At 60.6% G+C, this 94,218-nt stretch carries 98 protein-coding genes and 4 pseudogenes (1 of these 102 running past the window's edge); 51 read left to right on the forward strand and 51 right to left on the reverse strand.

Annotation, left to right across the window (positions count from 1 at the left end; all coding sequences use genetic code 11):
- The 6 genes from CQ041_RS18635 to CQ041_RS18660 form a co-directional block, all read right to left on the reverse strand.
- Nucleotides 1–1,212: the 5' portion of a HAMP domain-containing sensor histidine kinase gene (locus CQ041_RS18635; RefSeq protein WP_105523997.1), read on the reverse strand. The gene continues 132 nt to the left of window position 1, outside the view; the window shows 1,212 of its 1,344 coding nt (coding positions 1–1,212); the start codon lies at nt 1,210–1,212; the stop codon falls past the left edge of the window.
- Between the two features lie 68 nt (nt 1,213–1,280).
- Entirely contained in the window at nt 1,281–1,745 is a 465-nt protein-coding gene (locus CQ041_RS18640) for an LTXXQ domain protein (protein WP_105523996.1), read from the reverse strand.
- Between the two features lie 165 nt (nt 1,746–1,910).
- The gene (locus CQ041_RS18645; protein WP_105523995.1) at nt 1,911–2,588 is read right to left on the reverse strand and encodes a response regulator transcription factor; all 678 of its coding nucleotides are present in this window, start codon (nt 2,586–2,588) and stop codon (nt 1,911–1,913) included.
- Nucleotides 2,589–2,595: 7 nt separating this feature from the next.
- A complete protein-coding gene (locus tag CQ041_RS18650) occupies nt 2,596–3,003 on the reverse strand; it encodes a translation initiation factor 2 (RefSeq protein WP_105523994.1) in 408 nt (135 codons plus the stop codon).
- A gap of 107 nt (nt 3,004–3,110) precedes the next feature.
- Nucleotides 3,111–3,410, reverse strand: coding sequence for a YciI family protein (locus tag CQ041_RS18655; protein ID WP_105523993.1), 300 nt, complete (start codon nt 3,408–3,410; stop codon nt 3,111–3,113).
- 1 nt (nt 3,411) lies between these two features.
- Nucleotides 3,412–4,008, reverse strand: coding sequence for a septation protein A (locus CQ041_RS18660; RefSeq protein WP_105523992.1), 597 nt, complete (start codon nt 4,006–4,008; stop codon nt 3,412–3,414).
- An 87-nt stretch (nt 4,009–4,095) separates the two neighbouring features.
- Between CQ041_RS18660 and CQ041_RS18665 the strand changes: the two genes are divergently transcribed.
- The 8 genes from CQ041_RS18665 to arfB all read left to right on the forward strand — a co-directional run bounded on the left by CQ041_RS18665 (nt 4,096) and on the right by arfB (nt 12,837).
- Nucleotides 4,096–4,959: a PHP domain-containing protein gene (locus tag CQ041_RS18665; RefSeq protein ID WP_105523991.1), complete on the forward strand. Its 864-nt coding sequence runs from the start codon at nt 4,096–4,098 to the stop codon at nt 4,957–4,959.
- A gap of 13 nt (nt 4,960–4,972) precedes the next feature.
- Entirely contained in the window at nt 4,973–5,602 is a 630-nt protein-coding gene (locus tag CQ041_RS18670) for an L-threonylcarbamoyladenylate synthase (protein ID WP_017737984.1), read from the forward strand.
- Nucleotides 5,603–5,662: 60 nt separating this feature from the next.
- Nucleotides 5,663–6,421 (forward strand): ScpA family protein, encoded by a 759-nt coding sequence (locus CQ041_RS18675; protein ID WP_177429403.1) that lies wholly within the window; start codon nt 5,663–5,665, stop codon nt 6,419–6,421.
- An 11-nt stretch (nt 6,422–6,432) separates the two neighbouring features.
- Complete coding sequence (scpB, locus tag CQ041_RS18680) at nt 6,433–7,344, forward strand: SMC-Scp complex subunit ScpB (RefSeq protein WP_105523989.1); 912 nt, start codon at nt 6,433–6,435, stop codon at nt 7,342–7,344.
- Between the two features lie 242 nt (nt 7,345–7,586).
- Complete coding sequence (gene rluB, locus CQ041_RS18685) at nt 7,587–8,798, forward strand: 23S rRNA pseudouridine(2605) synthase RluB (RefSeq protein ID WP_105523988.1); 1,212 nt, start codon at nt 7,587–7,589, stop codon at nt 8,796–8,798.
- Between the two features lie 527 nt (nt 8,799–9,325).
- Nucleotides 9,326–10,747, forward strand: coding sequence for an amino acid permease (locus CQ041_RS18695; RefSeq protein ID WP_105523986.1), 1,422 nt, complete (start codon nt 9,326–9,328; stop codon nt 10,745–10,747).
- Nucleotides 10,748–10,913: 166 nt separating this feature from the next.
- A complete protein-coding gene (locus tag CQ041_RS18700) occupies nt 10,914–12,332 on the forward strand; it encodes a type III effector (RefSeq protein WP_105523985.1) in 1,419 nt (472 codons plus the stop codon).
- Between the two features lie 91 nt (nt 12,333–12,423).
- Nucleotides 12,424–12,837, forward strand: a complete 414-nt coding sequence (gene arfB / locus CQ041_RS18705; protein ID WP_105523984.1) for an alternative ribosome rescue aminoacyl-tRNA hydrolase ArfB — start codon at nt 12,424–12,426, stop codon at nt 12,835–12,837.
- Here the strand turns inward: arfB and CQ041_RS18710 are convergent.
- The 4 genes from CQ041_RS18710 to CQ041_RS18720 form a co-directional block, all read right to left on the reverse strand.
- Entirely contained in the window at nt 12,834–14,030 is a 1,197-nt protein-coding gene (locus CQ041_RS18710; protein ID WP_105523983.1) for an MFS transporter, read from the reverse strand. The genes arfB and CQ041_RS18710 overlap by 4 nt on opposite strands.
- Before the next feature lie 104 nt (nt 14,031–14,134).
- Complete coding sequence (locus CQ041_RS18715; protein WP_105523982.1) at nt 14,135–14,317, reverse strand: hypothetical protein; 183 nt, start codon at nt 14,315–14,317, stop codon at nt 14,135–14,137.
- Nucleotides 14,318–14,389: 72 nt separating this feature from the next.
- Nucleotides 14,390–14,518, reverse strand: coding sequence for a hypothetical protein (locus CQ041_RS26605; protein ID WP_256586820.1), 129 nt, complete (start codon nt 14,516–14,518; stop codon nt 14,390–14,392).
- Nucleotides 14,519–14,664: 146 nt separating this feature from the next.
- A complete protein-coding gene (locus tag CQ041_RS18720) occupies nt 14,665–14,976 on the reverse strand; it encodes a DUF962 domain-containing protein (RefSeq protein WP_105523981.1) in 312 nt (103 codons plus the stop codon).
- Between the two features lie 162 nt (nt 14,977–15,138).
- Here CQ041_RS18720 and CQ041_RS18725 point away from each other — a divergent pair, with 162 nt between their 5' ends.
- Nucleotides 15,139–16,197, forward strand: coding sequence for an AraC family transcriptional regulator (locus CQ041_RS18725; RefSeq protein WP_105523980.1), 1,059 nt, complete (start codon nt 15,139–15,141; stop codon nt 16,195–16,197).
- Here the strand turns inward: CQ041_RS18725 and CQ041_RS18730 are convergent.
- The 3 genes from CQ041_RS18730 to CQ041_RS18740 form a co-directional block, all read right to left on the reverse strand.
- A complete protein-coding gene (locus tag CQ041_RS18730; RefSeq protein ID WP_105523979.1) occupies nt 16,154–17,608 on the reverse strand; it encodes a TrkH family potassium uptake protein in 1,455 nt (484 codons plus the stop codon). The two genes, CQ041_RS18725 and CQ041_RS18730, sit on opposite strands and share 44 nt — an antisense overlap.
- Before the next feature lie 147 nt (nt 17,609–17,755).
- The gene (locus CQ041_RS18735) at nt 17,756–19,099 is read right to left on the reverse strand and encodes an imelysin family protein (protein ID WP_105523978.1); all 1,344 of its coding nucleotides are present in this window, start codon (nt 19,097–19,099) and stop codon (nt 17,756–17,758) included.
- A 127-nt stretch (nt 19,100–19,226) separates the two neighbouring features.
- Nucleotides 19,227–21,278: a bifunctional diguanylate cyclase/phosphodiesterase gene (locus CQ041_RS18740; protein WP_105523977.1), complete on the reverse strand. Its 2,052-nt coding sequence runs from the start codon at nt 21,276–21,278 to the stop codon at nt 19,227–19,229.
- A gap of 151 nt (nt 21,279–21,429) precedes the next feature.
- Here CQ041_RS18740 and CQ041_RS18745 point away from each other — a divergent pair, with 151 nt between their 5' ends.
- Nucleotides 21,430–21,681 (forward strand): hypothetical protein, encoded by a 252-nt coding sequence (locus CQ041_RS18745; RefSeq protein WP_146116079.1) that lies wholly within the window; start codon nt 21,430–21,432, stop codon nt 21,679–21,681.
- A gap of 52 nt (nt 21,682–21,733) precedes the next feature.
- On the forward strand, nt 21,734–21,955 hold the full coding sequence (locus tag CQ041_RS26315; RefSeq protein ID WP_156088632.1) for a hypothetical protein: 222 nt from the start codon (nt 21,734–21,736) through the stop codon (nt 21,953–21,955).
- A gap of 190 nt (nt 21,956–22,145) precedes the next feature.
- Here CQ041_RS26315 and CQ041_RS18755 read toward each other — a convergent pair whose 3' ends face one another.
- Nucleotides 22,146–22,742: a superoxide dismutase gene (locus tag CQ041_RS18755; RefSeq protein ID WP_105523974.1), complete on the reverse strand. Its 597-nt coding sequence runs from the start codon at nt 22,740–22,742 to the stop codon at nt 22,146–22,148.
- Nucleotides 22,743–22,920: 178 nt separating this feature from the next.
- Nucleotides 22,921–23,520, reverse strand: coding sequence for a LysE/ArgO family amino acid transporter (locus CQ041_RS18760; RefSeq protein WP_105523973.1), 600 nt, complete (start codon nt 23,518–23,520; stop codon nt 22,921–22,923).
- Between the two features lie 91 nt (nt 23,521–23,611).
- Between CQ041_RS18760 and CQ041_RS18765 the strand changes: the two genes are divergently transcribed.
- From CQ041_RS18765 to CQ041_RS18810, 10 genes are all read left to right on the forward strand, one after another.
- Nucleotides 23,612–24,505 carry a LysR family transcriptional regulator ArgP gene (locus CQ041_RS18765; RefSeq protein ID WP_105523972.1) on the forward strand — a complete coding sequence of 298 codons (894 nt, stop codon included), beginning with the start codon at nt 23,612–23,614 and terminating at the stop codon, nt 24,503–24,505.
- Between the two features lie 52 nt (nt 24,506–24,557).
- Nucleotides 24,558–25,556, forward strand: coding sequence for an NAD(P)-dependent oxidoreductase (locus CQ041_RS18770; RefSeq protein ID WP_105523971.1), 999 nt, complete (start codon nt 24,558–24,560; stop codon nt 25,554–25,556).
- Between the two features lie 114 nt (nt 25,557–25,670).
- On the forward strand, nt 25,671–26,516 hold the full coding sequence (locus CQ041_RS18775) for an ATPase (RefSeq protein ID WP_105523970.1): 846 nt from the start codon (nt 25,671–25,673) through the stop codon (nt 26,514–26,516).
- Between the two features lie 168 nt (nt 26,517–26,684).
- Nucleotides 26,685–27,944 (forward strand): AGE family epimerase/isomerase, encoded by a 1,260-nt coding sequence (locus CQ041_RS18780; RefSeq protein WP_105523969.1) that lies wholly within the window; start codon nt 26,685–26,687, stop codon nt 27,942–27,944.
- A 104-nt stretch (nt 27,945–28,048) separates the two neighbouring features.
- The gene (locus tag CQ041_RS18785; RefSeq protein WP_105523968.1) at nt 28,049–29,335 is read left to right on the forward strand and encodes an ABC transporter substrate-binding protein; all 1,287 of its coding nucleotides are present in this window, start codon (nt 28,049–28,051) and stop codon (nt 29,333–29,335) included.
- Nucleotides 29,336–29,492: 157 nt separating this feature from the next.
- Nucleotides 29,493–30,401 (forward strand): carbohydrate ABC transporter permease, encoded by a 909-nt coding sequence (locus CQ041_RS18790; RefSeq protein WP_105523967.1) that lies wholly within the window; start codon nt 29,493–29,495, stop codon nt 30,399–30,401.
- The gene (locus tag CQ041_RS18795; protein WP_105523966.1) at nt 30,394–31,239 is read left to right on the forward strand and encodes a carbohydrate ABC transporter permease; all 846 of its coding nucleotides are present in this window, start codon (nt 30,394–30,396) and stop codon (nt 31,237–31,239) included. The genes CQ041_RS18790 and CQ041_RS18795 overlap by 8 nt, the downstream gene beginning before the upstream one ends.
- A gap of 2 nt (nt 31,240–31,241) precedes the next feature.
- Nucleotides 31,242–32,399, forward strand: coding sequence for an ABC transporter ATP-binding protein (locus CQ041_RS18800; RefSeq protein WP_105523965.1), 1,158 nt, complete (start codon nt 31,242–31,244; stop codon nt 32,397–32,399).
- 173 nt (nt 32,400–32,572) lie between these two features.
- A complete protein-coding gene (locus CQ041_RS18805; RefSeq protein ID WP_105523964.1) occupies nt 32,573–33,919 on the forward strand; it encodes a carbohydrate porin in 1,347 nt (448 codons plus the stop codon).
- Nucleotides 33,920–34,021: 102 nt separating this feature from the next.
- Entirely contained in the window at nt 34,022–34,867 is an 846-nt protein-coding gene (locus tag CQ041_RS18810; RefSeq protein WP_105523963.1) for a D-hexose-6-phosphate mutarotase, read from the forward strand.
- 133 nt (nt 34,868–35,000) lie between these two features.
- Here CQ041_RS18810 and CQ041_RS18815 read toward each other — a convergent pair whose 3' ends face one another.
- Nucleotides 35,001–35,861, reverse strand: a complete 861-nt coding sequence (locus CQ041_RS18815; protein WP_174554056.1) for a MurR/RpiR family transcriptional regulator — start codon at nt 35,859–35,861, stop codon at nt 35,001–35,003.
- Between the two features lie 219 nt (nt 35,862–36,080).
- Here CQ041_RS18815 and zwf point away from each other — a divergent pair, with 219 nt between their 5' ends.
- From zwf to CQ041_RS18830, 3 genes are read left to right on the forward strand one after another with little or no spacing between them, the layout of a single operon-like run.
- Nucleotides 36,081–37,547 (forward strand): glucose-6-phosphate dehydrogenase, encoded by a 1,467-nt coding sequence (gene zwf, locus CQ041_RS18820; RefSeq protein WP_105523962.1) that lies wholly within the window; start codon nt 36,081–36,083, stop codon nt 37,545–37,547.
- Nucleotides 37,534–38,247 carry a 6-phosphogluconolactonase gene (gene pgl / locus CQ041_RS18825; RefSeq protein WP_105523961.1) on the forward strand — a complete coding sequence of 238 codons (714 nt, stop codon included), beginning with the start codon at nt 37,534–37,536 and terminating at the stop codon, nt 38,245–38,247. The genes zwf and pgl overlap by 14 nt, the downstream gene beginning before the upstream one ends.
- 17 nt (nt 38,248–38,264) lie before the next feature.
- Nucleotides 38,265–38,930 carry a bifunctional 4-hydroxy-2-oxoglutarate aldolase/2-dehydro-3-deoxy-phosphogluconate aldolase gene (locus CQ041_RS18830; RefSeq protein WP_025858441.1) on the forward strand — a complete coding sequence of 222 codons (666 nt, stop codon included), beginning with the start codon at nt 38,265–38,267 and terminating at the stop codon, nt 38,928–38,930.
- Between the two features lie 141 nt (nt 38,931–39,071).
- Here the strand turns inward: CQ041_RS18830 and CQ041_RS18835 are convergent, their stop codons facing one another.
- Both CQ041_RS18835 and CQ041_RS18840 read right to left on the reverse strand, forming a co-directional pair.
- Nucleotides 39,072–40,247, reverse strand: coding sequence for an aminotransferase class V-fold PLP-dependent enzyme (locus CQ041_RS18835; RefSeq protein ID WP_105523960.1), 1,176 nt, complete (start codon nt 40,245–40,247; stop codon nt 39,072–39,074).
- A gap of 12 nt (nt 40,248–40,259) precedes the next feature.
- Nucleotides 40,260–40,496: a DUF3820 family protein gene (locus tag CQ041_RS18840; RefSeq protein WP_105523959.1), complete on the reverse strand. Its 237-nt coding sequence runs from the start codon at nt 40,494–40,496 to the stop codon at nt 40,260–40,262.
- Between the two features lie 207 nt (nt 40,497–40,703).
- On the opposite strand from CQ041_RS18840, the gene CQ041_RS18845 reads away from it, so the two are divergent.
- On the forward strand, nt 40,704–41,171 hold the full coding sequence (locus tag CQ041_RS18845) for a PA2169 family four-helix-bundle protein (protein ID WP_105523958.1): 468 nt from the start codon (nt 40,704–40,706) through the stop codon (nt 41,169–41,171).
- Between the two features lie 89 nt (nt 41,172–41,260).
- Here CQ041_RS18845 and CQ041_RS18850 read toward each other — a convergent pair whose 3' ends face one another.
- Together CQ041_RS18850 and CQ041_RS18855 are read right to left on the reverse strand one after the other, a co-directional pair.
- Entirely contained in the window at nt 41,261–41,731 is a 471-nt protein-coding gene (locus CQ041_RS18850; RefSeq protein ID WP_105523957.1) for a MaoC family dehydratase, read from the reverse strand.
- Nucleotides 41,732–41,788: 57 nt separating this feature from the next.
- Nucleotides 41,789–42,733 carry an alpha/beta hydrolase gene (locus CQ041_RS18855; protein WP_105523956.1) on the reverse strand — a complete coding sequence of 315 codons (945 nt, stop codon included), beginning with the start codon at nt 42,731–42,733 and terminating at the stop codon, nt 41,789–41,791.
- 198 nt (nt 42,734–42,931) lie between these two features.
- Between CQ041_RS18855 and fadD2 the strand changes: the two genes are divergently transcribed.
- Both fadD2 and fadD1 read left to right on the forward strand, forming a co-directional pair.
- Nucleotides 42,932–44,620, forward strand: coding sequence for a long-chain-fatty-acid--CoA ligase FadD2 (gene fadD2, locus CQ041_RS18860; RefSeq protein WP_105523955.1), 1,689 nt, complete (start codon nt 42,932–42,934; stop codon nt 44,618–44,620).
- A gap of 380 nt (nt 44,621–45,000) precedes the next feature.
- The gene (fadD1, locus tag CQ041_RS18865; protein ID WP_105523954.1) at nt 45,001–46,692 is read left to right on the forward strand and encodes a long-chain-fatty-acid--CoA ligase FadD1; all 1,692 of its coding nucleotides are present in this window, start codon (nt 45,001–45,003) and stop codon (nt 46,690–46,692) included.
- 55 nt (nt 46,693–46,747) lie between these two features.
- Here the strand turns inward: fadD1 and CQ041_RS18870 are convergent, their stop codons facing one another.
- On the reverse strand, nt 46,748–47,125 hold the full coding sequence (locus tag CQ041_RS18870) for a hypothetical protein (protein WP_010208214.1): 378 nt from the start codon (nt 47,123–47,125) through the stop codon (nt 46,748–46,750).
- A 200-nt stretch (nt 47,126–47,325) separates the two neighbouring features.
- Here CQ041_RS18870 and CQ041_RS18875 point away from each other — a divergent pair, with 200 nt between their 5' ends.
- The 3 genes from CQ041_RS18875 (at nt 47,326) to def (ending at nt 49,187) form a co-directional block, all read left to right on the forward strand.
- Complete coding sequence (locus CQ041_RS18875; protein ID WP_105523953.1) at nt 47,326–47,517, forward strand: CsbD family protein; 192 nt, start codon at nt 47,326–47,328, stop codon at nt 47,515–47,517.
- Between the two features lie 176 nt (nt 47,518–47,693).
- Nucleotides 47,694–48,644 (forward strand): YihY/virulence factor BrkB family protein, encoded by a 951-nt coding sequence (locus CQ041_RS18880; RefSeq protein WP_105523952.1) that lies wholly within the window; start codon nt 47,694–47,696, stop codon nt 48,642–48,644.
- A gap of 3 nt (nt 48,645–48,647) precedes the next feature.
- Entirely contained in the window at nt 48,648–49,187 is a 540-nt protein-coding gene (def, locus tag CQ041_RS18885; protein WP_105523951.1) for a peptide deformylase, read from the forward strand.
- 138 nt (nt 49,188–49,325) lie between these two features.
- On the opposite strand, the gene CQ041_RS18890 is transcribed toward def, so the two are convergent.
- Nucleotides 49,326–50,144, reverse strand: a complete 819-nt coding sequence (locus CQ041_RS18890; protein ID WP_105523950.1) for a class I SAM-dependent methyltransferase — start codon at nt 50,142–50,144, stop codon at nt 49,326–49,328.
- A gap of 91 nt (nt 50,145–50,235) precedes the next feature.
- On the reverse strand, nt 50,236–50,646 hold the full coding sequence (locus CQ041_RS18895; RefSeq protein ID WP_105524041.1) for a GNAT family N-acetyltransferase: 411 nt from the start codon (nt 50,644–50,646) through the stop codon (nt 50,236–50,238).
- A 220-nt stretch (nt 50,647–50,866) separates the two neighbouring features.
- On the opposite strand from CQ041_RS18895, the pseudogene CQ041_RS26875 reads away from it, so the two are divergent.
- Nucleotides 50,867–51,640 (forward strand): annotated as a pseudogene (locus CQ041_RS26875) (PAS domain-containing protein); the annotation flags it as partial.
- A 129-nt stretch (nt 51,641–51,769) separates the two neighbouring features.
- Nucleotides 51,770–52,186, forward strand: a pseudogene (locus CQ041_RS26880) (methyl-accepting chemotaxis protein); the annotation flags it as partial.
- A 63-nt stretch (nt 52,187–52,249) separates the two neighbouring features.
- Here CQ041_RS26880 and CQ041_RS18905 read toward each other — a convergent pair.
- The 4 genes from CQ041_RS18905 to CQ041_RS18920 form a co-directional block, all read right to left on the reverse strand.
- On the reverse strand, nt 52,250–52,732 hold the full coding sequence (locus CQ041_RS18905; protein ID WP_105523949.1) for a hypothetical protein: 483 nt from the start codon (nt 52,730–52,732) through the stop codon (nt 52,250–52,252).
- 406 nt (nt 52,733–53,138) lie between these two features.
- Nucleotides 53,139–54,554: an MFS transporter gene (locus tag CQ041_RS18910; RefSeq protein ID WP_105523948.1), complete on the reverse strand. Its 1,416-nt coding sequence runs from the start codon at nt 54,552–54,554 to the stop codon at nt 53,139–53,141.
- A 20-nt stretch (nt 54,555–54,574) separates the two neighbouring features.
- Complete coding sequence (locus CQ041_RS18915) at nt 54,575–55,207, reverse strand: glutathione S-transferase family protein (RefSeq protein ID WP_105523947.1); 633 nt, start codon at nt 55,205–55,207, stop codon at nt 54,575–54,577.
- A gap of 74 nt (nt 55,208–55,281) precedes the next feature.
- Entirely contained in the window at nt 55,282–56,313 is a 1,032-nt protein-coding gene (locus CQ041_RS18920; protein WP_163002603.1) for a LacI family DNA-binding transcriptional regulator, read from the reverse strand.
- 213 nt (nt 56,314–56,526) lie between these two features.
- Here CQ041_RS18920 and CQ041_RS18925 point away from each other — a divergent pair, with 213 nt between their 5' ends.
- Both CQ041_RS18925 and CQ041_RS18930 read left to right on the forward strand, forming a co-directional pair.
- Entirely contained in the window at nt 56,527–57,060 is a 534-nt protein-coding gene (locus CQ041_RS18925) for a gluconokinase (protein ID WP_105523945.1), read from the forward strand.
- 84 nt (nt 57,061–57,144) lie between these two features.
- Nucleotides 57,145–58,497, forward strand: a complete 1,353-nt coding sequence (locus tag CQ041_RS18930) for a GntP family permease (RefSeq protein WP_068932357.1) — start codon at nt 57,145–57,147, stop codon at nt 58,495–58,497.
- A gap of 97 nt (nt 58,498–58,594) precedes the next feature.
- Here the strand turns inward: CQ041_RS18930 and alaC are convergent, their stop codons facing one another.
- Nucleotides 58,595–59,806 carry an alanine transaminase gene (alaC, locus tag CQ041_RS18935; protein ID WP_105523944.1) on the reverse strand — a complete coding sequence of 404 codons (1,212 nt, stop codon included), beginning with the start codon at nt 59,804–59,806 and terminating at the stop codon, nt 58,595–58,597.
- A 195-nt stretch (nt 59,807–60,001) separates the two neighbouring features.
- Here alaC and CQ041_RS18940 point away from each other — a divergent pair, with 195 nt between their 5' ends.
- Nucleotides 60,002–60,484, forward strand: coding sequence for a GyrI-like domain-containing protein (locus CQ041_RS18940; protein ID WP_105523943.1), 483 nt, complete (start codon nt 60,002–60,004; stop codon nt 60,482–60,484).
- Between the two features lie 60 nt (nt 60,485–60,544).
- Here CQ041_RS18940 and CQ041_RS18945 read toward each other — a convergent pair whose 3' ends face one another.
- Entirely contained in the window at nt 60,545–61,045 is a 501-nt protein-coding gene (locus tag CQ041_RS18945; RefSeq protein ID WP_105523942.1) for a GNAT family N-acetyltransferase, read from the reverse strand.
- A gap of 150 nt (nt 61,046–61,195) precedes the next feature.
- On the opposite strand from CQ041_RS18945, the gene CQ041_RS18950 reads away from it, so the two are divergent.
- The 4 genes and pseudogenes from CQ041_RS18950 to CQ041_RS18965 form a co-directional block, all read left to right on the forward strand.
- Nucleotides 61,196–61,615, forward strand: a complete 420-nt coding sequence (locus tag CQ041_RS18950; protein ID WP_105523941.1) for a nuclear transport factor 2 family protein — start codon at nt 61,196–61,198, stop codon at nt 61,613–61,615.
- A gap of 42 nt (nt 61,616–61,657) precedes the next feature.
- A complete protein-coding gene (locus tag CQ041_RS18955; RefSeq protein WP_105523940.1) occupies nt 61,658–62,005 on the forward strand; it encodes a YciI family protein in 348 nt (115 codons plus the stop codon).
- Between the two features lie 34 nt (nt 62,006–62,039).
- Nucleotides 62,040–62,519 carry an SRPBCC family protein gene (locus CQ041_RS18960; RefSeq protein ID WP_105523939.1) on the forward strand — a complete coding sequence of 160 codons (480 nt, stop codon included), beginning with the start codon at nt 62,040–62,042 and terminating at the stop codon, nt 62,517–62,519.
- Nucleotides 62,516–62,647, forward strand: a pseudogene (locus tag CQ041_RS18965) (RNA polymerase subunit sigma-24); the annotation flags it as partial. The gene CQ041_RS18960 and the pseudogene CQ041_RS18965, both read left to right, overlap by 4 nt.
- 35 nt (nt 62,648–62,682) lie before the next feature.
- On the opposite strand, the gene CQ041_RS18970 reads toward CQ041_RS18965, so the two are convergent.
- Complete coding sequence (locus CQ041_RS18970) at nt 62,683–63,537, reverse strand: LysR family transcriptional regulator (protein WP_105523938.1); 855 nt, start codon at nt 63,535–63,537, stop codon at nt 62,683–62,685.
- 88 nt (nt 63,538–63,625) lie between these two features.
- Between CQ041_RS18970 and CQ041_RS18975 the strand changes: the two genes are divergently transcribed.
- Nucleotides 63,626–64,159, forward strand: coding sequence for a multidrug/biocide efflux PACE transporter (locus CQ041_RS18975; RefSeq protein WP_105523937.1), 534 nt, complete (start codon nt 63,626–63,628; stop codon nt 64,157–64,159).
- Here CQ041_RS18975 and CQ041_RS18980 read toward each other — a convergent pair.
- On the reverse strand, nt 64,058–64,816 hold the full coding sequence (locus CQ041_RS18980; RefSeq protein ID WP_105523936.1) for an SDR family NAD(P)-dependent oxidoreductase: 759 nt from the start codon (nt 64,814–64,816) through the stop codon (nt 64,058–64,060). The two genes, CQ041_RS18975 and CQ041_RS18980, sit on opposite strands and share 102 nt — an antisense overlap.
- Before the next feature lie 106 nt (nt 64,817–64,922).
- On the opposite strand from CQ041_RS18980, the gene CQ041_RS18985 reads away from it, so the two are divergent.
- The gene (locus tag CQ041_RS18985) at nt 64,923–65,819 is read left to right on the forward strand and encodes a LysR family transcriptional regulator (protein ID WP_105523935.1); all 897 of its coding nucleotides are present in this window, start codon (nt 64,923–64,925) and stop codon (nt 65,817–65,819) included.
- Here CQ041_RS18985 and CQ041_RS18990 read toward each other — a convergent pair.
- Nucleotides 65,816–66,733 (reverse strand): LysR family transcriptional regulator, encoded by a 918-nt coding sequence (locus tag CQ041_RS18990; RefSeq protein WP_105523934.1) that lies wholly within the window; start codon nt 66,731–66,733, stop codon nt 65,816–65,818. The two genes, CQ041_RS18985 and CQ041_RS18990, sit on opposite strands and share 4 nt — an antisense overlap.
- 103 nt (nt 66,734–66,836) lie before the next feature.
- Here CQ041_RS18990 and CQ041_RS18995 point away from each other — a divergent pair, with 103 nt between their 5' ends.
- The 3 genes from CQ041_RS18995 to CQ041_RS19005 are packed head-to-tail and all read left to right on the forward strand — an operon-like array spanning nt 66,837 to nt 69,508.
- Nucleotides 66,837–67,595, forward strand: coding sequence for a 5-oxoprolinase subunit PxpA (locus CQ041_RS18995; protein WP_105523933.1), 759 nt, complete (start codon nt 66,837–66,839; stop codon nt 67,593–67,595).
- A 60-nt stretch (nt 67,596–67,655) separates the two neighbouring features.
- Nucleotides 67,656–68,534: an allophanate hydrolase subunit 1 gene (locus CQ041_RS19000; protein WP_105523932.1), complete on the forward strand. Its 879-nt coding sequence runs from the start codon at nt 67,656–67,658 to the stop codon at nt 68,532–68,534.
- Nucleotides 68,531–69,508, forward strand: coding sequence for a biotin-dependent carboxyltransferase family protein (locus tag CQ041_RS19005; RefSeq protein WP_105523931.1), 978 nt, complete (start codon nt 68,531–68,533; stop codon nt 69,506–69,508). Before CQ041_RS19000 ends, CQ041_RS19005 begins: the two co-directional genes overlap by 4 nt.
- On the opposite strand, the gene CQ041_RS19010 is transcribed toward CQ041_RS19005, so the two are convergent.
- A complete protein-coding gene (locus CQ041_RS19010; protein ID WP_105523930.1) occupies nt 69,500–70,519 on the reverse strand; it encodes a transporter in 1,020 nt (339 codons plus the stop codon). The genes CQ041_RS19005 and CQ041_RS19010 overlap by 9 nt on opposite strands.
- Nucleotides 70,520–70,761: 242 nt before the next feature.
- Here CQ041_RS19010 and CQ041_RS19015 point away from each other — a divergent pair, with 242 nt between their 5' ends.
- The gene (locus tag CQ041_RS19015; RefSeq protein WP_105523929.1) at nt 70,762–72,390 is read left to right on the forward strand and encodes a methyl-accepting chemotaxis protein; all 1,629 of its coding nucleotides are present in this window, start codon (nt 70,762–70,764) and stop codon (nt 72,388–72,390) included.
- On the opposite strand, the gene CQ041_RS19020 is transcribed toward CQ041_RS19015, so the two are convergent.
- The 3 genes from CQ041_RS19020 to CQ041_RS19030 form a co-directional block, all read right to left on the reverse strand.
- Nucleotides 72,391–73,563 carry a GAF domain-containing sensor histidine kinase gene (locus tag CQ041_RS19020; RefSeq protein ID WP_105523928.1) on the reverse strand — a complete coding sequence of 391 codons (1,173 nt, stop codon included), beginning with the start codon at nt 73,561–73,563 and terminating at the stop codon, nt 72,391–72,393.
- Nucleotides 73,564–73,741: 178 nt separating this feature from the next.
- The gene (locus CQ041_RS19025; protein WP_105523927.1) at nt 73,742–74,050 is read right to left on the reverse strand and encodes a PepSY domain-containing protein; all 309 of its coding nucleotides are present in this window, start codon (nt 74,048–74,050) and stop codon (nt 73,742–73,744) included.
- An 86-nt stretch (nt 74,051–74,136) separates the two neighbouring features.
- A complete protein-coding gene (locus CQ041_RS19030) occupies nt 74,137–75,264 on the reverse strand; it encodes a glycerophosphodiester phosphodiesterase family protein (RefSeq protein WP_105523926.1) in 1,128 nt (375 codons plus the stop codon).
- Between the two features lie 232 nt (nt 75,265–75,496).
- On the opposite strand from CQ041_RS19030, the gene CQ041_RS19035 reads away from it, so the two are divergent.
- Entirely contained in the window at nt 75,497–75,820 is a 324-nt protein-coding gene (locus CQ041_RS19035) for a DUF2025 family protein (protein WP_105523925.1), read from the forward strand.
- 53 nt (nt 75,821–75,873) lie between these two features.
- Here CQ041_RS19035 and CQ041_RS19040 read toward each other — a convergent pair whose 3' ends face one another.
- Together CQ041_RS19040 and CQ041_RS19045 are read right to left on the reverse strand one after the other, a co-directional pair.
- Complete coding sequence (locus CQ041_RS19040) at nt 75,874–76,194, reverse strand: antibiotic biosynthesis monooxygenase (RefSeq protein WP_105523924.1); 321 nt, start codon at nt 76,192–76,194, stop codon at nt 75,874–75,876.
- On the reverse strand, nt 76,191–76,889 hold the full coding sequence (locus CQ041_RS19045; RefSeq protein ID WP_177429402.1) for a CTP synthase: 699 nt from the start codon (nt 76,887–76,889) through the stop codon (nt 76,191–76,193). The genes CQ041_RS19040 and CQ041_RS19045 overlap by 4 nt, the downstream gene beginning before the upstream one ends.
- An 80-nt stretch (nt 76,890–76,969) precedes the next feature.
- On the opposite strand from CQ041_RS19045, the gene CQ041_RS19050 reads away from it, so the two are divergent.
- A complete protein-coding gene (locus CQ041_RS19050) occupies nt 76,970–77,860 on the forward strand; it encodes a LysR family transcriptional regulator (RefSeq protein WP_105523922.1) in 891 nt (296 codons plus the stop codon).
- Between the two features lie 21 nt (nt 77,861–77,881).
- On the opposite strand, the gene CQ041_RS19055 is transcribed toward CQ041_RS19050, so the two are convergent.
- Nucleotides 77,882–78,940 (reverse strand): diguanylate cyclase, encoded by a 1,059-nt coding sequence (locus CQ041_RS19055; RefSeq protein WP_105523921.1) that lies wholly within the window; start codon nt 78,938–78,940, stop codon nt 77,882–77,884.
- A 192-nt stretch (nt 78,941–79,132) separates the two neighbouring features.
- Nucleotides 79,133–79,759, reverse strand: a complete 627-nt coding sequence (locus CQ041_RS19060; RefSeq protein ID WP_105523920.1) for a TetR/AcrR family transcriptional regulator — start codon at nt 79,757–79,759, stop codon at nt 79,133–79,135.
- A gap of 122 nt (nt 79,760–79,881) precedes the next feature.
- Here CQ041_RS19060 and CQ041_RS19065 point away from each other — a divergent pair, with 122 nt between their 5' ends.
- The gene (locus CQ041_RS19065; RefSeq protein WP_105523919.1) at nt 79,882–80,937 is read left to right on the forward strand and encodes an MBL fold metallo-hydrolase; all 1,056 of its coding nucleotides are present in this window, start codon (nt 79,882–79,884) and stop codon (nt 80,935–80,937) included.
- Between the two features lie 108 nt (nt 80,938–81,045).
- Nucleotides 81,046–81,792: a hypothetical protein gene (locus CQ041_RS19070; protein WP_105523918.1), complete on the forward strand. Its 747-nt coding sequence runs from the start codon at nt 81,046–81,048 to the stop codon at nt 81,790–81,792.
- Nucleotides 81,793–81,845: 53 nt separating this feature from the next.
- On the opposite strand, the gene CQ041_RS19075 is transcribed toward CQ041_RS19070, so the two are convergent.
- The 7 genes and pseudogenes from CQ041_RS19075 to argH all read right to left on the reverse strand — a co-directional run bounded on the left by CQ041_RS19075 (nt 81,846) and on the right by argH (nt 88,619).
- Nucleotides 81,846–82,226 (reverse strand): helix-turn-helix transcriptional regulator, encoded by a 381-nt coding sequence (locus CQ041_RS19075; RefSeq protein WP_105523917.1) that lies wholly within the window; start codon nt 82,224–82,226, stop codon nt 81,846–81,848.
- A 93-nt stretch (nt 82,227–82,319) separates the two neighbouring features.
- Nucleotides 82,320–83,267 (reverse strand): hypothetical protein, encoded by a 948-nt coding sequence (locus CQ041_RS19080; RefSeq protein WP_105523916.1) that lies wholly within the window; start codon nt 83,265–83,267, stop codon nt 82,320–82,322.
- Between the two features lie 54 nt (nt 83,268–83,321).
- Nucleotides 83,322–84,491, reverse strand: a complete 1,170-nt coding sequence (locus CQ041_RS19085; RefSeq protein WP_105524039.1) for an MFS transporter — start codon at nt 84,489–84,491, stop codon at nt 83,322–83,324.
- A gap of 88 nt (nt 84,492–84,579) precedes the next feature.
- Nucleotides 84,580–85,401 carry an ABC transporter substrate-binding protein gene (locus CQ041_RS19090; protein WP_105523915.1) on the reverse strand — a complete coding sequence of 274 codons (822 nt, stop codon included), beginning with the start codon at nt 85,399–85,401 and terminating at the stop codon, nt 84,580–84,582.
- A gap of 25 nt (nt 85,402–85,426) precedes the next feature.
- Nucleotides 85,427–86,191, reverse strand: a complete 765-nt coding sequence (locus tag CQ041_RS19095) for an amino acid ABC transporter ATP-binding protein (protein WP_105523914.1) — start codon at nt 86,189–86,191, stop codon at nt 85,427–85,429.
- A 24-nt stretch (nt 86,192–86,215) separates the two neighbouring features.
- Nucleotides 86,216–87,094: an amino acid ABC transporter permease gene (locus CQ041_RS19100; protein ID WP_105523913.1), complete on the reverse strand. Its 879-nt coding sequence runs from the start codon at nt 87,092–87,094 to the stop codon at nt 86,216–86,218.
- Between the two features lie 97 nt (nt 87,095–87,191).
- Nucleotides 87,192–88,619, reverse strand: a pseudogene (gene argH / locus CQ041_RS19105) (argininosuccinate lyase).
- A 193-nt stretch (nt 88,620–88,812) separates the two neighbouring features.
- Between argH and CQ041_RS19110 the strand changes: the two are divergent.
- Together CQ041_RS19110 and CQ041_RS19115 are read left to right on the forward strand one after the other, a co-directional pair.
- Nucleotides 88,813–89,772, forward strand: coding sequence for a LysR family transcriptional regulator (locus CQ041_RS19110; RefSeq protein ID WP_105523912.1), 960 nt, complete (start codon nt 88,813–88,815; stop codon nt 89,770–89,772).
- A gap of 270 nt (nt 89,773–90,042) precedes the next feature.
- Nucleotides 90,043–91,587, forward strand: coding sequence for a Fic family protein (locus CQ041_RS19115; protein ID WP_105523911.1), 1,545 nt, complete (start codon nt 90,043–90,045; stop codon nt 91,585–91,587).
- 132 nt (nt 91,588–91,719) lie between these two features.
- Here CQ041_RS19115 and CQ041_RS19120 read toward each other — a convergent pair whose 3' ends face one another.
- The 4 genes from CQ041_RS19120 to CQ041_RS26610 all read right to left on the reverse strand — a co-directional run.
- The gene (locus tag CQ041_RS19120; RefSeq protein WP_105523910.1) at nt 91,720–92,364 is read right to left on the reverse strand and encodes an HAD-IB family hydrolase; all 645 of its coding nucleotides are present in this window, start codon (nt 92,362–92,364) and stop codon (nt 91,720–91,722) included.
- A gap of 72 nt (nt 92,365–92,436) precedes the next feature.
- Nucleotides 92,437–93,153, reverse strand: a complete 717-nt coding sequence (locus tag CQ041_RS19125; RefSeq protein ID WP_105523909.1) for an HNH endonuclease — start codon at nt 93,151–93,153, stop codon at nt 92,437–92,439.
- 116 nt (nt 93,154–93,269) lie between these two features.
- Entirely contained in the window at nt 93,270–93,770 is a 501-nt protein-coding gene (locus CQ041_RS19130) for a Bro-N domain-containing protein (RefSeq protein ID WP_240995271.1), read from the reverse strand.
- Nucleotides 93,771–94,141: 371 nt separating this feature from the next.
- Nucleotides 94,142–94,218: hypothetical protein (locus tag CQ041_RS26610; RefSeq protein WP_223820631.1), on the reverse strand; the 77-nt coding region annotated here is incomplete at its 5' end.

A 94,218-nucleotide genomic window follows, 5' to 3' on the forward strand; every position in this document is an offset into this window, starting at 1 on the left:
GCCGTGACCTTGGGCGGCCTGGCCGGGGGCGCGGAAGAACGGCTCGCCGAGCTGGCTCAGGTGTTCGGCGTCAACGCCCGGGCCGTGGTCGCGCACGCTGATCAGGATCCGCTCGCCGTGGCGCTGGGCCTGCAATTCAATCGCCGGGCCCGGCGGGTTGAAGCGCTGGGCATTGCGCAGCAGGTTGTCCACGGCGCGTTCGATCATGGTCGGCCAGCCCTTGAGGTGCAGGTCGGCGTCGGCGTGCAGGTGCACCACTTGGTCGGGAGCGCCGAGTTGGGCGTCCTTTTGCAAGGTCTTGAGCAACAGGTTGAGGTCGACGTCCTCGGCACTGGCGTTGTCGGCATCGACGCGGGCCAGCACCAGGATTTCGCTGATCAGCGCTTCCAGGCGATCGCACTCGCGGGTCAGGCGCGGCCAGAGTTTTTCCCGTTCTTCAGCGTTGGCGCGTTCGGCCAATGCCAGGGCGATGCGCAGGCGCGCCAGGGGCGAGCGCAGTTCGTGGGACACATCGCGCAGCAACTGGCGCTGGCTGCCGATCAGGCTTTGCAGGCGTGCGCCCATGCGGTTGAAGTCAGTGGCCAGCACGCCGAACTCATCGCGCCGGTCGGCCAGGCGCGCCAGGCTGTTTTGCTGGTAAGTGGTCTGGCCCAGGTCATGCACCGCACCTCGCAAACGGCTCAAGGGGCGGGTGATGGACAGCGTCACCAGCAGGCTGAACAGGGTCAGCACCACCAGGGCGATCGCCAGCGCGCTCAACGGCCACAACAGGCTGCTGCGGTGCCAGGCGTCCAGTTCAGGGTGGGGAATGCGGTAGATCAACAGGTAGGTGTCGCCGGTCTTGGCGCTGGTGTATTCGGCGGTCAGGCGGCGCCAGGGCAGGTGGCCGTCGTTGTTGTCGTTCTGCCGGGCTTCAAAGGCGGCGGAGCGGCGCGGGAAGGTACCGCGCACCACCGGCTCGCCGCTTTCGTTGAGCACTTGGACGTCGATGTGGTACTGGCGCTTGCGCTGTTGCAGCAAGTCCTGGGCAGCCTCTTCGCCCTGGGTTTCGTAGCGCTGGGTCCACTCTTCGGCCAGGGTATTGAGGCCGGGGTGGCGACTGAGAATCCAGGCATCCTGGTTGAGCATGTGCCCAAGCAAAATCGACAACCCGGCAACCAAGGCGATGGCCAGCCAGAAACTGGCCAGGATGCGCCAGAACAATGAACGCACAGGAAACCCTCAAACAGGAAAAGCCCAGTGGCGGTGGCCACTGGGCTGGAAGCGTTAACGCCTGGGCATTATTGCGCTTTTTGCGGCTGTTGCGCTTTCCAGGCCTGGAATTCCTTCCATTCGGCGCGGCGCTGCTCTTGCTTCTTCACGGCCTCGTCGAATTTCTTCTGCTGGTCAGGCTTTAGGATTGCACGAATATCGGCCTGGGTTTTCTGCTTGCCGGCGGCGATTTCGTCCTGCATGGCCTTTTTGTCAGCGGCTGGCAGTTTGTCCAGGTACTTTTTGGTCAGGTCTTTGCGAGCGTGGAACTGGTCGCCCATCAATTTGCCGATCTGCTGGCGCTGTTCCTTGCTCAGGTCCAGGTCGCTGAAGGGGCCGCCTTTGCCACGCGGACCGTGTTCACCGCCGTGGCCCGGGCCACCCATCATGTGGCCGGAACGCTCGCCCATCGGGCCTGGGCCGTCGGGCATGGCTGCCATGGCAACGGTGGGCAGGGCAGCGGCGAACATCAAAGCGATTAGGGTCTTGCGCATGGTGATTCTCCTGTCTCTATTCCGGTGAGTCCGGATGTGAGTAGATTACGGAGATGAAGGTCAGCGGCAGTCAGGGGAGCGTAAAGCTTCGGTAAAGAGGGGGTCGGCGGGAGCTGACAAAACCGGCAAGACAGCCAGCTCCCACAGAAGAACAGTGTTGGCGTGTCAGGGGGTGTAGTAGTAACCCCGGCTGCGCAGCGCGACGATGCGCGGCCGGCCGTCGGGGTGCGGGCCGATCTTCTTGCGCAGGTTGCTCACGTGCATGTCCAGGCTGCGATCGTAAAGGGTCAGCTTGCGCCCCAGGGCGATCTGCGCCAGTTCCTGTTTATCCAGCGGCTCACCGGGCTGGCGCAGCAGGGCTTCGAGCAGGCGGCTTTCGGAGACGGTGAGGGTGAATTCCTGTTCGTCGATGCTGACCACGCCGCGCTGGGGGCTGAAGCACAGGTCTCCCAGTTCCAGCTGCGTAGAAACCGCGGCCGGGTGGCTGCGGCGCAACACGGCGCGCAGGCGGGCGGTCAGTTCACGCGGGTCGCAGGGCTTGGCCAGGTAATCGTCGGCGCCCAGCTCCAGGCCGAGGATGCGGTCCAAAGGCTCGCCCCGGGCCGAGAGCATCAGCACCGGCAAGTCCGGGTGGTCGTTGCGCAACTGCTTGAGCAACTCCAGGCCACTGCCGTCGGGCAGCATGACATCCAGTACCACGGCCGCCGGCGCGCTATCGGCCAGGGCTTTGCGCGCGCTCAAGCCGTCGTGGCAGGCGCGCACCTGGAAGCCTTCCTGGCTCAACCAACTGGTCAGCAGCTCACAGAGCTCCTGGTCATCATCTATCAGTAACAGCTCGCTCATGACTCACTCAATTTAGCCATTGTCGACGGCGACGGTGCCCCCCGCTGGCGAAGATCCCGCACAGCAGGGCGATCAGTGCGACGGATGCGCCCGTGACAAACCATTGCTGTTGCTCGGTCAGCCAGCGGGTCAAGGTCCCACCCTGTGCCTCTTTGAGTTGCTGGGCCAGGCGTTGGTTCTCCTGGCGCAGGCGACTCAGCTGGGCGCTTTCACGGCTGGCGTCCGCGCTTTGCAGTTGTTTGCCCAGTTCTTCACGCAGCCGTTCGCTTTCTTTCAAGCGTTGCTGCAACTCGGTGATCTGGGCGCCGGCACTCAGGGACAGGGGCGTGGAACTGCCGGTGTTCGAGGTTTCTTCAGCGTGGGCCGTAGCCCCGATCAATAACACTGCCAACAGACACAACTGACGTAAGCGCATCGGAACTCCTGATTCCACACGAATATTCAGACTGTTGTCGGCAGGTTACCGAGAATAATGAGCAATTAGGAGTGTGCCGAACGTATTAGGTTCGGCACATTCGCAGGTCAAGGCAGGACTTGCTTGAACGGCTTGATCACGACGTCGGCATAGACGCCGGCGGCGACATACGGGTCCGCCTGGGCCCAGGCCTGGGCGTCGGCCAGGGAGGCGAACTCGGCGACGATCAGGCTACCGGTGAAACCGGCATCGCCCGGGTCGTTGCTGTCCACGGCCGGGTGCGGGCCGGCCAGTACGATGCGGCCTTCGGCTTGCAGCTGTTTGAGGCGCTCGACGTGGGCCGGGCGCACGCCCAGGCGTTTTTCCAGCGAATTGGCAACGTCGGTGGCAATGATGGCGTAGAGCATGTCAGTCCTCGGTTTTTGGCGTGGTAGCGTCGGTGTCATGCAGGTGGCGCGACAGGTAGATACCCTGGGCGACCAGGAACAGCACGGTCATGCCCAGGCTGCCGAACACCTTGAAGTCGACCCAGTACTCCTGGAACGTGAACGCCACGAACAGGTTGGCGGCACCACAGAAGATGAAGAACACGATCCAGGCCACGTTGAGTCGCGTCCAGACCGGGTCCGGCAGGGTGAGCGCGTGGCCCATGATCCGCTTGATCAGCAGGCGGTCGCCGATGAAGTGGCTGCCGATGAACGCCAGGGCGAACAGCCAGTTCACCACCGGGGCTTTCCATTTGAGGAAGGTTTCGCTGTGGAAGGCCAGGGTCAGGCTGCCGAAGACCAGGCACGCGACCAGGGTCAGCCATTGGCTTTTTTCCAGCTTGCGCTGGGAAATGAAGAGGGCACCGTAAACCACGAGGGAGCTGACGATAAGCACGGCGGTGGCGCTGTAGATGCCCCCGAACGTCAGCTCATGGCCTGCTACATCGATGACCCGGGGGTCGAGTTTATAAACGATGAAAAACAGCAACAGCGGGATGAAGTCGATGAATTGTTTCACAGTAAGAGCCAGAAGCCGGATGTGGCGGCATAATAACAAACATCCTTGGTAGCGAAAGCGCCAGCTGACTTGAGGTTACACACTCCCGTGAATGTTGATTTGCACTGCCACAGCACGGCCTCCGATGGCGCCCTGGCGCCTGCGGTACTGGTTGCGCGTGCGTTTGAAAAAGGCGTGCGAGTCCTGTCGTTGACCGACCACGACACCCTCGAAGGCCTCGACGAAGCCCGTGAAGCGGCCCATGCGCTGGGTATGCATCTGGTCAACGGCGTGGAATTGTCCTGCACCTGGGGCGGCGCCACCATTCATGTACTCGGCTACGGTTTCGACCAGAATGCCCCGCCGCTGGTGCAGGCCATTGCCGACCTGCACAACGGCCGCTGGCTGCGCTCCGAAGAAATCAGCCGCAAACTTGCCCTCAAAGGCATGCCCAACGCCCTCGACGGCGCCCGTGCCGTCCAGCAGGCACTGGGCGACAGCGGCAACGCCCCGGCGCGGCCGCACTTTGCCGACTGGATGGTGCGTGAAGGGTTCGTCAAGGACCGCGCCGAAGCCTTCCGCAAATGGCTGGGCGCCGGCAAACTGGGCGATGTGAAGTTGCACTGGCCGACCCTGGAAGACACCGTCGAGACCCTGCGCGCCTCCGGGGCCTGGGTCAGCCTGGCGCACCCGTGGCATTACGATTTCACCCGCAGCAAGCGCCGCAAGCTGATCAGCGACTATATTGGAGCGGGCGGCCACGCGATCGAGGTGGTCAACGGGCACCAGCCCGCCGAACAGGTGGGGAGCCTGGCAATTCTTGCCCGCGAATTTGGTCTGCTGGTCAGTGCCGGCAGTGACTTTCATGGCCCAGGTGGGTGGTCCGAGATCGGCGAGTATCGCCAGGTACCCGAAGACCTGCCGCTCTTGTCGGGGCGATTCAAGCATGACCCCATTACTGCCACCGTCTGAACAGGTAGAACACGTGAGTCAATTCTTCCAGATTCATCCGGAAAACCCCCAGGCGCGCCTGATCAAACAGGCCGTGGAGATCATCCGCGCCGGCGGCGTGGTGATCTACCCAACAGATTCGTCCTACGCCATTGGTTGCCAGATCGGCGACAAGGGCGCAGTGGAGCGTGTAAGGCGCCTGCGCCAACTGGACGACAAGCACAACTTTGCGCTGATCTGCAGCGATCTGTCCCAACTCGGGCTGTTCGCCAAGGTCGATACCGGCACTTTCCGCCTGCTCAAGGCCCACACGCCAGGCCCCTACACCTTTATCCTGAATGCCACCCGCGAAGTCCCGCGCCTGTTGCTGCACCCCAAGAAACGCACCATCGGGTTGCGCGTGCCCGAGCACCCCATCGCGCTGGCGCTGCTGGCCGAGCTGGGTGAGCCGCTGATGAGCGTGTCGCTGATCATGCCCGGCGACAGCGAACCGTTGGAAGACCCCTACGAAATGCGCCAACTCCTGGAAAAGCAGGTGGACCTGATCATCGACGGTGGCTTCGGCGGCAACAAGGCCTCCACCGTGATCAACCTGGCCGACGGCGAGCCCGAGGTGATCCGCGTCGGTTGCGGCGACCCGGCCCCGTTCATGGTCGAGGCCTGAATGTCCGCCGTGGAAACCGTTGATCCCCAGGCCGGCGCTCAGCAGGAACTGCCATTTGCCATGGTCTACGGCCAGGCCGTGCTGGAAATGCCGCTGGACCTGTACATCCCGCCGGACGCGCTCGAAGTGTTCCTGGACGCCTTCGAAGGCCCGCTGGACTTGCTGCTGTACCTGATCCGCAAGCAGAACATCAACATCCTCGACATTCCCGTGGCCGAAATCACCCGCCAGTACATGGGCTATGTGGAGTTGATGCAGTCGGTGCGCCTGGAGCTGGCCGCCGAGTACCTGGTGATGGCCGCCATGCTTGCCGAGATCAAGTCGCGCATGCTGCTGCCGCGCTCGGAAACGGTGGAAGCCGAAGAGGACGACCCCCGCGCCGAACTGATCCGCCGTCTGCAGGAGTACGAACGCTTCAAGGCCGCCGCCGAGGGCATCGATGGCTTGAGCCGTGTGGGCCGCGATGTGGTGGTGCCCAAGCTTGATGCCCCGGAGGCCCGCGCGCGCAAGCTGCTGCCGGACGTGAGCCTGGAAGAATTGCTGATGTCCATGGCCGAGGTGCTGCGCCGTGGCGACATGTTTGAAAGCCACCAGGTCAGCCGCGAGGCGCTGTCCACGCGCGAGCGCATGAGTGATGTGCTGGAGCGCCTCAAGGGCGGAGGGTTCGTGCCGTTCGTCGAGCTGTTTACCGCTGAAGAAGGGCGCCTGGGGGTGGTGGTGACCTTTATGGCGGTGCTTGAATTGGTCAAGGAGTCCTTGGTCGAGCTGGTCCAGAATGAGCCTTTTGCGGCTATCCACGTGCGGGCGCGAGCCGAATAAGAGCTGAATCGATGAATCTGACTGAACCCCGCGAACTGGCCCCGCTGCTGGAAGCCTTTTTACTGGCCTCGGGTAAACCGCAATCACTGGAGCGCCTGTTCGAACTCTTTGAAGAAGCCGAACGCCCCGAACCGCCGGTGTTCAAGAAGGCGCTGGAGATCTTGCGCAAGTCCTGCGATGGCCGTGCGTTTGAACTGCGGGAAGTCGCTTCAGGTTATCGCCTGCAGATTCGTGAGAAATTTTCCCCGTGGGTCGGCCGCCTGTGGGAGGAGCGCCCGCAGCGTTATTCCCGCGCGATGCTGGAAACCATGGCGCTGATCGCCTATCGCCAGCCCATCACCCGGGGCGAGATCGAGGATGTGCGGGGTGTGGCGGTCAACAGCCATATCGTCAAGACCTTGCTGGAACGTGAGTGGATCCGCATCGTCGGCTACCGTGACGTGCCCGGCAAACCGGCGATGTTTGCAACCACCAAGGTGTTCCTCGACCATTTCAACCTGAAAAACCTCGACGATTTGCCGCCCCTGGCCGAACTGCGCGAGATGGAGCCAGACCCGGTGCTGGACTTCGACGACGCCCCTGTACCTGCCAGCCTGCAAGAGCTCGCCGACGCCAGCGCCGAGCCCGAAGAGCCCAAGGACGAGACCAGTTTTCATACGTTGTTGCTGGAATTGGATGACATGGAGCAGGGCATCAAGACTGATTTTGATGATTTGTTGCGTGATGGTGCTCTCGAGCCTGAATCCACCGTGGAGAACCCTGAGCCAGAACCTGAGGAAGACATCCTCGGCGTGGCCGAGGCCCGCGAAAAACTCCTGGCCGCCGTCGCCGCCCTCGAACAGCCACCGCTGAGCGACGAAGAAGACGAAGCCCGGGCCCTGGCCGAAGCCATCGAAGCCGAACGCCGCGAGTTCGAAGACTGACGTGCACTACCCAACACCGGTGTTCAAGGTGGGAGGGGGCAAGCCCCCTCCCACATTTTGATCTGTGTGGGCTCACCGGTCGGCGGAAAAGTGAATGACTTGGCGCTTATCGACTAGTCTCTGATGCGCAACGTCCACCATACGCGTATGATTCGCGACCCTTCGCCGACCTATTCGGCCAAGACCCCGCTTTCAACACTCTTCAGGCCACGCCTGAATCGACCCACCGGGAGGTGCTTAAGATGAATGACAAAGACCAGAACGACAGCCAGGAAATCGGCCCAGCAGGTGAAAAACTGCAAAAGGTGCTGGCGCGTATCGGCGTGGGCTCGCGCCGCGACGTTGAAGCCTGGATCACCCAGAAGCGCATCAAGGTCAACGGCGTCGAGGCCACCCTCGGCCAGCGTGTCGACCTGCACGATGCAATCACCATCGATGGCAAGGTGATCAAGCGTGAAGAGGCCGCCGAATCGGTGCGCCGCGTGATCATGTACAACAAGCCCGATGGCGAGATCTGCACCCGTGACGACCCGGAAGGCCGTCCGACCGTGTTCGACAAGATGCCCAAGCCCAAAGAAGGCCGTTGGATCAACATCGGTCGCCTGGACATCAACACCACCGGTTTGCTGATGTTCACCACCGACGGTGAGTTGGCCAACCGCCTGATGCACCCGTCCTACGAGATGGACCGCGAATACGCCGTGCGTGTCCGTGGCGAAGTCGATGACGAGATGATCGAGCGCTTGAAAGCGGGTGTTGTCCTCGAAGACGGCCCGGCCAAGTTCACCGACATCAAGCAAGCGCCAGGCGGTGAAGGTTTCAACCACTGGTACCACTGCGTGGTGATGGAAGGCCGTAACCGTGAAGTCCGTCGCCTGTGGGAATCCCAGGGCCTGGTGGTCAGCCGTCTGAAGCGCGTGCGTTTCGGCCCGGTGTTCCTGAACTCCGACCTGCCGATGGGCCGCTGGCGCGAAATGAGCCAGTACGAAGTCGACATCCTCAGCGCCGAAGTGGGCCTGACGCCAGTCGCCATGCCGCAGATGAACGCCAAGAGCAAAGACAAGCTTGAGCGTATGCAGCGTAAATCGTCGCGTCCGGTGGCGCGTACCGAGCGGGTTGCACGCACGCTGCGCCCTGCGCTGAATGCGCCGGCTACCGGTGGTCGTATCTCCCGTGAGCCGCACATCGAAGGCGAGCGTCGCCCAACCGCGCCATCGCGCCAGGAAGGCGAGCGTGCCCCTCGTGCACCGCGCCCAGCCCCGGCCGGTGGTCGCAGCAACCGTGGTGAAGCGGATCGCCCGGCTGACAACGCCAGCACCAAGCGTCCAGCCAAGCCTGCGGCGAACAAGCGCCCAGGCCCGAAACTGGTCGCGGACGAGCCGTCGGGCAAGCGCCGTGGCGCCCCGGCCGGTTCCGGCCAGCGTCCTGGTTTTGGTCGCAAGAAGCCGCAGTGATTCGCTGATCGCTGCCTAAAAACGCCAACCTTCGGGTTGGCGTTTTTTTTTGGCCTCAAGTGCAGACGCGAGCAAACCGGTGGGTGTGGGCTTGCCCTCTCCCACACTTGAAGTTGAGTGTTTGTAAGGTTTGCATGCCGTCTTGTAACGAATACTTTACGGCTTGGTGGCGTATTTATTGGGTGTTGGGAAGCTGTAACGATTACCTGACAGTTTTGATCGACGACGACAGGGCTCGGCCTCAAGCTTGTCTGCGTGTACAATCCGCCGCGTTTTACTGTGACCCCCCTTGCGTATCCACGCAAAAGGCCAAGACCCAGGGTGTACCCACCCTGATCACTCCGCCTGGCCACGAGCCTGGCGGGTTCGATTTCGTCACAGATAAAAACAAACAGGTGACGCATGACCGTTAGAAAGACGCTGTACTCCTGGTGCCTGCGCTGGGGTTTGAGCGGCGCTGCTTGAGTCGGTAATTCAAGGCAGCAACCTGCATTCAACATCATCAAACCTTGCGTGAGAGCCTTTTCATGAGTGTTCCCCCTTCTTCTTCAGGCGAGCTGAAACGCGGCCTGAAAAACCGGCATATCCAGTTGATTGCCCTCGGTGGCGCCATCGGCACCGGCCTGTTCCTCGGCTCGGCCGGGGTGCTCAAGTCCGCCGGCCCGTCGATGATCCTGGGTTATGCCATCTGCGGCTTCATCGCTTTCATGATCATGCGCCAGCTTGGCGAAATGATCGTCGAAGAGCCGGTGGCCGGTTCCTTCAGCCACTTTGCCCACAAGTACTGGGGCGGTTTCGCCGGCTTCCTGTCGGGCTGGAACTGCTGGATCCTGTACATCCTGGTGGGCATGTCGGAGCTGACCGCTGTCGGCAAATACGTGCACTACTGGTGGCCGGAGATCCCGACCTGGGTCTCGGCGGCGGCATTCTTCGTGCTGATCAATCTGATCAACCTGGCCAACGTCAAAGTGTTCGGTGAGGCCGAGTTCTGGTTTGCCATCATCAAGGTGGTGGCGATTGTCGGCATGATCGCACTGGGCAGCTACCTGCTGGTCAGCGGCACCGGCGGCCCGCAGGCCTCGGTCAGCAACCTGTGGGACCACGGCGGCTTCTTCCCCCATGGCGTGGGCGGGCTGGTGATGGCGATGGCGATCATCATGTTCTCCTTCGGCGGCCTGGAAATGCTTGGCTTTACCGCTGCTGAAGCCGACCAGCCACGCACCGTGATCCCGAAGGCGATCAACCAGGTGATCTACCGCATCCTGATCTTCTACATCGGTGCGCTCGTGGTGCTGCTGTCGCTGACCCCGTGGGACAGCCTGCTGACCACCCTGAACGCCTCCGGCGATGCCTACAGCGGCAGCCCGTTCGTGCAGGTGTTCTCGATGCTCGGCAGCAACACCGCCGCGCACATCCTTAACTTCGTGGTGCTCACGGCTGCATTGTCCGTGTACAACAGCGGCACCTACTGCAACAGCCGCATGTTGCTGGGCATGGCCGAGCAGGGCGATGCGCCCAAGGCGTTGGCCAAGATCGACAAGCGCGGCGTGCCGGTTCGCTCCATCCTTGCGTCGGCAGCCATCACCCTGGTGGCGGTGCTGATGAACTACCTGATCCCGCAACACGCACTGGAATTGCTGATGTCCCTGGTGGTGGCCACGTTGGTGATCAACTGGGCGATGATCAGTTTCTCCCACCTCAAGTTCCGCCAGCACATGAACCGCACTGGCCAGGCGCCGCTGTTCAAGGCGCTGTGGTACCCGTACGGCAACTACGTCTGCCTGGCGTTCGTGGTGTTTATCCTGGTGATCATGCTGATGATCCCGGGCATCCAGGTGTCGGTGTACGCGATCCCGGTGTGGGTGGCGTTTATGGCGGTGTGTTACGCCATCAAGAATAAACGCAAGGCTGAAACTACCCAGGTGACTGCGAGTGCCGCGCTGAAGTAGGCACCTGTGCGAGTACACTAAACCCGGCGCTATGCCGGGTTTTTTGTGGGCGCTGGCAGTGCAGGCCGGCGCCGCGTTTCAGATTCGGCAAATGACTACAGCCGCTGCTGGCCAGGTGGCATTTACTCCGCATTGAGATTTCATCGGTTTCAATGAGGAGTTCATCATGGTCATGATTGCGCGGGCAACCACCTTAACCCCGCACCTGCCAGCCCCAAGTCCCGAACAGGGTAATTCGGTCAGTCAAAATCGTCAGTTAGAAGCCAACCTGGCCCGGGTTGCCAGTGAAAGCCCGGCCTCCCACAAGACAATCGATACCTTGCTCGCCAGCTTGACCCGATTGTTTACGCTGGTTGAGGGCAATGAGTTGAAGGCCACGGCCAGCATGTTCAGCAGTTATTCGTCAGAGGTGCCCAATTTCGGGGTGATTGGCCAGTTGGGGGCCGGAGGGCTCACTCGGATCCTCGACGAAGCCCGACAGGGCGGCCCGCGAGCGCACCGCGCAGCAGAGGAACCGTTGACCCTGCGGGAAAAGGCCACCGCGTTCTTCAACCTGACGAATTCGGCGTACTTTCGTCAAACCCTGGAGCGCATCCACGGTTCGAGCGAGTTGAAGCAGCGTGTCGCGGGGCTGGTCGATGTTCCATACCTGGAGTCCAAGCAGTTCGGTGCCGCCCGTGGCAGTACCCCGGAAAAGCCGCTCCCGGAGCAGTTGATGCTCTACACCTTCAACAATGAGAATACCCAGGACGCTTCGCAAAATCCTCATCTGTATGCATCGACCAAGATGGTCAATGGCCAGGCGGTGGAGACCAATCCCGCCAAGGCCGGCGCCAGCCTGACCAAGGTTCAGAATGATTTTCGTGAAGCTGCGCCGCTGGCGAGCAGGGTCTGGGTGTCGGCTGACGCATTGAAGGCAGACGATCGTCTGACTCGCCGGGAGCTCGATTTCGCACGGCTGAACCCGCGCAACCGCTTCGATCGGGATCACGGGCAGTTCGGTGACCAAGGCCCGGTTCGCGGCCAGGCAAATCTGCCTCTGAGCCAAACCGTGGTGCCGCGCGGCAATGGTTTTGCCGTGTGGAACGTCAAGCCAGACACCGGTTTTGCCAAGGACGCGGCATTGCAGCACAAGCCGGTGGTTGCAGGCCCTTCGGGCACCACTGACCGCTTTATGACCGCAGCTCGGTTACTGGGCAATGGCCTGGTCAGTGGGCTCGGGCTCGATCAGCCCAAGGCAGGAGAATCCCGTGAGCAGGCCGATACACGGGCGCAGCGGGAAATGAAAGAGTTGGTTCGCTGGATGGCCACCGGCTATCTGGTCGATGACAACCACCACTCGATGATCGAGGTCAATCTGGGGGCGGCCAACCACGGCCTGCCGGCACAGTGGGGGCCGTCTCTGTACCGCGAGCCGTTCAGTGCACCGATTTCGGCCCGCGGCTTTTCGGTGTCCAATTCGGCGGTGATGAGAGGGTTGGAAAATCAGCCGCACGTGAACACCGGCTATGAACGGTTTCGTCAGGACTTGCAGGGTGGAAATCGCGCGAAAGTCACCGCGGACGGCCGAATCATAGGGGCTTGAGCCCAATGGGCAGGCGGTAGATAGTCAGTTTGCCGCGAGGCCAGCGGCCGGTTCGCGTATGCTGGCCGCTCTGAATCATGGACCTGTCCCAATGCTGGTGGTTTCCAACACTGTGCACCTGCCCGATGCCGAGATCGAGCTGACCGCCATTCGCGCCCAGGGCGCCGGCGGGCAGAACGTCAACAAGGTGTCGAGTGCGGTGCACCTGCGATTTGATATTCCGGCGTCATCCCTGCCGGCGTTCTACAAGGAGCGCTTGTTGGCGTTGCGCGATAGCCGCATCACCAGCGACGGCGTGCTGGTGCTCAAGGCCCAGCAATACCGGACCCAGGAGCAGAATCGCGCGGATGCCCTGGAGCGCCTGGTGGAGTTGATCCAGAGTGCCACCAAGGTGGAGAAGAAGCGCCGCCCGACCAAGCCTACCCTCGGTTCAAAGAAGCGGCGCCTGGAGTCCAAGACCAAGCGCGGCAACATCAAGGCCGGGCGGGGCAAGGTCGACTTCTAGTCGCCGCGCGCCTCGCGGGCTCTGGGTGCCTGGCGGTACAGGTACAGGCTCAGCAGCAGCCCGCCGAGGGCGGCGAGGGCCGCGAACAGGAAGATCGAGGCGAAGCCAAACCCAGCCGCCACGGCGCCGGCCAGCGGGCCGGTGATGCCCAGCGACAAGTCGATAAACAGCGAATAGGCCCCCACGGCCGCACCCCGGCTGGACGCGGGCACCAGGTTGACCGCTTCCACGCCCAGCGCCGGGAACACCAGGGAAAAGCCGAAGCCGCTCAATGCCGCACCGGCCAGGGCCAGGTGGGCATCCGGGGCGAGCCACAACAGCAGCAGGCCGAAGATCTCCACCGACAGGCAAGCAATCGCCACGCGAAAACCGCCGATCCGGTTGATCAAGTTACCGAACAGTAACCGGGCACCGATAAAACTGGCGCCGAACAGGCTCAGCGCCCACACCGCGTTATCCCAGTGCTGAGTGGTGTAATACAAGGTAATGAAGGTGGCAATGGTGCCAAAACCGATGGAGCCCAGCGCCAGCGCGCAGCCGTGGGGAAGGACGCGGCCCAGCACGTTCATGAACGGCAGGCGCACACCGGCCACGATCGGTGCCGCCACCTTGTTCCAGGCCAGCAGCAGGCCAACGATGGCCAGCAGAATAATGCTGACGCCCATGCTCCACAGGCCGAAGTTCTTCACCAGCACTACCCCCAGGGGCGCGCCAACGGCCAGTGCGCCATAGCTGGCGATGCCGTTCCAGGAAATTACCTTGGCGGTATTTTCTGCGCCGACCCGGCCAATCCCCCAGCCAATTGCACCGGAACCCACCAGGCTCTCGGCGCTGCCCAGCACCAGGCGTCCGATCAACAGGCTGCCCAGGCTCACAGCCGGCAGGCTGGAAAACCACGCCGCCAGCAGCATGAACACACCGCTCAGGCCGCAGCCCGCCAGGCCGATCAGCACGGCGCGCTTGCTGCCCAGGTTGTCGATGATCTTGCCCGCATACGGCCGGCTCAGGAGCGTGGCCAGGTATTGCACGCTGATCACTAGCCCGGCGATCACGGCGCCATAGCCCAGTTCACTGTGGACATAGCCCGGCAATACGGCGAGGGGAATGCCGATATTCAGGTAGCCGATAAAGGTGAACAGCACGATGGAAACAACTTGCAGCGTGACCGCTAGGGGGCGCTGGGTATCTGGCATGGGAGAGGTCCACTGTCGCAGCAGGTAAAGATAGGCTGCTAATGATACCGGCGCTGGGGCCGGGCCGGGCGGCTAAAACTCAAAAAGCGTCGATCAAAAACGCATCAGGGCTGAACCGGCGCCAGCAGTTGGGTGGTGACCAGCGCGGCCAGGGCGTTTTCCTGAGTACCGAAACGCTTGAGCAGCAGGGCTTGTTTGTCGGCGCTGAGGCGGTTCCAGACGTCGACCATCTGCAGGGCCGCGTCGAGTACAGCGGTATCGGGGGGTTCGGGGAGGTGATCGGTCATGGCGGGTATCTCGTGGTTCAGGCAGTGTGGAAAGCGCTCAAAGTTGCTCTTTCCACACGGTCTGGTACGGCGTCAGTCCTGGCTTTCGCTGTCGACTGGTTTTGCTTCTTTGGCCTCAGGCTGCTTGTCGCCGGCCTGCTGCGGTGTTGGCTGCTCAGTAGGGTGCAGGCTTGGGAAGGGGAGATTAGGTATCTCGTGCATCGTCGTCGCTCCTCGCAAGGTCTGTTTTTCAATCGCAGATGATTCCGCGCTCTCAAAAAGCCTTGGCAGGATACAGCACTGGAAATGACAAAAAGACTTTTATGTCGGCTGATGTCGGAACTTTCATCATTTAAACGGTCGTTTCGTCAGAACGGCACCTTGCCCAGGATCATGTCGCGGTACATCACGAAATCGCCCAACAGGCTGTAGAACGGGTGCTGGAACGTTGCCGGACGGTTCCTCTCGAAGAAAAAGTGACCCACCCAGGCAAAGCCATAACCGGCAATCGGCACTGCCAGCAGCAGCGCCAGGGAACCGCGGCCGATTGCATAGGCCATGATGCCGATCACCAGCGTGGTGCCGACAAAGTGCAGGCGCCGGCAGGTGCTGTTGGCGTGCTCGCGCAGATAATAGGGGTAGAACTCGGCGAAGCTGTTGAATCGTTTGACGTTTTCCACGTTGGCCGGCCCTTTGATTGTTATGCCGCGCGAGAGATGTTCGGCGGGGAGCTTATTTGAGTCTAGAGTGATCAGTGGTAACGGCCAGTGACAATAGATGCCACTTTAGTATCCTTGGCTTTCCTGGCTGCCATTTTGAGCCTGCTTTATTAAGAAGACGCCATGAGCGAACGAACAACTTCTGCAAGCTGGGCGATGGGGATAGTCAAGGCGTTGGAAATGGACGGCCTCAATTGCCGAGCCCTGTTCAAGCAACTGGGTTTGGATTACGCCGCCCTTGATGACCCCGATGCGCGGTTTCCGCAAGACGCCATGACCCGGCTGTGGCAGCGGGCGGTCGAGTTGTCGGGCAACCCGGCAATCGGCCTGAACATGGGCAAGGTGGTGCGCCCGGCGTCGTTTCACGTGGCCGGTTACGCGCTGATGTCCAGCAATACCCTGGCTGAAGGTTTTAGGCGCCTGGTGCGGTATCAGCGGATCATCGCCGAAAGCGCCGACTTGAGTTTCCGCCTGTTGCCTGAAGGTTATGCGCTGATTCTCACGGTGCACGGCGACCATCTACCGCCCACCCGGCAAAGCGCCGAAGCCTCGTTGGCCAGTGCCCTGGCGCTGTGTGGCTGGCTCACCGGGCGTACCCTGGAACCCCGCAAGGTGATGTTGCAGGGCGAGCAGCCGGCGGACCTGGCGCCCTACAAACTGGCCTTTCATGCGCCGCTGGAATTCGACGCACCCTATGACGCGCTGATCTTCGAGCGCGCCGACATGGACGCGCCGTTGCCCACGGCCAACGAGGCCATGGCGCTGCTGCATGATCGCTTTGCCGGCGAGTACCTGGCGCGCTTTTCGGAAAGCCGCGTGACCCACAAGGCGCGGCAGGTGTTGTGCCGGTTGCTGCCCCAGGGCGAGCCCAAGCGCGAGGTGGTGGCGCAGACGCTGCACCTGTCCCAGCGCACCTTGCAGCGGCGTTTGCAGGAGGAGGGCACCAGTTTCCAGGCCTTGCTCGACGACACCCGCCGCGAACTGGCCGAGCAGTACCTGGCCCAGCCGAGCATGACCTTGCTGGAGATTGCCTACCTGCTGGGGTTTGCCGACCCGAGCAACTTCTTCCGCGCGTTTCGCCGCTGGTTCGACGCCACGCCCGGCGAATACCGGGCGCGATTGCAGGACGCGTCGATGGTCAGTGACGCCAAAACGCAGGAATACACAGCACAAAGACCGTAATGATCTCCAGTCGGCCCAGCAGCATGCCGAACGACAGGATCCACTTGGCCGCGTCCGGCAGGCTGGCGAAATTGCCGGCCGGGCCGATGGTCTCGCCCAGGCCCGGGCCGACGCCGGACACGGTACTGGCGGCGCCGGTCAGCGCGGTCATCCAGTCCAGGCCCAGCAGTGACAAGGCCAGGGCGATGGCGCAGATGGTGATGGCAAAGAAGAACGAGAAGGTCAGGATCGACCGCACGATTTCTTCATCGAGGCGGTGGCCGTTGTATTTCTGCTTGATCACCGCGCGCGGGTGAATCAACTGGTTCAAGTTGGCCTTGAGCAGGATGTACGCGACCTGGAAGCGGAAGATCTTGATCCCGCCCGCGGTGGAGCCGGAGCAACCGCCGATAAAGCCCAGGTAGAAGAACAGCATCAGAGAGAAATTGCCCCACAGGCTGTAGTCCCCGAGGGCAAAACCGGTCGTGGTGACCACCGAGGTGACGTTCAGCGCCACATGGCGCAGGGCGTCCAGCCAGTGCAGGTTGGTGGTCCACCAGTACCAGGTGCCGAGCACCAGCCAGGTCACCAGCAGCAAGCCGAGCAAACCTTGTACCTGTTGATCCTTGATCAGGGCCTTGCGGTTACCCCGCAATGTCGCGACATACAGGGCGAACGGCAGGCTGCCGAGGATCATCACCACCACGGCCACCCAGTGCACCGCCGGCTGTTTCCAGTGCGCCAGGGATTCATCCGAGGTGGAAAAACCGCCGGTGGAAATCGCCGACATCGCGTGGTTGATCGCATCGAACACGCCCATGCCGGCCCACCAGAACGCCAGGCTGCCGAAGATGGTGATGCCGACATACGCCGCCACAATCAGGCGGGCCACCATGTGTGAGCGAGGCATGACCTTTTCCGAACGGTCCGAGGACTCGGTCTGGAACAGGCGCATGCCACCGATGCGCAGCAGCGGCAGGATCGCCACCGCCATGCCGATGAAGCCGATACCGCCGAGCCAGTGCAGCAGCGAACGCCACATCAGGATCCCCGGGGACATGCTGTCCAGGCCGCTCAACACCGTGGACCCGGTGGCAGTAATGCCGGACATGCTTTCAAAAAACGAGTCGGTATAGCTGATGTGCTGGGTCAGCAAAAACGGCAGGGCGGCAAAAATGCACACCACCACCCAGCTTGTCACGGTGAGCAGGTACATGTCCCGCGGACGCAGGTGGACGTGCTCGGGGCGACCGGGAATCACCAGCGCCAGGCCGGCGACGAAGGTGATCAGGCTGGCCCACAGGAACGAGGGCAGGTCGCGGGTGCGTTCGAAGATCACCAGGGTGGCCATGGGCACGACCATGGCGATCGCGAGAGTGATCAGGAAGATGCCGATGATGAAACCGATGATGCGTAGGGTCGGCAACGCCATGAAGTTCGCTCGAGGTAGGGCAGAGGCGCCATTCTACCTGCGGCGCAGGGCTTGTAAACCGGGGTGTCCGAGGCGACACGTTTCAAATGTGGGAGCTGGCCGCACAAAAAAGGCGACCCGAAGGTCGCCTTTTCAACACCCTGCTGATCAGAACTCGTGATCAGCGCTATCCGGGTTCAGGTCGGTGATGCCCAGCTTGCCGGCGGCGGCTTCGATCGACCCGGTCTGCTTGACCAGTGCGGCGATAGCGTCACGGACGACCTGGTTACCGGCGTCGTTACCGGCAGCGATCAACTGGTCGTAGTGCTCACCTTTGGCAGCATGGTCGACCATGACCTGGATCTTCGCTTCGGTGGCTGCCAGGTCCGCTTTCAGCGCGGTGTCGGCAGCCGGGTCGGCCTTGGCTACCAGGGACGACAGGCTGGCGCCAGTCATCTTGGTCCCGTCGGTGCGGGTGTACTCGCCCAGGTAGACGTTGCGGATGCCCTTGGCGTCGTAGAAGTGCGAGTTATGGGTGTTGTCGCTGAAGCAATCCTGTTCGTCTTCTGGCGAGTTCGCTTCCAGGGAGACCTTCATACGCTCACCGGCCAGCTCGCCGAGGGACAGGCTGCCCATGCCGAACAGCATTTTGCGCAGGCCGTCGGTGGCAGGTTCTGCCTCCAGGGTAGCGCGGTAGTTGTCTTCGACGTTGGGTTTCCAGTTGCCGACCATTTCTTCCAGGTCGCTCACCAGCAGTTGGGTCACGGCGCTCAGGTAGGCGCGGCGACGCTCGTTGTGGCCACCGGTGGCGCCGTCGCCAGTCAGGTAGTCCGACGCAGGACGGTTGCCGGCGCCTGGGCCGGTGCCATTCAGGTCCTGGCCCCACAGCAGGAATTCGATAGCGTGGTAGCCGGTGGCGACGTTGGCCTCGGAACCGCCCAGCTCATTGAGGCTGGCGAGTTTTTCCGGGGTGATGTCTTTCACGTCGACCTTGTCTTCGCCGACCTGGATCTCAGTGTTGGCGATGATGTTGGCGGTGGCACCCGGGTTGCCCAGGGCGTGTTCGTAGGACTTGTCGGTGTAGTCGATCAAGCCTTCGTCCAGCGGCCAGGCGTTCACTTGGCCTTCCCAATCATCGATGATGGTGTTGCCGAAACGGAACACTTCGCTCTGCAGGTACGGAACGCGGGCGGCGATCCAGGCAGTGCGGGCCGCTTTCAGGGTGTCGTCGTTCGGCTTGGCCAGGAACGCGTCGATCGCGGTCTGCAGGGTCTTCGCGGTGGATTCTGCGTCGCTGTAGACCGCAAACACCATGTCGGCGTAATGCGCGACCACGGCCTTGGCGGCCGCTTCATCGACATTGCCCGCTGGCGTTGCAGCCGCTGGAGCGGTAGTGCTGGCGGCCGGGGTCGGCGCCTGTGGCGCGGCGGCCTTGTCTTTACCTTCGCCACAGCCGGCGAGAGAAATGGCAATGGCCAGCAGACTGGCGGTGGCCAGGGGCATACGAATCATGGCGAACATCCTGCTTCGGTTGTTGATGGGGCGCGCGGGGGAGCGCAAAAACTGCGACATAATGCGAAAGATTTGCATTTTGTGTAAAGGGATAAACGCGGGAAATATTCAGTATCGTTTCGCGTGGTCAGAGAATCGCCGCGCCATTGCGCTGCGCCTGCTTCAAGAAAGCGGCCAACTCCCGGGCCTGCAGGGGCTTGCTGTAGTAGTAGCCCTGACCTTCATGGCAGCCTTCGGAGATGATGTAGGCCTCTTGCTCGGCGGTTTCCACGCCCTCGGCGATCACCTGCATGCCCAGGCTTTTACCCAGTTGGATGATCGCTCGCACGATGGTCGCATCGTCGTCATCGTCCAACAGGTCCTGAACGAAGCTCTTGTCGATCTTGATCTTGTCCAGGGGCAGGCTCTTCAAGTAGCTGAGGGATGAGTAGCCGGTGCCGAAGTCATCAATCGCAATCAACGCGCCCGAGCGGCGCAGGCTCAACAGGTGCTGGGCGGCGGTGCTGATGTCTTCCATCAGGCCGGTTTCGGTGACTTCCAGTTCGAGGCTGCGCGGAGGCAGGCGGTAGATCTGCATCAGGTTATTGACCACGCGCGGCAATTCGGTGTGGTGCAACTGCACGGTGGACAAGTTGACGGCCATGCGCAGCGCGGGGAAGCCCAGGTCATGCCATTCGCGCAATTGGCGGCAGGCCTGGTCCAGCACCCACTCGCCAATCGGGATGATGGTGCCATTCTGTTCAGCCAGCGGGATGAACAGGTCGGGCGGAACCAGGCCGTGCTCCGGGTGCTGCCAGCGCAGCAGGGCTTCAACGCCGACCACGTGGTGGTCGCGGTAGCTGATCTGGGGTTGATAGACCAGGTGGAACTGGTTGCGAGCAAGTGCGTCACGCAGGTGTTTTTCCAGTTCGCGGCGGCGGCGCATTTCGCTGTCGACGCTGGCGATGTAGAACTGATAGCGATTGCGCGAGCGCGCCTTGGCCAGGGTCATGGTCTGTTCAGCTTTTTGCAGCAACTTCTCGGTGCTGTCGCCATCTTCGGGAAAGAGCGTGATGCCAATGGTGGCGCGCAAGCGGATGCCTGCGTGGTCCAGGGCGAACTCGGCTTCCAGGTCGTCGAGGATGCTTTGCGCCAGTTCGGCGGCTTCGTAGGGTTGGTCGATGTCGGCCTGCACCAGGGCGAACTGGTCGCCACCCAGGCGGGCCAGCGCACCGAGGCGGCCGCTGTGGGCGCGCAAGCGGTCGGCCAGGGCCAGCAGCAATTTATCGCCGGCCTGGTAGGTGAACTGCTCGTTGACGCTCTTGAAGTCATCCAGCCCTACGCATAATACGGCCACGCGCCGTTGCCGACGGCCGGCGTCAATCAGGATCTTGTCCAGCTGCTCCTGGAGTTTCTGGCGGTTCGGCAGGCCGGTGAGGAAGTCGTACTGGGCCATGCGCAGCAGGCTGCTTTCCGCTTCGTGGCGCAGGTGAGTGTTGCGCTCGATGGACTCCAGCAACTGGTTGGCAGTATTGATCCACAGCCCCAGTTCGTTGCGTTCGTGACCTTTGAGTTGCGGGATCTTGTGCTCACTGGGGCGGTCCGGATTGATCGACGTCAGGTGTTCGATGATCCGCGACAGGGGCTTGGTCAGCAGCCAGTGATAGACCAGGTACAGCACCAGGCCCATGGCCAGCGCCCGCAGCACGCCGGAAATGAAGATGATCACAGAGTTGACGAGAAAACCCTGGCCGTAGGTGGCCGTGTCGAGGGTGATGCTCAGGTCGCCGTAATATTCGCTGTAGGGGCCCTTGCCCACCAGTGGCGTGGTGAAAGTGCGTTCCTGGCCGAGAATCAGGTCGGTCAACCAGCGGCTGGAGGATTGCTGCAACGCGCGGGATTTCTCCGCGAGCATGGTTTCGTTGGGATGGCCAATGGAGGCCATGCGCACGGCATCGTCCTGGAACAGCCCTTCAATCACCTGCATACCCATCTCGCGATCCAGGCTGTAGACGGCCTGGGTCGAGGGGTCGCGGAACATGTCGAGAATACGCTGGGCATCACCGGCCACGGCCTGACGCGTCTTGTAGGCGTCAAAAACGATCTGCGCCACGCTCAGCGCCACCCCCACGATCAATGCCGATAACAGCACGACCCGTAGCAACTTCACCGACAAGCTGTTCTTGAGTTCCAGCGTCAAAGGGTCATTCCTTGTTCCGTGCGGGTGGCCTCAATATGCCATGAGTATTGGCAATCTGGTGATGGCAGTCAAAGGGACATTCGGTTAACCGGGAAATGTTACGAAAAGTGGAACTCAGCCCACGGAAACTGCCACTTAGGCAGCGAGGGGAATGAGCCTCTCTTTGATGATTGGAGAACTTCTTATGTCGATTGCTTTGGCAGGGTTCGCGATGCCGCTGCTGGCCTCGGTGGCCGCACCGGTGGCGGCACAGCTCGTTAATGCTGGGATGAATATAGGTAAGCAGGTTGCAGACAGCATCGGCAACGCTGTCGCAGATAAATTGAAAGGGTCGCAGCCCTCTCTGCAGTTCCCATCCTCGAATGGCAAATCCGACAATGTGCTGAAGCAGGTGGGGGGGTAAAACACGTAGCTGTCTCATGTAAGGTCTGTTCAAAGGCAGGAGGAGCAAGTTCTTGTCAGCTTTGCTCCTCCTGCTGCTGCGCTATCGTTTATTTCGGGAAAATGATGGTCTTGCTCGCGATGCTGGTCTGGGGGGCAAACGATATCGATTCGCTGGACTCGACTTTTTGGCTTTCACCGCCAATTTTTTTTCCGAGTGCGTCGGCAAACGGTTGAAGCAAGGGTGCGACGGCTTTGACTACCTCGCCTACAACGGGTATTGCGGCTTTCAGTAGATCGCCAACCAGGGGGATTGCGGCAGCTGCGCTTATTGTCATTGTTGTCTCTCCGTTAAGTGTGGGGATGATGGCCCCTCACCCAATACGTGGCCGCTAATGAGGCGACAGTTCCGACCCCCGCGTGGGATTTTCCGCCGGCCATGAAAAAGCCCGGCAATCGCCGGGCTTTTTCTACTGCAAGCGTTACTTAGGCAGTGAAGGTCTTGCCTTCGAACTGCTCAGCCACGAACTTCCAGTTGACCAGGTTCCAGAACGCTTCCACGTACTTTGGACGCACGTTGCGGTAGTCGATGTAGTAGGCGTGTTCCCATACGTCGCAGGTCAGCAGCGGGGTGTCGCCGCTGGTCAGCGGGTTGCCGGCGCCGATGGTGCTGGCCAGGGCCAGGGAACCGTCAGCCTTCTTCACCAGCCAGCCCCAACCGGAACCGAAGGTGCCGACGGACGTCTTGGTGAACTCTTCCTTGAACGCGTCGAACGAACCGAACGCAGCGTTGATGGCTTCAGCCAGTGCGCCGGTCGGTTGGCCGCCGGCGTTTGGCGCCAGGCAGTTCCAGTAGAAGGTGTGGTTCCAGACCTGAGCGGCGTTGTTGAAGATGCCGCCCGAAGAGGACTTGACGATTTCTTCCAGGGTCTTGCCTTCGAACTCGGTGCCTGGCACCAGGTTGTTCAGGTTCACGACGTAGGTGTTGTGGTGCTTGTCGTGGTGGAACTCCAAGGTTTCCTTGGAGATGTGCGGCTGCAGGGCATCGTGTGCATAGGGCAGCGGCGGCAATTCGAAAGCCATGATGAATCTCCTAATCAGGTCAGTTGCGGTGAGCGCAAGGCCGATCACGGGCGGCCAAACAAGCGCCGGGGAGTTTGTACTCTTTGCGGCGCAGGGGCAGGATCATAGCACCGGGGGTGTGGCAAAACCACGCAACAACTGTGTGGAATAGAGGTTCCAGAGCGTTTTGGAATATTCGTCAGGCGGCGATCAATTGGTACGCCACGCCGAACATCATGGCCGCCACCAGCAGATCCAGCAGGCGCCAGGTCGACGGGCGCGCCAGCCAGGGTGCCAACCAGGCCGCGCCGAGGGCCAGGGTGGTGAACCACAGGAATGATGCACTGGCCGCCCCGGCCACATAGGCGCCCGGCTCGGTTTGCTGGGCGCCCAACGAGCCGATCAGCAAGACCGTGTCCAGGTACACGTGGGGATTGAGCAGCGTCACCGCCAACGCGCTGAGCAACACCGCCCGCAGCGAGCGCACCTTGGCGTTTTCGCCCTGGTTCAAGCCCTGGGCCGAAAAGGCCCGACGCAGCGCCAAGGTGCCATACCACAGCAGGAAGGCAGCGCCGCCCCAGCGTGCAATGCCCAGCAGGACCGGGCTGTGGGCCAGCACCGTCGCGAGCCCGAACACCCCCGCGGCCACCAGCAATGCATCACACACCACGCACAATGCGGCAACGGGCAAGTGGTGCTCGCGACGCAGGCTTTGGGCCAGAACGAAAGCATTTTGACTGCCGATCGCCATGATCAGCCCCAGGGCGACCAGCAACCCATTCACATAGCTTTGCCACATAGATAAAGATCCTCCAAACGATGCTGGTCATTCTCGGGGTAGGCGATGTATAAGAAAAACAAATATTGCTGATCGCTCATTAGGGAAACTGATGTTCGACTATAAGTTGCTGTCTGCCCTGGCGGCGGTGGTGGAACAAGCCGGCTTCGAGCGTGGCGCCCAGGTGCTGGGCGTGTCCCAGTCGGCCATCTCCCAGCGCATCAAGTTGCTCGAAGCGCGCATCGGCCAGCCGGTGTTGGTGCGAGCCTCACCGCCGACGCCCACCGATATCGGCCGGCGCCTGCTCAACCATGTACAGCAGGTGCGCCTGCTGGAGCGAGACTTGCAAAGCCAGGTGCCGGCGCTGGACGCCGAAGGCATGCCCGAGCGCCTGCGTATCGCTCTGAATGCCGACAGCCTGGCGACCTGGTGGGCCGAGGCCGTGAGCAGTTTTTGCGCTGAGCAGCATTTGTTGCTGGACCTGGTGGTCGAGGACCAGACCGTGGGCCTCAAGCGCATGCGCGCCGGTGAAGTGGCCGCCTGTATCTGCGCCAGCGAACGCCCGGTCGCTGGCGCGCGCAGCCTGTTGCTCGGTGCCATGCGCTATCGGGCGCTGGCCAGCCCGGCCTTTATTGCACGGCATTTCCCCGCCGGGGTGCGCGCCGATCAACTGGCGCGCACCCCGGCGCTGGTGTTCGGCCCGGATGACTTCCTGCAACACCGCTACCTGGCGTCTCTGGGCGTGGATGGCGGTTTCGAGCACCATTTATGCCCTTCGTCCGAAGGGTTTATCCGCCTTACCGAGGCCGGACTCGGTTGGGGGCTGGTGCCGGAACTGCAGGTGCGCGATCAATTGGAAAAGGGCGTATTGGTCGAGTTGTTGCCAGATAAGCCCATCGACGTGCCGCTGTACTGGCATCATTGGCGCAGTGGCGGGCAACTGCTCAGCTTGTTGACCGACCATCTGGCCCAGGCCTGTGGCCAATGGTTGGTGCCGTTGGACTGACGGCGGGCGTCAAGGCAACAGCGATGAAAAACCAAAGTACACGGGGTAATGCATGAAAATTCTGGTCACCGGCGCAAGCGGCTTCATCGGCGGGCGCTTTGCGCGTTTCGCCTTGGAGCAGGGCCTGGACGTGCGGGTCAACGGGCGGCGCGCCGAAGGTGTGGAGCACTTGGTCAAGCGCGGTGCCGAGTTTATCCAGGGTGACTTGAACGATGCCGATCTGGTCCGGCACTTGTGCCGCGACGTCGAAGCCGTGGTGCATTGCGCCGGTGCGGTCGGGTTGTGGGGCAAGTACCAGGATTTTCACCAAGGCAATGTACTGGTCACCGAAAACGTGGTGGAAGCCTGCCTCAAGCAACACGTCGGGCGACTGGTGCACCTGTCGTCGCCGTCCATCTATTTCGACGGCCGCGACCATCTGGGCCTGACCGAAGAACAAGTGCCCAAGCGCTTCAAGCATCCGTACGCCGCGACCAAATACCTGGCCGAGCAGAAGGTTTTCGGCGCCCAGGAATTCGGCCTCGAAGTGCTGGCCCTGCGCCCGCGATTCGTGACTGGCGCCGGTGACATGAGCATCTTCCCGCGCCTGCTTAAAATGCAGCGCAAAAACCGCCTGGCCATCGTCGGCGACGGCCTGAACAAGGTCGACTTCACCAGTGTGCACAACCTCAACGAAGCCTTGCTGAGCAGTTTGCTCGCGCCGGGTTCGGCCTTGGGCAGGGCCTACAACATCAGCAACGGTACGCCGGTGCCGGTGTGGGATGTGGTGAACTATGTGATGCGCCAAATGGAGCTTCCTCAGGTCACGCGATACCGGTCCTACGGCCTGTCCTACAGCGTTGCGGCGCTCAACGAAGCCTGTTGTGCGATATGGCCCGGGCGCCCGGAGCCGGCGTTGTCGCGCCTGGGCATGCAAGTGATGAACAAAGATTTCACCTTGGACATCAGTCGGGCCAGGCATTATCTGGACTACGACCCCAAGGTCAGCCTGTGGACCGCCCTCGACGAGTTCTGCAGTTGGTGGAAGGCCCAGGATCCCGGGCGCACCTGAGGTCACAACAGGCAACACATCGGGAACCGAATTCAGGGTTCCGGGTCGATCAGTGCGACGGAACCGCGGTTTATACTCCCGTCGCTTGCCACTTCACCGATTCAGGGTTGATTCATGCGTAACGATGCCAACGACGACTTCGACAACGTTCCCAGCCTGCGGGCGGACCTTGGGGATGACGATGAATTCGCCTCTACCCCTGCCACCTCGGTGCGCTCGCGCAGCACGCCTGTGGTCAAGGTCAAGGGCGCCAGCACCGGGCCGCTGTGGGCCTTGATCGGCGCGCTGCTGATCGCTTTCGCCGGGCTGGCCTGGTGGAGCTTCCAGCAGATCTCCCTGATGGGCCAGCAACTGGTGGCCACCCAGGAAAGCTTCGCGCGCATCAGTGAGGAAGCGGCGGGGCGGCTGCAGGACATTTCCGGCAAGGTGGTGGCCAGCGAGGCCAATGTGAACAACGGCAGTGAAGCGCTGAAACTGCAGATCAAGCAACTCGAAAGCCAGTTGCTGGAGCAAGGCAAGCAACAGGTCGGCGTGGCTGGGCAAGCGACCGAGCTGGACCAGCGCCTCGCGCAAATGACTGCCAGCACGTCCGAGCTGTCCAGCGCCAACAGCAAGCTGCAAGGCCAGGTGCAGGCGTTGACCGATGCCGTGGCCACACTCAAGGCCGCGCAAGGTGATGCGGGCAAGCGCGACAGCGAACTCAAGGAGTTGGCCGCCGACGTGGCCGCGTTGAAAAAGCAGGGCAACCCGAGCGCGGCAATCGCGCGACTGGAACAGGACCTCGTGGTGCTCAAGAGCGCCCAGGACAACCAGCCGGCCAACAGTGATGCGCCGACGAACAAGGAGTTCGACGTGTTCCGCATCCAGACCACACGTAACATCACCACCTTGCAGAGCCAGGTGCAGAACCTCCAACAGCAGCTTAATGCTCCTGCCAAGGTCACGCCGCTCGGTCAATGACAACACCGGTCCAGAGGTGGGAGGGGGCAAGCCGCCTCCCACCAAATGCCCTCCACGCAGGTGCGTTTGTCACCGTCCGGTGACATTTCCCTTGCCCTTCGTTACTGACCCCCCACCGTGCCCTTGTTTAGACTCCGGTCACCCCACAAACAATAATAAGGGCCACCCATGACCACCCCACCACTGCCTGCCAGCAGTTGGCTGAACGCGCCAGCCCATCACGCCTGGCTCGCGGCGGAAGGCCAGCGCCTGCTGTCGTTCGCCAAGGCTTCCCGACTGCCTGAAGGTTTTGGCAATCTCGACGACAACGGTCAGCTCCCCGCCAGCGCCCACGCCGAAACCATGAACACCGCCCGCATGACCCACAGCTTCGCCATGGCCCACGCCCTTGGCCTGCTGGGTTATGCCGACCTGGTGGCCCACGGCGTCGCAGCCCTCGGCGGCCCACTCAAGGACGCCGAACACGGCGGCTGGTTCGCCGCGCCCCATGCCCTGGACGGCAACCGTGGCAAGGCCGCCTACCTGCACGCCTTCGTCGCCCTGGCCGCCAGCTCGGCGGTGGTGGCGGGCGCGCCCGGTGCACGCACGCTGTTGAACGACGCGATCCACATCATTGACCAGTTCTTCTGGAGCGAGGAGGAGGGCGCCATGCTCGAATCTTTTGCCCAGGACTGGAGCGGCGTCGAAGCCTATCGCGGCGCCAATAGCAACATGCACGCGACCGAAGCGTTCCTGGCCCTTGCCGATGTCACCGGTGACACGCGCTGGCTGGACCGTGCGCTGCGTATCGTCGAGCGTGTGATTCACACCCATGCCGCCGCCAACCAGTTCATGGTGATCGAGCATTTCGATGCTCACTGGCAGCCCCTGCTCAGCTACAACGAAGACAATCCTGCCGACGGTTTTCGCCCCTACGGCATCACCCCCGGTCACGGTTTTGAGTGGGCGCGGCTGGTGCTGCACCTGGAAGCCGCTCGCCTGCGAGCGGGGTTGACGACGCCGGCGTGGCTGCTGGACGACGCCAAGGGCCTGTTCGCCAGTGCCTGTGAATTTGCCTGGGCCGTCGATGGCGCGCCCGGCATCGTCTACACCCTGGACTGGAACCACCGCCCGGTGGTGCGCGAGCGCCTGCACTGGACCCACGCCGAAGCCAGCGCCGCTGCCCAGGCCCTGCTCAAGCGTACCGGTGAGCTGCATTACGAAACCTGGTACCGGCGCGTCTGGGAGTTCTGCGACACCCATTTCATCGACCGCGCCCGCGGCAGCTGGCACCACGAACTCAGCCCGCACAACCAGCCCAGCAGCACGATCTGGGGTGGCAAGCCGGACCTGTACCATGCCTGGCAAGCGGTATTGCTGCCTGCGCTTCCCTTGGCACCCAGCCTGGCCAGTGCCATCGGGGCAGGTTGTTATGTCACCAAGTGGTGACATTTGTGCATCCCTTTGTTACCTGCGCCACAAAAATCCATGTTTAAACTCCGTGCAGCGCAAGCCCTAGACTTGCATGCATAACAACAAAAAAAGGTACTCAGATGAACGCGATTAATCGCCTCGCCGTCGCTATTTCCATTGCCTCGTTGTTCCCCCTCACTGCATTTGCCGCTGACTCGAAAGGGACGGTTGAAGTGGTGCATTGGTGGACCTCTGGCGGTGAAAAGGCGGCAGTGGATGTCCTGAAGGCCCAAGTTGAGAAAGATGGTTTCGTCTGGAAAGACGGTGCCGTCGCCGGTGGCGGTGGTGCCACGGCCATGACCGTGCTGAAGAGCCGCGCGGTCGCCGGTAACCCGCCTGGCGTTGCCCAGATCAAAGGCCCCGACATCCAGGAATGGGCGTCCACTGGCCTGCTCGACACCGACGTGCTCAAAGACGTCGCCAAAGCCGAAAAATGGGATTCCCTGCTCGACAAGAAAGTCTCCGACACCGTGAAGTACGACGGTGACTACGTTGCCGTACCGGTCAACATCCACCGCGTGAACTGGCTGTGGATCAACCCGGAAGTCTTCAAGAAAGCCGGGATCACCAAGAACCCCACCACCCTCGAAGAATTCTACGCCGCGGGCGACAAGCTCAAGGCTGCGGGCTTCATCCCTCTGGCCCACGGTGGCCAGCCTTGGCAGGACAGCACCGTGTTCGAAGCGGTGGTGCTCTCCGTCATGGGCGCCGATGGCTACAAGAAAGCCCTGGTCGACCTGGACAACGCCGCGCTGACCGGCCCGGAAATGGTCAAGTCCCTCACCGAGCTGAAGAAAGTCGCGACCTACATGGACGTCGACGGCAAGGGCCAGGACTGGAACCTTGAAGCAGGCAAGGTCATCAACGGCAAGGCCGGCATGCAGATCATGGGTGACTGGGCCAAGTCCGAGTGGACCGCCGCCAAGAAAGTCGCCGGCAAGGATTACGAGTGCGTAGCCTTCCCGGGCACCGACAAAGCCTTCACCTACAACATCGACTCCCTGGCGGTGTTCAAGCAGAAAGACAAAGGCACGGCTGCTGGCCAGCAGGACATTGCCAAAGTCGTGCTGGGTGAAGATTTCCAGAAAGTCTTCAGCATCAACAAAGGCTCGATCCCGGTACGCAACGACATGTTGAGCAACATGGACAAGCTCGGTTTCGATTCCTGTGCCCAGACCGCTGCCAAGGACTTCCTGGCCGACGCCAAGTCGGGCGGCCTGCAGCCAAGCATGGCGCACAACATGGCCACCACCCTGGCCGTGCAAGGCGCGTTCTTTGACGTCGTAACCAACTTCATCAACGACCCGAAAGCCGACCCGGCCGACACCGCCAAGAAACTCGGCGCGGCGATCAAGTCGGCCAAGTAAGGCAGCCCAGCTGTAGGAGCGAGCTTGCTCGCGAAAAACTCAAGGTATCGCACTCATCCTGGATGCTTGCGTTATCGTTGAAGACCTTCGCGAGCAAGCTCGCTCCTACAGGTAAAGCACCAGGCTGTAGTCCTTTTTCCCAGTATTGGATTTTCCCATGAGTTCTGTTGCTGTGTTCAGCAAGGCCTCGCCCTTCGATGCACTGCAGCGCTGGCTACCGAAACTGGTGCTGGCGCCGAGCATGTTCATCGTGTTGGTGGGCTTCTACGGCTACATCCTGTGGACGTTCGTGCTGTCGTTCACCACGTCCACGTTCCTGCCCAGCTACAAGTGGGCGGGCCTGGCACAGTACGAGCGGCTGTTCGATAACGACCGCTGGTGGGTTGCGAGCAAAAACCTCGCGCTGTTCGGCGGAATGTTTATCGGCATCACGTTGGTCATCGGCGTGACACTGGCGATTTTTCTCGACCAGAAGATCCGTCGTGAAGGCTTTATCCGCACCATTTACCTGTACCCGATGGCGCTCTCGATGATCGTCACCGGTACCGCCTGGAAATGGCTGCTCAACCCGGGCATGGGCCTGGACAAACTGTTGCGGGACTGGGGCTGGGAAGGCTTCCGTCTCGACTGGCTGATCGACCCGGATCGCGTGGTCTATTGCCTGGTGATCGCCGCTGTGTGGCAAGCCTCGGGTTTCATCATGGCGATGTTCCTCGCCGGCCTGCGCGGGGTTGATCAATCGATCATCCGCGCCGCGCAGATCGACGGCGCGAGCCTGCCACGCATCTACTGGAGCGTGGTGCTGCCCAGCCTGCGTCCGGTGTTCTTCAGTGCGGTGATGATCCTCGCGCACATTGCAATCAAGAGCTTCGACCTGGTGGCGGCCATGACGGCCGGTGGCCCGGGTTACTCCTCCGATTTGCCGGCGATGTTCATGTACTCGTTCACGTTCAGCCGTGGCCAGATGGGCATGGGTTCGGCGAGTGCCATCCTGATGCTCGGTGCGATCCTTGCGATCATCGTGCCTTACCTCTACTCCGAGCTGAGGACCAAACGTCATGACTAGTCTCGCGTCCAAACCGGGCATCAGCCTGAGCCGCATCGCGATCTACGCGGTGCTGATCCTCGCGGTGCTGCTGTACCTGGTGCCGTTGGTGGTGATGTTGCTCACCAGCTTCAAGACCCCGGAAGACATCAGCACCGGTAACCTCCTGAGCTGGCCGACCGTGGTCAGTGGCATCGGCTGGGTCAAGGCCTGGGCCACCGTGGATGGCTACTTCTGGAACTCGATCAAGATCACGGTGCCTGCCGTGCTGATCTCCACCGCCATTGGCGCGTTGAATGGCTATGTGCTGTCGTTCTGGCGCTTCCGCGGTTCGCAGCTGTTCTTCGGCCTGCTGTTGTTCGGCTGCTTCCTGCCGTTCCAGACCGTACTGCTGCCGGCCTCGTTCACCCTCGGCAAGATGGGCCTGGCGAGCACCACCACGGGCCTGGTGTTTATCCATGTGGTCTACGGCCTGGCGTTCACTACGCTGTTTTTCCGTAACTACTACGTCAGCATTCCGGATGCACTGATCAAGGCAGCCCGCCTGGACGGTGCAGGATTCTTCACCATCTTCCGTCAGATCATTCTGCCGATGTCCACCCCGATCATCATGGTCTGCCTGATCTGGCAGTTCACCCAGATCTGGAACGACTTCCTGTTCGGCGTGGTGTTCTCCAGCGGCGACTCCCAGCCCATCACGGTGGCGCTGAACAACCTGGTCAACACCAGCACCGGGGCCAAGGAATATAACGTGGATATGGCGGCGGCGATGATCGCCGGGCTGCCGACCCTGCTGGTCTATGTGATCGCAGGCAAGTATTTCGTGCGCGGCCTCACGGCTGGCGCGGTCAAGGGGTAATCATGGCTACGCTTGAACTTCGCAATGTAAACAAGACCTATGGCGCCGGCCTGCCCGACACCTTGAAGAACATCGAGCTGTCGATCAAAGAGGGCGAGTTCCTGATTTTGGTCGGCCCATCGGGTTGCGGTAAATCCACGCTGATGAACTGCATCGCGGGCCTTGAGACCATCACCGGTGGCGCGATCATGATCGGCGACCAGGACGTGAGCGGCATGAGCCCCAAGGATCGTGACATCGCCATGGTGTTCCAGTCCTACGCGCTGTACCCGACCATGAGCGTGCGCGAGAACATCGAGTTCGGCCTCAAGATCCGCAAGATGCCCCAGGCCGATATCGACGCCGAAGTGGCGCGCGTGGCCAAGCTGCTGCAGATCGAGCACCTGCTCAATCGCAAGCCCGGCCAGCTCTCCGGCGGCCAGCAACAGCGCGTGGCCATGGGCCGTGCACTGGCGCGTCGACCGAAGATCTACCTGTTCGACGAACCGCTGTCCAACCTCGACGCCAAGCTGCGCGTCGAGATGCGCACTGAAATGAAGCTGATGCACCAGCGCCTCAAGACCACCACGGTCTACGTGACCCACGACCAGATCGAAGCGATGACGCTGGGCGACAAGGTCGCGGTGATGAAGGACGGCATCATCCAGCAGTTCGGTACGCCGAAAGAGATCTACAACGATCCAGCCAACCAGTTCGTGGCGAGCTTCATTGGTTCGCCGCCGATGAACTTCGTGCCCCTGCGCCTGCAACGCAAGGACGGCCGCCTGGTGGCGTTGCTCGACAGCGGCCAGGCCCGTTGCGAACTGGCGCTGAACGTGACGGATGCGGGCCTCGAAGACCGTGACGTGATCCTCGGCCTGCGCCCGGAGCAGATCATGCTGGCGGCGGGCGAGGGCGATGCATCGAGCATTCGTGCCGAAGTCCAGGTCACCGAGCCGACCGGCCCGGACACCCTGGTATTCGTGCAGCTCAATGACACCAAGGTCTGCTGCCGCCTGGCACCGGACGTGGCGCCCCAGGTGGGCGAGACCCTGACCCTGCAATTTGATCCAGCCAAAGTTTTGCTGTTCGACGCCACTACCGGCGAGCGCCTGGGCACTGCTTCTTCATCGCCCGCACAGGCGCATGCTGACAATGTGGCCCAATTCAAAGGCCGCTGAGATTGACTGCAGGAGCGAGCTTGCTCGCGAAGGTCGTCAGCGATGACGCAGCGCTTGCGAGCAAACTCGCTTCTACAGGCTTGTGATTTAGATTTAAGTTGTTGTTTTAGATAAAAAAAGTAAACCGCGTTAGATAAAAACAGTTTAATAACAATAAAGACGAGGATGTAGGGATGAAAAAGCAACACAACAACGCTCGGCTGATCTGCCAAATGTCAGCAGCAGCAGCTCTGGTTTTGTCCGCCAATGCGATGGCGGACGAAGCGTTCAGCGCCGATTCCAAGTGGATGACCGGCGATTGGGGTGGTGAACGTACCAAGCTGATCGAGCAAGGTATCGACATCAAGGCGGACTACGTCGGGGAAATGGGCTACAACGCCCATGGCGGGTTCAACGATGACAAGACCGGTCGTTACTCCGACCAATTCGGCCTGGGCGTCGCCCTGGACCTGGAAAGACTGTGGGGCTGGGATAACACCCAGGCCAAGATCCAGTTGACCAACCGTAATGGCCAGAACATTTCCAACGACCGCATCGGCGACCCGCGTGCCGGCACGCTGAGTTCGTCCATGGAAGTGTACGGTCGTGGCCACATGGTGCGTCTGACCCAGTTCTGGATTCAGCACCAGATGTTCGACAACAAGCTGGACGTGAAACTCGGCTACTTCGGTGAAGGCGAAGACTTCAACACCTTCCCGTGCGACTTCCAGAACCTGTCGTTCTGCGGCTCGCAGGTCGGTAACTACGTGAACACCTGGTACAACTGGCCCGTCAGCCAGGCCGCCATTCGCGTGAAGTACCACATCACCCCAGAGCTGTATGCGCAAATCGGTGCGTACAACCAGAACCCATCGCAGCTGGAGCACGGCAACGGCTTCAAGCTCAGCGGCAGCGGCACCAAAGGCACCGTGTTGCCAGTGGAGTTGGTCTGGTCGCCGAAGGTCAACAACCTGCCGGGCGAATACCGTGTGGGTTACTACAAAAGTGCCGCCGATGCTTCTGACGTCCGTGAAGACATCAACGGCAACGATGCAGCGACCACTGGCGCGGCGTACCGTACCCGCAGCAGCAAGAAAGGCTACTGGTTCGTTGCCCAACAGCAGCTCACCACGCACAACGGCGACGCTTCCCGCGGCTTGAACATCGCGGCCAACGCCACGTTCCACGACAAGGAAACCAACCTGGTCGACAACTACCAGTCGTTGATGCTGGTGTACAAAGGCCCATTCGATGCGCGTCCAAAAGACGACGTCGGCATTGGCGCGGCGCGTCTGCACGTCAACAAGGACGTGAAGCGCAACTCTGAGTTGCTCAACGTCGCCAATGGCGTGGCCGACTACGACAACCCGCTGTACACGCCGATCCGCGAAACCGAGTACAACTTCGAAATCAACTACGGTTTCCACGTCACCAACTGGCTGACCGTGCGTCCCAACCTGCAGTACGTCGTGCAACCTGGCGGCGTGGACAAAGTCGACAACGCGCTGGTGGCGGGCCTGAAAATTCAGTCTACGTTCTAACGCTGTTGCGATAAGCTCCTTCTCTCTGTGCGCATTTTGCGGGTAGCCATGGCTACCCGCTTTTTTTGGGCAGCACCGTGAAGACATTCAGGACCGTGGCACATGCATGAGCAACCGCTGCAACGCTTTTTCAAATCCCTGCGCGAGCGTCCGGTGTTCGCCTGGGAGCGCTTTCAGATGCGTGACGTGCTGGTGATCGACCATCCGCTGTGCCAAGCGGTGTTCAGTCGCCAAGGCGCGCAATTGCTGCACTTTCAGCCTACCGGTCAAAAGCCCTGGTTGTGGTGCGCCGCCAAGTGGCCGCAAGTCGGGGCTATCCGTGGTGGCATTCCGGTGTGCTGGCCGTGGTATGGCCGTCATCCGAGCGAAAACGCCTGGCCGTCCCATGGCTGGGCCCGGTTGATCGACTGGAAGCTGCTCGACAGCAGCACCGACGACGACGGCGTGCACCTGCACTGGCAGCTGCAACTGTGCGACTGGCAGGTGGACCTGCACGCGCACCTGGGCGAAACCCTGGAACTGCGCCTGAGCACCGAACATCAGGACGAGTTGCCGTGCCAGTTGAGCCATGCATTGCACGCTTACTGGCGTATTGGTCACGTTGATGAGATAGCGCTGTCTGGGCTCGACGGAGCACAAGGTTACGACCAGCTCAGCCGCCAGGCCTGCCAGCAGGAAGGTGAGTTGCGGGTGGACGGTGGCTGTCAGCGGGTATTCCAGCACGAGGGCGAATTGCAGCTGAAGGACCATGCCTGGCAGCGCGAACTGTGCATCGACACCGGCGACAGTGCCGACACCGTGGTGTGGCATCCGGGCAGCCGGCCGCTGTTGGGCGTGAGCTTCAACGAGGCGTCAGGGTTCGTGTGTGTGGAGTCGGCGATGGCCGGGGCGAGCCTGGCGCCGGGGGAGAGGGCGCATCTGAGTCTGCAGGCCAGGGCTGGGGTTTAGCGGTGTGGCTGGTGGCTTCATCGGGGCAAGCCCCCTCCCACATGGACTGCATTCACCTATTTTGACTTGTGAACACGGTCAGTGGGAGGTGACTTGCCCCCGATGAGGCCAGTACCGCCAACCCACAATCCGCCTAGTTGAATTCGTCGCCCACCGGATACCGGCTGTCATTCAAACTTTCCTTGATCTTGCGCAAGTGCGGCTGGAAATCCACCCCACGGCGCAAGGTCATGCCGGTCGCCAGCACATCCAGCACCGTCAGTTGGATGATCCGCGAGGTCATCGGCATATAAATGTCGGTGTCTTCCGGCAACGGAATGTTCAGGCTTACCGTACTGGCCTTGGCCAGCGGCGAGTTTTCGGCGGTCACGCCCAGCACCGAGGCGCCGTTGCTGCGGGCGATACGTGCCACTTCCACCAGTTCACGGGTGCGCCCGGTGTAGGAAATGATCACGAACAGTTCGCCCGTGTGCGCCACCGAGGCAATCATGCGCTGCATCAGCACATCCGCGTGGGCGGTCACCGCCAGGTTGAAACGGAAAAACTTGTGCAGCGCATCCATCGCCACCGGCGCCGAAGCACCCAGGCCGAAGAAATGGATCTGCCGCGCCTGGATCAACAAATCCACGGCCTTGCTGATCAGGGCCGGGTCCAGGGCCTGGCAGGCGCTGTCCAGGGACGCAATGGCGCTGCCAAAGATCTTCTGGGTGTAAGCCTCGGGGTTATCATCGGCTTCCACTGCGCGGCTGACATACGCCGCGCCGCTGGCCAGACTTTGCGCCAGCTGCAATTTCAGTTCAGGGTAGCCGCTTACGCCGAACGAACGGCAGAAACGGTTGACGGTCGGTTCACTGACCGACGCGGCCTGGGCGAGGGCGGCGATCGAGAAGCGGGTGGCCTGCTGCGGGTTGAGCAGGATGACTTCAGCGACTTTGCGCTCGGCCTTGTTCAATTCTTCGAGGCGGTTCTGGATCTGTTCCAGAAGATTTCGCACGCGGTCCATTCAGTCTTTCCTTCGGGCGACGATGCAAATAAGGGGTGGCAACCAATCGACCAGCGGCCCTTTGCGGTGGCCTATCCTACTGAGGGTAGCTGAACACCACCACTCGGAATGCGTATTTCGGGAAAATGTTGTGATTATTACTACATTTTTCCTTGAGTGATGCCTTGAAAAAAGGTATTTGTAGCTTAACTTGATAAAAGAACAAACATCATGCCTTCGATAACCGTGGAACCCTGCACCTTTGCCCTGTTTGGCGCCTTGGGTGATCTGGCGCTGCGCAAGTTATTTCCTGCCCTCTATCAACTCGATGGTGCCGGGCTTTTGCACGACGATACGCGCATCCTGGCCCTGGCCCGCGAAGCCGGTTCCGAGCAACAGCACCTGGCCCACATTGAACAAGCACTGCGCACGTATGTCGGCAACGAACTGGACGAGACCATCGCCCAGCGTTTCCTCGCGCGCCTGACTTACGTCCACGTCGACTTCATGAAGGCCGATGACTACGTGGCGCTGGCTGAACTCGCCGGCACCGAGCAACGCCTGATTGCCTACTTCGCTACCCCGGCCGCAGTGTACGGCGCGATCTGCGAGAACCTGTCCAAGGTCGGCCTGGCAGAAAACACCCGCGTGGTGCTGGAAAAGCCAATCGGTTCGGACCTGGAGTCCTCGCGCAAGGTCAACGACGCGGTGGCGCAGTTCTTCCCGGAGAACCGCACCTACCGCATCGACCACTACCTGGGCAAAGAGACCGTCCAGAACCTGATCGCGTTGCGTTTCGCCAACAGCCTGTTCGAAACCCAGTGGAACCAGAACTACATTTCCCACGTGGAAATCACTGTGGCCGAGCAGGTCGGTATCGAAGGCCGTTGGGGCTACTTCGACAAGGCCGGCCAGTTGCGGGACATGATCCAGAATCACCTGCTGCAACTGCTTTGCCTGATCGCCATGGACCCGCCGGCCGACTTGTCCGCCGACAGTATCCGTGACGAGAAGGTCAAGGTGCTCAAGGCCCTGGCGCCGATCAGCCCGGACGGCCTGACCACCCAAGTCGTGCGCGGCCAGTACATCGCCGGCTACAGCGCCGGCAAGCCGGTACCGGGCTACCTGGAAGAAGAGAACTCCAACACCCAGAGCGACACCGAGACCTTCGTTGCCCTGCGTGCCGACATCCGCAACTGGCGGTGGGCCGGCGTGCCGTTCTACCTGCGCACCGGCAAACGCATGCCGCAGAAGTTGTCGCAGATCGTTATTCACTTCAAGGAACCGTCCCACTACATCTTCGCGCCCGAGCAGCGCTTGCAGATCAGCAACAAACTGATCATCCGCCTGCAACCGGACGAAGGTATTTCCTTGCGCGTGATGACCAAGGAGCAAGGCCTGGACAAGGGCATGCAACTGCGCAGCGGCCCGCTGCAACTGAATTTTTCCGACACCTACCGCAGCGCCCGGATCCCGGATGCCTACGAGCGGTTGTTGCTGGAAGTGATGCGCGGCAATCAGAACCTGTTTGTCCGTAAAGATGAAATCGAAGCCGCGTGGAAGTGGTGTGACCAGTTGATCGCCGGGTGGAAAAAATCCGGTGATGCGCCCAAGCCGTATGCGGCGGGTTCCTGGGGGCCGATGAGCTCCATTGCACTGATCACGCGGGATGGGAGGTCGTGGTATGGCGATATCTGATTTGAAACTGCCCCAGGGCGTCACCCCTCACGAGTACCGCACGCCGGTGCTGTTGGCGGAGGGCCTGGCCAATGATGTGGCCGAGCAATTGCGCGGGGCTATCAGTGCCCGTGGCGAAGCCACCCTGGTAGTGTCCGGTGGCCGCAGCCCCGTGGCGTTTTTCCAGCACCTGGCCAAGCAGGGCCTGGATTGGTCCAAGGTCACCCTCACCCTCGCCGATGAGCGCTGGGTACCGGTGGAGCACGCTGACAGCAATGCCGGTCTGCTCAAACAGCACCTGTTGCAAGGCCCGGCGGCCAAGGCCAAGTTCCTGAGCCTCTACAGCGCCGCTGCTAACCTTGAAGACGCTGCCGAGCAGGCCGATCGCCTGCTGGGCGAATTGCCAGGCATCGATGTCCTGGTGCTGGGCATGGGCGATGACGGCCACACCGCATCGCTGTTTCCCAACAGCCCGAACCTGACTGAAGCCCTGCAGCCGGACGGTACCCGCCGTTGCTGGCCGATGCTGGCGCCCACCGTGCCGCACCAGCGCCTGACCATGAGTCGCGCCCTGCTGGCCACGGCCACCTACACCGTGCTGTCGATTTCCGGCAGTTCGAAACTGACCACCTTGAGCGCCGCGTTGGCCAGCGACGACGTTGCTGCCATGCCGATTCGCGCGTTTTTGCAACCTACTTTAGAGATTTACTGGTGCCCATGAGCCAAGGAACCGCCGCTATGAAAAGCCCTCAACCGACCGTGTCCATGGCGGATAAAGTTGCCCTGATCGACAGCCTCTGTGCCAAGGCACGCATCCTGCCGGTGATCACCATCGCCCGCGAACAGGACATCCTGCCGCTGGCCGATGCCCTGGCCGCCGGTGGTCTGACTGCTTTGGAAGTGACCCTGCGCTCCGAGTTCGGCCTCAAGGCCATCCAGGTACTGCGCGAGCAGCGTCCGGAACTGTGCACCGGTGCCGGCACTGTGCTTGATCGCCACATGCTCGAAGCGGCCGAGGTCGCGGGTTCGCAGTTCATCGTCACCCCTGGCATCACCCGTGACCTGCTGGAGGCCTCGGTGCACAGCCCGATCCCGCTGCTGCCAGGCATCAGCAATGCCTCCGGCATCATGGAAGGCTACGGCCTGGGTTATCGCCGCTTCAAGCTGTTCCCGGCGGAAGTCAGCGGTGGTGTGGCGGCGATCAAGGCCCTGGGCGGCCCGTTCGGCGAAGTGAAATTCTGCCCGACTGGCGGCGTCGGCCCGGCCAACATCAAAAACTACATGGCGTTGAAAAACGTGATGTGCGTAGGCGGTAGCTGGATGCTCGACCCGGAGTGGGTGAAGAACGGCGACTGGGCCCGCATCCAGGAAGTCACCGCTGAGGCGCTGGCGCTGTTGGATTGATCTGAGTTAACGAATCGTTGTTGCTGTGCTTGACGGCATTTTTGCGGCGCACTTGGTCGGTGTGCCGCTTTTTTTTGCCCGTTGAAAACTCGAGGTCAACACCGATCTAAATGTGGGAGAGGGCAAGCCCCGTCCCACATTTTATTCTGCGTTCAGCTGGTTGATGGCCTTGACCAAGACATCAATGTCCGCAGCCGAGGTCATCAAGCCCGGCGTTACCCGGATACAGGTGCCAAACGAGGCGCCCACACGGGTGGTGGTAAACAGGTTGTAGTCCTTGAGCAAGCGCTCGGCCATCACCTGCTGATCCCGCCCCACAAACTTGAACCCCGTAATCCCGCAGTACAGGCGTGGATCATCCGGCGTCAGCACCTCGATCCCCGGCAGTGGCCGTACCTGGCTTACCCACAAGTCACGCAGGTAATTCACCCGCGCACCCTTGGCCGCCGCGCCCCCCAGCGCGCGGTGTTCTTCAAACACCTGCGGCAAGGTCATCAAGGCCGGAAAATTCGGCGTGCTGTAGGACGTCCGTGCGCGCACGTCGGTGGCCGGGTAGTGAAACTCGCCCATGTCCGGGTCGATGTCTGCCAGGCGTTCCGGGGCGATGTACAGGAAGCCCAGTGTCAGCGGCGCGCCAATCCATTTGTGCAGGTTGAAGCCGGCGAACTGAATGCCCAACTCGGCAAGGTTGAACTCGATCTGGCCGAGGGCGTGGGCGCCGTCGAGGATCACGTCGATGCCGTATTCGCGTGCAGCGCTGGCAATGGCTGCAACCGGCATCACCAGCCCGGTGCGATGGGTGACGTGGGTGAGCGCCATCAGCTTCACGCGCGGATGCCGGGTGAAGGCATCGCGATATGTCTGTACCAGGCTGTCGAAACTGGCCGGGTGCACGTGGGACAGTTCGACCACCTCGACGCCGCGCACACCCTCGAGCCAGCGCATGGCGCCCTTGACCGTGTCGTACTCCAGGTCACTGATCAGTACCTGGTCGCCCGGTTGCAGGCGGTTGTAGTTGCGAATCAGCGACTGCAGGGCTTCAGTGGCGTTGCGGGTGAAGGCCACGGCTTCAGGTTCTGCGCCGATCAGCTCGGCCAACTGGCGACGGATTGCCTCGTTGTCACCTTGCTCGAAGCGCTGGCGGACATGCACTGAGTTGCTGCGGTTGATAAATGCCACATGCTCCAGGTACTGCGCCTGGACCGCACGGCTCATGCGCCCGAAGTAACCGTTTTCCAGGTTGATCGGGCCGGGGTCCACGTCGTAGCGCTGGGCAATGGCGTGCCAGTGGTGTTCGTTGTCGGCATTCCTTGGCATGGGCGCGCACTCTTAATGGCGTGGGGCGGGTTTACCGTGCTTGGCACGCAAGGGTTCGAGCAGTTCCGACAAACCGTTGTGGTCAATTTCCTGCATCAGCGCCAGCAAACCGCCCAGTTCGCCGTGGGGAAAACCTTCACGGGCAAACCAGTTCAGGTAGGGGCCCGGCAGGTCAGCGATGATCCTGCCCTTGTATTTGCCGTAGGGCATCTGGCGGGTGATTAGCAGTTCGAGTTTTTCGGGGTTCATGGGGTTTTCAATGCGGCGGATCGAGACACCTGAAAATACAGGCATTCTGCATGAAGGCCAAATGACAGATCATGCAAATAACGAACGTACAGATGGTTCAATAATTCGTAAGTTACTGAATAATAATGGAAAAGTTATTTTTATAAACCTGGCACGGGCGCTGCAACCATTAAGACAACCTTCTTAACCCGCACAAGGAATTGAAAAATGACTGACATCAATAAAGAATCGATCTCCGTACTCAACGACCTGATCGAGACCAGCAAAGACGGCCAGAAAGGTTTCGCGACCTGTGCTGAAGACATCAAGCACCCAGAGCTCAAGGCGCTGTTCGTCAAACGCTCCGCTGATTGCGCAACCGCTGCGGCCGAGCTACAAACTGCGGTACGTGCCCTGGGTGGCGATCCGGAAAATTCCGGCAGCGTTGCTGGCGCCCTGCACCGTGGTTGGGTCGACGTGAAGTCGCTGGTCACCGGCAAGGACGAAGAAGCAGTATTGAACGAAGCCGAGCGCGGTGAAGACCACGCCCTGAAGGCTTACAAGGACGCGATCGAGAAGATCAACAAGCACAACCTGCTGGGTATTCGTGACCTGGTTGAGCGTCAGTTCCACGGCGCACAACGCAACCACGACCAAGTGAAAGCGCTGCGTAACCAGGCTCGCGCTCAGTCGTAAGCCCTGCGCTGTCGCTGAAATGCTGTAAGAAATGTGGGAGGGGGCTTACCCCCTCCCACATTTTTGCTGTGTGAAACGTTAGGTTGGGATCAGCCGATGGTGATCGGCGGCAACTCGGTCAACGTCACTTCCTGCTGCTTGCGCGGCGCCAGAATCTCCGCTTCACCGTCCACCACCAACTCATCGCGCTGGTTGAACACGCGCGTCGCAATGCGCACGCGGAATTTCGGCAGTTTTTCCAGAATTTCCAGGCGCACGGTCAGGGTGTCGCCGATTTTCACGGGTTTCTGAAAGCTCATCTGCTGGCCGATATAGATCGTGCCCGGCCCAGGCAGCTCGCAGGCAACGGCCGCGCTGATCAAGGCGCCGCTGAACATGCCATGGGCGATACGCTCCTTGAACATGGTGGCCTTGGCATACTCGGCGTCCAGGTGCACGGGGTTGTGGTCACCGGACATCGCGGCGAACAGCTGGATGTCGCGCTCTTCCACCAATTTGCTGTAGCTGGCGGTCTGGCCGACTTCGAGGGCTTCGTACGGGGTGTTGGTTACCTGGGTCATCTAATCGTGCATCCTGTGGCTAATCGGTAATTTAATCGGCTGATTTTAAACCAGAAGTCATTCGCAGCGGGCCGGCCTGCGCAAGCTCAGGGCGTGGTCGAGCCACGTCAGCAGATCGCCCGTGACCTGATCACGGTTGGTTTCGTTGAACACTTCATGGCGCGCCTGCGGGTAGATCGTCAGTTGCAGGTGCTGGCAGCCAGCCCCGCGCAGGGCATCGGCCAGGTGGGTGAGACGCTTGCCCTCACTCACCGGATCACATTCTCCGCCCATCACCAGGATTGGCAGGCCCGGATCGATCTGCGCGAGATTGGACGCTTTGCTGATTTGCTGCAAGCCGCCGAGCAGGTCGACCCACAGCTGATTGGTGCAGCGAAAACCGCACAGCGGGTCGTTGATGTATCGGTCGACTTCGCTCGGGTCGCGGCTGAGCCAGTCGAATGCGGTGCGGTTGGGCTTGAACGCTTTGTTGAAAGAGCCAAAGGACAGGAAGTCGATCAATGCGCTGCGCCCGCGCATCCCCTGCCTTGCGCGCTCGATCCGTGCAATCACCCGCGCGGCGCGATACAGCGCCACCGGTTGGAAATTCGAACCGCTGAGAATCGCCCCATGCAGGCTGGCGCTGTGGTGCAGCAGATAGGCCTGGGCGATATAGCTGCCCATGCTGTGGCCCAGCAGAATGATCGGAATCCCTGGGTGCTGTTGGCCGATATGCTGGTTGAGGCTGGCGAGGTCGCCCACCACCTTGTTCCAGCCGTCCTGCTCGGCGTAAAGGCCAAGCGTGCCTTCGTCGGCTGTGCGGCCGTGGCCACGCTGGTCCATCGCGTATACACCGTATCCCGCCGCGCACAGGGCCTCGGCGAGCCGCGCATAACGCCCACTGTGCTCGGCCATGCCATGGGACAGCATCACCAGGGCCTTGGGCGCGTCTTCGGGCATCCATTGATTGACGTACAGGCGGCTGCGGTCATTCGCGGTCAGCCAGAAGGACTTGTGGTTCATGGCGCTTCCTTTGCTCAGGGTCGTTGCAGTGTATAGCTCATCCCACGGGAAGCGTCTGGGCAGCGCAGGGCCTTGTAGGAATATTCACGCAATCAATGACGCTCTTTCCTGTATTTGCCTGTTTGGCCATAGCTGCTAACGTCCCCAAAGCTCCGCTTTTCATGCGGCCGGACATACTCAGGTAAGAGGACAAGAATAATGCAACCTGATTTCTGGAATGACAAACGCGCCGCGGGCGTTCCCAATGACATCGACCTCTCGGCCTACAAGTCGGTGATCGAGGTCTTCGAACGTTCCTGCAAGGCCTTTGCCGACCGTCCCGCATTCAGCAACATGGGCATCACCCTCACGTATGCCGAGCTCGAGCGCCACAGTGCGGCGTTCGCCGGCTACTTGCAGCAGCACACCGACCTCAAGCCCGGCGACCGCATCGCGGTGCAGATGCCCAACGTGCTGCATTACCCGGTTGCCGTGTTCGGCGCCTTGCGCGCCGGACTCATCGTGGTCAACACCAACCCGCTGTACACCCCGCGCGAGATGCGCCACCAGTTCAAGGACGCTGGCGTGCGTGGGCTGGTGTACCTCAACCTGTTCGGTTCGCGGGTGCAGGAAGTGTGCGCCGACACCGAGATCGACTACCTGATCGAAGCCAAGATGGGCGACTTCATGCCCGCTGCCAAAGGCTGGCTGGTCAACACCCTGGTGGACAAGGTGAAGAAGATGGTGCCGGCCTACAGCCTGCCGCGTGCCGTCTCCTTCAAGCGCGCGTTGCACATGGGCGCAGGCCTGGGGATCACGCGTCATCCGGTGACCCTGGACGATATCGCCGTGCTGCAATACACCGGCGGCACCACCGGCCTGGCCAAAGGCGCGATGCTCACCCACGGCAACCTGGTGGCGAACATGCAGCAGGTGCGCGCGTGCATGTCGCAGACCGGCGAGGACGGCCACCCGCTGATCAAGGAAGGGCAGGAGGTGATGATTGCGCCGCTGCCGCTGTACCACATCTATGCATTCACGGCGAACTGCATGTGCATGATGGTCTCCGGCAACCACAACGTGTTGATCACCAATCCACGAGACATCGGCGGGTTTATCAAGGAACTGAAGAAGTGGCGTTTTACCGGCCTGCTGGGCCTCAACACCTTGTTTGTGGCACTGATGGACCACCCCGACTTCAAGACCCTGGATTTCTCCCACCTCAAGCTCACCAACTCCGGTGGCACCGCGCTGATCAAGGCCACGGCCGAGCGCTGGGAGCAACTCACCGGTTGCGCGATTGGCGAGGGCTACGGCCTGACCGAAACCTCGCCGGTGGCAAGTACCAACCCCTATGGCAATAAGTCGCGCCTGGGCACCGTGGGCATTCCGGTGCCGGGTACGGGCATGAAGGTGATCGATGACCAAGGCGCCGAGCTGCCGCTGGGCGAGCGGGGCGAGCTGTGTATCAAGGGGCCGCAAGTGATGAAGGGTTACTGGCAGCAACCGGCGGCCACCGCCGAGACGCTGGATGCCGAGGGATGGCTCAAGACGGGTGACATCGCGGTGATCGACGAGGATGGCTTCGTTCGTATTGTCGACCGCAAGAAAGACCTGATCATCGTCTCGGGCTTCAACGTGTACCCCAACGAGATCGAAGATGTGGTGATGGCCCACCCGGCGGTGGCCAACTGCGCGGTGATCGGCGTGCCGGACGAGCGCACGGGGGAGGCGGTGAAGCTGTTCGTGGTGGCGCGTGCCGAAGGGGTGAGCCTTGAAGAGTTGAAGGCCTACTGCAAGGCCAACTTCACGGGGTACAAGATACCCAAGCAAATCGTGTTGCGTGAGTCGCTGCCGATGACGCCGGTGGGCAAGATCCTACGGCGCGAGCTGCGCGACATCGCTTGAATTGAAATAGGCTCAAAATGTGGGAGGGGGCTTGCCCCCGATTGCGGTGTGTCAGCCCTGGATTTTTTGGCTGAAACACGGCAATCGGGGGCAAGCCCCCTCCCACATTTGTTTTGTATCGCCTTGGAAGCCTTGTTCCAGAGCCTTTTTCGGGAGGATTTAAACTGTGACCAAATATTGTCCTACAGTCGTGTTTATGACTGTGAGGCCCCTCTTTGGCTCTAGGCGGCCCTTGGCAAAGCTGCTACTCTCGGCGCGCTTTGTGACGTCTCGGCCTGCTTAAAAGCGCCAGATTCACCCTAAAAGACATACACCAATAATAATCGCATCAAATGCGATGAAGAATTCGCGTCGCTGACGTCGCTGAGGAGTGGGCTTCCATGAACGAAGACTTTTGGAAGGATAAGTACCCCGCCGGGATTGCTGCTCAAATCAATCCAGACGAGTATCCGAATATTCAGGCGGTACTGAAACAGTCCTGCCAGCGCTTCGCCAACAAACCGGCTTTCAGCAACCTGGGCAAGACACTCACCTATGGTGAGTTGTACGAACTGTCTGGCGCCTTCGCCGCGTACCTGCAACAGCACACCGACTTGAAGCCCGGCGACCGCATCGCCGTGCAACTGCCCAACGTCCTGCAATATCCCGTCGCCGTGTTCGGTGCCATCCGGGCCGGCCTGATCGTGGTCAACACCAACCCGCTGTACACCGCGCGGGAAATGGAACACCAATTCAACGACTCCGGCGCCAAGGCCCTGGTGTGCCTGGCGAACATGGCGCACCTGGCGGAAAAGGTCGTGCCCAAGACCGCCGTCAAGCACGTGATCGTCACCGAAGTCGCCGACCTGCTGCCGCCGCTCAAGCGCCTGCTGATCAACAGCGTCATCAAGTACGTGAAGAAGATGGTCCCGGCTTACCATTTGCCCAAGGCCATCAAATTCAACGATGTGCTCGCCAAAGGGCACGGCCAGCCGGTCAACGATGCCAGCCCGGCGAGCAGCGATGTCGCCGTGTTGCAATACACCGGCGGCACCACCGGCGTGGCCAAGGGCGCGATGCTCACCCACCGCAACCTGGTCGCCAACATGCTGCAATGCAAGGCGTTGATGGGCTCCAACCTCAATGAAGGCTGCGAGATCCTGATCACGCCGCTGCCGCTGTACCACATCTATGCGTTCACCTTTCATTGCATGGCGATGATGCTGATCGGCAACCACAACATCCTGATCAGCAACCCGCGCGACCTGCCGGCGATGGTCAAGGAGCTGTCAAAGTGGAAGTTCAGCGGCTTTGTCGGCCTCAACACCCTGTTTGTGGCGCTGTGCAACAACGAAGCGTTCCGCAAGCTGGACTTCTCGGCGCTCAAAGTCACCCTGTCTGGCGGCATGGCCCTGCAATTGGCGGCGGCCGAGCGTTGGAAGGCCGTGACGGGTTGTGGCATCTGCGAAGGCTACGGCATGACCGAAACCAGCCCGGTGGCCACGGTGAACCCGATCCAGCATATCCAGGTCGGCACCATCGGCATTCCGGTGCCGTCCACCGTGTGCAAGGTCATCGCGGATGACGGCACTGAGCTGGCGCTGGGCGAAACCGGCGAGCTGTGCGTCAAGGGCCCGCAGGTCATGAAGGGCTACTGGCAGCGCCAGGACGCTACCGACGAGATGCTCGACAGCGAAGGCTGGCTCAAGACCGGTGACATCGCGATCATCCAGCCGGACGGCTACATGCGCATTGTCGACCGCAAGAAGGACATGATCCTGGTGTCGGGCTTCAACGTGTACCCCAACGAGCTGGAAGACGTGCTCGCGGGTCTGCCAGGCGTACTGCAATGTGCCGCCATCGGCGTACCGGACGAGAAGTCCGGGGAGCACATCAAGCTCTTCATCGTGGTCAAGCCGGGCGCGACCCTCACCAAGGACCAGGTGATGGAGCACATGCGCGCCAACGTCACTGCCTACAAGGTGCCCAAGGCCGTGGAATTCCGCGACGCCTTGCCGACCACCAACGTGGGCAAGATCCTGCGCCGTGAGTTGCGTGATGAAGAGTTGAAGAAGCTCGGCCTTAAAAAGTAACGCTCTACCAATGTGGGAGGGGGCTTGCCCCCTCCCACCTGTTGAGCCGCGTTTTTTACAGGGCGAACTGCGCGAAGCCCACGCCCGCGCCGGCTGGGCGCACGTCTTTCAAGAACGAATCCTTGTCCGCACTCAATTCCAGCGTGATCTCCGGCTTGCGCTTGCCCGCATTGCGCACCACCAATCCTTCGATGTGCTCGCGCAGGAACGCCGTCGGCACCTTCAGGTGCAGCAACTGGTCAGTCTCGGCGTTGTGCATCAGCAAGTGAATCCACTCGTATTGCCCTACGGCAATCCGTCCCACCGGCAGGTCGAACCACCAGATGTTGCGCTTGCGGTCCAGGTCGGTGAAGTGGCAGTTGTTGACGCCGAGTACGGCACCGCCCAGTTCAGTGTTTCTGCGGGCGATGGCCTGTGCTTTATTGAGTTTCATAACCTTCCTACGGGATCTGTTATTCAGCGTTATAGCCTGAATGTGCCGCGCATTCTCGTGGGTTGGCCACAAAACATAAAGCCAAACCTGCGACCGGCGATGAAATGTCGATTGAAAATAATTGAAACTCTGCTGAACAGGCCTGGGTCAATCTTTACGTAATGACCAAAAACCCTTGATTGTTCTTCTGGAGAAATACCATGGGCAGCACAGCGGATAAGGCAAAAGGTTTGGCGAACGAAGCCGTCGGCAACATCAAGCAAGGTGTTGGCAAGGTTACCGATAACACCAAGCTGCAGACCGAAGGCAAGATTCAAGAGAAGAAAGGCGAAGCCCAGCAGAAAGTCGGCGAAGCCAAAGATGCCGTAAAGAAAACCATCGACAAGGCCTGATCGGGCCGACTGCGATGTTGCAGACAAGCGGCCATCCACGGATGGCCGTTTTTGTGTCACCGGATGCGATTAAAGTTTGGAAATTGTTTCGAGGTCGCCAAATAGGCTACCTTGAGGTAGAAAACGGCCCCTGAGTCGCCCACGAACCTGTCCTTTTTGCGGCGAAAGGAGACGCTATGATTTTTCCGGTCCTCGATGGCCTCAAGTTACACAAAGTGTTGGTGCGCACCGTCAAGGAATTCGTCGATGACGAGATGCCCACCTACGCCTCGGCACTGGCCTACCAGATGCTGTTCTCGCTGTTTCCCTTCCTGTTGTTCCTGATCGCCCTGATCGGCTTTCTGCATTTGCCCGACTTTTTTACCTGGCTGCGCCTGCAGTCGGAACTGGTGTTGCCGCCCCAGGCGCTGGAGCAGGTCAACCCGGTGATCGATCAGTTGCAGCAATCCAAGGGTGGCCTGCTCTCGGTGGGTATCGTGATTGCGCTGTGGACGGCCTCGGCTGGCGTGCGCCTGATGATGAGCGCGATGAACGCCGCTTATGACGTGGTGGAAGGGCGGCCGATCTGGAAGCGCTTCCCGCTGTCGATCTTTTACACCGTGGGCATCGCCGGCATGCTGTTGGCCGCCGCTGCGCTGATGGTGCTGGGCCCGCAAGTGATGGAGTGGCTGGCCGGGCAGATCGGCATGCAGGAATTCGTGGTGACCTTGTGGACCATCGTGCGCTGGCCGATGATCGTGATCCTGCTGATGTTCGCCGTGGCCCTCATGTATTACGTGATGCCTGATGTGGAGCAGAAATTCCGCTTTATCACGCCTGGCTCCGTGCTCGCGGTCGTGGTGTGGATCGTCGCCTCCCTGGGCTTTGGCTACTACGTCAAGACCTTCGCCGACTACAACGCCATGTACGGCAGTATCGGGGCGATCATCGTGTTGCTCCTGTACTTCTACATTTCTGCCGCCGTGCTGCTGCTGGGCGCGGAGATGAATGCCGTGATCGAGCACATGTCGGCCGAAGGCAAGGACCCAGGTGAGAAAGCGTTCGATGAACCCGGGCATACCGATGAAAAACAGCACGTCTCAGGCCTTGGCCGGGACCACTCCAAGCCAACCCCTGACGAAGTCTGATCGATGATCCGAGAAATCCTGAAAATGGGCGACGAGCGCCTCCTGCGCATCGCGCCACCGGTGCCGCCGGAAATGTTCGACAGCCCCGAGTTGTGGCAATTGATCGACGATATGTTCCAGACCATGGAACATGTGGGCGGCGTGGGCCTGGCCGCACCGCAGATCGGCGTTGACCTGCAACTGGTGATCTTTGGCTTCGAAGCCAGCGAGCGCTACCCCGACGCGCCGCCGGTGCCGCAGACCATCCTGATCAACCCGCTGATCACGCCGCTCAGCCCGGTGTTGGAAGAAGGGTTCGAAGGCTGCCTCTCGGTCCCGGGCCTGCGTGGCGCGGTGGATCGCTACCAGCAGATTCGCTACGAAGGCTTCGACCCCAAGGGCGAGCCAATTGTGCGGGTTGCCGAGGGTTTTCATGCGCGCGTGGTGCAGCATGAATGTGATCACTTGATCGGCCGGCTGTACCCGTCGCGGATTACCGACTTCAGCAAGTTCGGGTTTATCGAAGTAATGTTTCCGGACATGGATCCCAAGGCCGACGACTAGCTTTCAAGCCCAATGAGCTCAAAAAATGTGGGTGCTGGCTTGCCTGCGATGGCGGTGCAGCAGCCACAGTGATGTTGGCTGACCCACCACTATCGCAGGCGAGCCAGCCTCCACGCGTGGAATGCAGTTCAAATTGGATCATTGGGTGGGTTTAATGAACCGCAACGTCATCCGGTCCGACTCCCCGATCGCCACATACTTCGCCTTATCCTGCTCCCCCAACTTCAACGTCGGCGGCAACGTCCACACGCCAGCGGGATAATCCCTGGTGTCCTTCGGGTTGGCATTCACCTCGCTCTGTCCCGCCAGCTTGAACCCGGCGTCCGTGGCCAGCTTCACGACCTGGGCGGTGGTCAGGTAACCGCTGTCCTTGATCGCTTCCAGATCTGCCCCGTCCTTGGCCCGATGGTCTTCCACGCCCAGTACACCGCCGGGCTTGAGCACTTGGTAGAACGCGCTGAAGGTAGCGGGCGCGGTATCGGCTGCCACCCAGTTATGCACGTTGCGAAACGTCAGCACCGCATCCGCCGACGCGGGCTTGCCGAACACCGGGGCCTTGGGGTCGAATTCGACCACTTGGGCCTTGCCATAGCGTGCTGGGTCGGCGGCAAATTTTTTCTTCAGGTTTTCTTCGGATGTGCGCGCGTAGGCGCTGCTGCTGGCGGCCTGCACGGCGGCGATGTAATGGCCATGGTCCTTGAGCAAGGGTGACAGCAGCTCGCTGTACCAACCGCCGCCGGGGGTGATCTCGATCACTGTCTGGTTGGCCCCCAGACCAAAGAACTCCAGGGTTTGTTGCGGATGGCGATAGCCGTCACGGGCGCTGTTGGCCGAGTCGCGCCAACTGCCGGCGAGCACGCTGGCGTACGCGTTGGCACTGATCGGCGCATCGGCTGCATGGCTCAAGGCCGGGGTCAGCAGGGCGGCGAGGGAGAGAGCTGCAAGCGTCGTTTTCATGATCATCCTTAAGGGGCCAGTGTGCTGCCGAGGCTAGCATGGGGCCTGTAATGACTGATCACACATTATTCAAGGTCAACCTGTGTCCTGGTTATAAGCGCGGTTCCAGGCCCATGGCAATCATCGGCTTGTTGCGCTTGTAACGGACCAGGCGTTCGTTGAGGGATTGGGGCAATACGCTGTCCTGGGTGAAACCCATGCGCTGGTACAGACCTTCCAGGTCCGGGTGGCACAGCAACCACAGAGTACCGCCCGTCGAGGTCGTTGCCTGAAGAACCAATTGTGCGGCGAGCCCCTGGCCGCGATACATCGGGTCTACGAACACGCCGGTCAGCCATTGCCCGCCGACCACAGTCGTGAGGCACAGGCCGGCGACAATCTCACCATCATTGCGCGCGACCCATAACTGCCCGCCCTTGAGCGCCTTCATCGACGAATTGTGGCGGCGGTAAAACTTGTTCAGCAGCGGCCACAGCGGCTCTGCCAGCAATTCGATGTGCATGTTCGAACCCCACGCAAGGAGAAGGCGGCCATTGTAGCCCCAGAGTCTGGCCGATTCATGGCCTTGCATAGCGCCAAGCCCTGTCTATGCTCACCCTGACCGTGATGACGCTTGGCATATAAAGCCATTCGGTTGGTTTTCCCACGACGCTGTGCCAGCAATCTCCAACTCATGAATGGAATGCGCCTTTCAAGCGCCGGGACCCCAGGGTGATCTGATCATGTTCAACCGCCATCACAAAGACGACCTGTTGCAAATCGAACGTTTCTCCTGCGCCCTCACGGAATCCAACGCCAAGCTCGCCGCCATCAGCCGTTCCATGGCCATGATCGAATTCGACCCCAGTGGTGTGATCCTCGACGCCAACGACAACTTCTGCAAAACCATGGGCTACAGCGCCGATGACGTGCGCGGCAAACATCACCGCATTTTCTGCGACGAGGCCTACACCCAGACCGAGGCCTACGCCACGTTGTGGCGTGACCTGGCACGGGGCGAAGCCCTCAGCGGCACGTTCATGCGCTTGAACAAGCACGGCCAGGAGGTGTGGCTAGAAGCCAGCTACATGCCGGTGCTGGACAGCAATAAGCGGGTGATAAGCGTCATCAAGGTGGCGTCGGATATCTCCGCGCGGGTTCACCACGAGCATGAGAACCAGAGCCTGATCGATGCCATCGGCCGCGCCATGGCGGTGATCGAGTTCAGCCCCCAGGGCCAGATTCTCAATGCCAACGAAAACTTCCTGAAGACGGTGCAGTACTCCCTGGATGAAATCGTCGGCCAGCACCACAGCATGTTCTGCCACCGCAGCGAAGTGGACTCGCCGGCCTACAAGGCGTTCTGGGCGTCCCTCAATCGTGGCGAATACCACTCGCACCGTTTCGAGCGCAAAAACAAGTACGGTAAGACGCTGTTTCTGGAAGCTTCCTACAACCCGATCTTCGACACCAACGGGCGCCTGTACAAAGTGGTGAAGTTCGCCAGCGACATCACCGATCAGGTGTCCACCCTGCGCAACGCCGCCGATTCGGCGCACGCCACCTCGGTGCAAAACGATGCCTGCGCACGCAAAGGCTCGGAGGTGGTGCAGCAAACGGTGCAGATCATCGAGCAGATTTCCCACGACCTGAACCAGGCGGCACAAAGCATCGATGCGGTGAGCAAGCAGTCAGAGATTATCGGCAGCATCGTGCAGACCATCCGAGGCATTGCCGAGCAGACCAACATGCTGGCGCTCAATGCCGCCATCGAAGCGGCGCGGGCCGGTGAGCACGGCCGCGGCTTTGCGGTAGTGGCCGATGAAGTGCGCAGCCTCGCCGCGCGCACCAGCCAGGCGACGGTGGAGATTGTGGAAGTGGTGCGCAAGAACCACGACCTGTCGCTGAGCGCAGTGTCGAGCATGCAGTCGAGCCTGAGCCGCACCGGGCTGGGGGTGGAACTGGCGAACGAGGCGGGGCAGGTGATCCTGGAAATTCAGGAAGGCTCACGGCATGTGGTGGACGCCATCGGCCAATTCAACTCAACGTTGCAGCTGCAATAACTCGATCAGTGTGGGAGCCAACTCCCACACAAGCCTGCTTTCACATGGGATCAGTGCTGTGGCTCAGATCGCTGCCAGGGTTTCTTTTACGGTCTGCGCCGGGTCAGTGGCTTTGGCCGTTAGTTGCTGTTCTTGCTGCTGCTTCACACGGTCGGCCACTTGCCTGGAAATCGCATCCTGCTTTTCCTGGGACATGTTCTGCACATCCGCCTCGGTCAAACCTTGCTCCTTGAGCAACTGCTCTCGGATGCGTTCGGCCGGCGTCTTGCTCATGTAGTCAGTGAATTCGGAGCGTGCCGACGAGGTGGCGGCAGGCACGTCGGTGGTGCTCGCCTGCAGCTGCACGCGGGTCTTGGCGAAGGCCTCGTCGATACGGTCCACGGCCTTGTCCAGTTCCTTCTGCGCTGCCGGCACGGTCACGCTTTGCTGCGCGGCTTGCAAGGCGCCACTGTACAGCGCGCTGGCGGCGGCGTTGGCCGGGTCCATGTCGGGGCGTTTGAGTTGTTGCACGGTGGTCACGGCGTGGGTGTTGTTGTTAACCAGCATGATCGCTCACCTGTGGAAATGGTCTGTGTCTCAGCTGGAGCAAATTGTGTGCCGAAGAGCAAACCCCCTTGAAACCGGGAGCCTGGAAAATGAAAGCGGCAATCAATAGCCCCTCAAGGCCATTCATTGCCGGTGGCACCGCCCGCCTTACCTGCTTCAAACAGTGTGGATGTCAAACGACCCTTTGAACCAATGGTCAGTGCCATCCACATCAGTCAATACCTCGAATGTCCCAGACGCAGAGCCTGGCTGTTCGTCATACGTTGTCAGGTTCAGCGTGCCGCTTTTAGCTGCAAACCTCGTCCGGAAACCACTGTCTGTCTGACGAAAGTAGTCCACGCTCACCGTGTCGGGCCAAGGCTTGGGTAGTGGGGTGGGGCCTGTAGTGCTCGGCCGCGCCCTCCCATCAATGGGCGATGTTCTCCAGTGCCAGGTTACGCGTGCGCGGCCCGAACCAACTGATGGTGATCATCACGATCAACATGCTGCTGGCGATAAAGGCCAGTACGCCCGGCGTGCCCAGGTGTTCGAGGATAAAACCGATCAACAGGCTGCTGAAGACCGTCGACAAACGGCTGAAGGAGTAACAGAACCCCACCGCCCGTGCGCGGATGTTGGTGGGGAACAGTTCGCTCTGGTACGAGTGATAACTGAAGCTCAGCCAGGCGTTGCAGAACGTGATCATCACCCCGCAGATCACCAGCCCCACCGCCGTGGTTTGCAGCGCGAACAAGCTGCCGAAGATCATCGCGCCCAGGGCCGAGCCGACGATCTGCCATTTGTTTTCAAAGCGGTTGGCCACTTTCACGAACAGCAACGGCCCCAGCGGGTAAGCGAGGGTGATGATGAACGCGTAGAGCAAACTGTGGGTCACGCTCACGCCCTGGCCGGAAAGCAGTGCGGGCAGCCAGTTGCCGAAACCGAAGAAACCGATGGCCTGGAACACATGGAATACGATCAGCATCAGGGCGCGACGGCGGTAGGGGGGTTGCCAGATATCGGCAAAACGGCCGCTGCCTTGCACGCTCACGGCTTCCGGCTCGGGTTCATCCAGCGGTTTGCCGTGGTCCTTCTGGCAGCGCGCCTCCAGGTTATCCATGATCGCTCCGGCTTCGTCGAAGCGACCCTTTTGTGCGAGCCAGCGCGGTGACTCCGGCAGACGTTTGCGCAGGTGCCAGATAAACAGTGCAAACACTGCACTGCTCAATACCACCCAGCGCCAGCCCGACACCCCGAACGGCGCCTGTGGCACCAGCCACCACGACATCAACGCCACCGCCGGCACCGATAGGAACTGGATGAAAAACGCGAAGGCAAACGCCGAGCTGCGCATGCGCTTGGGCACCAGTTCCGAGAGGTAGGCGTCGATGGTCACCAGCTCGATACCCAGGCCAATGCCCACCAGGAAGCGCATGCAGATAATGCCCATGGCGGAGGTCTGGATGCCCATCAGCACGGTGGCGATGGTGTACCAGATGAGCGCGAAGGTGAAAATCGCCCGGCGGCCGAAGCGGTCGGCGAAGGGGCTGAGCAGGCTGGCGCCGAGGAACAGGCCCAGGAACGTGGCGGAAGCGAATGCAGCCTGGTCGGAGAAACCGAAGACGCCCTCTTTGCCGGTATGGAAAATCCCGTCACTGATCAGGCCGGGGCTGATGTAAGCCGTCTGGAACAGGTCATACAGCTCGAAAAAACCGCCGATGGACAGCAGCGCCACCAGGCGCCAGACGGTGGCAACGGCAGGCAGGCGGTCGATGCGCGCGCTGATATGGGCGGCGCGGAGTGGGTCGACTCCGTCGGTGGGGGAGGTGGTGCGCGTGGACATGGAGAACCTTATCGTTATTGTTAGTTATGACCGTTGAGGGCGAATGCCTGGAAACCGGGACGCTGGCTGAGGCGCTGGTAATACGCCTCGACCGCAGGGTAGGGCGGGTGCTGCAGCGGGGCGTTGCGCCAACGGTGCACGGAGAGGCCGATGAGGATGTCGGCCAGGGTGAACTCACTGCCGGCCACATAGGCACCGGTCTTGAGCAGTTGCTGTTCCAGCAGGCCCATTTTGTCGTTCCAGGCCTGCACGCCGGCCTGGATGCGCTGCGGGTCCTGGTAGTCCGGGTTCTGCCGTACCAGTGCGTGGAACGCGTAGCCCCAGGACGGGTTCAGCTCGGTGGCTTGCCAGTCCATCCATTGCTCGACGCGGGCCCGCGGCGCGGGTTCGGCGGGCAGCAGGTCGTGGCGTTCATACAGGCCGACGAGGTAACGGCAGATGGTATTGGACTCCCACAACACGCCGTGATCGTCGATCAACACCGGCACTTGGGCATTGGGGTTCAACGCCAGGAATGGCGCGGACTGGGTGGGGGAGAAACCGATGCCCCAGTCTTCGCGGTGGTAGTCGATGCCCAGTTCCTGGCAGGTCCACAGGACTTTTCGCACGTTGATGGAGGAGGTGCGGCCCAATATTTTCAGTGAGTGTCCCATGGTGCTTCCCTGGCATTTGGAGAACCGCCAATTTAGCACGCCGAAACAAATTGCAAACATTCCCCCCGGCAGGGTCAGGTGCTTTCACGCACCTGAAGTTCGAAGCCCATGTCCACCACAGGCTTGGCAATCTTGTTGCCGGCCATGATTGTCAGCAGGTGCTCCGCCGATCGTCGCCCGATCGCCTCTCGCGGCGTACTGATGCTGCTCAGGCGCGGCACCATGAAGGACGAAGAGGGCAGGTCATTGAAACCCAGCACCGCCACACGCTCCGGCACCTTGATGCCATGGCGCATGGCTTCGAGCAGGGCACCCTGGGCCAGGTCGTCGTTGCCGAAGAAGATCGCATCCACGTCAGGGTGGGCGGCCAGCAGTTGCAGGAACAGTTCGCCACCCAGGCCCACGGATGACGGGCGGGGTGTCAGCAGTTCCAGCGCCGGGTCGTACCGGTTGGCGTGTTGCAGGGCGCGGCGGAAACCTTCGCCGCGCAGCAGGGTGCGCTGGTCCAGTTGGGCACCGATATATGCCAGGCGTTTGTAGCCACGGGACAGCAAGTGCGCTGCCGCCGTTTCGCCGGCGGCCAATTGCGAGAAACCCACGCAGTTCACCCCGGCATTGGGGTCCAGGTCCATCATGTAGACGCAGGGCACGTTGCTGGCCTCGACCATCCGTCGGGCGCTTTCGGTGCGGTCGAAGCCGGTCAGCAGCAAACCCCGTGGCTGGTAGGCCATGTAGTTGCGCAGCAGGTTTTCTTCTTCGTCGCGGGAGTAGTGGAAGTTGCCGATCAGCACTTCGAAGCCCCTGGGCCGCAGTACCTGATGAATGGCTTCGAGGGTTTCGATGAACAGCAGGTTGGACAGCGACGGCACCAACACCACCACCGAATGGCTCTGGGCCGACGCCAGGGCGCGGGCGGCGGGGTTGACCACGTAGTTCAACTCTGCGGCGGCGTGCTGGACTTTTTCCACCAGTTCCGTGGCCACGGTGCTGATACCGCGCAGGGCGCGGGAAGCGGTGATCGGGCTGACGCCGGCGAGGCGGGCCACTTCATTGAGGGTTGGGCGACCCGTGGTGCGCAATTTTTTATCGTTCTTGGAGGTCATCAGGCGGCTTGCCAAACAAAAATCGAGGCACTAAGGTAGCGCTGTCTCCAAAAGGCTGCAAATTCTTGAACAAAGGGTTGCCTGATCCTGTTCAAACGCTTGGAGCGGATGCACGCGTCACTCCATAAAAAAAGACAAGACGGCGCGGGAAAAGCCTGTTTTTGCACTAGCCTTAGAGCGTGCAAAGGTAGCGCTATCTGCGTCTTGAGGTGTTACATGAGTCAACCTGTTACTGCCCTGGTCATCATGGGTGTTGCTGGCTGTGGCAAGACCAGCGTCAGCGAGGCCGTGTGCCGCCTGAACGGCGCCACTGCCATTGAAGGCGACAGCTTTCACCCTGCCGCCAACATCGAAAAGATGAGCGCCGGCCACCCCCTCAACGACGACGACCGCGCCGGCTGGCTCGACATCCTCTGCGATGAACTGCGCCGTTCGCTCAACGCCGGGCAACACCCGGTACTCACCTGTTCAGCCCTGAAGAAAAAATACCGCGACCATCTGCGCGAAGCCGCGCCGGGCCTGGGTTTTGTCTTCCTGGAATTGAGCCGTGAAGTGGCGTCCGACCGCGTGTCCCATCGCCCCGGCCACTTCATGCCGGCCAGCCTGATCGACAGCCAGTTCGCCACCCTCGAATCGCCCGTGGGCGAACCGCTGACCCTGGCCCTCAACGCCAGTGTCGACAGCGTCGAGCAATTGGCCGAGCAGACCCATGCCTGGTGGCTGCAGCACGGCTTTGAACCTTCCAAGTGATTTTTTGCCGGAAAAGATAGCGCTATCCCCGGCAGGAAATTCAACACCCGCTTTAATAACAACAACAAACAGGAGAGACCCCCCATGTTTGGCATGTCCCACGAGTCATACCTGCTGCTAGATGCAGTGGTCACTATCATTGGGTTGATCGTTCTGATCACCAAGTTCAAGGTGCACCCGTTCATTGCGCTGATCATCGCGGCCGGTTTCCTCGGTCTGACCTCGGGTATGCCCGTGGACAAGATCATCAAGGCGTTCCAGGACGGTTTTGGCGGCGTGCTCGGTTTTGTCGGCATCATCCTCGCGCTGGGCACCATGCTCGGCAAGATGATGGCCGAATCCGGCGGCGCCGATCAGATCGCCCAGACCCTCATCCGCGCCTTCGGCAAGGAAAAGGTCCAGTGGGCGATGATGTTCGCCGCGTTCCTGGTGGGCATCCCGCTGTTCTTCGAGATCGGCTTTGTGCTGCTGATCCCGCTGGTGTTCATCGTCGCGCGCCGCACTGGCGTGTCGCTGATCAAGATCGGTATCCCGCTGCTCGCCGGCCTGTCGGCAGTGCACGGCCTGGTGCCACCGCACCCGGGCCCGCTGCTGGCCATTGGCGTGTTTGGCGCGGACATCGGCAAGACCATCTTGTACGGCCTGATCGTCGCACTGCCGACCGCCATCATTGCCGGTCCGATCTTCGGTACGTTCATCGCCAAGTACATTCCGGGCAACCCGTCCCAGGAACTGGTGGACCAACTGGCCCGTGAGTCGGAACACAAAAACCTGCCGAGCTTCAGCATCACCTTGATCACCGTGCTGTTGCCGGTGTTCCTGATGCTGCTCAAGACCTTTGCTGACATCGGTTTGCCCGATGGTCACATCGTGCGCAACTGGATGGACATGATCGGTCACCCGATCTCCGCACTGCTGCTGGCGTTGCTGCTGTCGCTGTACACCTTTGGCCATCGCCAGGGCATTCACTCCAAGCAAATCCTCAAGTTGCTGGATGCCAGCCTTGCGCCGACCGCCGCGATCATCCTGATCATCGGTGCCGGCGGTGGTTTCAAGCAGATGCTGGTGACCAGCGGCGTGGGCGACGTGATCGGCCACATGGCGGTGAACGCGCAGATCAACCCGATTCTGCTGGCGTGGCTGGTCGCGGCGGTGATTCGTGTGGCCACCGGTTCGGCGACCGTCGCGACCATTACCGGCGCGGGCATTGTGGTGCCGGTGGTGGGGATGATCCCAGGCGTCAACCGTGAGCTGCTGGTACTGGCGACGGGGGCGGGGTCGTTGATCCTGTCGCACGTCAACGATGCGGGGTTCTGGCTGGTGAAGCAGTACTTCAACATGACCGTGGCGGAGACGTTCAAGACCTGGACGGCGATGGAGACGATTCTGTCGATCGTGGCGTTGATCTTTATCATGCTGTTGTCGCTGGTGGTGTAACAGGTACACCGCAATCCAAATGTGGTAACCCAATCAAAGGTGGGAGGGGGCAAGCCCCCTCCCACCTGTTTGACCACATTTATTCAGATGGATTGGGTCAGGCTTTAGTGACCAATCCATCCGCCCTGAACATCCCGCGAATCCCCCGCACCGCCTGGCGAATCCGGTCCTGGTTCTCGATCAGCGCAAAGCGCACATGATCATCGCCATACTCACCAAAGCCAATGCCTGGCGACACGCACACCTTCGCTTCCAGCAGCAACTTCTTGGCAAATTCCAGCGAGCCCATGGCGGCATATTGCTCGGGAATCTTCGCCCAGACGTACATCGACGCCTTCGGATTCTCAACCATCCAGCCCAGTTCGTGCAGGCCCTTTACCAGCACGTTGCGACGCTGGCGATACTGTTCGGCGATGTCTTTGACGCACTGCTGATCGCCTTCCAATGCCGCAATCGCTGCCACTTGCAGCGGCGTGAAGGTGCCGTAGTCGTGGTAGCTCTTGATCCGCGCCAGGGCGTTGACCAGTTCCGGGTTGCCCACCATGAAACCAATGCGCCAGCCGGCCATGTTGTAGCTCTTGGACAGGGTAAAAAATTCCACCGCAATGTCCTTGGCGCCCGGTACCTGCATGATCGACGGGGCTTTCCAGCCGTCGTAGACGATGTCGGCATAGGCCAGGTCGTGGATGACCAGTACGTCGTACTGCTTGGCCAGGGCGATCACGCGCTCGAAGAAATCCAGCTCCACGCACTGGGCGGTGGGGTTGGACGGGAAGCCCAGGATCATCATCTTCGGTTTCGGGATCGAGCCGCGAATGGCGCGCTCCAGCTCGGCGAAAAAGTCCACGCCGGGCACCAACGGCACCGAGCGCACCTGGGCGCCAGCGATCACGGCACCGTAGATGTGAATCGGGTAGCTCGGGTTGGGCACCAGCACGGTATCGCCCTGGTCCAGGGTGGCCAGCATCAGGTGCGCCAGGCCTTCCTTGGAACCGATGGTCACGATGGCTTCCGACTCGGGGTCGATGTCCACGGCGTAACGGTCCTTGTACCAGCGCGAGATCGCCCGGCGCAGTCGCGGAATGCCCTTGGACGTGGAGTAACCGTGGGTGTCTTCGCGCTGGGCCACTTGCACGAGTTTTTCGACGATATGCGGCGGCGTGGCGCCGTCGGGATTACCCATGCTCAAGTCGATGATGTCTTCGCCGCGCCGACGCGCAGCCATCTTCAGCTCGGCAGTGATATTGAAAACATAGGGGGGGAGTCGATCTATGCGCGCAAAGCGGCGCGGCGAACCTTGGTCTGCCATTGTTGCCTCGAAGTACGTAAGCGCCCGGAACCGTCCGAGCGACGTCGGCCACTGCGGTGGCCTGCGGGGCTGACAATACGGTCGATGATGGCCAGTTGTCCAGACGTGTAGGAAAAATTTCTACTTGGATGGCGGCGTGGATATGCCCCTATACTCGATGCGGGTTTGTTCCCTCATAAGAAGGAGACTGTTCGGATGAATCAGCAAGCAAAACAACCGCTGGAGCCACGCATGGAAGCCGGTAAGGCCCTGGTCATCGCTGGGGTTCAAGGGCGTTATTCGAAGGCCACCGTAGGTGATATCCCCAAGCTGTGGGAGTTGTTCGACACCTGTATCAAGGACATCAAGAAACGCGTCGGCGGTGTGACCTATGGCGTCTGCCATAACCCCAAGCATGGCGAATTCGACTACATGGCCGGCGTCGAAGTCCCCACAAAAGCCGACGTGCCAAGCAACTTCGAATGCATCGAAATTCCGCCGCTCAACTACGCCGTGTTCTCCCATTATGGGCCGGTGCAGGCACTTGAGCAGACCTACGAGCGCATCATGTTCGAATGGCTGCCGCACTCGGGCTACAAGGTCATGGGCGCGGATTTCGAACGCTACAGTGCGGATTTTGATGCGCGCAAAGGCACCGGGACGGTGGAGATCTGGTTGCCGATAGGCGAACGAGGCTGAAGCACTCACTGATGTCACGTAAACAGGACATGCAGGTGTGAATGTCGTGTTTACGTGACGTTATCGTTGCGAATCAAACACCCACTTCATCCTGCGCTCATACCCAATCCGCCCCTTGTATGCATCCCCGCTGTCCACCCACCCGGCCGCCAGATACAGCCCCATCGCCGCCGCGTTGTCCGCATCCACCGATAATTCCAGCCCCTTGATCTGCGGCCAGGCTTGCAAAGCCGCTGCGGGCAGCGCCTGCAGGCAGGCCCTGCCAAATCCACGGCCCTGCTGCCTGTGGTCGACCTGCAACGCGTGCAACGTCGCGCTGTGTTCATCGGCCCAGTGGGGCAGGCACGGCGGGCGTTTGAGCAGCAGGAACGCGACAGGCAGTTCGTCGGCCAGCAGGGCGAAGCCCTTGATCGCGGTGGGGTGGGGATTGACCAGCAGGCTGTTCAGCGCACAGTAGATATCACCGGAGTAGGCCAGTTGTTCGGGATGCACGTGCAGGGTGTCGAGTTGCTGTTTCTGCACGAGACTCAGCGTCTCATAGGGGACAAGGCGGGTTTCCATCGGGGGCGTATCCGAAATCCTACAAAGAGGCCTGGATTCTAGCGGGTTTGCCAGGGGCGGAATTTTTTTTCAGTGACCTGTCGATTGACCGATGCGCCATTCGACCAGAGGTGTCGTCCGTGATGTTTTCTACCCCACAGGAGTATCGCCATGAGCACTGCCATCAACACCCTGATCGAGCAATGGAAACAAGCCGTGACCGTCAAGGACGTCGACAGAATTGTCAGCTTTTACGCCGATGATATCGTCGCGTTCGATGCCGTTGGCGCCCTGCAATTCAAGGGCAAGGCTGCCTACCAGGCGCACTGGAAGGCCTGCATGGCGTTCTGCCCCGGCCCCGGCATTTTCGATTTTCACGAGCTGCATATCGTTGCCGGAGAAGAGAGCGCCTTCGCCCATTGGCTTGCCCACTGTGGTGGCACCGGGCCGGACGGGGTGCTCAAGACGTGCTGGATGCGGGTCAGCGCCGGGTACCAGCGCATCGATGGCCAGTGGAAAGTGGTGCATGAGCACTGGTCCACGCCCTTCGACATGGAGACCGGCGCCGGTCTGTTCGACCTGAAACCTTGAGCACCGCAATCTATAGTCAGTTATCCGATACCGGAGAACACCATGAAATACCTGTGCCTGGTCTACAGCGATGAAACCTTGCTGCACAGCGTGCCCGACAGCCCCAAGGACCCGGAATGCCATGCCTACGCCGAGGCGGTGCACGGCAGTGGCCGCATGCTCGCTGCCGAAGCGCTGGAGTCGGTCACCACCGCCACCACCACCGTGCGCATGCGCAATGGCAAGCTGTCGATCACCGACGGGCCGTTTGCCGAGACCAAGGAGCAGCTCGCCGGGTTCTACCTGATCGAAGCCCGTGATTTGAACGAAGCGATCCAGGTGGCCGGCGGTATTCCGGCCGCCCGGGTCGGCAGTGTGGAAGTACGCCCCGTGCGTGAATTGAATCTCTGAACACAACAACCATAAGACTCAAGAGGTTTACCCCATGTCTACGCAACCTGCCGAGTTTGAATTGTCCATCAGCCGTGTAATCGACGCGCCGCGCAGCCGAGTGTTCCGTGCCTGGACCGAGCCCGCGTTGCTCCGGCAATGGTGGGGCCCCCACGGCATGACCACCCCGGAGTGCGAAATGAACCTGTGGGTCGGTGGCCTGTTTCGCACCTTGATGCGAGCGCCGGACGGTGCCGAATACCCGACCCAGGGCGTGTTCCTCGAAATCATCGCGCCAAGGCGCCTGGTGTTCACCGATGCCTTCATGCCGGGCTGGATCCCGTCCGGCAAGCCGTTCATGACCGCTGAGGTGACGCTGCAGGAAGTCGAGGGCAACAAGACCCTCTACACCGCGCGCGCCATGCATTGGCGAGCCGAAGACAAGCAGGCCCACGAAGCCATGGGCTTTCATGATGGCTGGGGCCAGAGCCTGGATCGGCTGGTCACCCTGGTGACCCAAGGCATGCCCGATTGACCCTGTCGGTCGAGGCCATTTACCGCACCGAGTCGCGCCGGGTCCTCGCGACGCTGATTCGTTTGCTGGGCGACTTTGACCTGGCCGAGGAAGCCCTGCACGACGCATTTTTCGTCGCGGTGCAACGCTGTTCAGATGTTCATTGTTTAGCGCTGAGTGTTCCTTACTCGAGCATCTGACTCAGCAGCCAGCTTCCGGCCGGCCCCGGCGGGTGTTGCCGTGACCACAGTGCATCCACCGCTACCGAGCGTGGCCAGCTGCGAGCCTTGAGTTCGACCAGGTGGTCGCCGCCAAAACGCTCTACCAGCCAGCGCGGGATGGGCGCCCAGCCGAACCCCAGTTGTGCCATCTCCATCAGCATCAGGTAACTGGGCGCGGACCATACCCGGCCGCTGGGACGGGTTTCGGTCGGGTTGATGATGCTGGCCAGGCGCAGTTCGCGGTGTTGTTGCAGTGTGTCGGCCGAGATGTTTCGCAGCTTGGCCAGTGGGTGTGCGGGTGCGACGAACAGCGCAATTTCCGTGCGCTCTTCCACCAGAGCGCCCGTCAGGTCGGGTGGGTAGACGTCCTGTTGTTCAATAAAGGCAAGGTGTGCACGCCCGCTTTGCACAAGGGCGATCAAGTCTTCGCATTCGGCAATCAGGCATTCCAGTTCAAGGTCCGGAAAGCGCTGCTCGAAGGCTTTGAGGGCGATTTCAAACCGATCGGACTGGTAGGTATCGGACATGGCGATGCTCAGTTTCGGCTCCAACCCCTGGGACAACTGGTTCGCCGCCAGCGCCAGACGACTGTTGGCCTCCAGCACCTGTTCGGCGCGTTGCAGCAACACGTGGCCGGCCGGAGTCAGCGTCGGCTTGCGGCTGCTGCGGTCGAACAGCACCACATCCAGATCAATCTCCAGGCTCGCCACTGCCGCACTGACCGTGGACTGGCTTTTGCCCAGCTTGCGCGCCGCGGCGGAAAACGAACCTTGGGTCGCGGCCTGGACAAACGCCTGCAGCACTTCATGGGAGGCCATGACTATCGCCTTGATCGATGGTTATTGGTTATGAAGTATCGAGTAAAAGGGTAATCATGGCAACCATCGTCACTCACGGAGCCGGGTCATGAACCCCACCAAGTCGATTACTGAACGTGTTTGCCAAGCCCTGGGTTTTGAAGGCCTGGCGTTGTTGATCTGTACGCCGCTGCTGGTGTGGATCACCGGCCGGCCAGCCCTGGAGATGGGCGCGGTGACCTTGGGCCTGAGCCTGTTGGCGCTGACCTGGAACATCCTCTTCAACAGCCTGTTTGACCGCCTCAAAGTACGCCTGCAACTGCCCGCTGGCGGCTGGACGCGGGTCCTGCATGCGCTGATGTTCGAAGGCGGGCTGATCATCGTTGCCGTGCCGTTGATCGCGGTGTGGCTGAACATCAGCCTGATGCAGGCGTTCATGCTGGACATTGGCGTGCTGCTGTTCTTCCTGCCGTACACCTACGTCTATCACTGGGGGTATGACGTGATTCGGGAAAAAATCATCAGCAGGCGCAGGGTTCAATCAGAGGAACATGCCGCCCGAGGCCTCGATGCGCTGGCCGGTGATCCAGTGGCTGCCGTCGGCCAGCAGGCTGGCGATGGCGCCGCCGATATCGTCCGGTAAACCGGCGCGTCCCAGGGCGGTATTGTTGGCAACCATGGCGTTGAGTGCGGCGTTGTCGCGCACGGCGCCACCACCGAAGTCGGTTTCAATCGCGCCCGGGGCGAGGATGTTGACGCTGATGCCGCGCGCGCCCAACTCCTTGGCCTGGTAACGCGTGAGGACTTCCATCGCGCCTTTCATTGCGGCGTAGGCGGCATAACCGGGCAGACTGAAGCGCGCCAGGCCGCTGGAAATATTGAGGATGCGGCCACCGTCACGCAGCAGGGGCAATAACTGTTGTGTGAGGAAAAACGGGCCTTTGAATTGGATCGCTACCAGTTGGTCGAACTGTGCTTCAGTTGTCTCGGCAAAGCTGGCGTGGACGCCGATGCCCGCGTTGTTGACCAGGAAATCGAAGCGATCCTGCGCAAATACGTCGTTGAGCACGCCGGCCACCTTGCCGACAAAATTGTTGAAACCCGCGCTCTGGCCCACATCCAGTTGCAGCATCGCGGCGCGTCCCCCCAACTGTTCGATCTGGGTGACCAATGCCTGCGCTTCGTCGGCCTTGCTGTGATAGGTACCGATGATGTCGACGCCCTGTGCCGCCAGGTGCAGTGCGGCGTTCTTGCCCAGGCCACGGCTGGCGCCGGTAATCAGTGCGATTTTACGGGTCATGGTGCAGTCCTCTTGAGTGATCAGTGGCACCGAGTGTATTTATTCGCCCATAACGTGATAAACAGCGCTATACCGGAATCACTGGCCGGATAAGGCGAACAATCCCATGAACAAGCTTGAGCTGCTGCGCACCTTCGTGCGCGTCACCGAATTGTCGAGTTTTACCCAGGCCGGCGAGAGCCTGGGCCTGCCGCGTTCTACCGTGTCGGAACATGTGCAGGCGCTGGAGGAATTGCTGGGCGCACGCTTGCTGCAACGCACCACGCGCAAGGTGCAGGCGACCCAGGATGGCCGCGTGCTGTATGAACGCAGCAAGGACCTGTTGTCGCACATGGAGGAGCTGGAGGGGTTGTTCCGCCAGGATGAGGCCCAACTCAGCGGCCGCATTCGCGTGGACATGCCCAATGTCATGGCGCGAGACCTGATCCTGCCGCGCCTGCCGCAGTTCATGGAGGCGCACCCACTGATCGAGCTGGAAATCAGTACCACTGACCGTCAGGTCGACCTGCTCGCGGAAGGGTTCGATTGCGTGCTGCGGGTCGGCGCGCAGCCGGACCAGACGGTGGTGGCACGGCGCCTGTGCAGCATGCCCATGATCAACTGCGCGAGCGCGGCTTACCTGCAACGTCATGGCGTGCCCCAGACGTTGGCCGACCTGGCGCAGCACCAGTTGGTGCACTACGTGCGTCCGCTGGGGTCGCGTTCGGCCGGGTTCGAGTACCTGCAGGGCAACAAGGTGCAGCGTATTCCAATGGCCGGGCGGGTGACGGTCAACAGCACCGATGCGTACAAGTCGGCGTGCCTGGGTGGCTTCGGTATTACCCAGGTGCCGGCCTTGGGCATCGGCGATTTATTGGCCAGCGGTGAATTGGTCGCACTGCTGCCAGACTACCCGGCGCCGCCACTGGAGGTGTCGCTGCTCTACGCCGGCCAACGGCATTTGCCGCAACGTGTTCGGGTATTCATGGACTGGCTGGCGGCCACGTTGCAGTCCCACCTCTAACGCCGTGCCGACAACTGTTGCGGCGCCAGGAACGCGTCGTGAAAGTAATCGCGCACTGCCTGCATCGCCGGGGTAAATGCGCGTTCGCGATGCCAGGCCAGGCCCACGCTCATGGGCGTTACCGGGTCCGTGACCGTAAGGGTTTCGATGCGCTTGCCTTCCAGTGACCAGGGCCGATGCACCAGGTCTGACAGGATCGCCACGCCGCTGCCGTTGGCGACCATGCTGCGCACCGCCTCCACCGAACTGGTGCGCAGGCGCACCCTGGGCACTTGGCCGGCCTGTTCCCAGTAACGCATGGCGCTGTGTTCGGCTTCGTCGACGGTGAGCAGGATGTAGGGTTCCTGGGCCACATCCGCCAGGCTCACGGCGCCCCGTTCGCACAAGGGATGATGGCTGGGCAGCCACAGGCGCCGCTCCGAGTTGAACAGGATTTCCGAGACGATATCCGGGTGAGTGAGGTTGGCCGTGAGCACCACGGCCATGTCGAACTGGCCGTCGAGCAAGCCTTGTTCGATGGCCTGGCGTTCCTGCTCGAAGACCTCGATGGTCACGTCGGGGTGCCAGTGTTCCATGCGCTGCAGGTGGTGGGGCAGGAAGTAGCCGAGCACCGTATAACTGGCGGCCAGGCGCAACACGCCGCTGGCGCGGTAGTCGGGCAGTGGGCTGTTGAGCGCGTCATCGACACTGCGCAGGATCACGTAGGCCCGGTTGAGAAAGTGCCGGCCGGCGTCGGTCAGGTTCATGCCCTGGGCCGAGCGCACGAACAATTGCACGCCGAGCATGGCCTCCAACTCTTTGATCGCCGTGGTCACCGCCGATTGGGAGATGTTCAGGTGAATGGCCGCCTGGGAAATCTGGCCGATTTCGGCGGTGGCGACGAAGTAGCGGACTTGGCGCAGGGTCAGGGACATGACGGTATCTGTTTTTCAGAAGATGGGTCATCTGATAATAGATCTTCCCAAGGGGTCAAGCCGCAGCCTACTTTTCCAGCATCACGTGGACGGAGCGATTCTGATGCAAGCAGTGGATTTCAACTCAGACATGGGCGAAAGCTTCGGCCCCTGGACCATCGGCGATGGCGTCGACGCGGAGCTGATGGCCTACATCAGCTCGGCCAATATCGCCACCGGCTTCCATGCCGGCGACCCTGGCACCATGCGCCGCACCGTCGAGCGCGCCAAGCAACTGGGCGTGGCCATCGGCGCGCATCCGGGCTTTCGGGACCTGGTCGGTTTCGGCCGTCGCCACATCAACGCACCGGCCCAGGTACTGGTGGACGACATCCTCTACCAGCTCGGCGCACTGCGTGAAATCGCTCGTGCCCAGGGCGTCACCCTGCAACACATCAAGCCCCATGGCGCGCTGTATATGCACCTGGCGCGCGACGAAGAAGCCGCTCGGTTGCTGGTGCAGAACCTGCAAATCATCGAGCCGACGCTGTTGCTGTACTGCATGCCCAACTCGGTGATCTGGCGCGTGGCCAAGGAGCTGGGGCAGCCGGTGGTGCGCGAGTTCTACGCCGACCGTGAGTACGATCTCACCGGCTCCATCGTGTTTACCCGCAACGTGCGAGCACTGGATCCTGCGACGGTGGCGGCGCGTGTCCTACGGGCCTGTCAGACGGGACGTGTGCGAACCGTGGAAGGTGAAGACCTGTTTATCGAATTCGATTCCATCTGCCTGCACAGCGACACGCCTGGAGCCCTGGACCTGGTAGAGGCTACGCGCGAAGCGTTGGACCAAGCGGGCATAACCGTCAAAACACCCCAATAAGAAAACGATCCCTCAATTTTTTTCGCCTGCCTTTCTACAATGATTCCAAGAGGAACAGACATGGCTGAAACATCCCCCATCCGCTACAGCTTCGGCGGTGATGAACACCTGTTTGCCGAGGTCAGTGACAGCATGTCCCTGGAAGCCTTTTTCAAAGGCATGGCGGTTACCCGCGCGGTGGAACGCCTGGCACTGGAGGGCGTGCTGGACGTGTGCCTGGCCAATGCGTCGTTCCAGATTCGCTTCGACCCCGACCGTATTGCGCCCCACGTATTGCTCGATGCGGTACAGACCGCCGAAGCCCAGGCCGTGGCCGAACGCACCTTGCACACGCGCATCATCGAAATCCCGGTGCTCTACAACGACCCGTGGACCCACGAAACGCTGATGCGATTTCGCGACCGTCATCAAGACCCCAGCGGCACCGACCTGGAGTACGCCGCGCGTATCAACGGGCTGGCCGACGTGGACGCGTTTATCAACGCCCACAGTGTCACGCCGTGGTTTGTGTCGATGGTGGGATTCGTCGCTGGTCTGCCGTTCATGTTCCAGATGGTTGAGCGCGAGCGGCAGTTGCAGGTGCCCAAATACCTGCGCCCGCGTACCGACACGCCGAAACTCACCCTCGGCCATGGCGGCTGTTTCGGCTGCATCTATTCGGTGCGCGGTGCCGGCGGTTACCAGATGTTCGGCGTGACCCCGGCGCCGATCTACGACCCGGCCCAGCAACTGGCGTACCTCAAGGAACACATGGTGTTCTTCCGCCCCGGCGATATCGTGCAGTTCAAACCCATCGACCGTGAGGCCTACGACCAGGCGGTTGCCGAAGTCGATGCAGGGCGTTTCGACCTGCGCATCCGTCCGGTGGAATTTTCCCTTGACGCCTTTCTCGCTGACCCTATGGGTTATCCGAAATCCCTGCAGGAGGCGCTGGCATGATCAAGGTCCTCAAACCCGGCCTCGCAACCTCCGTGCAGGACCTGGGCCGCGAAGGTTATTACCACCTGGGCATCCCGCCGTCGGGTGCGCTGGATCAATACGCGCTGAGTGCCGCCAACCACCTGGTGGGCAATCCAGTGGGCGCGGCGGGCCTGGAGTGCACGTTGATCGGGCCCGAGCTGGAGTTTCAGCAAGACGCGTTGGTGGCACTCAGCGGTGCCTTGATGTCGCCACGCCTGGACGGTGAAGTGGTGCACCAGGACACCGCCTTTCAGGTGCGTGCCGGGCAGGTCTTGCGCTTTGAGTTTCCCAAGGCGGGCGCGCGCACTTACCTCGCCGTGGCCGGAGGCATTGACGTGCCGCTGGTGCTCGGCAGCCGCTCGACCTACACCCTCGGCGCACTTGGCGGCTTCAACGGACGGCGTTTGCAGGAAGGCGATGAACTGCCCATCGGCGAAGCCGGCGGCGCGGGCCGGGCGGGCAACAGCCTGCCGATGGCACTGCGCCGATCCGTGGGCGGTGATGTGACCCTGCGCGTAGTGCCGGGGCTGTATTACGAACGCCTGACGGAGGCAGCGAAAAGCAGCTTTTTTGCCGAACCCTGGACAGTGGGCTCCGAAGCCGACCGCATCGGCTACCGCTTCAAGGGCGGCAGTGCGTTGAGCTTCCAGCCACGGGAACAGCCGTTCGGCGCAGGGTCGGATCCGTCGAATATCGTCGACAGTTGCTATCCGATCGGTTCGATCCAGGTGCCGGCGGGCCTGGAGCCGATCGTGTTGCACCGCGATGCCGTGTCGGGTGGGGGCTACGCGATGATCGGCACGGTGATCAGTGCCGATCTGGACTTGATCGGGCAGATGCAGCCGAACCAGCGGGCAGGGTTCGTGGCGGTAACACTGGAAGAAGCGTTGGAAGCGCGGCGGGTGTACAAGAAACGCCTGAAGGCCCTGAGTGGACTCTTCATCTCAGCTTGAGAACTTGCGAAAGGCCCAGCGCCCGGCAATCAACGTAAACGTCGCCACCAGCGCTACCAGGATCCAGAAGCCTTCCGGGTCCTGGGAAAGCGGCACACCGCCCACGTTCATGCCGAAAAAACCGGCGATGATGTTGATCGGCAATGCCAGCACCGTCACCACGGTGAGGGTGAACAGGGTGCGGTTGGTCTGCTCGTTGAGGTTGGCCGCGATCTCTTCCTGCAACAACTTGATGCGCTCGCCCAAGGCGGTCAGGTCGTTGATGATCAGCGCAAATTCCTCGGTGGATTTACGCAGTTCCTTCACGTCTTCCTTTTGCAGCCACTGGGGCGGGCGGTTGAGCAGGCGCAGCAGCGAGCCGGGTTCCAGCGCCAGCAGGCGTTGCAGGCGCACCAGCACGCGGCGGGCGGCACCGAGTTCGGCACGGTTGGTGGACACGCGTGAAGACAGCAACTGGTCTTCGATGTGGTCGACGCTGATGCTGGTTTTGCGCACGATCTGGGTCAACACTTCGCCCTGGTCGCGCAGCAGGTGAACGAGCAGTTCGAGCGGCGAGCGAAAGTGTTCACCGGCCTTGACCGACGAGCGCAGCTTATCCACCGAGTGCAAGGGTTGCAGGCGCGCGCTGATCAGCAAGCGGCTGCGGGCGCACACCCACAGCGTGGAAATATCCGACGAGACCATGCTGCTGAAGTTGAACACCACGTCGTTGACCACCGCCAGCAAGGCGGAGTCGACATGTTCGATACGGGTGGAGCGCGAGCCTTCATGCAAGGCCTCGAAAAACTCCTCGGGCAAATCCAGGTGCGACTTCATCCAGCGCTCGCAGGCGGCATGGGCGAGGTTCAGGTGCAACCACAAAAACTCCTCGCCATCCCCCGGTTGCTGCAGGGCCCGCAGTGCGGTTGCGGAGTCAATCTGCTCACCTTTTTCACCAGGACGAAAACGAAAACCGTAGAGCAGGCCAAACAGGTCGGAGTCCTGGTGGCCGTGATCAATGCTGTGGTTCATGGCGGCTCTCAGGCAAAGGGCCTGTAGGAGATTTCACAGGTCGCGTGGCGAATCATTGCAGGACGAAGTGACAGTTTTGTGACAATTTTCTGTTTATTTCTATGTCATGACATTTATTTGACCATTTGTCTGGATACGTTCAAGAAGGCTCTGGCACGGCCGATTCAGGGCGCATGAGTCGCTTGATAACAGGGAAGTTACCGCGTGATTTTCCAAACTCCCTGTATCGAGGCGTTACCCCGATGAATGTGTTGCGAACCTCCCTCAGAGCACAAATCCTGTCGTTGCTCGGTGGCAGTCTGCTGGCGATCTTGTTGATTGCCTTGGCCTGTTTCAATTTCCTGTCCAATGGGGTGCACAGCTATCGCAGTCTGATTGACGGACCGTTGCTCACGTCCCAATTGATCGATGAGGCCAACCTGCAATTCAAGGTGCAGGTGCAAGAGTGGAAAAACGTGCTGCTGCGCGGCAAGCAACCCCAGGACATGCAGAAATACTGGGGCCAGTTCGAAGACCGCCAGCGCGACGTGCAAGGCATCCTCACGCGGCTGGTCACCCAGACCCGCAGCGATCCAAGCCTGAGCCAGCGCATCGACACCTTGCGCCAGGAACACCAGCAACTCGGCGTTGCCTATCAGAAGGGCCGCGATGCCTTCGTGGCCGCGGGTGGCGAAGCTACGGCCGGCGACGCCGCGGTGAAGGGCGTGGACCGAGCCGCCAGCGAGCAGATGAGTGCGCTGGTGAGCGATCTGCGTGAGCAGGGCGCCAAGCAGTCGTTGGCGATCAGTGCCTATGCCGAGCGCACCGTGTTGGCGGGTCTGGCGATCATGGTGGTGTCCGGTGCCTTGATCGGCCTGTTCAGTCTCTGGCTGATCAACCGCAACCTGATCCTGCCGATTCGCGGCTTGATCGATTACGTGACGCAACTGAGCCACGGCCGCTTTGCCGAGCGCGTGGCCAGCCAACGTCAGGATGAACTGGGGCATCTGGCCGCAGCCGCCAATACCCTGCGCGATTTCCTCGCCGAAACCTTCAGCCGCTTGCAACGCAGTGCCACCGATCTGGTCGGTGCCAGCGGCGAGTTGAATGCCATTGCCGGGCAAATGGCGACGGGCACCCATGATCAGTTCAACCGCACCGACCAGGTGGCCACGGCCATGACCGAAATGTCGGCCACGGCCCAGGAAGTCGCGCGCCACGCCGCCAGCGCGTCTCGCGCGGCCGATAAAGCCGACCAATCGGCGCGTCAGGGCGGCGAAGTGATGCAAGTCACCATCGCTACCATCGGCCAGATGCGCAACGAGATCCTCAACACCGGCAGCATCATCCGCCAGTTGGAAACCGACAGCGTGCGCATCGGCAAAGTGCTGGAAGTGATTCGCGGTATCGCCGAGCAGACCAACCTGCTGGCGCTGAATGCCGCCATCGAGGCTGCGCGCGCGGGTGAGGCGGGGCGCGGCTTTGCGGTGGTGGCCGATGAAGTGCGCAGCCTGGCGCAACGCACGGCGGCGTCGATCATCGAGATCAACGGCATCATTGAGGCGGTGCAGACCGGCGCGGTGGGCGCGGCCGAAGCGATCGTGAGCGGGCAGTCGCGCAGTGATGAGAGTGTGGAGAAGGTCGCGCAGGCCGGTGCCATGCTGGCCCATATCACTCAGGCGGTAGAGGCGATTCGCGACATGAACCGCCAGATCGCCACGGCGGCCGAGGAGCAGACGTCGGTGGCGGAAGATATCTCGCGCAACATTACCCAGATTACGACAGTGGCCACGGCCAACCTCGATAACGTCAAGCGCACCGAAGCGGCAAGCCACAACCTGCGTGGGCTGTCGGGTGAGTTGAATGAGGTGACGGCGCGGCTGGGCGCCTGATCAACCGGTTGGCAGGCTGAACGTAAACACGGTGCCGTGCTGTTCGGTCGTGGATACGCTCAGTGCGCCGCCGTGTGCGTCGGCAATCTGCTTGACGATGTACAACCCCAGGCCGAGCCCGGCCTGGGGCGTATCGGTCACCGGCCGCGCGTAGGGCTGAAACAATCGCGGCAGGGCTTGTGCGCTGATCTGCCCGGGGTTTTTCACCGCCAGCGTAAATTGCGACTGCTCAACCCTTGCCGTGACTTCAATCGGGCCCTGGTGACTGCCGTGGTGGATGGCGTTGGCCACCAGGTTGGACAGCAACTGCGCCAGCCGCTCCCGGTCTCCCTTGAGCCCCTGGAGCTCACCGATATCGGCAAGGATCTCGCGGTGCGGGTGCACGCTCTGGACCTCCGACACCACATGTTGCAAGGTGGCCTGCAATCCCTGGCAGTCGCTGATGCTCAGGGGAATGCCGCCACCCATGCGCCCACGGGCGAAATCCAGCACGTCTTCCACCAGTTGCGCCGCACGCCGACCGCTGGCGAGGATATGCCGCACGATTTTGTCAGTGACGGGGTCAGGGTGTTTGCGCAGCAGCCGCTCGGCGCCGAAGTTGATGGCGAACAGTGGGTTGCGCAAATCGTGCCCGAGCACGGCGATGAACTGTTCACGCAATTCAGCGGTGCCGCGTTCTTCCTGCAATTCGGCTTCGGTTTGTTGCAGGCTTTCTTCGGCTTCGATCTGCAGCGACAGCACGCGGGCAAACGACTCCATGGTCGATTGGATGGTGCTGCTGCGCAATTGCGCAGGGGCGGGGTCGAGCGCGCAAATGGTGCCGAAGAAGCGCCCGTCGGTGCGAAAAACGGGGACGGAAATGTAGCTTTCAAACGCGTAGAGGCGCGGCGTGTGGTGGTCGTGGTAAACCGGGTCTTCGCTGGCTTTGTCGATCACCACGGACACATGTGAACCACGGATTTCGTGGCAGAGGGTGGTGGTCAGGTCCAGTTCGCCACCCACACCCAGGCCGAAACCCAGGGTGTCGAGCACGGCGCAGGCGGTCCAGGTGTCTTCCGTTACGCGAGCCACAGCGGCAAAGCGCAGGCCGGTCATGTCACTGATGACCTTGAGCATGGCCGGTACGGCGCTGATTCGACCGATTGTGGCAATGTCGGCGGCTTTTTGCCCCATGTAACGGTCTCTGATCGGGCGCGATGGCGTTATGCCTAGGCTGATGCCTGTGAGTCTAACGGCCTTACGCGATGTGGGTGCAAATAGATTCGGGGTCCCGATGGGTTTTCTGCAGATTGCCGACGAGCGCGCAAAAAAAACGCCACCCTAAGGTGGCGCGGTTTTATTCAGCGAGCACTCAAGTGTCCAGCTTGTCTTCGAGTACGGCACCGGTCTTGGCATCGAGCTTCACTTCGAACTTCTTGCCGGCGGTGTCGGTCAGGTCGACTTCGTAGACCAGGACGCCGCTGTGGTTGTGGTCCAGCTCGGTGTCATTGATGGTGGCGCCAGCGTGTTTGGCCAGGGCGGCAGCGTTGAGCTTTTCAAACGGCATCACCGCGCCGGACTTGAGCAGGCCTTCAATCTGGTCAGGGCGAACATCTGCCTGGGCCAGGCCGGCGGTCAGGGTCAGGGCGGTAGCGGCGAACAAAGCAGTCAGGGTTTTCATCGTGTGTGTCCTTCTCGGTTGAGCTGTTTAAGTGGGATCAGGTTAACCAGCGCAACTTAATTCATCCTTAATGGCACACTGCCTATTCAGTATTTATAGTCGTTCAGCAGGTCCCGCACGCTGGACGACGGCCAGCGCTGATAGAACTTCAACAGTTCGTCAGCACGGTTGGTGAAGATGCCATCGACGCCGGCCTTCATGACTTTGTCGAAATCCACAGGCTCGTCCACGGTGTAGACGTGCACCAGCAGGCCCTTGTCGTGGGTCAGTTGGTTCATCTCGGGTTTGACCAGGTCGGTGTAGCTCTGGTCGCCGTGGTCGGTCAGCTCAGCCGACGGGCCGGTGCCGATGGCGCCGAGGTGTTTGGCTTCATCGACCCACTTTTCGAATTCGGCGGCGTCCTTGGGTTCTTGCTTGGCGTAGTACGCGGCTTTTGTCGGCTCACCGGATTCGGCGAACGTCTGCTTGGACTTGGGCTCGATGCTGCCTTCACCCACCCACAGCAACAGGATTTTCGGGGTGTTGGGCATTTCCTTCTGCAGCTCGACCAGGCTGGATTTTTCAAAGGTTTGCAGCACCACACGACCCTTGCCCTGGCCGACGCCGGTATTGCTCTTGCCCAGCTTGGAGCCGGCCGAACTCAGCCAGCCCTTGTCCAGCAGCTTGTTTTTCAGGTCGGCTTCGATGCCCGGGAATTGCTTGGGCTCTTTGGTCTCGATGTACAAGCCGGGTTTGTGCTGCGGGTTGCCTTCGGCAATCTTGATGATGTCGTCCAGGCTGAGGATTTTCAGGCCGACAAAACCTGGACGCGCACGCTCGGGGTAGGCGGCGTTGAACCAACTGCCGGCGTCGAGGGTTTGCAGCTCTTTCCAGGTGAATTCGTTGGCCGGTGCATCTTTGCGCTCAGGGAACTTGGTGGCCACGTCGGTGGTGCGCTGCAGGTTGTTGTCGTGCAGGGCGAAAAGCACGCCGTCCTTGCTGCGTTGCAAGTCCAGCTCCAGGTAGTCGGCGCCCAGGTCGCGTGCGACTTTGTAGGCGGCGGCGGTGGATTCGGGGGCGTCGTGCGACGCGCCACGGTGGGCGATGACTGCCGGGTACGGAATGCCTGTATTGGTTGCCAGTTCAGCCGGGCTGATCACACCCTCAGCCTGTGCCTGGCCCAGGCCGAGCATCAGGGCGAGCAGCAGGGCACTTTTGGTAAACGTGGCAGGCATAGGCGAAGTCCTTTCGTGGAGGTAACTTTGAGAAGGCCTCCTTTTTAACAATTGATTGCGAAAGGCGCTATCACCAAACCGACATTAACGTGCGCACGGTTCAAATTTCCGCTTTTTTTTAGAAGGCATTGCAGTACTCTTGCGTGAACCTGCCCCGCTAGAGGGCGGTACTTTTTGCCCCGCGTGTAAACCATCTTTCCAGTCCCTGTGGGACTTTTCAGTGAGGTTTACCATGCGCATCACTTCCGAACTTATCTGCCAGGCCGCCGACCACCTCCACGGTTTTGTCGGCCTGAACCGCAAGACCGGCCAGTACATCGTGCGTTTCAGCGAAGACGCGTTCGGCATGGACGTGGCCGATGACGGCATCATCCCCACCGCCGAATTCGTCTGGCTGCCGGCCCCCGAAAACACCATGACGTTGTCCCGCGAACGCCTCCAGTTGCTGCTGGACCAGAACATCGACGAGCGCATCAACATCACGCAGCCGTTGCGGGTGTATATGCGCCGGGTGGAGATCCCGCAGATCAGCGCATTGCGCAGCCTGGTCATTTAAGCCCAGGCCTATTTCAGGCATTTGAAGATCTGAGTGTGGGAGCGGGCCGCATTTCAAGTGTGGAACGTATAGGCCCTTTCGACTTTGCATACGCGTGTCTGGAAGGCTGAGTACCAGAGTGCGCGCCCCTTTTCGCGCACTGCCCGGTGCTCGGCCTGCTGCTTCCAGGCCAGGATCGCCGCTTCACTCTCCCAGTACGACACGGTGATGCCCAGCCCATCCTCCCGCGCCGACTCCACGCCAAGAAAGCCCGGCTGTTCGTGGGCCAGTGCCAGCATGCGGCTGGCGGCTTCGCCGTAGCCATGATCGCCCTCGGTACGCAGCGAGCTGAAGATCACCGCGAAGTAGGGCGGGGCGGGTGTGTTGGCGATCATGCGCGCGCTGCCTGGCAGGCCTTGAGCAGGGCGATCACCAGGGGCGGCGTGATGCCTTCGAGAGCGGCGCGTTCGGGTTGGAACAAGGTGGCGACGAAAAACGGGTGGCCGAGCAGTTCCACCGCGCGCAGGTCCCCCGCTGAATCATGGCCGCCGGCGATCAGGTCGCCCTCCAGCAGCGCGTCGAGGAACTGCGGGTTGATGCCGTAGCGGCAGCGATAACCTTCCTGTACATCCAGGCGGGCGTAGGCCTCGGCGATGCGGGTGTAGGGCACCAGTCGCACCCTGTCGGTCGCTTCCACCAGGGCGCAGCTCAGTGGCGCAATCACGGCGCGTTTGGACCGCGGCGCCAATTCACCGTGTTCGGCGTCCGCCCAGCCCAGCACATTGCGGGCGTACTCAAGAACCGCGTGTTGAAAACCGCCGCAGGTGCCGAGGAAAGGTCGCTGTTGTTCGCGGGCAAACCGGATCGCCTGCACAGCGCCTTCGGTATCGCGGTAGGGGCTGGCGGGTACACACCAGAAACCGTCGAAGCCTTCCAACGGAGTGACGCTGTCGGTGGCGACCCACTGCAGGTCCACCTTCAGTCCCAGCGCCTCGGCGGCGAGTTGCAGCGCAACGGGAATGGCTTGGTGCGCGATCACATCGGGGTTGTAGTCGCCGATCAGGGCGAGGTGCAGCGGGCGGTTGTTCATCGTGTGCATCCCATGGCTTGTGGTGTCCTGGTGCGCACTATAGATTGGCGCTCACGCAATCAATATTGGCGTTTGCCCACATGATCAATGCAGCTGCGCACTATCGGCTCGATTACCCTGACCTGTCTTTGATTCTCGCCCTGGTCCGTGGCGGCACTCTGGCGCGGGCGGCGGCGTTATTGCGGGTGGATGTGTCCACGGTGTTCCGTGCGGTGCGGCGCCTGGAGGCGGCGTTGGGCCAGACGCTGTTTGAAAAAAGCCGCGCCGGTTACCTGCCCACCCACCTGGCGCGCGACCTGTCGCAACAGGCCGAATGTGCCGAACAGGCGCTGGAGGCGGCACGCATTGGCGTGGAGCAGGGCGGTGAAGTGATCAGCGGCACGGTACGCCTGACCTGTTCCGATTCGGTCTTGCATGGCTTGCTGCTACCGGCCCTGGCGCAGTTCATGCCGCAGTACCCGGCGCTGTCGCTGGAGCTGAACACCTCGAATGATTTTGCCAACCTCAGCCGCCGCGACGCGGACATTGCCTTGCGCCTCACCAGGACACCGCCCGAACACCTGGTAGGACGTTGCCTGGGCAAGGTGGCATATCACGTGTGTGCCAGCCCCGGTTTTGCGCATCAGCATGCGCGGCGCGACCTGGCCGAGCAGCCTTGGATCGCCCCGGATGACTTTATGCCCGATCATCCGACGGTGGTCTGGCGCCGCGAGCAGTTGCCGGGCGTTCGACCCGCGTATCGTTGCAACAGCATGTTGTCGGTCACCGAGTTGGTGCGCGCCGGACTGGGTGTGGCGGCGTTGCCGGATTTTCTGCTGGATGACGATCTGCGCCCGCTGGGCCCGGCGTTGACCGGGCATGACACGGCGCTGTGGCTGCTCACACGCCCCGACTGTCGAGCCTTGCGCTCGGTGGTGACGTTGTTCGATGAGTTGGCGCGGCATGTGAGCCTGAACACCACACCCACCTAGACGAGGGAGTACACAGGATGTTCAAGCGGATTGGGCAACCAGCTCCTCGCTGACACTGACCCGGTTGCGCCCGGTGTCCTTGGCGGCATACAGGGCCCGATCGGCGGCATTGAGCCACGAGGCGGCATCAATGTAGGACGGTTGGAACTCTGCCAGGCCGATGCTCAGGCTCACGCGTAGTTCAGGAAACTGCGGGTTGCGGTAATTGCTGAACGTTTCGCGCATGCGCTCCATTACCCGGGCGGCTTGTTGTAGGGGCATTTGCGGAAGAATCACACAAAATTCATCGCCGCCGTAACGCCCGGCCAGGTCGTTTTCCCGCAAGTTACGTCGCAACTCCAAGCTCAATTGGCGCAGTACCGCGTCCCCGACGATATGGCCGTGTGAGTCATTGATCTGCTTGAAATGATCGATATCGATCAGTGCGATGGTCGCGTGCCCTTGTTGCTGCGTGCACTTGAGGAACTTGAGTTGCAGCAAGTCCTTCCACGACCCGTGGTTGAGCAAGCCGGTGAGGCTGTCGATACGGCTCAAGGCACTGAGGGCGCGTTTGTGTTCCGAGAGCTTGATCGCCAGTTGGTAGCAAACCATGCCGATGGCCATCGGGTAGAGCGTCAGCATGGGCAGGCACGCGTACACCTGGGTCAGGCTCACGGAAGGGTTGAACTGCAGCCCGAACAACATACCGGCCACGGCGATACCCAGCAGTTGGGCCAAGGCGCCTCGCACCAGCAGGCGCGTGCCACCGGCTGCCACATTGTTCATCGACACCATCGACAGCAACGTCACGGTGGCCAGCGGTGTAAATTGCAGCGTCGCCGCCCAGAAACCGCTGAACAGCGCGTCATACACCAGGTTGCGGCGTTCAGCGTCGTAAGGGAATGTGGAGCGGGTTGCCAGTTGATACGCCAGGTGTGGCCAGACCAATCCATTGACCAACAACAATGCCCAGACCCACACAGGAATTCCTAGCGGATAGAGAGCCGCAATCACACTGATGGCGCACATTGCCGTGCCGATGATCCTGGGCCTGTAGATGCGCCTGGCAAACGAAAGCCCTTTGCCTTGTCTGTTTTCCATAGATTCCTGGGTCAGCTCTATTCTGCCGATGCGACGACACACGTTCACGCGGAATCAGCCGTTGATCGGATAATGCCGGTGAATATTGTCAGTGATTCCCGGAGGAATAATCAGTGTCCTTCGAGGCCATTTGCGCAAATAAGAGGGCGAATGCGTCAAAAGCGACCTGAAATGTCGTCCCTGAAATAGCCTTCAGGGTCTGGCAGCGGGGCTGACTTCGTAACCGGCAAGAAAAAGGTCGATGGCTGACTCAATCACGCTGGCCTGGACGGCGGCGTCAAGGATGGGTTGGCCAAGGGTAATCTGCGGCCAGAATGCAAACGCCTTGAGCATGCCCTGGATCTGATGGGCGGCAAATGCCGGGTCCTTGCAAGCCAGGCGGCCGTCTTCCTGGGCGGCGCGGATCCACTGGGTAAAGCCTTCTTCACGCTGGCTCAGACGGGTGACCATGTCTTGGGCGCGCGCGGGTGAGTGGATCGTGGCAGCGATAGCGACGCGGGCCAGGTCAAGAAAGTTGGCGTCTGCCATCATCTTCATTTTCGCTTCCAGCAAGCCACGCAGTTGTTCGCGCAGCGGACGGTCGCTGGCGTAGCTCACATCCAGTTGGGCGACGGTGCTGGCCCATAGCTGATGGAGGATTTCGGCGAATAGCTCTTCTTTACTGGGAAAATGGTTGTACACCGTGCGTTTGGAAACACCGGCGGTGGCGGCGATCTTGTCCATGCTCGTGACCTCGAAACCGTTATCGCGAAACTCGGCGATGGCGGCCGCCACGATGGCTTCTCGCTTGCGGTCAGTGAGGCGTTGAGGGATGGTCATAGGTGACGCTCGGCGAATGAAGGGAAATTACACTCGGTAGTTTACTTGCTCCGGCTTTTGTTGCAATCTAGAAACTACACTGTGCAGTGTAACTAATGCGCGTTACGCAGGAGTCTTCCATCATGGCCATCCTTTCATCCCGTCCCGATTCCTCGTCTGCCGCGCGTTCCCCGGCCGAGCAGGACAAGGCGCATTTCAACAACGAAGTCCCCGTGCAGCACGGCGGCCTCGGCAAGACCCTGCGTATTTTCTGGAACATGGCGTTCAACAAACCACGCAACACGCGGCCGGTGGGGCAGATACCGGTGCAGCCCCTGACCCGCGAGCTCCTGCTGGCGGCCCCCGATCACAGCGTGTTTCGCCTCGGGCATTCAACGGTGCTGCTGAAGATGCGTGGCAAATTCTGGGTGACCGACCCGGTGTTCGCCGAGCGTGCATCACCGTTCAGTTGGGCCGGCCCCAAGCGCTTTCACCAGCCGCCCATCAGCCTTGATGAGCTGCCGCCGCTGGAGGCGGTGATCCTTTCCCACAACCACTACGACCATCTCGATCGCAAGGCTGTGGTCGAATTGGCCGCCAAGACCCGTTATTTCCTGGCCCCGCTGGGGGTGGGGGACCTGCTGATCAAGTGGGGGGTGCAGGCCGACAAAGTGCGGCAGCTGGATTGGTGGCAGGGCACTGAGGTCGAAGGCATTCGCTTTGTGGCAACGCCGGCGCAGCATTTTTCCGGGCGTGGCCTGTTTGATGGCAACCAGACGCTCTGGTGCTCGTGGGTCATGATCGACGCGGCACGGCGGATTTTTTTCAGCGGCGACACCGGTTACTTCGACGGTTTCAAACGCATCGGCGAACAGTTCGGTCCGTTTGACCTGACCTTGATGGAGACGGGCGCCTACAACGTCGATTGGCCCCACGTGCACATGCAGCCGGAGCAAACGCTGCAGGCGCATATCGACCTCAAGGGCCGCTGGCTGTTGCCGATTCACAACGGCACTTTCGACCTGGCCTTCCATGCCTGGCACGAACCCTTCGACCGCATCATGGCGCTGGCGTGGGAGCGCAATGTGTCGATCACCACGCCGCAGATGGGGCAGGCTTTCAGTCTTGATCAGCCTGAGCGGGGGCATGCGTGGTGGCTGGAGTTGGAAACCCGTGGCGCGCAGCAGTCGTTGGGCTGAAATCACCAGACTGGAAAAAAGGAGTTTTCAAGGTGTTTCGGCACTGCGACAGCGGCCTGACGACGGTGCGATGATCTGCGGAATGTGTTCGTTGCGCGGAGCGTTTCGGTGAAAGACAACTGTGAGATTAATTGGCCGGGCGGCATTGTCTGGCGATCGCTACCGGCGGGCTTTGTGGAGGCCGCATCACCTGCGCCGCCGAGTGACAGGGCCAGCTCGGGCGCTATCACGTTTGAAGTCGGCGCTGTAGCCGCGGTCCACGTCGAGGGCTGCATCCCCATCCCCGGCTACGACGCGCCAGCGCTTCCCCTGAAACCCGTGCGTGATGCGGCGTTGTCGCTGATCGCCCTGAGTGGTGTCGACCCTTCGACGCCGGTCATGGTGGAAGTGCCGCTTGTGCAGGACAGTATCAACTACCTGAAGCCGCAGACGCTTGCTGGCTATCGTATCGGGTTCGCGGATCGGTATCAGGCCGGATCGGACTTCGCACCCGTCGAACACAGCGCTGCGTTCCTTCGCGTGTTGGGCTTACTGTGCCAGGCTGGGGCGCAGTTGGTGCCTGTCAGTGCGCAGCGCAGGGACGAGCATTTTCATTTCAATGTGCAGTCGTACAATGAAATCGATCACCTGGTGGTTAGGCATGGCCTGGATGCCCTGGTCTCCGATAGCCACAGTCGTGCCTTTCACGCTGCTTGCGAAAACGGATATCCCAGCCACTGCGAAGTGCTTGAGGGCGGGATGAGACTCTGGATCTACGGTAGCCGGGGGGCGCATAAGCGTCTGAAGGTAATCGTGCAAACCTGCCAGCGACTTTTCGCTGCGCCGACGGTGGCGCAGCCTGCATCAAGCGGTTGAACGATCGTGCACCGCCACAGGATTTACGGTGCTCACCAGTCTGCGTCTGGCCGCTACACCCCATTGGGTTGAGGGGTGGGTGCGTCAGCATTTGCATTGGCTGAGCCCAGCAAGCGCGAGAGAATCCCCTGTGCTGCGGGTTCGCTCGTGGTGGCGTCAAACCGACGCACACTCATCCCCCAGCCCGGTGCAAAACCCGGGAAAAACACCAGCCCTTCAGCTTCAAGCCGAAACGCCAGGGCCAGGCGGGTTTCATCCCCCACATCACCTTGATGTTCAAAGTGCTGAACCGCCTCCACCGCCACACTGGCCTGACGAGCCAGCTCTTCGCGGCTCCAACCCAGCATCGCGCGAGCCTGCACGCTGTGCTTGGCGGTGAATTGGTGCAGGACGATCTGCTGTTCTACATAAGAGCTCATTGCCAGAGAGGACATGGGGTTTCTCCAGGATTCGACGGGGAAGACAAACTATACTGTGTTTTTGTACAGTTGTTTTGACCGCTCATCAACTGAATGTTTAACGACCCACTATTCCACCCCCGGCGCTTCCCGAATAATCAGGTGATCGAGGTTCTCGATATTCGCGCTGAACACCCCAAACGTCTGCTCGGGATTCTTCTTGCTCGGCACCTGTTTCAGCTCCGGCGTCACTCCGTAGAAGAAGCAGTACAACGCCTGCTCACTGTCCACCGCCGCCTTGATCTGCTCGAGAAATGCCGTGCGTTTGCGATAGTTCTCGATGAGTTTTTTACCCAGGTAGACGTTGACCGAGTAGGGCTTCTTGTCGAGCCACACCTTTTTTTCAAAGTCGATGCGCAAGCTGCTGGTGTAGTCCTTGATCGCCTTGATCCTGCCCCAGTAGATCAAGCCCTTGTTGTCTTGCAGGTACTCGATCTTCTTGAAAAACGACCAGTAGGTCGCCGTGTGATCACCGATCTTCAACGGCATGGACTTGAGCTTGTCCTTGTCGTCGATGTTGGACACGTAGCATTCCACCGGGTGGGCGAACACGCTGGTTTTATCCGGGGTGCTGTCGTGTGTGGCGTGGGACGTGCTGCTGCCATGCGAAGGTGCTTTCGCAGAGGCTTGTGGGGCATTGCCTTCGGTGCCCGCAAGCGATGCCTTGCGCTCGTAGTGACGGCGGGTGAGTACGAATTCCGATGGGAAATGATCTTCGCGTTCGTCTTCACCGTCACCGGCCGCCGTCTTGTGGGCGCTGCCGTACCGGCATCCCACGATGTGCCGCGTGCTGACTTTGTTCTTGAAGTGCGGCGTGCGCTGATAGTTGATGTTTTTCGCATTGAACGTACCCAGCGCATTACCCGAATCGAACGCCGCACGGCATTCATCGTTGGGGCACAGGAAACGGTCCTTGTCGGAATCGAAATCGGCGGTTTCGTCGAAATTCAGGTCTCGGACATCGTAGATCGACAATTTTTCGTCGAGACTCAGGCAGTAGGCCGTGTCGAATTTCATGGGGCTCGGGTTCGTGAGAAGTTTCGCTATTAATAGCGGGATCCCGCGTAAATATCAGCAAGAACCTGCAACACGTCGCCCGCTCAAGAAGCACAGCGTTCCACCGACCGCTGTCAGCGCCCCCAACGCATAGAACATGCTGGCCGGCGCCGCATTGATCAGCAGATAGCCGCAAATCACCGGGCTCATTGCCCCTCCAAACGCGGCCAGGTTCTGTGCGCCGTAGTAACTGCCGCGTAGCGCATCGGGCGCGATGGTGTCGATAAACAGGAACTCGGAAGGGTAGATGATCATTTCGCCGAGGGTAAATATGAACATCGCCAGGCACCAGGTGACCAGGCTGTCCGCAAGGCTGAAACCGATCAGGCCGGCAATGAACAGCAGTGTGCCGAGCACGATCCAGTAGCGCAGTTGCTCGCGCTTGAGAAAGCGGCCGATCTGGTACTGCATCAGAATTACGGTAATGGCATTGCACGCCAGCACCGCAGACAGAATCTTCAAGGCCTCGGCGGGCGTGTAGGCCACCAGCAAAAACTGCGACAGGTACAGGGTGTAGCGCCCATGCACAATGGTGCTCAGCAAGCTGCCGCTGGTGAACAGGATCAGTGTACGGTCGCTGCGCAACGTGCGCAGGGTGGTGAGAAAACTCAAAGGCTTGTTGCTGTCGTCCCGTTGGGTGGGCGGGATGCCGATCATCAGGAACAGGCTGCCAAAGGCGATCGCACTGGCAATCAGGAACGGTGCCAGTTGCATGTGGCCGGCGATCACCACACCGACCATCGGCCCCGTGGCGTAGCCGACATTGGTGAGGGTGTAGCGCAGGGAAAACACCTTGGCACGTTCGCCCACGGGCAGGTTTTCGCTGATGATGGCTTTTGAGCCAATCAGGAACAGCGCCGACGCCGCTTCCGTGATAACCAGGGTCAGGGTGGTGAGGTAGAGGTTGCTGGCAAACGTCAGCAACAGAAAACCGATGGAGCTGGAGAGCATAGCCAGGATCAGCAGCTTGCGCTTTTCCAGGCGGTCGATGATGTAGCCGCCGTACAGGCCCAGCAATGTTGCGATAAAGACAGCGATGCCCATCAGCAGGCCGATGTCCTGCTGGTTCAGGCCCAGTCGGGTACTCAGCAACAGGACCAGCAACGGGCTGGTCATGGCGCGGCTGACCACGATGGTCACCGAGCAGATCATCAGGCGGCGGATTACCAGGGAGTAGGTGGCCACGGTGGGGCGGGTGTCCTTGTCATTTGTCTTGGGCAACACAAGTCCAAGGTGGGAGGGGGCAAGCCCCCTCCCACATTTTCAGACCGAATTACTGGCCGGAATTGATGGTGATTTTTTCTACGGCACCTTGCTCCAGATCCCACTTCTTCAGGATCTTGCCGTAGGTGCCGTCATCAATCATGCCCTGCAACGCTTCACTGATCGCCGTGACCAGTTCCGTGTTGCTCTTTTCAATCCCAAGCCCCGTGAACTGCTTGGAAATCGCCAGGCCGACAGGCTTGTACTTGCCTTTATCCAGCGACATCAAATAAGGAATGGTTTCGCTGCCTTGCATCGCGGCATCCAGACGATTCTGCTGCAATTGCGCCCGCGCATCCGCCGAGCCTTCGGTGCCGATCACCACAATCGCCGGCTTACCCGCCGCTTCGCAGTTTTCCTTGCTCCACGCGGCAATTTCCGACGGCCAGGTGGTACGACGGCTGGTGCCGACTTTTTTACCGCACAGGTCAGTCAATTCCTTGAGGTCTTCACGCTTGGCCAGGGTGTACAACTGCGGGCCGCTGGTGAAGTAGTCGACGAAGGTCACGGATTTCTGGCGTTCAGCGGTGTCGGTCATGCCCGACAGCACGATGTCCACACGCTTGGTCGTCAGGCCGCTGAGCATCTGCTCGAAGCCGGTTTCCTGCCATTTGATCTTCACGCCCAGGCGCTCGGCCAGGGCGTTGCCCAGGTCGAAGTCAAGGCCGGTGAGTTTGTTGGTGGCCGGGTCCTTGAAATCCATCGGCGGATAGTTAGGCACAATGGCCGCGCTGATTTCGCCCTTGTCCTTGATTGCCGCCGGCAATGCCGCGAAAACAGCGGAGGAGGCCATCAGGCCTGCGAGCAACGTTGGGATAAACAATTTTTTCATGGGGGCGTTCTCGTTTGTTTTTTAGTTAAGTGCGAACGGCAGAAATAAAGCTTTGGGTACGCGGGTTTTGTGGGCTTATTAGAATGTCTTCGGGGCTGCCGGCTTCCACAATCTGGCCGGCATCCATAAACACCATGCGGTTGGAGACTTCGCGGGCGAAGCCCAATTCATGGGTGACCACGATCATGGTCATGCCGGTGGTGGCCAAATCGCGCATCACCGACAGCACTTCGCCGACCAGCTCCGGGTCGAGGGCTGACGTGGGCTCGTCAAACAGCATCAGCTTGGGACGCATCGCCAATGCACGGGCAATCGCCACGCGCTGTTGCTGCCCGCCGGACAATTCCACCGGGTAGGCATTGCGCTTGTCCGCCAGGCCGACGCGGGCCAGCAGTTCCAGCGCATCTTCGATGGCTTCCTTGGGCGAGCGCTTGAGCACCTGGCACGGGCCTTCGATGATGTTCTGCAACACGGTCATGTGCGGGAACAGATTGAAGCGCTGGAACACCATGCCGGTTGCCAGGCGCTGGCGGGCAATCTGCGACTCGTTCATCTCATGCAGCTTGTTGCCGACGACGCGGTAACCCACCAGTTCGCCGTCGACCCACAGGCCGCCCTTGTCGATTTTTTCCAGCTGGTTGACGCAACGCAGCAGGGTGCTTTTACCGGAGCCCGACGGGCCGATGATGCACATTACTTCGCCTTGCTCGACCTCGATATTGATGTCACGCAGCGCGTGATACTCGTCGTAATATTTGTTCAGGTTGACGGCCTTGACGATGCTTCTCATGGGGCAAATCTCCTCAACCCAGACTTACGAACGCTTGCCGGCGCCGCGGGCAAAACGACGCTCGAGGCGGCTTTGACCAAATGAAAGTACAGTCACCACCGCCAGGTACCAGATGCCGGCCACGATCAGCAGCTCCATGACCCGCGCGTTGGCGTAGTAGATGTTTTGCGCGTTGTGCAGCAGCTCCGAGTACTGGATCACGCTGGCCAGGCTGGTCATTTTCACCATGCTGATGAACTCGTTGCCTACGGGCGGAATGATCACGCGCATCGCCTGCGGAAGAATGACCCTGCGTAGTGCCTGCAGGCTCGGCATGCCGATGGACTTGGCGGCTTCGTACTGGCCGGTATCCACGGACAGCAAACCGGCGCGCACCACCTCGGCGGTGTAGGCGCCCTGGTTGATGCTGAGGCCGAGCAGGGCGGCCACGAACGGGGTCATCAGGTCGACGGTGTCAATGCTGAACAGGCCGGGAATCGCGATCACCGGGAAGATCAACGCCAGGTTGAACCACAACAGCAGTTGCAGAATCAGCGGCGTGCCGCGGAACAGCCAGGTGTAGGTGATGGCCACGTAGCGCAGGATCGGGTTGGCCGACATGCGCATGATCGCCGTGATCACCCCGATGACCACGCCCAGCGCCATCGCCAGGATCGACATGACGATGGTGTTCACCAAGCCCCAGAGGATGGCCTCGGACGTGAGGAACTGACCGATGTAGGACCATTCGATCTGGCCATTGGCGAATGCACGCAACAGCGCGGCCAACACGATCACGATCAAGGTGGCAAAAAACATCCGCCCGTAATAACGACGCGGTACGTGCTCGTATTGCGTGATATCGAACTGGTTCTCGGACAACTTGCGCTCTATTTCCAAGCGCTCGGCCGGGGTTTGGTTCATGGTGAATCTCCAAAACTTACAACGCTCTAACTACAGTACGCGGTCCAAATGTGGGAGCTGGCTTGCCTGCGAAGACGCCAGCCCAAACACCGCAGATTTAAATCCGGAACCCCTGATAACTCGCTGCCCACTGCTGTTGAGCCACTAATGCGGACTTCAACCGCCCAATCTGCTCCCGAACCCGCTCCGGCGCTGTCCCACCCCACCCACTGCGCGCCGCAATCGCCGCTTCCAGGGTCAAGCAGTCGCGCACTTCTGGTGTGAGTCGTGCATCCACCTCCGCCAACATCGCCGGTGAGGCTTCCCACAATTCAATCTCATGCTTCTCACAGGCCTGCACCAAGGCGCCGGTAATCTCATGGGCCTCTTTGAACGGCACACCACGGGTCGCCAACCAGTCCGCCACCTCAGTCGCCAAGGTAAAGCCCATCGGCGCCTGACGCCGCAGCTCTTCGACCTGCACGTTCATGGTCGCGACCATCCCAGCCATTGCCGGCAACACCAGCAGCAACGTGTCCACGCTGTCCAACACACTGTGCTTGTCTTCACTCAAATCGCGGTTGTACGACAGCGGCAACGACTTTAGCGTGGACATCAACCCGGTCAGGTTGCCAATCAAGCGCCCAGCCTTGCCTCGCGCCAGTTCGGCAATGTCCGGATTCTTCTTCTGCGGCATGATCGAGCTGCCGGTAGCGTAGGCATCGTCCAGCACCACCCAGCGAAATTGGCGCGACGACCATAGGCAAAACTCTTCCGACAGCCGCGAAATATTCACCCCGAGCATGCCTGCCACAAACAGGAACTCCGCCACATGGTCACGGCTGGCGACGGCATCGATGGAGTTTTCGCACGGCCCGGTATAGCCCATTTCCTTGGCGGAATGTTCTGGCTGGCGCGCAATCGCAGAGCCGGCCATGGCTGCCGCACCCAATGGCGACAGCGCCGTACGCGCATCCCAATCCACCAAACGCTGCACATCCCGCAACATCGACTGGGCATGGGCCAGCAAGTGATGAGCGAACACAATCGGTTGTGCCTGCTGCAAGTGGGTGAAGCCTGGGCAAATGCTCTCGATATGCTGCTCTGCCTAATTCACCAGCGCCTGCTGCAAACCCAGCACTTCAGTGGCGATGGTGCGCGCATGGTCCCGTAGGAAAAGGCGCAGGTCATTGGCGGTCTGGTCGTTCCGCGAGCGCCCGGCGCGCAATTTGCCGCCCAGGGCGCCGAGGCGCTCGGTCAATACGCGTTCGATGAAGGTGTGCACGTCCTCGTCGTCCAGGGTGGGGTGCAGAGTGCCGGCAGCGAAATCTGCACCGATACCGTCCAAGGCTTCAAGGGTGCGCAAGGTCTCCGACTCATCCAGCAAACCCGCGCGCTGCAACTCACGGGCATGGGCACGGGAGCCGGCCAGGTCGTAGGGCGTCAGGCGGAAATAGCGCTCAGGGCAACGCGATAACGCGGCCAGTGCAGCAGACGGACCGGTCTTGAAACGAGCGCCCCAAAGGCGGTCGGTGGACTGGGACATGGATGTTCCTCACGCTTGTTTTTAGAAGAGTCGGAGGCAGTAAAAATAAGGTTTCAACTAAACTGAACCAGCGTCTGACGCGCCGTATTCAAGGTTGCCAAGGGCGGATGTTTATGTTCATTATCGCCGCCTGGCTATGTTCAAGGACTGGGTTCAAGCCTGTTGAATATGGCACTTGAGGTCAACGCGTATTATGGAAACTCCACTTTCCACTTCTGGAAACCTGCCGCCAACACCTGGCACAAGACCACCCCTGCAACTGAGCGGGCTGGACTTCAAATTGCTGCGTGTGTTCATGGCCGTGGTCGAAGCGGGCGGCTTCAGCGCCGCGCAAAACGAACTGAACGTGGGCCTGGCGGCGATCAGCAAACAAATCTCCGACCTCGAGATTCGCATCGGCATGCGCCTGTGCACACGGGGCAGGGAAGGGTTCGGCCTGACCGAAGAAGGCAAGTTGGTGTACCAAGCCTCCATCGAGTTATTTACCTCGGTGGACAGTTTTCGCGACAAGCTTAGTTCGGCGCAGAACGAGCTTATTGGGGACCTTAGTGTGGGGGTTATTGATAACACCGTATCCGACGTTAACTCCCCGCTCATTGCCGCGTTGGGGAAATTACATAGCGAATCACCCAAGATTAGATTGCGCTTACATGCCTCACAGTTGGACGAAGTTGAGCGCGGCGTTGTGGAAGGCCGCCTGATCGTCGGCATCGTGCCGGTGTACCAGCGCCGCGAAGAATTCGACTACTTCCCGCTCTACGAAGAAAAAGCCCACGCTTATTGCGCCGTAGGACACCCGCTGTTCAAGGCGAGTGAAATCACACCGGAAGTACTGCGCCAATACGAAGTGGTCAACCATCGGTACGCGATCCACCGCGACAAGGCCAACTTCGTCAACTACGACAGCCAGTCCGCCTCGGCCTCACAAGTGGAAGCCGTCGCGATCCTGATCCTCACCGGTCGGTTCCTCGGATTTCTACCGGAACACTACGCCACGCCATTGGTAAGAGAAGGGCGCCTACGCGTACTGTGCCCGGAACAGGTCCACCTGAGCACGGCATTCAACCTGATCCTGCGCCACAACGCCCCGCGCAGCCCAATGGTAAAAGCCTTCGCGACAGCGCTGGGCGTAGACCTCAAAGCCACGACATAACACTCAAGCCGAACACCGTCCCTCCGAGCGACAGAGGTCAACTGTGGGAGCTGTCGAGCCCCAGCGAGGCTGCGAAGGGATCGACTCGGTCTCCTGACGGCACCTCAACTCGGATCGCTGCCCTTTAGGTTGTTATCGTTTTCAAATGAAATAGCTGATTTGTTAGCAAATTTAAGGGCGCATTAGCGTTTTCGTACTCGCAAAATTATCGTTTTCGCCTACTATTCTCCAATAGTTATCGTTTTTTAGCGTTCGTTAGGGGATTCGACCATGCAGGTAGGCTTCAAGGCACTCGCTGACCGCTACCGTATAGCGCTTGCTCAGCCACTACGCGTCGAATCGGTAATCGGTACGACCCGCATGAGCCGCGAGAGCAATGGACATGTCGCGCGTAAGTACCCCCTCAGCTACCAACCCTCGGACGACTTTGCAGGGCATTTCGAGTTCGGGCTCAAGTACGAAGAAATTCACCTCGAATTCTTCGCTCGCCTATTTGCTGCGGCCGGCCCTGGCCCCGTCGAAGCCTGGTGCCGGCAAACGCCCTTTGGTCAATATGCCCGCCGGACCGGATTCCTTTACGAGTGGTTAACGGGACTGCACCTTGATGTGCCAGATGTCACCAACGGCGGCTACGTCGATGCCGTTTCATCACAGCGTTACCTGACCCGCGTTGAGTCTCTGCGGGTACGCCGCTGGCGCATCAACGATAATCTGCCCGGAGTGCCTGCGCTCTGTCCCTTGATTCGTCGCACTGAAGCCGTGCAGGAAGCGCTGCAATTTGATCTGGGGGCGTCACTGCTGCAGCTGAACCAGGCCTTTGGCGCTGATATCCTGATGCGCACGGCAAGTTGGCTGACGTTCAAGGAGTCGCGTGCCAGCTTTTTGATCGAGAGAGAGGCAGACAAAGCCGACAGGATCCAGCGGTTTGCCCACGTGATCGCCAAGTACTGTGGGCACATCGACAATCCGTTGAGTAATGAAAGCCTGCACACCTTGCAAGCCGGTATCTTAGGGGAAGAGGCGCTCGGGCTGGGCCTACGGCACTCACCGGTCTTCGTGGGGCAGGCCACCCTGCGCGAGGACATCGTGCACTACATTGCGCCGCAATTTGAGGTGCTGACGCAACTGCTTGATGGCTTGAAAGCATTCGAGTTGGCAACACGGGGCGCTGAGCCGCTGGCCCGGGCAGCTGTAATCGCTTTCGCTTTTATCTATATCCACCCCATGCGAGACGGCAATGGTCGGATCCATCGCTTTCTGATCAACGATACCTTGATCCGTGATAAGGCGGTGCCTGATGGCGTAATCCTGCCAGTGTCGGCCACAATCACAAGCTCGATTGATTTCCGGGCGCGTTACGATCGTACGCTTGAGGCATTTTCGCGGCCATTCATGCAACGCTACGCTGGCTCCTATCGATTTGGAGAACTTGGAGTCTACGAGGACGGAACCCGCAGCAATCTGGTCTTCGATGACTACGACGATGCGCAATTCGCGTGGCGCTACCCCGACTTGACCGAACAAGTCTTGTATACGGCACAGGTAGTGGCGCACACGGTTCGTATAGAGATGGCTGATGAAGCGCGTGTGTTGGTCATCTTTCAGCGCGCCCAGGAACGGCTAAAAGAAGTGCTGGAAATGCCTGATCAGGACGCAAACCGAGTCATTCGCTCGTTAAAGGAAAATGGCTGGCAGGTATCGGGGAAATTAAAGAAGGCTTATCCGCAGCTGGAAGTGATTCACCTAGCCGAACGGGTTGTGGAAGCGGTGCGATCCGCATTTGAAGATCAAGAATTGGGAAGCGGTGACGATTGATCGGAGTGGGCCATCCGCGCACTAGCACCCCATGATAGTGCGCGACCCTCGGTGCTCATCCGCTCAAGTGTGGGAGCTGTCGAGCCCCAGCGAGGCTGCAAAGGAATTACCCGCTAACCCCACCCACCCGCATCACCGCTGCAACCGAACCCGCTTCTTCTTCGCATGAAAATGCCGAAAATGTGCATCCTGCGCCGCCGCCAGCAACTCCCGATCCCCACGCGTATCGCCCCAGGCCCGCAGCCGATATTCCCCCAGGTCTCCATACACCGCCTCAAGCCTGAGCACCTTGTTCTCACAGCGGCAGTTATTCCCGGTGAGCTTACCGGTCAGCACCCCATCGACCACCTCAAGCTCAGTCCCGATCAACTTGATCCCCAGCCGATTGGCAAACGGCTGCAACACCAACGCCGGCGACGCCGAACACAACGTCACCTCCGCCCCGGAACCCAATTCCTGCTCCACCGACAGCACGCCTGCCGGCCGCATCAACCGCGCCCAGTTTTTCTGGCAATACTCCTCAGCCTTCTGCTGCACCCACGCCTTCTCCACCCCGGTCATGAAGGTGCGGATCAACTGCGCCTTCAACTCATCCCGGCTGATCCGCTGCAGCAAAAAGCGCAGCCCAGGTACGGCCAGCTTGACCATCCGGCCATAAAACTCACCGGGGCCAAAGGCAAACTTGAGGAAGGGTACGAAACTGTCGTGGTGGGTCAGCGTGCCGTCGAAGTCAAAGACGGAAAGTACTTTGGCGTCAGCGGGGCCGGCTTCAAGCATGTCTGGGTTCACGGGTTGGCCTCGGTCCTATCGGGTATTTTTTGAGTGTGCATCAGGTGTGACAGCAGGAGTTTACTCGCGTGCCAATCTTCCGATCTTGGCGTAAAGCCCTGCGGTGAAGGCATCCCGGTCACTCGACCGGTGACAACGCTGATGGCAGTTGGGGCACAAGGCTACAGCATTGGTGATGCGATCCGAACCCTTCTGGGCTAGGTGCTTGACGTGATGTACTTCAAGAAATGGCTGGCCGTTGTCTAGGTTGAACGGCGCATCTAGGCCACAACCTTCACAAATACCCGCCGCCTGCTGACGCACCCAAGCACGTACTTCCGGATCGCGGACGTAGGATGTGCTGGTTGTACTGACCTGTTGCGGCTTGGTGATGCCTTCGGGCCTAGTCTTGATGGGTTTGCTTTGCAGCTTTGCCGCGCGCTGTTCCAATAACGCTTCATCAAAAGTGGGGGCGTTGTCTTGAGATTCAACGATGCCGCGTTGTTCAAGCATTCGACGAATACGAGAGACGATTCCCGAGCCGACATTATTTGCAGCTGTGTAACCCGCAATTGGCGTTTGATTCAGCGTTTCAAATACAGCAGAAATATTGCGCATGCGGTAGTCGACCGACGCCAAGGATCGAGCGCTTAGAGCGCTTTCGCGCAGCAGCTCGTGTTCAGCTTTCTTGTTAAGCTGCTGGCCGAGACTTTCCAATTTCAACATTTTCAGGTAGCCATCGACGGACGCTTCAAGCTCCTGATCGCTCCATCCGGTGTTACTTTTTTTTGTATCCATACAGCCGCCGAGAGTAGAAAACCCTCGGACGATACTGAGTAGCCATTATTGAGTCTACGAAATTTCCTACACTCCCGCAGGAGTTGGCTGTCGCTTGCTTTGGTGGATTCGCTGCTTCATTCGGAAACCCTGAATGAGCTTTCTCCACTACGAAGCCCCTGCGCTTCACTTCGATAGATTCGCCTCACCAATAAATACGGCATATCCCGAAGCCGAATCCAGCCTTCATCCTGCCAATGCAGAAGGTTTAATGACATCTCCGGCCAATCCAACATGCTTAACAACGGCTGCTCTACTGCTCTTGGCTGGTGCTCGTCGCGCAATGTCGGAATAACTTCATGAGTGAGCCAATTTCGTAGCCGTCTGTTCTCTGGCGCGTAGTGATAGACCAGCAGCGCATAGGCGCCGGACTCGCTGATCATCAACATTTCTTCCGGTTGACCGTGGTACAGCAATCGCAGGGTGTGTTTCTGATCCTCGTCGAGCTTACGAGTCGTCCGTTCATCCAGGTAGTGGCCCATCAAACGTCCAAAATCGCGCGCGTAGAACCATGCTTGGTTTTCTATAAGAAGGGCGTGGAGTTGAAGAGAGTGACGCGTAAAAACGATGGCAATCAAGGGCTCAGGCGTGGCTGCCTTTTTGGCAGCCGGCAAGTTGAGCAGATATTGGCTAGGAATTTCCTATGACCTCTACGTGATTTTCGGAAGGGCAAAAGCCCAACGTAGAGACGGATTAAGAAACTCCAACTGGCTTGCCTCAAGACATACGCACCGCCTGACGGAGGTCGGATGGATGTTAAACTGTGTGATTGAGACAAACATCTACGTTGGGCGTTTCTTAGGCCCCGGCGGACGATGCTATTCAATGACTAAAACCCGATCAACCGTGCAACGGATGATCTATGCGTAAGACCGATCCGATCGAGACAAACGCGCATAAAAAAAGCCCTGAACGAGTCAGGGCTTCTTGAGGTGACTTGGCGCTGGAATCAATCCCAGCTCAACGCGCCACCGGTCTGATACTCGATCACGCGGGTCTCAAAGAAGTTTTTCTCTTTCTTCAAGT

The organism is Pseudomonas sp. MYb60 (genome assembly GCF_002979555.1).
Classification (GTDB): Bacteria; Pseudomonadota; Gammaproteobacteria; order Pseudomonadales; family Pseudomonadaceae; genus Aquipseudomonas.

Coding starts and splice junctions, on each gene's coding strand:
- CQ041_RS18640 (WP_105523996.1), bottom strand. CDS start 1,745: ATGCGCAAGACCCTAATCGCTTTGATGTTCGCCGCTGCCCTGCCCACC.
- CQ041_RS18645 (WP_105523995.1), bottom strand. CDS start 2,588: ATGAGCGAGCTGTTACTGATAGATGATGACCAGGAGCTCTGTGAGCTG.
- CQ041_RS18650 (WP_105523994.1), bottom strand. CDS start 3,003: ATGCGCTTACGTCAGTTGTGTCTGTTGGCAGTGTTATTGATCGGGGCT.
- CQ041_RS18655 (WP_105523993.1), bottom strand. CDS start 3,410: ATGCTCTACGCCATCATTGCCACCGACGTTGCCAATTCGCTGGAAAAA.
- CQ041_RS18675 (WP_177429403.1), top strand. CDS start 5,663: ATGGTCTACGGCCAGGCCGTGCTGGAAATGCCGCTGGACCTGTACATC.
- scpB (WP_105523989.1), top strand. CDS start 6,433: ATGAATCTGACTGAACCCCGCGAACTGGCCCCGCTGCTGGAAGCCTTT.
- rluB (WP_105523988.1), top strand. CDS start 7,587: ATGAATGACAAAGACCAGAACGACAGCCAGGAAATCGGCCCAGCAGGT.
- CQ041_RS18695 (WP_105523986.1), top strand. CDS start 9,326: ATGAGTGTTCCCCCTTCTTCTTCAGGCGAGCTGAAACGCGGCCTGAAA.
- CQ041_RS18700 (WP_105523985.1), top strand. CDS start 10,914: ATGGTCATGATTGCGCGGGCAACCACCTTAACCCCGCACCTGCCAGCC.
- arfB (WP_105523984.1), top strand. CDS start 12,424: ATGCTGGTGGTTTCCAACACTGTGCACCTGCCCGATGCCGAGATCGAG.
- CQ041_RS18710 (WP_105523983.1), bottom strand. CDS start 14,030: ATGCCAGATACCCAGCGCCCCCTAGCGGTCACGCTGCAAGTTGTTTCC.
- CQ041_RS18715 (WP_105523982.1), bottom strand. CDS start 14,317: ATGACCGATCACCTCCCCGAACCCCCCGATACCGCTGTACTCGACGCG.
- CQ041_RS26605 (WP_256586820.1), bottom strand. CDS start 14,518: ATGCACGAGATACCTAATCTCCCCTTCCCAAGCCTGCACCCTACTGAG.
- CQ041_RS18725 (WP_105523980.1), top strand. CDS start 15,139: ATGAGCGAACGAACAACTTCTGCAAGCTGGGCGATGGGGATAGTCAAG.
- CQ041_RS18730 (WP_105523979.1), bottom strand. CDS start 17,608: ATGGCGTTGCCGACCCTACGCATCATCGGTTTCATCATCGGCATCTTC.
- CQ041_RS18735 (WP_105523978.1), bottom strand. CDS start 19,099: ATGATTCGTATGCCCCTGGCCACCGCCAGTCTGCTGGCCATTGCCATT.
- CQ041_RS18745 (WP_146116079.1), top strand. CDS start 21,430: ATGAGCCTCTCTTTGATGATTGGAGAACTTCTTATGTCGATTGCTTTG.
- CQ041_RS18755 (WP_105523974.1), bottom strand. CDS start 22,742: ATGGCTTTCGAATTGCCGCCGCTGCCCTATGCACACGATGCCCTGCAG.
- CQ041_RS18760 (WP_105523973.1), bottom strand. CDS start 23,520: ATGTGGCAAAGCTATGTGAATGGGTTGCTGGTCGCCCTGGGGCTGATC.
- CQ041_RS18765 (WP_105523972.1), top strand. CDS start 23,612: ATGTTCGACTATAAGTTGCTGTCTGCCCTGGCGGCGGTGGTGGAACAA.
- CQ041_RS18770 (WP_105523971.1), top strand. CDS start 24,558: ATGAAAATTCTGGTCACCGGCGCAAGCGGCTTCATCGGCGGGCGCTTT.
- CQ041_RS18775 (WP_105523970.1), top strand. CDS start 25,671: ATGCGTAACGATGCCAACGACGACTTCGACAACGTTCCCAGCCTGCGG.
- CQ041_RS18780 (WP_105523969.1), top strand. CDS start 26,685: ATGACCACCCCACCACTGCCTGCCAGCAGTTGGCTGAACGCGCCAGCC.
- CQ041_RS18785 (WP_105523968.1), top strand. CDS start 28,049: ATGAACGCGATTAATCGCCTCGCCGTCGCTATTTCCATTGCCTCGTTG.
- CQ041_RS18790 (WP_105523967.1), top strand. CDS start 29,493: ATGAGTTCTGTTGCTGTGTTCAGCAAGGCCTCGCCCTTCGATGCACTG.
- CQ041_RS18795 (WP_105523966.1), top strand. CDS start 30,394: ATGACTAGTCTCGCGTCCAAACCGGGCATCAGCCTGAGCCGCATCGCG.
- CQ041_RS18800 (WP_105523965.1), top strand. CDS start 31,242: ATGGCTACGCTTGAACTTCGCAATGTAAACAAGACCTATGGCGCCGGC.
- CQ041_RS18805 (WP_105523964.1), top strand. CDS start 32,573: ATGAAAAAGCAACACAACAACGCTCGGCTGATCTGCCAAATGTCAGCA.
- CQ041_RS18810 (WP_105523963.1), top strand. CDS start 34,022: ATGCATGAGCAACCGCTGCAACGCTTTTTCAAATCCCTGCGCGAGCGT.
- zwf (WP_105523962.1), top strand. CDS start 36,081: ATGCCTTCGATAACCGTGGAACCCTGCACCTTTGCCCTGTTTGGCGCC.
- pgl (WP_105523961.1), top strand. CDS start 37,534: ATGGCGATATCTGATTTGAAACTGCCCCAGGGCGTCACCCCTCACGAG.
- CQ041_RS18830 (WP_025858441.1), top strand. CDS start 38,265: ATGAAAAGCCCTCAACCGACCGTGTCCATGGCGGATAAAGTTGCCCTG.
- CQ041_RS18835 (WP_105523960.1), bottom strand. CDS start 40,247: ATGCCAAGGAATGCCGACAACGAACACCACTGGCACGCCATTGCCCAG.
- CQ041_RS18840 (WP_105523959.1), bottom strand. CDS start 40,496: ATGAACCCCGAAAAACTCGAACTGCTAATCACCCGCCAGATGCCCTAC.
- CQ041_RS18845 (WP_105523958.1), top strand. CDS start 40,704: ATGACTGACATCAATAAAGAATCGATCTCCGTACTCAACGACCTGATC.
- CQ041_RS18850 (WP_105523957.1), bottom strand. CDS start 41,731: ATGACCCAGGTAACCAACACCCCGTACGAAGCCCTCGAAGTCGGCCAG.
- CQ041_RS18855 (WP_105523956.1), bottom strand. CDS start 42,733: ATGAACCACAAGTCCTTCTGGCTGACCGCGAATGACCGCAGCCGCCTG.
- fadD2 (WP_105523955.1), top strand. CDS start 42,932: ATGCAACCTGATTTCTGGAATGACAAACGCGCCGCGGGCGTTCCCAAT.
- fadD1 (WP_105523954.1), top strand. CDS start 45,001: ATGAACGAAGACTTTTGGAAGGATAAGTACCCCGCCGGGATTGCTGCT.
- CQ041_RS18870 (WP_010208214.1), bottom strand. CDS start 47,125: ATGAAACTCAATAAAGCACAGGCCATCGCCCGCAGAAACACTGAACTG.
- CQ041_RS18875 (WP_105523953.1), top strand. CDS start 47,326: ATGGGCAGCACAGCGGATAAGGCAAAAGGTTTGGCGAACGAAGCCGTC.
- CQ041_RS18880 (WP_105523952.1), top strand. CDS start 47,694: ATGATTTTTCCGGTCCTCGATGGCCTCAAGTTACACAAAGTGTTGGTG.
- def (WP_105523951.1), top strand. CDS start 48,648: ATGATCCGAGAAATCCTGAAAATGGGCGACGAGCGCCTCCTGCGCATC.
- CQ041_RS18890 (WP_105523950.1), bottom strand. CDS start 50,144: ATGAAAACGACGCTTGCAGCTCTCTCCCTCGCCGCCCTGCTGACCCCG.
- CQ041_RS18895 (WP_105524041.1), bottom strand. CDS start 50,646: ATGCACATCGAATTGCTGGCAGAGCCGCTGTGGCCGCTGCTGAACAAG.
- CQ041_RS18905 (WP_105523949.1), bottom strand. CDS start 52,732: ATGCTGGTTAACAACAACACCCACGCCGTGACCACCGTGCAACAACTC.
- CQ041_RS18910 (WP_105523948.1), bottom strand. CDS start 54,554: ATGTCCACGCGCACCACCTCCCCCACCGACGGAGTCGACCCACTCCGC.
- CQ041_RS18915 (WP_105523947.1), bottom strand. CDS start 55,207: ATGGGACACTCACTGAAAATATTGGGCCGCACCTCCTCCATCAACGTG.
- CQ041_RS18925 (WP_105523945.1), top strand. CDS start 56,527: ATGAGTCAACCTGTTACTGCCCTGGTCATCATGGGTGTTGCTGGCTGT.
- CQ041_RS18930 (WP_068932357.1), top strand. CDS start 57,145: ATGTTTGGCATGTCCCACGAGTCATACCTGCTGCTAGATGCAGTGGTC.
- alaC (WP_105523944.1), bottom strand. CDS start 59,806: ATGGCAGACCAAGGTTCGCCGCGCCGCTTTGCGCGCATAGATCGACTC.
- CQ041_RS18940 (WP_105523943.1), top strand. CDS start 60,002: ATGAATCAGCAAGCAAAACAACCGCTGGAGCCACGCATGGAAGCCGGT.
- CQ041_RS18945 (WP_105523942.1), bottom strand. CDS start 61,045: ATGGAAACCCGCCTTGTCCCCTATGAGACGCTGAGTCTCGTGCAGAAA.
- CQ041_RS18950 (WP_105523941.1), top strand. CDS start 61,196: ATGAGCACTGCCATCAACACCCTGATCGAGCAATGGAAACAAGCCGTG.
- CQ041_RS18955 (WP_105523940.1), top strand. CDS start 61,658: ATGAAATACCTGTGCCTGGTCTACAGCGATGAAACCTTGCTGCACAGC.
- CQ041_RS18960 (WP_105523939.1), top strand. CDS start 62,040: ATGTCTACGCAACCTGCCGAGTTTGAATTGTCCATCAGCCGTGTAATC.
- CQ041_RS18970 (WP_105523938.1), bottom strand. CDS start 63,537: ATGGCCTCCCATGAAGTGCTGCAGGCGTTTGTCCAGGCCGCGACCCAA.
- CQ041_RS18975 (WP_105523937.1), top strand. CDS start 63,626: ATGAACCCCACCAAGTCGATTACTGAACGTGTTTGCCAAGCCCTGGGT.
- CQ041_RS18980 (WP_105523936.1), bottom strand. CDS start 64,816: ATGACCCGTAAAATCGCACTGATTACCGGCGCCAGCCGTGGCCTGGGC.
- CQ041_RS18985 (WP_105523935.1), top strand. CDS start 64,923: ATGAACAAGCTTGAGCTGCTGCGCACCTTCGTGCGCGTCACCGAATTG.
- CQ041_RS18990 (WP_105523934.1), bottom strand. CDS start 66,733: ATGTCCCTGACCCTGCGCCAAGTCCGCTACTTCGTCGCCACCGCCGAA.
- CQ041_RS18995 (WP_105523933.1), top strand. CDS start 66,837: ATGCAAGCAGTGGATTTCAACTCAGACATGGGCGAAAGCTTCGGCCCC.
- CQ041_RS19000 (WP_105523932.1), top strand. CDS start 67,656: ATGGCTGAAACATCCCCCATCCGCTACAGCTTCGGCGGTGATGAACAC.
- CQ041_RS19005 (WP_105523931.1), top strand. CDS start 68,531: ATGATCAAGGTCCTCAAACCCGGCCTCGCAACCTCCGTGCAGGACCTG.
- CQ041_RS19010 (WP_105523930.1), bottom strand. CDS start 70,519: ATGAACCACAGCATTGATCACGGCCACCAGGACTCCGACCTGTTTGGC.
- CQ041_RS19015 (WP_105523929.1), top strand. CDS start 70,762: ATGAATGTGTTGCGAACCTCCCTCAGAGCACAAATCCTGTCGTTGCTC.
- CQ041_RS19020 (WP_105523928.1), bottom strand. CDS start 73,563: ATGGGGCAAAAAGCCGCCGACATTGCCACAATCGGTCGAATCAGCGCC.
- CQ041_RS19025 (WP_105523927.1), bottom strand. CDS start 74,050: ATGAAAACCCTGACTGCTTTGTTCGCCGCTACCGCCCTGACCCTGACC.
- CQ041_RS19030 (WP_105523926.1), bottom strand. CDS start 75,264: ATGCCTGCCACGTTTACCAAAAGTGCCCTGCTGCTCGCCCTGATGCTC.
- CQ041_RS19035 (WP_105523925.1), top strand. CDS start 75,497: ATGCGCATCACTTCCGAACTTATCTGCCAGGCCGCCGACCACCTCCAC.
- CQ041_RS19040 (WP_105523924.1), bottom strand. CDS start 76,194: ATGATCGCCAACACACCCGCCCCGCCCTACTTCGCGGTGATCTTCAGC.
- CQ041_RS19045 (WP_177429402.1), bottom strand. CDS start 76,889: ATGAACAACCGCCCGCTGCACCTCGCCCTGATCGGCGACTACAACCCC.
- CQ041_RS19050 (WP_105523922.1), top strand. CDS start 76,970: ATGATCAATGCAGCTGCGCACTATCGGCTCGATTACCCTGACCTGTCT.
- CQ041_RS19055 (WP_105523921.1), bottom strand. CDS start 78,940: ATGGAAAACAGACAAGGCAAAGGGCTTTCGTTTGCCAGGCGCATCTAC.
- CQ041_RS19060 (WP_105523920.1), bottom strand. CDS start 79,759: ATGACCATCCCTCAACGCCTCACTGACCGCAAGCGAGAAGCCATCGTG.
- CQ041_RS19065 (WP_105523919.1), top strand. CDS start 79,882: ATGGCCATCCTTTCATCCCGTCCCGATTCCTCGTCTGCCGCGCGTTCC.
- CQ041_RS19075 (WP_105523917.1), bottom strand. CDS start 82,226: ATGTCCTCTCTGGCAATGAGCTCTTATGTAGAACAGCAGATCGTCCTG.
- CQ041_RS19080 (WP_105523916.1), bottom strand. CDS start 83,267: ATGAAATTCGACACGGCCTACTGCCTGAGTCTCGACGAAAAATTGTCG.
- CQ041_RS19090 (WP_105523915.1), bottom strand. CDS start 85,401: ATGAAAAAATTGTTTATCCCAACGTTGCTCGCAGGCCTGATGGCCTCC.
- CQ041_RS19095 (WP_105523914.1), bottom strand. CDS start 86,191: ATGAGAAGCATCGTCAAGGCCGTCAACCTGAACAAATATTACGACGAG.
- CQ041_RS19100 (WP_105523913.1), bottom strand. CDS start 87,094: ATGAACCAAACCCCGGCCGAGCGCTTGGAAATAGAGCGCAAGTTGTCC.
- CQ041_RS19110 (WP_105523912.1), top strand. CDS start 88,813: ATGGAAACTCCACTTTCCACTTCTGGAAACCTGCCGCCAACACCTGGC.
- CQ041_RS19115 (WP_105523911.1), top strand. CDS start 90,043: ATGCAGGTAGGCTTCAAGGCACTCGCTGACCGCTACCGTATAGCGCTT.
- CQ041_RS19120 (WP_105523910.1), bottom strand. CDS start 92,364: ATGCTTGAAGCCGGCCCCGCTGACGCCAAAGTACTTTCCGTCTTTGAC.
- CQ041_RS19125 (WP_105523909.1), bottom strand. CDS start 93,153: ATGGATACAAAAAAAAGTAACACCGGATGGAGCGATCAGGAGCTTGAA.